At 33.5% G+C, this 115343-nt stretch carries 90 protein-coding genes and 1 tRNA gene (2 of these 91 only partly in view); 50 read left to right on the top strand and 41 right to left on the bottom strand.

What is annotated here, in order from left to right; translation table 11 throughout:
- On the bottom strand, positions 1–281 hold the beginning of the coding sequence (locus IR010_RS07665) for a DUF5687 family protein (protein WP_194602893.1). Its footprint begins 1180 nt before the window's first position; only the first 281 of its 1461 coding nucleotides appear in the window; its start codon is at positions 279–281; the stop codon falls past the left edge of the window.
- A 128-nt stretch (positions 282–409) separates the two neighbouring features.
- Between IR010_RS07665 and IR010_RS07670 the strand changes: the two genes are divergently transcribed.
- Together IR010_RS07670 and IR010_RS20115 are read left to right on the top strand one after the other, a co-directional pair.
- A complete protein-coding gene (locus tag IR010_RS07670) occupies positions 410–1462 on the top strand; it encodes a ferredoxin--NADP reductase (RefSeq protein ID WP_029271384.1) in 1053 nt (350 codons plus the stop codon).
- 437 nt (positions 1463–1899) lie between these two features.
- Entirely contained in the window at positions 1900–2145 is a 246-nt protein-coding gene (locus IR010_RS20115) for a hypothetical protein (RefSeq protein WP_228515122.1), read from the top strand.
- A gap of 120 nt (positions 2146–2265) precedes the next feature.
- Here IR010_RS20115 and IR010_RS07680 read toward each other — a convergent pair whose 3' ends face one another.
- Together IR010_RS07680 and IR010_RS07685 are read right to left on the bottom strand one after the other, a co-directional pair.
- Positions 2266–3273: a glycosyltransferase family 9 protein gene (locus IR010_RS07680; RefSeq protein ID WP_194602896.1), complete on the bottom strand. Its 1008-nt coding sequence runs from the start codon at positions 3271–3273 to the stop codon at positions 2266–2268.
- A gap of 39 nt (positions 3274–3312) precedes the next feature.
- The gene (locus tag IR010_RS07685) at positions 3313–3918 is read right to left on the bottom strand and encodes a DUF4254 domain-containing protein (RefSeq protein WP_029271381.1); all 606 of its coding nucleotides are present in this window, start codon (positions 3916–3918) and stop codon (positions 3313–3315) included.
- 111 nt (positions 3919–4029) lie between these two features.
- On the opposite strand from IR010_RS07685, the gene upp reads away from it, so the two are divergent.
- Positions 4030–4683: a uracil phosphoribosyltransferase gene (gene upp / locus IR010_RS07690; protein WP_029271380.1), complete on the top strand. Its 654-nt coding sequence runs from the start codon at positions 4030–4032 to the stop codon at positions 4681–4683.
- Here upp and IR010_RS07695 read toward each other — a convergent pair.
- A complete protein-coding gene (locus IR010_RS07695) occupies positions 4678–5607 on the bottom strand; it encodes a DUF6427 family protein (protein WP_029271379.1) in 930 nt (309 codons plus the stop codon). The two genes, upp and IR010_RS07695, sit on opposite strands and share 6 nt — an antisense overlap.
- A gap of 138 nt (positions 5608–5745) precedes the next feature.
- Between IR010_RS07695 and IR010_RS07700 the strand changes: the two genes are divergently transcribed.
- Positions 5746–5976: a DUF6341 family protein gene (locus IR010_RS07700; protein WP_029271378.1), complete on the top strand. Its 231-nt coding sequence runs from the start codon at positions 5746–5748 to the stop codon at positions 5974–5976.
- On the opposite strand, the gene purD is transcribed toward IR010_RS07700, so the two are convergent.
- Complete coding sequence (purD, locus tag IR010_RS07705; protein ID WP_194567607.1) at positions 5968–7242, bottom strand: phosphoribosylamine--glycine ligase; 1275 nt, start codon at positions 7240–7242, stop codon at positions 5968–5970. The two genes, IR010_RS07700 and purD, sit on opposite strands and share 9 nt — an antisense overlap.
- A gap of 130 nt (positions 7243–7372) precedes the next feature.
- On the opposite strand from purD, the gene IR010_RS07710 reads away from it, so the two are divergent.
- From IR010_RS07710 to IR010_RS07720, 3 genes are read left to right on the top strand one after another with little or no spacing between them, the layout of a single operon-like run.
- Positions 7373–8242, top strand: coding sequence for a class I SAM-dependent methyltransferase (locus IR010_RS07710; protein WP_194567605.1), 870 nt, complete (start codon positions 7373–7375; stop codon positions 8240–8242).
- Complete coding sequence (locus IR010_RS07715; protein ID WP_194602899.1) at positions 8242–9552, top strand: phenylacetate--CoA ligase family protein; 1311 nt, start codon at positions 8242–8244, stop codon at positions 9550–9552. Before IR010_RS07710 ends, IR010_RS07715 begins: the two co-directional genes overlap by 1 nt.
- Before the next feature lie 41 nt (positions 9553–9593).
- Positions 9594–10157 carry an ORF6N domain-containing protein gene (locus IR010_RS07720; RefSeq protein ID WP_194602902.1) on the top strand — a complete coding sequence of 188 codons (564 nt, stop codon included), beginning with the start codon at positions 9594–9596 and terminating at the stop codon, positions 10155–10157.
- A gap of 42 nt (positions 10158–10199) precedes the next feature.
- Here IR010_RS07720 and IR010_RS07725 read toward each other — a convergent pair whose 3' ends face one another.
- From IR010_RS07725 to IR010_RS07735, 3 genes are read right to left on the bottom strand one after another with little or no spacing between them, the layout of a single operon-like run.
- Positions 10200–10967, bottom strand: a complete 768-nt coding sequence (locus IR010_RS07725; protein ID WP_194567593.1) for a glycosyltransferase family 2 protein — start codon at positions 10965–10967, stop codon at positions 10200–10202.
- Positions 10967–12334 carry an undecaprenyl-phosphate glucose phosphotransferase gene (locus IR010_RS07730; protein ID WP_228515123.1) on the bottom strand — a complete coding sequence of 456 codons (1368 nt, stop codon included), beginning with the start codon at positions 12332–12334 and terminating at the stop codon, positions 10967–10969. The genes IR010_RS07725 and IR010_RS07730 overlap by 1 nt, the downstream gene beginning before the upstream one ends.
- Positions 12335–12353: 19 nt before the next feature.
- Positions 12354–13337, bottom strand: coding sequence for a UDP-glucuronic acid decarboxylase family protein (locus IR010_RS07735; RefSeq protein WP_029271371.1), 984 nt, complete (start codon positions 13335–13337; stop codon positions 12354–12356).
- A gap of 169 nt (positions 13338–13506) precedes the next feature.
- Between IR010_RS07735 and IR010_RS07740 the strand changes: the two genes are divergently transcribed.
- Positions 13507–14583 carry a glycosyltransferase gene (locus IR010_RS07740; RefSeq protein ID WP_194602907.1) on the top strand — a complete coding sequence of 359 codons (1077 nt, stop codon included), beginning with the start codon at positions 13507–13509 and terminating at the stop codon, positions 14581–14583.
- On the opposite strand, the gene IR010_RS07745 is transcribed toward IR010_RS07740, so the two are convergent.
- The 7 genes from IR010_RS07745 to IR010_RS07775 all read right to left on the bottom strand — a co-directional run bounded on the left by IR010_RS07745 (position 14552) and on the right by IR010_RS07775 (position 23077).
- Positions 14552–15856 carry an O-antigen ligase family protein gene (locus IR010_RS07745; protein ID WP_194602910.1) on the bottom strand — a complete coding sequence of 435 codons (1305 nt, stop codon included), beginning with the start codon at positions 15854–15856 and terminating at the stop codon, positions 14552–14554. The genes IR010_RS07740 and IR010_RS07745 overlap by 32 nt on opposite strands.
- Positions 15828–16892 carry a hypothetical protein gene (locus IR010_RS07750; protein WP_194567586.1) on the bottom strand — a complete coding sequence of 355 codons (1065 nt, stop codon included), beginning with the start codon at positions 16890–16892 and terminating at the stop codon, positions 15828–15830. The genes IR010_RS07745 and IR010_RS07750 overlap by 29 nt, the downstream gene beginning before the upstream one ends.
- Positions 16893–16905: 13 nt before the next feature.
- A complete protein-coding gene (locus IR010_RS07755) occupies positions 16906–18210 on the bottom strand; it encodes an MATE family efflux transporter (RefSeq protein WP_228515124.1) in 1305 nt (434 codons plus the stop codon).
- 6 nt (positions 18211–18216) lie between these two features.
- Positions 18217–19209, bottom strand: a complete 993-nt coding sequence (locus IR010_RS07760; protein WP_194602913.1) for a hypothetical protein — start codon at positions 19207–19209, stop codon at positions 18217–18219.
- 7 nt (positions 19210–19216) lie between these two features.
- Positions 19217–20896, bottom strand: a complete 1680-nt coding sequence (locus tag IR010_RS07765) for a DUF6909 family protein (protein WP_029271362.1) — start codon at positions 20894–20896, stop codon at positions 19217–19219.
- Between the two features lie 172 nt (positions 20897–21068).
- Positions 21069–22565: a GH3 auxin-responsive promoter family protein gene (locus IR010_RS07770; RefSeq protein WP_194602916.1), complete on the bottom strand. Its 1497-nt coding sequence runs from the start codon at positions 22563–22565 to the stop codon at positions 21069–21071.
- An 11-nt stretch (positions 22566–22576) separates the two neighbouring features.
- Positions 22577–23077 carry a peptidase gene (locus IR010_RS07775; RefSeq protein WP_194602919.1) on the bottom strand — a complete coding sequence of 167 codons (501 nt, stop codon included), beginning with the start codon at positions 23075–23077 and terminating at the stop codon, positions 22577–22579.
- A gap of 210 nt (positions 23078–23287) precedes the next feature.
- Here IR010_RS07775 and IR010_RS07780 point away from each other — a divergent pair, with 210 nt between their 5' ends.
- The gene (locus IR010_RS07780) at positions 23288–23476 is read left to right on the top strand and encodes a twin-arginine translocase TatA/TatE family subunit (RefSeq protein ID WP_029271357.1); all 189 of its coding nucleotides are present in this window, start codon (positions 23288–23290) and stop codon (positions 23474–23476) included.
- A gap of 109 nt (positions 23477–23585) precedes the next feature.
- Complete coding sequence (locus IR010_RS07785) at positions 23586–24983, top strand: glycosyl hydrolase family 8 (RefSeq protein WP_194567578.1); 1398 nt, start codon at positions 23586–23588, stop codon at positions 24981–24983.
- Positions 24984–25081: 98 nt separating this feature from the next.
- Here the strand turns inward: IR010_RS07785 and IR010_RS07790 are convergent, their stop codons facing one another.
- Positions 25082–27205: a Tex family protein gene (locus IR010_RS07790; protein WP_194567576.1), complete on the bottom strand. Its 2124-nt coding sequence runs from the start codon at positions 27203–27205 to the stop codon at positions 25082–25084.
- Between the two features lie 114 nt (positions 27206–27319).
- Here IR010_RS07790 and IR010_RS07795 point away from each other — a divergent pair, with 114 nt between their 5' ends.
- Positions 27320–27589 (top strand): DUF1294 domain-containing protein, encoded by a 270-nt coding sequence (locus IR010_RS07795; RefSeq protein ID WP_029271351.1) that lies wholly within the window; start codon positions 27320–27322, stop codon positions 27587–27589.
- A 149-nt stretch (positions 27590–27738) separates the two neighbouring features.
- Here IR010_RS07795 and rpiB read toward each other — a convergent pair whose 3' ends face one another.
- Entirely contained in the window at positions 27739–28170 is a 432-nt protein-coding gene (gene rpiB, locus IR010_RS07800; protein WP_029271350.1) for a ribose 5-phosphate isomerase B, read from the bottom strand.
- Between the two features lie 809 nt (positions 28171–28979).
- A complete protein-coding gene (locus tag IR010_RS07805; RefSeq protein ID WP_029271348.1) occupies positions 28980–29213 on the bottom strand; it encodes a DUF2007 domain-containing protein in 234 nt (77 codons plus the stop codon).
- 109 nt (positions 29214–29322) lie between these two features.
- Between IR010_RS07805 and rnr the strand changes: the two genes are divergently transcribed.
- Genes rnr through IR010_RS07820 form a run of 3 tightly spaced genes read left to right on the top strand, consistent with a single transcriptional unit; the run spans position 29323 to position 32891 of the window.
- Positions 29323–31503 (top strand): ribonuclease R, encoded by a 2181-nt coding sequence (gene rnr, locus IR010_RS07810; RefSeq protein WP_029271347.1) that lies wholly within the window; start codon positions 29323–29325, stop codon positions 31501–31503.
- Positions 31504–31527: 24 nt separating this feature from the next.
- A complete protein-coding gene (locus IR010_RS07815; protein ID WP_194602922.1) occupies positions 31528–32196 on the top strand; it encodes a head GIN domain-containing protein in 669 nt (222 codons plus the stop codon).
- 14 nt (positions 32197–32210) lie between these two features.
- Complete coding sequence (locus IR010_RS07820) at positions 32211–32891, top strand: LysE family translocator (protein ID WP_029271341.1); 681 nt, start codon at positions 32211–32213, stop codon at positions 32889–32891.
- A gap of 359 nt (positions 32892–33250) precedes the next feature.
- Here the strand turns inward: IR010_RS07820 and IR010_RS07825 are convergent.
- Together IR010_RS07825 and folB are read right to left on the bottom strand one after the other, a co-directional pair.
- A tRNA-Cys gene (locus IR010_RS07825) sits at positions 33251–33321 on the bottom strand.
- A gap of 93 nt (positions 33322–33414) precedes the next feature.
- Positions 33415–33774, bottom strand: coding sequence for a dihydroneopterin aldolase (gene folB, locus IR010_RS07830; protein ID WP_029271340.1), 360 nt, complete (start codon positions 33772–33774; stop codon positions 33415–33417).
- Between the two features lie 107 nt (positions 33775–33881).
- On the opposite strand from folB, the gene IR010_RS07835 reads away from it, so the two are divergent.
- The 5 genes from IR010_RS07835 (at position 33882) to IR010_RS07855 (ending at position 38449) form a co-directional block, all read left to right on the top strand.
- The gene (locus IR010_RS07835; protein WP_194602925.1) at positions 33882–35999 is read left to right on the top strand and encodes a glutamine--tRNA ligase/YqeY domain fusion protein; all 2118 of its coding nucleotides are present in this window, start codon (positions 33882–33884) and stop codon (positions 35997–35999) included.
- Between the two features lie 890 nt (positions 36000–36889).
- Entirely contained in the window at positions 36890–37369 is a 480-nt protein-coding gene (locus IR010_RS07840) for a hypothetical protein (protein WP_194567570.1), read from the top strand.
- Positions 37370–37460: 91 nt separating this feature from the next.
- On the top strand, positions 37461–37787 hold the full coding sequence (locus IR010_RS07845; RefSeq protein ID WP_029271335.1) for a YtxH domain-containing protein: 327 nt from the start codon (positions 37461–37463) through the stop codon (positions 37785–37787).
- A gap of 53 nt (positions 37788–37840) precedes the next feature.
- Positions 37841–38191, top strand: a complete 351-nt coding sequence (locus IR010_RS07850; protein WP_194567568.1) for a competence protein — start codon at positions 37841–37843, stop codon at positions 38189–38191.
- 3 nt (positions 38192–38194) lie between these two features.
- Positions 38195–38449: a DUF6327 family protein gene (locus IR010_RS07855; RefSeq protein ID WP_029271331.1), complete on the top strand. Its 255-nt coding sequence runs from the start codon at positions 38195–38197 to the stop codon at positions 38447–38449.
- 22 nt (positions 38450–38471) lie between these two features.
- Here IR010_RS07855 and IR010_RS07860 read toward each other — a convergent pair whose 3' ends face one another.
- Complete coding sequence (locus tag IR010_RS07860) at positions 38472–39452, bottom strand: SPFH domain-containing protein (RefSeq protein WP_194602928.1); 981 nt, start codon at positions 39450–39452, stop codon at positions 38472–38474.
- A 130-nt stretch (positions 39453–39582) separates the two neighbouring features.
- On the bottom strand, positions 39583–41088 hold the full coding sequence (gene gltX, locus IR010_RS07865) for a glutamate--tRNA ligase (RefSeq protein ID WP_194602930.1): 1506 nt from the start codon (positions 41086–41088) through the stop codon (positions 39583–39585).
- A gap of 161 nt (positions 41089–41249) precedes the next feature.
- Here gltX and IR010_RS07870 point away from each other — a divergent pair, with 161 nt between their 5' ends.
- The 8 genes from IR010_RS07870 to IR010_RS07905 all read left to right on the top strand — a co-directional run bounded on the left by IR010_RS07870 (position 41250) and on the right by IR010_RS07905 (position 52945).
- Positions 41250–44624: a coiled-coil domain-containing protein gene (locus IR010_RS07870; protein ID WP_194602933.1), complete on the top strand. Its 3375-nt coding sequence runs from the start codon at positions 41250–41252 to the stop codon at positions 44622–44624.
- Positions 44621–45040: an rRNA maturation RNase YbeY gene (gene ybeY / locus IR010_RS07875; protein ID WP_194567562.1), complete on the top strand. Its 420-nt coding sequence runs from the start codon at positions 44621–44623 to the stop codon at positions 45038–45040. The genes IR010_RS07870 and ybeY overlap by 4 nt, the downstream gene beginning before the upstream one ends.
- A 439-nt stretch (positions 45041–45479) precedes the next feature.
- Positions 45480–47351: a tRNA uridine-5-carboxymethylaminomethyl(34) synthesis enzyme MnmG gene (gene mnmG, locus IR010_RS07880; protein WP_194602936.1), complete on the top strand. Its 1872-nt coding sequence runs from the start codon at positions 45480–45482 to the stop codon at positions 47349–47351.
- A 118-nt stretch (positions 47352–47469) separates the two neighbouring features.
- A complete protein-coding gene (locus IR010_RS07885; protein WP_228515125.1) occupies positions 47470–47976 on the top strand; it encodes a GNAT family N-acetyltransferase in 507 nt (168 codons plus the stop codon).
- An 85-nt stretch (positions 47977–48061) separates the two neighbouring features.
- Positions 48062–48922 carry a class I SAM-dependent methyltransferase gene (locus IR010_RS07890; protein WP_194602938.1) on the top strand — a complete coding sequence of 287 codons (861 nt, stop codon included), beginning with the start codon at positions 48062–48064 and terminating at the stop codon, positions 48920–48922.
- A 236-nt stretch (positions 48923–49158) separates the two neighbouring features.
- The gene (locus tag IR010_RS07895; RefSeq protein WP_194602942.1) at positions 49159–49725 is read left to right on the top strand and encodes an OmpH family outer membrane protein; all 567 of its coding nucleotides are present in this window, start codon (positions 49159–49161) and stop codon (positions 49723–49725) included.
- A gap of 98 nt (positions 49726–49823) precedes the next feature.
- Positions 49824–52103 (top strand): helix-turn-helix domain-containing protein, encoded by a 2280-nt coding sequence (locus IR010_RS07900; RefSeq protein ID WP_194602944.1) that lies wholly within the window; start codon positions 49824–49826, stop codon positions 52101–52103.
- Between the two features lie 83 nt (positions 52104–52186).
- Positions 52187–52945: a hypothetical protein gene (locus tag IR010_RS07905; RefSeq protein ID WP_194567553.1), complete on the top strand. Its 759-nt coding sequence runs from the start codon at positions 52187–52189 to the stop codon at positions 52943–52945.
- Positions 52946–52980: 35 nt separating this feature from the next.
- Here the strand turns inward: IR010_RS07905 and IR010_RS07910 are convergent, their stop codons facing one another.
- Entirely contained in the window at positions 52981–53424 is a 444-nt protein-coding gene (locus IR010_RS07910; RefSeq protein WP_194567551.1) for a hypothetical protein, read from the bottom strand.
- Positions 53425–53554: 130 nt separating this feature from the next.
- Positions 53555–54514, bottom strand: coding sequence for an SPOR domain-containing protein (locus IR010_RS07915; protein ID WP_029271309.1), 960 nt, complete (start codon positions 54512–54514; stop codon positions 53555–53557).
- Positions 54515–54771: 257 nt separating this feature from the next.
- Between IR010_RS07915 and dprA the strand changes: the two genes are divergently transcribed.
- On the top strand, positions 54772–55872 hold the full coding sequence (gene dprA / locus IR010_RS07920) for a DNA-processing protein DprA (RefSeq protein ID WP_194602947.1): 1101 nt from the start codon (positions 54772–54774) through the stop codon (positions 55870–55872).
- A gap of 79 nt (positions 55873–55951) precedes the next feature.
- Here the strand turns inward: dprA and trpS are convergent, their stop codons facing one another.
- Complete coding sequence (trpS, locus tag IR010_RS07925; RefSeq protein WP_194602950.1) at positions 55952–56926, bottom strand: tryptophan--tRNA ligase; 975 nt, start codon at positions 56924–56926, stop codon at positions 55952–55954.
- A 201-nt stretch (positions 56927–57127) separates the two neighbouring features.
- Between trpS and IR010_RS07930 the strand changes: the two genes are divergently transcribed.
- Positions 57128–57883 carry a lysophospholipid acyltransferase family protein gene (locus tag IR010_RS07930; RefSeq protein ID WP_029271303.1) on the top strand — a complete coding sequence of 252 codons (756 nt, stop codon included), beginning with the start codon at positions 57128–57130 and terminating at the stop codon, positions 57881–57883.
- A 567-nt stretch (positions 57884–58450) separates the two neighbouring features.
- Here IR010_RS07930 and recA read toward each other — a convergent pair.
- From recA to IR010_RS07950, 4 genes are all read right to left on the bottom strand, one after another.
- Positions 58451–59458 (bottom strand): recombinase RecA, encoded by a 1008-nt coding sequence (gene recA, locus IR010_RS07935; protein WP_029271301.1) that lies wholly within the window; start codon positions 59456–59458, stop codon positions 58451–58453.
- A gap of 162 nt (positions 59459–59620) precedes the next feature.
- Complete coding sequence (locus tag IR010_RS07940) at positions 59621–60130, bottom strand: acyl-CoA thioesterase (RefSeq protein WP_029271300.1); 510 nt, start codon at positions 60128–60130, stop codon at positions 59621–59623.
- Between the two features lie 35 nt (positions 60131–60165).
- Positions 60166–60549, bottom strand: a complete 384-nt coding sequence (locus IR010_RS07945) for a hypothetical protein (protein WP_029271298.1) — start codon at positions 60547–60549, stop codon at positions 60166–60168.
- A gap of 7 nt (positions 60550–60556) precedes the next feature.
- Positions 60557–61705, bottom strand: a complete 1149-nt coding sequence (locus tag IR010_RS07950) for an ATP-binding protein (RefSeq protein WP_194567545.1) — start codon at positions 61703–61705, stop codon at positions 60557–60559.
- A gap of 431 nt (positions 61706–62136) precedes the next feature.
- Here IR010_RS07950 and IR010_RS07955 point away from each other — a divergent pair, with 431 nt between their 5' ends.
- The 17 genes from IR010_RS07955 (at position 62137) to IR010_RS08035 (ending at position 99237) form a co-directional block, all read left to right on the top strand.
- Positions 62137–62589 carry a hypothetical protein gene (locus IR010_RS07955; protein WP_029271295.1) on the top strand — a complete coding sequence of 151 codons (453 nt, stop codon included), beginning with the start codon at positions 62137–62139 and terminating at the stop codon, positions 62587–62589.
- A 203-nt stretch (positions 62590–62792) separates the two neighbouring features.
- Entirely contained in the window at positions 62793–64085 is a 1293-nt protein-coding gene (locus IR010_RS07960; RefSeq protein WP_029271293.1) for a hypothetical protein, read from the top strand.
- Positions 64086–64189: 104 nt separating this feature from the next.
- Positions 64190–64603, top strand: coding sequence for a hypothetical protein (locus tag IR010_RS07965; protein ID WP_029271291.1), 414 nt, complete (start codon positions 64190–64192; stop codon positions 64601–64603).
- Positions 64600–66039: a gliding motility protein SprC gene (gene sprC / locus IR010_RS07970; protein WP_194602953.1), complete on the top strand. Its 1440-nt coding sequence runs from the start codon at positions 64600–64602 to the stop codon at positions 66037–66039. The genes IR010_RS07965 and sprC overlap by 4 nt, the downstream gene beginning before the upstream one ends.
- Before the next feature lies 1 nt (position 66040).
- Complete coding sequence (locus IR010_RS07975; RefSeq protein WP_194602956.1) at positions 66041–70669, top strand: type IX secretion system membrane protein PorP/SprF; 4629 nt, start codon at positions 66041–66043, stop codon at positions 70667–70669.
- Between the two features lie 142 nt (positions 70670–70811).
- Complete coding sequence (locus tag IR010_RS07980; protein WP_194602958.1) at positions 70812–88484, top strand: T9SS type B sorting domain-containing protein; 17673 nt, start codon at positions 70812–70814, stop codon at positions 88482–88484.
- Between the two features lie 44 nt (positions 88485–88528).
- A complete protein-coding gene (locus IR010_RS07985) occupies positions 88529–89503 on the top strand; it encodes a type IX secretion system membrane protein PorP/SprF (protein WP_029271285.1) in 975 nt (324 codons plus the stop codon).
- A 150-nt stretch (positions 89504–89653) separates the two neighbouring features.
- Positions 89654–90739: a sensor histidine kinase gene (locus IR010_RS07990; protein WP_194602961.1), complete on the top strand. Its 1086-nt coding sequence runs from the start codon at positions 89654–89656 to the stop codon at positions 90737–90739.
- On the top strand, positions 90736–91425 hold the full coding sequence (locus IR010_RS07995; RefSeq protein WP_029271281.1) for a LytR/AlgR family response regulator transcription factor: 690 nt from the start codon (positions 90736–90738) through the stop codon (positions 91423–91425). Before IR010_RS07990 ends, IR010_RS07995 begins: the two co-directional genes overlap by 4 nt.
- A gap of 168 nt (positions 91426–91593) precedes the next feature.
- Positions 91594–92331 carry an intradiol ring-cleavage dioxygenase gene (locus IR010_RS08000; RefSeq protein ID WP_194567537.1) on the top strand — a complete coding sequence of 246 codons (738 nt, stop codon included), beginning with the start codon at positions 91594–91596 and terminating at the stop codon, positions 92329–92331.
- A 19-nt stretch (positions 92332–92350) separates the two neighbouring features.
- Positions 92351–93052, top strand: coding sequence for a pirin (locus tag IR010_RS08005; protein WP_194567535.1), 702 nt, complete (start codon positions 92351–92353; stop codon positions 93050–93052).
- A gap of 3 nt (positions 93053–93055) precedes the next feature.
- Positions 93056–93556: a hypothetical protein gene (locus IR010_RS08010; protein WP_194567533.1), complete on the top strand. Its 501-nt coding sequence runs from the start codon at positions 93056–93058 to the stop codon at positions 93554–93556.
- 263 nt (positions 93557–93819) lie between these two features.
- Positions 93820–95007 carry a phosphoglycerate kinase gene (locus IR010_RS08015; protein ID WP_029271274.1) on the top strand — a complete coding sequence of 396 codons (1188 nt, stop codon included), beginning with the start codon at positions 93820–93822 and terminating at the stop codon, positions 95005–95007.
- A gap of 110 nt (positions 95008–95117) precedes the next feature.
- On the top strand, positions 95118–96956 hold the full coding sequence (locus IR010_RS08020) for a LysM peptidoglycan-binding domain-containing protein (protein ID WP_194567531.1): 1839 nt from the start codon (positions 95118–95120) through the stop codon (positions 96954–96956).
- Positions 96957–97000: 44 nt separating this feature from the next.
- Entirely contained in the window at positions 97001–97969 is a 969-nt protein-coding gene (locus tag IR010_RS08025) for a DUF4837 family protein (RefSeq protein ID WP_194567529.1), read from the top strand.
- A 54-nt stretch (positions 97970–98023) separates the two neighbouring features.
- Positions 98024–98665 (top strand): DUF1579 domain-containing protein, encoded by a 642-nt coding sequence (locus tag IR010_RS08030; protein WP_029271269.1) that lies wholly within the window; start codon positions 98024–98026, stop codon positions 98663–98665.
- A gap of 125 nt (positions 98666–98790) precedes the next feature.
- On the top strand, positions 98791–99237 hold the full coding sequence (locus IR010_RS08035; protein ID WP_194567527.1) for a GNAT family N-acetyltransferase: 447 nt from the start codon (positions 98791–98793) through the stop codon (positions 99235–99237).
- 134 nt (positions 99238–99371) lie between these two features.
- Here IR010_RS08035 and IR010_RS08040 read toward each other — a convergent pair whose 3' ends face one another.
- The 3 genes from IR010_RS08040 to rnpA form a co-directional block, all read right to left on the bottom strand.
- Complete coding sequence (locus IR010_RS08040) at positions 99372–100175, bottom strand: OmpA family protein (protein WP_194567525.1); 804 nt, start codon at positions 100173–100175, stop codon at positions 99372–99374.
- Positions 100176–100183: 8 nt separating this feature from the next.
- Positions 100184–101821, bottom strand: a complete 1638-nt coding sequence (locus IR010_RS08045; RefSeq protein WP_029271264.1) for a S41 family peptidase — start codon at positions 101819–101821, stop codon at positions 100184–100186.
- A 104-nt stretch (positions 101822–101925) separates the two neighbouring features.
- Positions 101926–102342 (bottom strand): ribonuclease P protein component, encoded by a 417-nt coding sequence (gene rnpA / locus IR010_RS08050; protein WP_029271262.1) that lies wholly within the window; start codon positions 102340–102342, stop codon positions 101926–101928.
- A gap of 287 nt (positions 102343–102629) precedes the next feature.
- Between rnpA and IR010_RS08055 the strand changes: the two genes are divergently transcribed.
- The 3 genes from IR010_RS08055 to IR010_RS08065 all read left to right on the top strand — a co-directional run bounded on the left by IR010_RS08055 (position 102630) and on the right by IR010_RS08065 (position 105239).
- Entirely contained in the window at positions 102630–103370 is a 741-nt protein-coding gene (locus IR010_RS08055) for a lysophospholipid acyltransferase family protein (protein WP_029271260.1), read from the top strand.
- A gap of 54 nt (positions 103371–103424) precedes the next feature.
- Positions 103425–104417: an acyl-ACP desaturase gene (locus IR010_RS08060; protein ID WP_029271258.1), complete on the top strand. Its 993-nt coding sequence runs from the start codon at positions 103425–103427 to the stop codon at positions 104415–104417.
- Between the two features lie 168 nt (positions 104418–104585).
- Positions 104586–105239 carry an HD domain-containing protein gene (locus IR010_RS08065; protein WP_194602964.1) on the top strand — a complete coding sequence of 218 codons (654 nt, stop codon included), beginning with the start codon at positions 104586–104588 and terminating at the stop codon, positions 105237–105239.
- A gap of 148 nt (positions 105240–105387) precedes the next feature.
- Here the strand turns inward: IR010_RS08065 and IR010_RS08070 are convergent, their stop codons facing one another.
- The 5 genes from IR010_RS08070 to IR010_RS08090 all read right to left on the bottom strand — a co-directional run bounded on the left by IR010_RS08070 (position 105388) and on the right by IR010_RS08090 (position 109689).
- On the bottom strand, positions 105388–105510 hold the full coding sequence (locus tag IR010_RS08070) for a FeoB-associated Cys-rich membrane protein (RefSeq protein WP_082447142.1): 123 nt from the start codon (positions 105508–105510) through the stop codon (positions 105388–105390).
- A 6-nt stretch (positions 105511–105516) separates the two neighbouring features.
- Positions 105517–107616 carry a ferrous iron transport protein B gene (gene feoB / locus IR010_RS08075; protein ID WP_194602967.1) on the bottom strand — a complete coding sequence of 700 codons (2100 nt, stop codon included), beginning with the start codon at positions 107614–107616 and terminating at the stop codon, positions 105517–105519.
- On the bottom strand, positions 107616–107855 hold the full coding sequence (locus IR010_RS08080) for a ferrous iron transport protein A (RefSeq protein ID WP_194602970.1): 240 nt from the start codon (positions 107853–107855) through the stop codon (positions 107616–107618). The genes feoB and IR010_RS08080 overlap by 1 nt, the downstream gene beginning before the upstream one ends.
- Positions 107856–107958: 103 nt before the next feature.
- On the bottom strand, positions 107959–108624 hold the full coding sequence (locus IR010_RS08085) for an SCO family protein (protein WP_194602973.1): 666 nt from the start codon (positions 108622–108624) through the stop codon (positions 107959–107961).
- A gap of 138 nt (positions 108625–108762) precedes the next feature.
- The gene (locus IR010_RS08090; RefSeq protein WP_029271252.1) at positions 108763–109689 is read right to left on the bottom strand and encodes a DMT family transporter; all 927 of its coding nucleotides are present in this window, start codon (positions 109687–109689) and stop codon (positions 108763–108765) included.
- Between the two features lie 201 nt (positions 109690–109890).
- On the opposite strand from IR010_RS08090, the gene IR010_RS08095 reads away from it, so the two are divergent.
- Positions 109891–111951 carry a M13 family metallopeptidase gene (locus IR010_RS08095; RefSeq protein ID WP_194602974.1) on the top strand — a complete coding sequence of 687 codons (2061 nt, stop codon included), beginning with the start codon at positions 109891–109893 and terminating at the stop codon, positions 111949–111951.
- Positions 111952–112016: 65 nt separating this feature from the next.
- Here IR010_RS08095 and IR010_RS08100 read toward each other — a convergent pair whose 3' ends face one another.
- From IR010_RS08100 to IR010_RS08115, 4 genes are all read right to left on the bottom strand, one after another.
- Complete coding sequence (locus IR010_RS08100; RefSeq protein ID WP_194602975.1) at positions 112017–112418, bottom strand: c-type cytochrome; 402 nt, start codon at positions 112416–112418, stop codon at positions 112017–112019.
- A 2-nt stretch (positions 112419–112420) separates the two neighbouring features.
- Positions 112421–113413 carry a porphobilinogen synthase gene (gene hemB / locus IR010_RS08105; protein WP_029271248.1) on the bottom strand — a complete coding sequence of 331 codons (993 nt, stop codon included), beginning with the start codon at positions 113411–113413 and terminating at the stop codon, positions 112421–112423.
- Positions 113414–113525: 112 nt separating this feature from the next.
- Entirely contained in the window at positions 113526–114413 is an 888-nt protein-coding gene (locus tag IR010_RS08110; protein WP_194603109.1) for a fructose bisphosphate aldolase, read from the bottom strand.
- Positions 114414–114500: 87 nt separating this feature from the next.
- Positions 114501–115343, bottom strand: partial view of a DUF4421 family protein gene (locus tag IR010_RS08115; RefSeq protein WP_194602976.1) — the 3' portion only. Its footprint extends 99 nt past the window's final position; the window shows 843 of its 942 coding nt (coding positions 100–942); its start codon lies off the right edge, out of view — the gene reads right to left on this strand; its stop codon occupies positions 114501–114503.

Below are 115343 nucleotides of genomic sequence, written 5' to 3' on the forward strand. Positions count from 1 at the left end.
AAAACCAATAACGGTTTTATATTCAGCACCGGAATTGCCTGCATAAGCAAACGAATTACAAGGTCGAACAGAAAATAGTAAATCAAAAATTTATTGACAGTTACTAATGGTTCGAAATTCATTTTTTTTAGAACATAAAATGCTCCTACGCCCATCGCGATAAATAGTACCGAAAAGTAGACCATCAAAAAACCGATTAAAATTTTCATCGCCAGGTTTGCGCCAAACGATGCCGATCTTGTAAAGGCCTTCCATTCGAGATAAATAAACTTTTTAATCATGGTTAATTGGTTTTGAGTTTGGTAGTAAGAGATCAAATGTAAGAAAACGTTACAAAAAAAGTTAAAAATAATAATTTAGTGCCTGTGATTTAACTGCTGTTTGCTACTTTTGCATAAAATATACAACCATGCCTTCATTCTTAAAACTCATAATTAAAGAGGTAAAACGCGAAACTAACGATGCTGTTTCTGTACTTTTTAATGTTCCCGAAGAACTAAAATCAGACTATAAATTTATTGCAGGACAATACATAAATTTAAAATTAACTCTTGATAATCAAGAAATAAGACGTGCTTATTCTATTTGCTCTGCACCAGAAAGCGGTGAATTGCGAATTGCTGTTAAAGCCGTTAAAAATGGTTTGTTTTCTCAATTTGCCAATACAAAACTAAAAGCCGGAGATGTTCTAGAAGTAGGTCATCCTGAAGGAAAATTTACTTTTGAACCAGATGCTGAAAGACAAAAAAATTATGCTGCTTTTGTAGCAGGAAGTGGTATTACGCCAGTTCTTTCTATTATAAAATCAGTTTTAAAAAGTGAACCAAAAAGCTCATTTGTATTAGTTTACGGAAACAGAACTCCTGAAGAAACTATTTTTCATCAAGAACTTCACGATTTGCAATTGCAATATGTCGGCCGTCTTTTTGTACATTATGTATACAGTCAGGCCAAAGCCGAAAATGCATTGTTTGGCAGAATCGAAAAATCTGCAGTAAATTTTGTATTGAACAACAAACATAAAGAACTTCAATTTGATAAATTTTTCTTGTGTGGTCCAGAAGAAATGATCAATACCGTTTCTGATATTTTGAAAGAGAAAAATGTAAAAGAATCAGCTATTAAGTTCGAGCTATTTACTTCTTCATCTCAAGAAAATGAAATAAAAACTTCGCTGGAAGGACATACAAAAATTACGGTTTTAGTTGATGATGATGAAGTTTCTTTTGAAATGTCTCAAAAACAAACTATTCTAGACGCTGCATTAAAACAAGGAATTGATGCTCCCTATTCTTGCCAAGGCGGTATTTGCAGCAGCTGTTTAGCACGCGTTACAAGTGGGTCTGCAGAAATGACAAAAAACTCAATTTTAACTGATAAAGAAATTGCTTCAGGCTTAATTTTAACGTGTCAAGCACATCCAACTTCAGAATCTATTTATGTAGATTATGATGATGTATAATCGTTAGGTCTCAAATTAAAAATTAGAAATTCCAACTTATTAAGTTGGAATTTTTTTTTATAATCCTGTACAACTCTTTTTTATAAATTTCATTTTGCAGGGTATCTTTGAAGGGTATTTTCTGATCAAAAGCATAATAGGCAAAAAATGATACAGAAAATTGAATATTTTTTAAAAAACATGGCATAAATTTACTATATTAGTACTGTGCTAATGTACTTTCTTTATATAAAGATCGTATTTATCAGCTATATCTAAATTGTCAACACGTTTTTAAAACATTAAATATTATGGCAATGCATCACTACCTCCGTTTAACTTTTATATTACTTTTTGTAGTAACATCATTTTTATGCCTCTACTTCATAATTAAAAGAAAAAAGAAAGCTCCCAAACTACTCTCAAAAGAAAAGTACAATTCATCAATGACTGGGGGAATGACAGAAATATCAATTTCTAATGATAGTTTTTTTAATATTTGGCCTTATGTAAGTGAATTAAAAGCGGCTAAAATTTTATCTAAAAAAGTTAAAGAATCTGAATTGGTACAAAAAGTTTACAGAAATTCAACCGATGATTTTGAACACATTTTGTTAGCTACTGAGAAAGAAAATCATTTTGTTAAAATTGTAGTTGATAGAAACAAAAAGAAACCAATGGGATATCTTTTTCTTGATTTATAATCTTTGTGAAAATAGAAAATTCCAATAAAAAAAATTCCAAATTCCAACTTTACAATTGGGATTTGGAATTTTTTATTTTGACATTCCTCACTTTTGGAATTTGAATTTTTTTGTTGAAATTTAAACTAAACTCTGAATATTGTCAATTATTTCTTTTGGCAAAATACTTCTCATCGCATTTTCGTAACCTTCAACGATTTTATTTCCGTAAACAGATGTTGGCAATTTTGGATATTGATTTCTGTCTGAAACTAATGCGTTTTCTAAACTTTGGTTAAAAGGCAAAAATCCTGCGTACGGATGAGTTGCGCCCCAAAGCGTAATTGCTTTTACGCCCAGCATTGCGGCAATATGTGCATTTCCAGAATCCATAGAAAGCATAATATCAAGATTGCTGATTAATTGTAATTCTTGCTGAAATTTAATTTTTCCAGCTACATTAATTACATTTTCAAATGGTTTTGAAAGTGAATCCAGAATTTCGATTTCTTTTTTTCCTCCACCAAAAAGCAAAATTTTATAAGCTGGATTTTCAGCCAATTTTGCAATAACTTCTTTCATTAAATCTATCGGGTAAACTTTAGAATCGTATTGCGCAAAAGGTGCAATTCCGATTAATTTTTGATTTTGATTTCCGATAATTTCTAAAATTTCGGCACTTAAAACTGCTTTTTCAGGAAAAGTAGGATTGGATAAATCTAAATGAAAACCAAGTTCTTCAAACACTTTTGCGTGTCTTTCAAACATAGTTGGCAATTGTTTAAAAATCTTGTTTTCGGCTCTCGTTAATTCTTTTTTTCCTTCTCGTCCTTTATCAACAGTAGCTCTTTTTTTTCCGCTTAAAGCGAAAAGCAAACTCACAATTTTAGATCTCAAAACATTATGAAGATCTGCAAAAGCATCAATTTTGAGTTTTTTTACGTCGGTATATAAACGCACAAGTCCAAGAAACCCTTTGTGGCGTTCTTTTTCATCAAAAGCAAAAAACTCAAGATTCGGAATTCCTTCAAAAAATGGTTTAAAAAACGGACGAGAAATTACCGTCAGTTTTACCTCGGGATACTGTTTTACAAAAGCACGTAAAACAGGAACCGTCATGGCGACATCTCCCATTGCGGATAGTCTCATGACGGCTATATGCTTAATTTTATTGGACAATTCTGCCAATTATTTTTTGTTTTGATATAAAACAGGATTCAAATCATCGTCATTGTACATTTTCATTTGTTTGTACACTTTCATGAATTTATCTCCATTTTCGATATCTGTCAATAAATCTTCAATTGCTGTAGACAAATCACTTCTTTGTTCTAAAAGAATGTTTAGTTTTTCCTGACATTTATCTCTATGTTCTTGTGAAGCCTCTGCACGATTAGCTTCTTCCTGCATATGATAAATTTTTAAAGCTAAAATAGATAATCTGTCAAAAGCCCAAGCTGGACTTTCAGAATTGATTTTTGCTCCGTCTTTTGCTTGTACATTACTGTATTTTTGCAAAAAGTAACTGTCGATATATTCCACCATATCAGTACGTTCTTGGTTTGAAGCATCGATTCTTCTTTTTAAAGTCAGAGCGGCTACCGGATCAATTTGAGGATCACGAATAATATCTTCAAAATGCCATTGCACCGTGTCAATCCAGTTTTTTAAATATAATAAATGTTCAAATTTATCCTTAGGATAAGGATTATTTATAGGCTGATCAACATTATCAAATTGATGATAATCTTTGATGCTTTGTTCGAAAACAGAATAAGCTAATTTTGAAAACATGTCTTTAATTATTAGAGAGACAAAGATACTTTTTATACTTTTATAGTGTGAAAAAAACGATTATTTTTTCGTTTTCATCTTACAAATCATTGATAATACTAAAAATAACATATGAAAATTCATTATATATCTGAAAATAACAGCGTTTTAAATCATTTTTTGGGCCAGATCAGAAATGTAAATGTTCAAAAAGACAGTATGCGTTTTCGAAGAAATATTGAGCGAATTGGAGAAATTATGGCGTATGAACTCAGCAAGGTTTTACCTTATAAAGATGTTGAAATTCAGACACCGCTCGGCATTAAAAAAACAACTCAAATAGAAAGTGATTTGGTTTTATGTCCAATTTTAAGAGCTGGACTGCCACTTCATAATGGTTTTTTAAATTATTTCGATCATGCAGAAAACAGCTTTGTTTCGGCCTGCAGATTTCATCCAAATAATGATGACGAATTTGAAATTTTAGTTGAATATCAAGCGATTTCAGACTTAAACAATAAAACAGTTCTGCTTCTTGATCCCATGCTGGCAACGGGACAATCTATTGTAGCGGTTCATAAAAAACTGGTTGAAAATGCTACTCCAAATGAAATTCATATTGTAGTTGTTATTGCTGCACCTGAAGGAGTTGCTTATCTTGAAAAAAATCTTCCCGATAACTGTCATTTGTGGGTTGCTGCTTTAGACGAAAAATTAAACGAGAAAAACTACATTGTTCCTGGTCTTGGAGATGCCGGCGATCTGGCTTACGGTAGTAAATTATAATTGCGAGAAAAACGTAAACAAACTGCAGGCAGTCAGCACGTAAAATACGATCTCATTATTTAGTCTCTGCTTCATATATTCAACATGACTCGATGCCATAATGCTTAAAGGTGCAATACTAAACAGCAGCAAATCATTGCTTTTATTCGGTGAAATTATAAAAACAAAAGCAGCAATAAAAAAATAAGCGACTACTTTTTTGTACGAAGTATGTACAATTTGAGGTCTGTTTGATAAGGTTGTCAAAATCGAAACTACAAAAAACAAGGCTACGGCAACATATATTGAAAGCGCTCCGTTTTCGTAATTATTTTTAAAATAATCGATCCTAAAATCCATTACTGCGCGTTTTTCGAAAAATTCAAACGCGTCAAAATGAAAAATTAAAGAGATCATATAAAAAATGGATGCAACGGCTAAAAGCGCTATAAAGGGCAAAACCCAGTTTCTATAATCTCTAGAAACGTGAAAAATGATCGATATAAAAACCAAAATTAGGAAAAGAATACACCAAAATTGAAATAAAGAAGCAACTAAAATCCAAAAAGATGCATCGAATATCTTTTCTTTTGATGCTTTTAATGATTGAAGTGATATTAATCTTCGAAGTGCCAGCAGGAGAAAAAAGTTGGCATATATTACATTCGGGTTATTAAATATGGTAGGGAAAAACAAAAGGAACAACAAATAGAAAAATATCGTATATCCGTTGTCTTTGCTGAGTCCGTTCTTCTTTACAATAAAATTAATTAAGAAAAAAGAAGCAAAAATAAAGCACAGCAAACTCATTTTTTGAAAAGCCAAAAAAGAAGAACTTACCCAAGATGGTTCTTGAATTTGAAACAGAAAAAAGAAAACCAGTATTAAAATTACAACCAATGAATAATTTAATGGTGTAGATTTTTTAAAAACACTTGTTATCATAAGGATATTTTATACTTTTGTGATTGTAAATATAATACTTGTTTAAAAGGAAAAACCAACAAGTTGAAAAAAGATTCTATTAATTGGATTTTGTCTTCAATGCGTTAAAAACAATAATAACATATAATTTTATAAATTATGACAGCTTTTTTTGAAGGAATACAATACTTATTCGTTAACATTTTGTTTGCTCCTCTTGACTTTTTGCGTCGTTTGGAACTAATTACTTGGTTTGGTGCAAACACAATTAACTGGATTTTTATGATCATCTGCGCATGCGCAATCGTTTATTGGATTAAACAATTACGCATTTTTGATGACGCCGGAACTGAAAATCAAGATACTACAGCTCACTCTTTCTTAAAGTAAGTCGAAGCCAATATCTTTTCTAAAATACATCTTATCAAAATTTAGTTTATCTATGTTTTGATAAGATTTTTTTATGGCCTGTTGAAAATCGTCTCCGTATGATGTAATTGTCAAAACACGTCCTCCATTACTAACGACATTTTCGCCATCTAATTTTGTTCCTGCATGAAAAACTATCGAATCTGTAATATTTTCTAATCCAGTAATTACTTTTCCTTTTTCGAAATCTTCAGGATAACCGCCAGAAACCACCATAATTGTTGTAGCACTTCTTGGATCAACTTCTAATTCGAATTCATCTAATTTTTGATTTGCTACTGAAAGAAACAATTCAACCAAATCAGATTTTAATCTCGGAACCACAACTTCAGTTTCCGGATCTCCCATTCTCACATTGTATTCAATAACAATTGGTTCGTTTTTTACATTGATCAAACCAATAAACACAAATCCTTTATATTCGATTCCGTCTTTTTGGAAACCTTCGATTGTTGGTTTTACGATTCTAGTTTCGATTTTTTCCATCAAAACAGCATCAACATAAGGAACTGGAGAAACTGCTCCCATTCCGCCTGTATTTAATCCGGTATCACCTTCTCCAATTCGTTTGTAATCTTTTGCAGTTGGCAGAATTTTATAGCTTTTTCCGTCTGTCAAAACAAAACAGCTCAATTCTATTCCGTCTAAAAATTCTTCGATAACAACTTTAGAGCTTGCTGCTCCAAATTTTTCGTGAACCAGCATGTTTCTTAGTTCTGTTTTAGCTTCTTCAAGATCTTGAATAATTAAAACTCCTTTTCCTGCTGCTAAACCATCTGCTTTTAAAACGTATGGAGGCTGTAGCGTTTCTAGAAACTCGCATCCTTTTTCAACTGTTTCAGCCGTAAAACTATCATAAGCGGCAGTTGGAATATTATGTTTCATCAAGAATTCTTTTGCAAATTCTTTACTTCCTTCTAATTGAGCTCCTAATTTTGATGGCCCAATTACCGGAATGTGTTTTAAATTTTCGTCATTTTTAAAATAATCGTAAATTCCTTTTACCAAAGGATCTTCTGGTCCTACAACCACCATTTTTACATTTTCCTCAAGTACGAATGCTTTTATCGCATCAAAATCGGTTGGAGACATTGCAACATTTGTAGCAATTGCAGCTGTTCCTGCATTTCCTGGTGCAACAAAAAGTTTTTCGCAAAGCGGACTCTGAATCATTTTCCACGCAAAAGCATGTTCTCTTCCGCCTGATCCCAATAATAAAATTGTCATGGTATAGTTGTATTTAGTTGTGGTGCAAAAATAATTGCTTTTGTACGTAAAAAATAATTAAATCTTAAAAAGTTCGTGATTCTTCTGTGTTAGTAGTTGGATAATATTATTTTTGATGAAAATTTACCTCATGAAACATTATTTAAAAACCTATATTTTTAAAACCCTGAGTATTCTTCCGGATTCTTTAGGTTCGAAAATCTATCACCAATTACAAAATGTTTCTGAGAATAAAAATATTGAAGCAAAATTAAGAAGTACTGAAAATACATTAAGCGCCTTTGGAAACATCTTTGCAAATTTGAAAGTCGATTTACAAAACAAATCGGCGATTGAAATTGGTTCAGGATGGCTGCCAATTTCTCCCTATATATTACTTTATAAATATAAGCTTAAAGAAATTTATAGTTTTGATATTAATAAGCATTACCAAAAAATAAACATTGAAAAATTCAATTCATTATTTTCAAAAACATACAAAAATGATATTGCTGTAAGCACAAACAACTCTTATTCCTTGCCAGAAAATGTTCACTATTTTCCTTCTCAAAATATAATAAACGCCAATATTCCAAAAGTCGATATTGTATTTTCAAGATTTGTTTTAGAACATGTTACACCCGAAGATATTTTTAAAATGCATGAAAAATTTAAGCAGTCCTTAAATAAAGGATCTTACATTATTCATTTTATTTCTCCCAGCGATCACAGGGCTTTTTCTGATCAATCGTTATCTCTTCAGGAGTTTTTAAAATACAGTTCTAAAGAATGGGATAAAATACAAACACGGTTTGATTATCATAACCGTTTGAGATTGCCCCAATATTTAGACATTTTTAAATCTTTAGATTTAGAAATTGTTTATATTTCTCACGATAATCCTGGACCAAATTCTCCTCAAGAACAAAAGTTCAGAAATTTAAAATTACATCAGGATTTTTCAAAATATTCTGAAAAAGAATTGACCGCTGGCAGTATTAATATTGTTCTAAAAATATAATGATTCGTCTGTTTGATATCACACTTCGATTAAATGGTTTTCCGATAAAGAAAGCCAAAGCCGAATTGTATCAAATTGTGAATTTATCTGAAGATGAATATGCTGTTTTTCTTCAGAATAAGAAAAAGGAAATTGTCGCTTTTCATCTTAAAAACAATTCCTTTTATCAGGAATTAGTTGGAAGTACAATTGCTCCCAAATGGGAAGATTTGCCAATTTTAAACAAACAGAATCTTCAAAAACCTTTAGAAGAAAGGCTTTCAAAAGGGTATTCTTTAAAAGATGTTTACCTCAACAAAACTTCTGGATCGAGCGGAACTCCTTTTATTTTTGCTAAAGATAAGTATTCACATGCCTTAACCTGGGCTTCAAATATTATGCGTTTCGGCTGGTTCGAGATCGATTTTAATCATTCTTATCAGGCGCGTTTTTATGGCATTCCGATGGATTTTATTGGATACCAAAAAGAACGTTTTAAGGATTTTCTAAGCCAACGTTTTCGATTTCCGGTTTTTGATTTATCTGATGAAATATTAGAAAAATTTCTGAAAAAATTCAAATCGAAAAAATTCGATTATGTCAACGGTTATACGAGTTCTATTGTTTTATTTGCTAAATATCTAGAGAAGAAAAATATTGTTTTAAATGAAATATGTCCAACACTAAAAGCCTGTTTTGTGACTTCAGAAATGCTTTTTGAATCGGATAAAAAACTTTTAGAAAAGCAATTTGGCATTCCCATTATCAATGAATACGGTGCATCAGAACTTGATTTAATTGCTTTTGAAAATCCACAGGGCGAATGGCAAATTAATGCTGAAACGCTTTTTGTCGAAATTTTAGATGAAAACAATAAAGTTCTCCCTTACGGGAAAGAGGGCCGAATTGTCATTAGTTCTCTATTCAATAAAGCAAATCCTTTTATTCGATACGATATTGGCGATATTGGAATTTTAGATGAAAAAAGTACATTACAAAAACCAATTCTTAAAAAACTAATTGGCAGAACAAATGACGTAGCCATTTTACCAAGCGGAAAAAAATCGCCTGGATTGACGTTTTACTACGTAACCAAAAGTATTATTGAAGATGACGGAAACGTAAAAGAATTTATTATCAAACAAACTACATTAGATTCTTTTGAAATTGAATATGTTGCTGAAACAGCATTAGTTTCAGATCAAATTCAGAAAATAGAAGAAGCAATTGCATTATATCTTGAACCTAATTTAAACTTCACTTTTACCAGAAAAACAGTTTTAGAAAGAACCAATCGCGGCAAATTAAAGCAATTCAAATCTCATTTATAATATAAATAAAATCTTACATTTGTTTTTTTATTTAAAAACTCATGGACGATCAATCTTTACTTTCTGAAGAAACAATTTCTAATAAAATATATTTTATCCGCGTACAAAAAGTGATGCTGGATCGTGATTTGGCTTTACTTTATGGAGTAGAAACAAAACGATTAAAAGAACAAGTCAAAAGGAATCGAAATCGCTTTTCCGAGGATTTTATGTTTGAATTAACTAAAGAGGAATTTGAAAATTGGAGGTCGCAAATTGCGACCTCCAATTCTGATAAGATTGGTTTAAGATATGCACCAATGGCATTCACAGAACATGGAATATTAATGCTTTCAAGTATTTTAAATAGCGACAAAGCAATTCAAACTAATATTCAAATCATGCGTATTTTCACGAAAGTGAGGCAAATGCTTCTCGATACAACAGAAATTAAAGTTGATATTCTTCAGATTCAGAAGAAATTAGAGAATCATGATAAAAATATTGAATTGGTTTTTTCTTATTTAGATGAATTGACTGATAAAAAGGAAGATGAAACTAAAAGGGTGAAAATTGGATATAAAATAATATTTTTCAAGGTAACAATTTGTTATCTCAAATTTTGAACAAAACTGTTTGTCGCAAATTGCGACCTAAAAGATGGAGAATTATATGTTCTTTATATATCTTGGTTTAATAACCAACTGTGTAAACAAAAACCGAGTCATCAACAAAACAGAAAACACAAAATTGAAACCGTGGAATTCTCTATAAACGCCAAAATTGTGCTTTATCAATTTGAATTTTGAAGAAGAAATAGAATCTCTTCTTATTCTATAAAAGGCTAAAGGTTCCGGAACAGGTTTTGTTTGTTTAATTTGTTTTAAAATTGTAAGCCACAAACGCCAATCTTGTCTTTTTTGAGTCGCTTTAATTACAATTTTACCAAAATAATCAGCGTCGTAAATAGCGGTTAGATTTCCAACATAATTGCAGAAAAACAATTGATTGTAGGTGAGATTTAGTGGCGCTTCTACTCTTTTATTTAATGAATTTCCGTCTTCATCGATACAATCATAAAAGCTAAAAGTGAAAGGTAAATTGTTTGCTTTTAAAAACTGAATCTGCTTTTCTAACTTCGTCGTAAACCACAAATCATCGGCATCTAAGTATGCAATGTATTTTCCATTTGCTTTTTCTAAGGCAACATTTCTCGCAAAACCGTTTCCTGAATTTTTGGTTAATTCAGTTAGTTTTATCCGGCTGTCATTTTGAGCATACTCTTTTATAATTGCAACAGTTTGGTCTGTAGATGCATCATCAACCAGAATTAATTCCCAGTTCTGATAACTCTGCTCTATAACCGATTGCAAAGTTGCCCGAATGTATTTTTCGGTATTAAATGTTGGCGTTATAATAGAGACTAATTCATTCATCAATATGCTTTTTTATCGCCTTTAAAAATGTTTATTACGGTCTGAGAAATTATCTTTAAATCTAAAATAAGAGACCAATTTTCGATATAAAAAACATCAAATTTTATGCGGTTAATCATATCTCTTTCCATTGTAATTTCGCCTCTAAAACCACTGACTTGAGCTAAACCTGTAATTCCTGGCTTAACACAATGACGGATCATATATTTTTTTACTTTATTGCCGTACTCTTTATTTTGTGACCAAAGATGCGGCCTCGGACCCACAACTGACATGTCTCCCAATAAAACATTTACAAATTGCGGCAATTCGTCTATACTTGTTTTTCGCATAAATCGACCAATTGTTGTAACACGTGGATCATCTTTAGAAGCCTCTTTTTCAGTTGTTTTATTAATTCGCATCGAACGAAATTTATAACACACAAATTCGTTTTCATCAATTCCGGGTCTTCCTTGTTTGAAAAAAACAGGCCCCTTAGATTCTAACTTTATTAAAATTGCCAATAAAGGTCCAAGCCATGATAATATAAAAACGATTACAGAAATAGAAAAAACAACATCAAAAGTACGTTTGAAAAATTTTATCGCGGGCTCATTCAGCATGGTTTGCTTTAGCGAAAGCACCGGAAAAAAATCGTAATAATCTATTTTTAAATTCTTTGAAAAAATCTCTTTTGTGTCCGGAATAAATTTTATTGTTTTATTGTTTTCGTCTGCAAAATCAATTAAATCTTTCAAATAATTGTTGGACACTTCGTTTAGAGAACAATAAATTTCGTCGACTAAATTATCAATCACAAAAGGTTTTAAATCGGCTAATTTTCCGGCAATATTCTGATTGGCTTTTTTGTCTGAAAAATATCCGAGAAACCGATATCCGTAATCTTTTCTGGTTTCAAAAAGATCTTTAAGCCGAATTGCTTCTGCAGTAAACCCAATAATAACAGCCGTTCTATAATTGCTTCCCGTTATTATTCTATATTCTTTTAAATAAAAAAACAATGAAAATTTAAAAATCGTTACCAGTAAAATCACTAAAGAAATAAACAAAGCAATCGCAGTTTCGCTAAAAACAGCTTCTTTAAAAAACGGAAAAAAAGCAATTACAATTAAGAGAAATAAAATTCCCTGCTTTACTATTTTTGAAATGATTTCAATTGGTGTCGTAAATCTGTAAACATCATAAAACTTTATAGAAAAAGCAATTAAGCCCCATCCTGCATACTGATATAAAATGTATAGCCAAAAAATTGAAACCAATTCTTGAAAAACAAAAAAATTCAAAACAGCAATAACCATCAGATCGATTAAGATACTAATTGGCCTGATATATTTTGAGTATCTTCCTGTTTGAAACGCGGTCATAAATGTTTTTTTTCAGCTGCTATTTTATGTAACTCGAAAAATCTTTATGCTCTTCTTTTGAAAGCTCTTCTTTAGAAAGTGATCTGAAATAATCATAGGTGATTTTCATTCCTTCAGAACGGCTCACTTTTGCTTCCCAGCCTAATAATTCCTTAGCTTTTGTAGTGTCTGGCTGGCGCTGCAGCGGATCGTTTATTGGCAACGGATGATATACTACTTTCTGGTTTGTACCTGTAAGTTTAATGATTTCTTCTGCAAAATCTTTAATTGTAATTTCGTCTGGATTTCCAATATTTACCGGATACACATAATCTGAATGCAGTAATCTAAAAATACCTTCTACCTGATCATCAACATAGCAGAAAGAACGCGTTTGCATTCCGTCTCCAAAAATTGTTAAATCTTCTCCACGAAGTGCCTGACCAATAAAAGCAGGAATTACACGTCCGTCATTTAAACGCATTCTTGGTCCGTAAGTATTAAAAATACGAACGATTCTTGTTTCTACACCGTGAAAAGTATGATATGCCATTGTGATAGATTCCTGAAAACGTTTGGCTTCATCATAAACTCCTCTTGGCCCAATTGTATTTACGTTTCCGTAATATTCTTCGGTTTGAGGATGAACCAATGGATCTCCGTAAACTTCTGAAGTTGAAGCTATCAAAATTCTCGCTTTTTTAACTCTTGCCAAACCTAATAAATTATGCGTTCCTAATGATCCAACTTTTAAAGTTTGAATCGGAATTTTTAAATAATCGATCGGACTTGCAGGCGAAGCAAAATGCAATATATAATCTAAATCACCAGGAACATGAACAAATTTAGTAATGTCGTGATGATAAAACTCAAAATGTTCTAATTTGAATAAATGTTCAATGTTTTTAAGATCGCCAGTGATCAAATTATCCATTCCGATAACATAATAACCTTCTTTGATAAAACGATCGCACAAATGTGATCCTAAAAAACCCGCCGCTCCGGTAATAAGTATTCTTTTCATAATGATTTTCTTGAACCTTTGTTTTTGATATTCGCTACAAATATCCACAAATGTACTAAAATATCTGACCTTTTAATTCGGTAAAAATTTTACTAAAATACAGGGTTAAAATTTTTAATTTATTATCAATTGGTTTATTCTACTTTTACAAAACTAAATTTTATTTGTTTTGAGAGTTGTACATGTTGTTGAAGCACTTGAGGGCGGCGTTTATACTTATTTTAAAGATTTGTCTAATTTCTTTGGGAATGAAGAAATTGCCAAAACTGCAGCAACTGCTATTATTTATAGTGGTCACAGAAATGGCGTGAACCCGACACAAATAAAAGCTGATTTTTCTCCAAACGTTCCTTTGGTTCATATTAGTATGGTTCGCGAAATTGCTCCTTTTCAAGATTTAAAATCGATTTTGAAATTGAGAAAAGAACTCAAAAAAATCAATCCAGATGTTATTCATCTTCATTCATCTAAAGCTGGAGTTTTAGGCCGAATCGCATATTTTTTTCTATTCAGAAAAAAGAAAATTTTTTACACGCCGCACGGTTATGCTTTTCTAAGAACTGATATTTCTAACTCTTCAAAAAAATTATATGCGGGAATCGAAAAAAATTTTCAACGTTTTTTTGGAGGAACAATCGTTGCCTGTGGCGATACCGAATTTGAAATCGCGCAAAAAATAGGACCTTCAAAATTAATTCGAAATGGAGTTGATATTAGTGAAATTAGAAGACATTTTTTACCTCATCAAAATACAAAATTGACTATCGGAATTGTGGGCAGAATTACAGCTGCAAGAAATCCTAAATTGTTTAACGAAATTGCATTACGATTTCCTGATTATAATTTTCTTTGGATTGGCGATGGCGAATTAAATCCTTTAATTACAGCCCCTAATATTAAGGTTACGGGCTGGATCTTAGATAAAAATACTGTTTTTAAAAATTTGAATTCGATTGATATTTACCTGCAGACTTCTCTTTGGGAAGGTTTGCCAATTGCCGTTTTAGAAGCAATGGTTTTAGAAAAGCCTATAATTGCAACTAATATTATTGGCAATAAAGATGTCGTCGTTCACAATCAAACCGGATTTTTATTTGATGAAATTGAGAAATTAAATGACTATTTTAAAGTTTTAAGCGATGAGAAAAACCGAATTTCTTTTGGTAAAAATGCTTTAAAAAGATGCGAAGATTTATTCGATAAAAACAAAAATTTTAAACAGCTTCTGGAACTTTACCAGAAGTAGTTTTTTGCTGAAGCCAATAGCTTGCAAAAATCGATGACCACAAACCGCTAAAGGCAATTCCGTCGAAACGAAGCAAAAAATCATCGGTTAAATTTGACGTGAAAAAGATCAGAAAGAACGAAAGTATAATCGCATTTTTGAGATCATAGCCCAGATAGCCAATAGTTAACATGTAAAGCAACGCTACAATTGGTCCCAGAATTCCAAACTTTAATAAAAAATCGAGAAACTGATTGTGTGTCGGAAATTCGTATTTTGCTAAAAATTTTTGATTGGTCTGCTTGTAATATTTGTTTAATTCTGGTTTTCCATCAGATGCACCAACTCCAAAAGGAAGATTTTTAACTGATAATTCCCAAGCTGATTTCCAGATTGAAACTCGCGTTACCAGTGAATTGTAAACTTTAATTTCAGGATGATCAATTTCATCTAGTTTTCCAACTTTATCCATATAAGCAAAAGTCGCCGTCGAATATTTTTCTTTCATGTATGGATTTTCCTTTACATAGAAAAACAAAATACCACTTAATAACATTAGTACCGTTACACTTGCTATTGCCATCTTTTTTAAGTTGAATTTTGTTTTAAATTCAAAAAAGAAAACAATTATAAATCCTGCCAAGACATTCATTAAAGCCATTCGTGTATTTACGAAAAGAACAAAGAAAAATGACAAAAGAAAAATGACAAAACGCAACATTTTAATTGCCGTTTTTTCATTGTTATGAAAGCTGTAAAAAACAAAATACAGCGCACAGACAGAAACAAATGCCAAATGCATGTTTAACGCCGGAGCATGAATACCAATGCTGTCTGCAAACTTATATCCTATTTCGAACAAATCAATTCCGTTAAAATATTTTGCACTTAACTCCGGATAAACAACATTAAATCGAATCAAGAAAAACAACATTATAATAGTTGTTACGATGTAATAAATCTGAGCCGTTTTCAAAAAATTTACACGCTGATAATTCCCAATAATAAAAATGGGAAATAATAATAAAGAGATACTTTTTTCTATTGCTTTTAGTCCTTTTGAGAACGAATCGTTATTCCAAAAAAGCAATAATTCCAACAAAATTGGTGAGGCAATACAAACAATTAAAATGAATGAAGTTTTATTAAATTTTAGTTTTTTGAAGAAAATCAAGCTAAAAACCCCAAACAAAATAATAAAAAGCGAACACGGTTTTCTAAAAATCATTGCAATCGCAATCACACACAAGAAAACATTGAATATTTTATTGAAGTTCTTTTCGGAAATATTCATAGTATAACGCAAAATAAATTAATGGAAAAATACCAATTTTATGACGAACGGCGGTTCCTAAATCGGGTTCAAAAACGCCTTGTACAATAAAAAACGAAAAGATAATCAGTAAAATTAAAAGTTCTTTTGGATATCTTTTTCTTTCTTTTAAACATTTTGAAAAACGAACCAGCAAAATATAAAACAAGAAAAGCTGCCAGATTATAAAGGTAATGATTTGAGGAGAAAAGATATGTTTTAATCCGTTTACCGGAACATTAACGGTGAAAAATCCATAAAAAATACCTACAATTTCTCCGTACCAAGTATCTGTTTTTACGGGCGAAATAATTATCGAATTGGCATCTGCAGAACCCACTCTGTCGCTGTTTACCACTTCTCGGCTAATTTCTGAAAGGTATTTCCCTTTTATAATTCCGTGACTGAAAGATAAAAAAACAGCAATTAATAAACCATAAAAAATGGTGGTTACGGTTTTGTTTTTAAAAGTTACCCGGCTTACCAAGTACATGCCGCCGCCAATAATTGGAATCAAAGCATAATACGGGCGATAAAACGCGCCAAAAATCAACAATAAAAGAACAACGTATACAATTGTTTTCTTTAGTGAAATTTGATCGTTTAGGCACAAGAAAACAATTGGAGATACATACAAAAACGTAATAAACTCTTTTGAAGGCATTGACATAAAAATAGCTATCATCAAAATACCCATATAAACCAGAATGTTCTTGATATTTATTTTTTCGAAGTTATCTGGAATTCCGATTTTATATAAAACAAACATCAAAATCGGAAATTGTATTAAGGCAATTACCGGAAAAGGCAAATAACGCAAACCTGAAATTTTATACAATAAAATCGTAAGCGGATAACTTCCAAAATAACCTATTTCATTTCCTTTATCATACGCTATAATTGCAGCGTCGTAAAAAAACTTGGGAGGCAAAACAAAATAAGCAGCAAATGCTACAACCAAATTGGCTGAGGCAATAAGCCAAAATGCTGCTGTACTTTTTTTAATCTTGTTTTGCATTTTAAATTGATTCTTAATGTAAAAAAATTTTGATTCGGTCTTTTTGATAAATAACAATAGCGGCAACTATATTCCAAAAAAGCGAACTCGAAACAAACGCAATCGCCGCTCCGATCATTCCGTATTCTGGAATTAAAAATCGGTTTAAAACAAAATTAAGCAAAACAGCCACCATTAAAATAACCTGAAAAATATGCTGTCTTCCAGTCATATTCAAATAAACGGGCGCTGAACCAAATGCAGAACAAACTCCCTGGCCAATTATCAAAATTAAAAAAGCTTGTTTTGCGACTATATATTGATGTCCGAAAAAAGATAAAACATGTTCAGAAGAAAAACTGATTAATAAAATTACAGGAAATGTTATTCCGAAGATTAATCGCGCGCTATTTCTAAGCATCTTAACTAATTCTGTTTTATTATGACTTGAAAAATACTCCGCAATTTTAGCCGAAACTGTAATATTTATGGTCAAAATAATAACTGAAACAATCGTCATCACTTTAACGCCGACAGAATAAAAGGCAACTGTTTCATCATTCCGGTATTTTTTCAAAAACATAATATCGAAACTCATCAATAAAAACATCGCCATACCGCTTATCGCAATTGGATATGATTTTAAAAAAACTTCTTTATGAGAAAATTTTTCAAGTTTATTCACGGTTTCTGTTTTATTAAAATAAAGAAAAACAAAAACGGAACTTATAACCGAAAGAAAAACAAATCCGAGTAAAAAAACATCCACCAAATAGGTTTCTTCGTGCCAATAAAAAAGCAAAATTGAGCCTATAATTAAAGGAATATATTTCAAGATATTCCGAAACAATTCGGCAACATATAATTTATCTAAAGCTCTGAAAATTTCTGTATTTAAAGTCGAAATTCCGTAGAAAAACAAGGTTGCGGCGCCTTTTAATAAAATCGAATATACCTGCTGATCCGCAAAATAATTGTTAATTAATTCTTTGCTTAAAAGGGCAATAATCAGCAATGCTAAAACGGAAGTAAAAAAAAGCATTCCCAGCATTTTGATATATATATTTTTCAATTCTTCCAGCGCACCCTGACTTGCCAGTTTTCCTTTAAAATATAAAATAGACTGATCAAAACCCAGCAGGCAAATGCTTCCGATGGAGAGAAGAAAAGAACGAACAAAATCATATTGCCCAACCAATTTTGGACTATATGATTTTGTTAGAAAAACTGTAAAACCAAATAACAAAAGAACTCCTAAAATTCTTAAAAACAAGGTGTTAAAACTTTGTCTTAAAAACGGATTTTGAGAAAATCTTTTGAAAATAAGAATGGTTTTCAATTGTTTTTAAAGTTGATTTGCATTTGAAATTGCAAGTTGTTTGCGATAAAATTTCTTGAAAAGATAAGTCAAAATAAAAATCAAAATAAAGAAAAGCGGCAGCCAAATTTTGAAATTTCCGTTTACAGTTTTGTTTTCATTTATGTTAAGCGTCGAATTAATCTCTTTGATCGTCTTACCAAAAGTGATTAATTTAATTCGGTTTTTTCCTTGTTCAAGAACCAGTTTTTGTTTGGTTTTTATAATGTCGTTCAGTTGCAGATTTTCATTGTAATAAACCAGTTTTTCGTTTTTAGAACCGTTTTTTACTGTATTCGAAAAGCCATTCAAAACATTATCAATCTGAGCAATTATCGTGTCGTTTTGTGCAATTTCGCGTTCTAAATTTTTATATCCAATTTTTTGAATTTCAGCATAATAGGTCGAATTGTTTAAGAATTTCAACAGCGGATCAACAACTTCTTTTTCGTTTGCTAGCTGATTTGAAATAAAAGAGATGGTATGAAAAGTATAGTTTTTGCTTGTAACATTATCTTCTAAAACCTTTTTTACCTCGCCAACCTCTGCCATTATTTTTATGAGTTCGAAGTTTTGTTCTTTGTCTTCGATAAATTTATAAACGTCAGGAATTGGCTTGATTTCGATTTTTCTGATTGTTTTTGGATGCGAAATTCCAACTACATTTTTAAGAAAAGCCGTGTCTCCAGAAACAATTTTAGATTGTATCAAATCGATTTTGGCGTATAAATAATCAACACTTTCAAAATTTGGCGTTACAATAACTTGATTCTGAAATGATTTTTTATTCGAATCTAAATACCAGCCTAAACTAAACCCTAAAACAACTAGAATCAGCGCGATAATCCAGTTTCGAATAAAAAACTGAATTGCTCGAAAAACAGATCTGCTAACGCGCTCGAAAAAATTACCAATACTTCTTGAAAGCTGAAAAATATCAATTTCCTGATCGGAGTTGTTATGGGGTACTTTTGTACTCATTTATTGGTTATTTTACGTTGAAAATTTGTTCTAAAATTTTAATGGTAATCAAATACGTTGGTTTTACGCCAGTTGTTCCTAATCCGCCAGAAGCTAATGTACTTCCGGTTTCAAGAGGATTATCTGAAGCATAATATGCATAACGAACTTTAATATCATGCGGTACGCTTTTTCTAATTTTTGATGCCGATTGAATCGCTTTTTGATAATAAGAACCTTCCATTTCAAGACCAATTACGCCCCAAGTCGATTCGTGAAAGAATTTCAGCAAATCTCTGTTTTGCAAAGAAGTTCCTAAAACAGTAACCATTGCGCCTTCAAAAACGGCAATGTCGTTTCCTTCAAACATAGCGCCTGTAAGTTCATTTTCGAAGAAATAATTATCTGCAGTTCCTTCATTTATATGTGCCGACGGAATCATAATATCGCCTTTTCCGCCTTCTAAAATTCCCGCCTTACCCATTATAGAGACAGATTGAACATTCAATAAAGTTTCTTTTTTATATGGTTTTAAAAGCTCGTCGATTGTTTCGTATGCTTGTTCTCCAAAGGCATAATCCATTACGATAATAACAGGTTTGTTCTCGTCAAGTGCTGCTTTTGGGAATGCGGTTTTTGTCCAGTCAATTTTTGCAGTATCAAAAATCTGAACATCGATGTTTGTTCCTGATGTATCTAATATTGAAATCATTCCGTTTTTCAACGCCACTTCTTCAACAACAGCTCTGGTGTCTTTTGCGCCAGATTTGCTTAATTCTTCATAAATAAAGAAATCTGATTTGCCTTTGAATTTTGATGTTAATAAAGGAGTAGCAAAAATCGAATTCATGACACTGTGCATGTTCGCACTAATAACATGAATTGGCCGCTTTAAAAGATCATTAGCTTTTAAAACTTCCTTGATATTTGTTGCCCAAATTTCACCGTGAATATGGTGTCCTAAACGTTCTCTTAAAACGGGACTGAATGTTATTGTTCTTTTATTGTTTTCAATCACTTCTTCGATGGCTAGTTTTCCTAACCAATAAATAACATGCAGGAAACGGTCTGGTGCATTTTCAGATCCAAAAGCGTCGTAAATATCTAAAACCTCTTCAAAAGTTCTTGCTAAGATATTGGCAACGTGCGAAATTGCTTTTTCTTTTTCTATTAAAGACAATTTTTTCGTCTGCATTACAGCTTGTTCTAATTTAAGCCAGTCACGCGAAACTTCGCCTCCGTCGTCTAGTAAAACTCTATTTTTAATTTTATGGGATTCGATGAAAATAAAAGTCAAATGCGTCAGAATATCGTAAATGTCAGATCGCCCGCGCGTGATTTCGACATTCATTTGTTCTTCGTCAATTCGGTAACAATTTCTTCTTCTTTTTGGAGGAACAATTGCCTGAAAATGCGATTTAGAATAACCTTCGTCTGAAGTTAAATTGATAAAACGGCATTGTTCGATTCCTATCGGAAGTCTTTCTATAACATACAAAAGTCCGTTTAATTCTACTTTTTCTTCTCCTATATTTCCGTAGATTTCTGGGCGCAATGCCAATAATGATTCTCTTAAGCCATCGCCCGAAACACCCATTGGCTTATAAAAACCGCGGTTGAATAAGTGGCGCATTGTAATGTACATTCTTTCTATCGCTGCAGATGATTCCTGTGCTCTAGATCTTGATATATGTTTGGTTTCTTTCATGTATTTTTATTTTAAAAATCTTCTTGTCGAGAAGATAATCTAAGTGTTTTAATTAAACGAAATTAGGAAATATTACTATTATTTCAATCGAAAACTAAAAATGTGATTTAATTATAACGTTTATTTCAAATTAGGATTGACAATTTGAATAATTCATATTCTCTTCTTTTTCTTACTTCAAATTATCCGCAATTTTCCTATCATTCGATAATCTCGGAATTTTATTTTGTCCGCCCAGTTTTCCCTGCGATTTCATATACTCTTGAAATCCATTTTTAGAAACTTTGGTTACTACTACTTTTCTCAAAACATTTCCTGTTATTAAATCGTCGTAATAAATGTTTTGCTTTCGCATTGAGTCGTCAATCGCTTCCGCGAAAGCGTCGAAATTTTCAGGTTCATTTTCAAATTCTACAAACCATTCGTGATACGGCAATCCGCTTGACGGATTTATTTGTGGTGCTACAGTAAATTCGTTTATTACAATTTTGGTTCCCTGAGTTGCTTCTTTCAGTGCTTTTTCGACTTCGTTTGCAATAACGTGTTCTCCAAAAGCAGAAATAAAATGTTTGATTCGGCCAGAAACGATAACACGATGCGGAAATAAAGTTGTAAACTGAACCGTGTCTCCAATATTATAACGCCAAAGCCCAGCATTTGTAGAAATAATTAAAACATAATTTACACCTATTTCTACTTCTCCAATGGTCAGCACTTTTGGTTTTTTTTCAAAAAATTCATCTGCTTTTATAAACTCGTAGAAAATACCCGAATTCAATAACAGCAGCATTCCTTCTTCATTTTTGATCCCAAAATTTCGGGACTGATATGCAAAAAAACCTTCAGAAGCCGGAAACAATTCTATGCTGTCTACTTTTCTGCCAATCATGTTTTCGAACTTAGCGCGGTAAGGCTCGTAATTAACACCTCCGTAAATAAACAAATTAAAGTTTTTGAATATTTCGCCAATCTTTTTTCCGTCGCTTTTTTGCTGCAAACGTTCAAAATACATCTGAACCCAAGACGGAATTCCAGAAATAACAGACATGTCTTCTTTTATCGTTTCGTCGACAATGGCATCAACTTTAGTTTCCCAATCATCAATACAATTGGTTTCCCAAGATGGCATTCTGTTTCGCTGCAAATATTTAGGTACAAAATGCGCTACGATTCCAGAAAGTCGTCCAAATTTAATTCCGTATTTTTCAGTCAGAATAGGGCTGCCTTGCAAAAAAATCATTTTTCCGTCAACAAAATCGGCATTACCAGTTTCATGAATATAATGTAAAATCGCATTTCGCGCGGCTTCTATATGATGTGGCATTGATTCTTTAGTCAGCGGAATAAATTTTGCCCCCGAAGTTGTGCCTGAAGTCTTTGCAAAATAAAGCGGTTTCCCTTTCCATAGAATGTTTTCTTCACCTTTGACCACTTTTTCGATGTAATGTTTTAAATCCTCATAATCTCTTACCGGAACATTTTTTTGAAAATCTTCAACATTTTTTATTTTACTAAAATGATGATCTGCACCAAACTGAGTTTCTTTTGCGCTTTTTATTAAACTCTTAAAAACTTTTTGCTGAGTTTCAACTGGTTTATTCGACCAGGCAAGCGTTTTGTAATATATTTTGCTGGCAAATAATTTTGCAGCTACAGATTTAATCGACATTTGCTGTGGTATTATTTTTTGTTGGTTTTGTTTTTACTTGGCACTTTTTCGCCCGGCTCCTTCTCCATTTTTCCAACTTCTTCTCTTAATTTAATTTCTTCTTCAGAAGCGTTCATTTTTAAGTCTGAATGCTCTTCTGTATCTGCTAAAATAGAATCTTTATTAAATTTTGCGTAATCCAGTTCGCCTCTCAAGACCTTCTGAATGCCATGAATATACGCTTCGTTTTTCTTTAAGGCTGTTTCTAGCGAATCTGATTTTATGGCTAGTTTGGTTGCATTTTTTTTCAATTCAGAAGAAGAATATCCCGGAATAAATTCTCGCAAAGGCGTAAAAGCAATAATAAAAGTGGTGATTAAAATTAAGAAGATCCCGCCTAAAGAAAAGACAACAAAAACATTCATAAGGTTGAGTTTGAACGAGAAAATTTCTTCAAAAGTATTTTCATTCAAAATTACCAGCCGGTTTTTGTTGAATAATTTTTTTCTGAAATCATGTTTTTTCTTGGCCATTTTGGTTCTTTATACGAGCAAATATAATAATTAATCGTCTTGTTGATGCTCGATAAATTTTAACCAATCCGCTTAATTTACGATTTTATAAAATATTTAACGTGACCAGAATCAAATATTTTAATCCAAAAACACTTTTTGTTCGTATATTTCTATATACCTTTGCTTAAAATTAGAAAAACAATTTGCTTCGGCATTAAATATACAACCATGGGAAGATTAGGTCTTACAGAAATCCTCGTAATAGTAGGTATTGTGATATTACTTTTTGGAGGTAAAAAAATTCCAGAATTAATGAAAGGTTTAGGAAGCGGAATCAAAGAATTCAAGAACGCTGCTAAAGACGATCAAACTGCACCTGTACCTCCTGTTAAAAAAGAAGAGGAAGAAATTAAATAAGTATTTATAACCTTATTATTAACCCCAAACTGCAAATGCAGTTTGGGTTTTTTTTTTATTTGTGTAAAATAACCTACTTTTAGAGTCCCTAAATCAATTAACAATAATTATGAAAAACCTACTTCTGATTACTGTTGCCTTTTTGTGCCTCAAAAGTAACGCACAAAAGCAACCCTTTCCGGCAAATATTTCCTTTGCCAATGGCTTGATGGCTAGTTCTAAAAACAGCCAGGATGCCAAAAACAACTACGACCTTTGGAAAACCAATTTTGTAGAAGCCTGCAGCAATGGCCGATTCCGAGTTAAGTTTGATGACCCAAATCAAACCGTCTCTGAAGGAATTGGATACGGAATGCTTCTAGCGGTTTATGCTGCCGACAAAACTCTTTTTGATGGTCTTTGGCTTTACTACAAAGACAATGTGAATGCAAATGGTGTTATGAATTGGAAAATCAACGGCTGTTCAGGAATTAATGGCGCAAATGGTGCAACTGATGCCGAACTAGATGTTGCTTTTGCACTTATCGTTGCCGATTTTCAATGGGCAAGTGCCGGAACTATTAATTATAAAAATGATGCCAATACTTTAATCGCTGCAATTAAGGCGCACGAAATAGAGGCTAATACATTTGTTCTAAAGCCTGGAGATCAATTCGGCGGAAGCCAAATTACCAATCCATCTTATTTTTCGCCTGCTTATTACAGAGTATTCGGAACTTTTACAAATGACACCGCTTTTTGGAATTCAGTTGCTGCAAAATCCTATACGATTATAAACAACAATCTTACTGTAAACAATGCTGTGGGTGGTTTAGTTTCAGACTGGTGTGAAGCTTCAGGAGCTTATTCTTCGCAAGCAGGCGGTTATAATAAAGGAGGAAAAACCTATTCGTACGACGCTGCAAGAACTCCTTGGCGCATTGCGGTAGATTATTTATGGTACGGGACTGCAGATGCAAAAACGTATTCTAAAAAATCTTCGGATTTTGTGCGTGTCAATCTAGGCGGATCTTTAAATATAAAAGACGGTTACAATCAGGACGGATCTTTAAGCGGACAATGGCACAATGCTACTTTTGTAGGCGCGTTTGCCTGCGCCGCTATGGGAGGAGAAAATCAAACACATTTAGATGCTTCTTACCTTGATTTAAAAAACTTAAACGAACCAAACAGTTATTTTAATCATACCCTAAAAACATTATACTCCTTTTTGTTAACAGGTAATTTCTATTTACCATTAAATGCCAATCTGTCTAATGATCATTTTAATATTGAAAAATCTACTGTTACGCTTTTTCCAAATCCGAGTGCTGATCGAATTACAGTTAACGCACCTCAGCAATCAACTATTTCAGTAATTTCTATCTTAGGAAATGTTATCCTTCAACAAAAAACAACTTCAGAAACTACAGAAATAAATTTAGCTCATTATGCTCCAGGAATTTATTTTATAAAAATAGCCAATGATGATTTTAAAAGCGTCACCAAAAAGGTGATTTTGAAATAATCCTAAAAATAAAAACTCCCAAACTACTATTTTCGTTTGGGAGTTTTTTTTATGTTTAATTCCAAAGTTGGAATTTGGAATTTAAAAATTAGGATTTTCTACAAAACCATAGTCAACTGAATTCTCTTTCTATCTTCATCGACTTCTGTAACCTTAACATCAACATGTTGGTGTAATTTAACCACTTCGTTTACATCGCTGACAAAACCAGCTTTCAATTGCGAAATATGAACCAATCCGCTTTCTTTGATTCCGATATCAACAAAACAGCCAAAGTTGGTAATGTTATTCACAATTCCAGGCAATATCATTCCGGTTTTCAAATCTTTGATCGATTTTACGTTTGCATCAAACTCAAAAACCTTTGCCGACTTTCTTGGGTCTAATCCGGGTTTTTCAAGCTCTTTTATGATGTCTTTCAGCGTAAGCAAACCAATTTCAGGTGTAATATAATTTTCTGCCTTAATAAGCGCTGTTTTCTCTTTGTTCGCAATTAAGTCGTTTACTGAAAGTTTCAAATCTTTCGCCATCTTCTCTACAACCGGATAAGCCTCTGGATGCACTGCCGAATTATCCAGCGGATTTTTTGCATTCGAAATTCTGATAAATGCCGCGCCTTGCTGATACGCTTTCTCGCCTAGGCGAGGCACTTTTTTCAGCTGTTTTCTGTCCTCAAACGGACCGTTTTCTGAACGGTATTGTACAATATTTTCAGCCAGCTTCTCTCCTATTCCACTCACATAACTCAGTAAATGTTTACTTGCGGTGTTGATGTTAATTCCAACCGAGTTTACGCAGCGAATTACGGTGTTATCCAATTCTTCTTTTAGTTTAGTCTGGTCAACATCGTGCTGGTATTGTCCTACTCCAATTGCTTTTGGGTCAATTTTTACCAATTCTGCCAATGGATCTGAAAGTCGTCTTCCGATCGAAACTGATCCACGAACGGTTACATCATAATTTGGAAATTCTTCTCGCGCAATTTTTGAAGCCGAATAAACAGAGGCTCCGGCCTCAGAAACGATAAAAACTTGCAGCGGTTTGTCGAACGCAATTTTTTTTATGAAAAATTCAGTTTCGCGCGAAGCTGTTCCGTTACCGATAGAAATAGCATCAATTTGATAAGCATTTACCATCGAACGGATTTTTTTAATCGCCATTGCTTCTTCATTTTGAGGCGCATGTGGATAAATCGTTTCGTTGTATAACAAATCGCCTTTTTCATCCAAGCAAACTACTTTACAGCCACTTCTAAATCCTGGGTCAATTGCCAAGATTCTTTTTTCGCCCAAAGGCGGAGCCAGTAATAACTGTCCCAAATTGTTAGCAAAAACCTGAATTGAATTAGCATCGGCTTTTGCTTTTGCTTCCTGCAAAGTTTCATTTCCAATCGCTGGATTCAATAATCTTTTATAACTGTCTTCGATTGCTAATTGCAAATGAGCCGTCGTGCTGTTTTGTTTTTTAATAATTATTTCATCAATAATATCGTATGCTTCATCAATATCAACATCAACTTTCAACTTTACATAACCTTCGTTTTCTGCACGAAGCATGGCTAATAATCGATGTGAGGGTGCTTTTGTCAAAGGTTCTTCCCAATCAAAATATTGACTGAATTTTTGTGCGCCTTCTTCTTCGCTTTTCTTTTTTACTACTTTAGTTCCAATTGTCGCTTTCCTATTAAATAAGCGGCGCAATTGTTTACGAACGTAAATATTCTCGTTAATCCATTCGGCAATAATATCTCTGGCACCTTGAATTGCTGCTTCTTCATTTATAACATTTTCATTAATGTATTGTGTCGAAATAAAATCGACATCAACATCATTTTCAGACATAATGATTTTTGCTAAAGGCTCTAAACCAAATTCGCGCGCGACATCTGCTTTTGTTTTTTTCTTCTTTTTGTATGGAAGGTAAAAATCTTCAATTTCCTGCAAATCAAAACTTTGTTCGATTTTCTGCTTCAAATCTGGAGTAAGTGCTTTTTGCTCTTCAATAGATTTAAGAACTGCTTCTTTACGTTTTACAAGTGTTTCGTATTCTTTTTGAAGTTTTGCAATCTGCTCGATTTGAACTTCGTCAAGATTTCCGGTTGTATCTTTTCGGTAACGAGAGATAAACGGAATCGTACAATCTTCTTCTAATAATTTAACCGTGTTTTGAATGTTGATCGCTGCTGTTTGAACAGACTTGGCAATGAATTGAATATTAGTCATACTTTTAATGAAATAAATTCTTGTTATAAAATGATATAATTTACTTGTTAAAATATAGAAACAAATTCATTAATCATTCGGCTAAAATAATATCTTTGTTTCAATTTTAAGCCAATGAAAGTTTTATTATTTTATTTTTTATTTATAAATATCATCCTATTCGTTCTTGCTGGATACGATAAATATCAAGCCCGAAAAAATAAGCGGAGAATTCCTGAGAATACATTGTTTTTTCTGGAAGCAATTGGCGGCACAATAGGCTTATTAACAGCAATGTTTTTGTTTAGGCATAAAACGAGCAAGACTTCCTTTATCATCAAATTCATAATAATTCTTTTGATTCAGGCCGTTTTGATTTATCTTAAATTAACGGATAAAATATAGATATTCACAATGTTAATAACTCCTAAGAGGTATTTTAATTTTTTATTAAGCAACTGACTTTAAGATTATTAAACAAAAAACCGGATGAATTAAAAAATCCGCCCGGTTTACTATTTCTTAGGTGCGAAGCACCCGATTTTTTTTACTCTTTACGAACAAGCAATTTTATTCACTCTATTTTGGTGTCTTCCGCCTTCAAATGCAGTAGTTAAAAACGTTTCAACAATTTCTACCGCTTGCGGAATAGAAGTGAAGCGCGCCGGAATACTCACAATATTCGCATCGTTATGCAGGCGTGTTAAATATGCAATTTCTTTAGTCCAGCATAAGCCAGCTCTAACTTTTGGGTGTTTGTTTACAGTCATGGCAATTCCGTTGCCGCTTCCGCAGATGACAATTCCAAAATCAGCTTTTCCCTCAGACACATCATTCGCAACTGGATGTCCAAAATCAGGATAATCAACAGAATCTTCAGAATCTGTTCCGTAATTGGTTACTTCATATCCTTTTGCTTTAAGCATTGCAACAATTGCTTTTTTATAATCCGGTCCTGCGTGGTCGTTTCCTATCGAAATTTTCATTTTTAATACTATTAAGTTGTGTTTTGCAAATTTAACCAAAGAAATTTGCAGCCACACATTAATTATAAAAAAGTTCGCTAAGAATTTCACGAATATGTACTAATTGTTTTCTTTGTAAACATTTAAAAACACATTTTATATTCAAATTAAAATTAGAAGATATAGGGAATTGGTGGGAAAAAAATCATATTTCACAATAGTCTTACTATCAAATCATTGACACTTATTAACATTATCAATAACTCTATAAGTATCTCATAATCAATAAATAATAAGCATGGATTTTGTTAAAATTTTAGAATGTTAATACCAAATGCTAATTCGTTGATATTCAGTTAACTTTAAATTAACATTATTTGTTGATAAGTTCGGATAGAAAATTAGAAGTTTTTTTTGGTTGTGTCGAAAAAAAACCTAATCCAAAACTGGAATGAAAAAACCTAATAAACTTTCATGAATTTTTAGAAAAGTTATCAATATCAAAAATGTCATTTTCAACAAAAATCTAGATATGAACTTATCTACAAAATGAACTCAAATTTGGTTGTCAACCGTTGTTAATTAAAAATGAAAAAGGCTTAAAAATTAATCCTTTAACTAAATATAAGTATGTTGATAACTCTATATAACTAAGCAAAACTTCATTTCAATACATTTAAAAATAAAATTATTCGACATATTAACAAGCTATAATAACCATCAAAAATTAATTAAATTTAAAATTTCTTTTTTGTTGTATTTAATATATGTTGACAACTTTGAAAGTTGAAAAAGGAAAAAAAAATTTTTGAGAAGAAAAAAGAAACGATTTAAACGATTTTGAGTGGATTGTTTAGACTGTCTAAAATTTGCTGTACTTCTTCGAAATCGTTTGGGTGAACTTTGAGTTTGATGCCACCCAAGGCCGCCGAATACATTGGAGCAACAGAAAGCGTTATTTCATTTTCAAAAAAATACGGAATCTCTTCTTGCTCTAATAAGTGTTTCAGAACGACGGTTTCGTGCGTATAATTGAATACTGCAATGGTTTTAAAGCTTTCCATATAGAGTCTTTTTGTAAATGTACGAAAAGTTATATTTTTAATAATTCTAATTGTTAAAATCTATTATCTGATATCTTATTTGTAATTTTAAACCTTTAAGAAAAGATATATGAGTAAGAAAATTAGAAAGCCGATAAATAATGAGAAAGATTTCTCTAGTAAGATAGTAAAAATTTTATCGCAAAGCCCTAATAAATCATTCAATTATAAGCAGATAGGAGCAAAGTTAGAACTTGATGATACGAAAAGCAGAAATCAGATTATAAAAGATTTAAAAATTCTGGCTGCTTCAAAGAAGATTATAGAGACAGAACCTGGCAAATATTTAGTAAAAGCTGAAAGCCAGGATTATTACGAAGGAACAATAGATATGACCAGCAGAAAGACGGCCTATTTTATTTGTCCTGATTTTACTGAAGATGTTTTTATTCCGACGAATAATTTGAATCGTGCGTTAGACAAAGACAAAGTAAAAGTTTACGTTTATAACCGAAGAAAAGGAAAAAGACCTGAAGGTGAAGTAATTGAAGTTATAGAAAGAAATAAAACAGAATTTGTTGGAGTTATTGACATTCAGGCAAATTTTGCTTTTGTTTCTACTGCGAATCCTAAAATGTATACGGATATTTTTATTCCGAAAGATAAAATTGGAGAAGCAGAGAATGGTGATGTTGTTTTGGTTACGATTGAAGACTGGCCAAAAAGAGCTGACAGTCCGTTTGGATCTGTAATTAAAGTTTTAGGAAAACCTGGAGAACACAATACTGAGATTCACGCCATTTTAGCTGAATATGGTTTACCGGCAGATTTTCCGGTAGAAGTAGAGGTATTTGCACAAAAAATAGATACTTCGATTCAGGAATCTGAGATTGCAAAACGCCGTGATATGCGTGATACGCTTACGTTTACGATAGATCCAAAAGATGCCAAAGATTTTGATGATGCCTTGTCCTTCAAAAAGTTAGAAAATGGAAACTTCGAAATTGGAATTCACATTGCCGATGTTTCGTATTATTTAGAAGAAGGAACAATCCTGGATGATGAAGCTTATCAACGTGCAACTTCGGTTTATTTGGTTGATAGAGTAGTGCCAATGCTTCCAGAAGTTTTATCTAATTTTGCCTGTTCATTGCGTCCAAATGAAGAGAAATATACGTTCTCTGCCATATTTGAAGTTTCTCCAACCGCACAAGTTATCAACCAATGGTTTGGAAGAACCGTAATTTATTCAGATCAGCGTTTTGCTTATGAAGAAGCACAATATATCATTGAAACAAAAGACAATACAATTCCTGTTGATGTTTCAATTACCGGAGAATCTTATGTAGTTTCAGATGAAATTACAGAAGCTACTTTAAAATTAGATGAATTAGCGAAGATTTTAAGAAAGAAAAGAATGCAGAATGGCGCTATTTCTTTTGATAAAGTAGAAGTGAAATTTAATTTGGATGCTGAAGGAGAACCGGAAGGAGTTTATTTTAAAGTTTCAAAAGATGCGAATCATTTGATTGAAGAATTCATGCTTTTAGCCAACAGAAAAGTAGCTGAATATATTGGAAAACAAAAGAAAACATTTGTTTACAGAATTCACGATGAACCAAACGAAGACAAATTAATTGCGATGCAAACCGTAATTGCTAAATTTGGTTATAAAATAGATTTCCGTAACAAAGGCGATATTTCGAAATCACTGAATGCTTTGATGGAAGAAGTTAACGGTAAAAAGGAACAAAACTTAATTGATACTCTTGCGATTAGAAGTATGAGCAAGGCCAAATACTCGACAGAAAATATTGGACATTATGGTTTAGCTTTTGATTATTACAGCCATTTTACATCGCCAATTCGTCGTTATCCAGACGTTATGGTACACCGTTTGCTGCAATATTATTTAGATGGAGGAGCTTCTGTAAATGAAGAAATGTACGAAACAAAATGTCTGCATTGTTCGAATATGGAAAGTTTAGCGACAAACGCTGAACGTGACAGTATTAAATACATGCAGGTTAAATACATGCAGGATCATCAGGATGAAGAATTTTTGGGAGTTATTTCAGGAGTTACAGAATGGGGAATTTATGTCGAAATTGTTTCTAACAAATGCGAAGGAATGGTAAGAATCAGAGAAATAAAAGATGATTACTATACTTTCGATGAAAAGCAATATGCTTTGGTTGGAGCAACTTCAAATAGTATTTTACAATTAGGAGATGAAATTTATGTTAAAGTAAAAAATGCAGATTTAGTTAAAAAACAACTTGATTTTCATTTTTTACGACGAGCAGAATAGGTTTAATTTAAAAAAAATAAAAGTATGAAAAAGTTAATTATAGGAGCTGTAATTTTATTTGCACAGTTTTCTTTTGGTCAGGTTACCAAAGATTTAGGAGATTTTGATTCGGTAAAAGTATTCGATAAATTAAGTGTAAAACTAGTTCAGTCGTCTGAAAATAAAATTGTTATTAAAGGAGCAAGAGAATCAGAAGTTGAAGTTGTCAACAAACAGGGTTTATTAAAATTAAGAATGCCTTTTCCAAAATTATTATCTGGAGATGATCTTGATATTACCGTATATTACAAACATATTGAGCTGATAGATGTAAATGAAGGTGCATATGTTTCAAGTACAGAAGCGATTAAAGCAACTGCTTTTAAAGTAAGTGCCCAAGAAGGCGGAAAAATTAACGTTGATTTAGATGTTAATAAACTAAAAGTAAGCTCAGTTTCTGGCGGAGAAATTACTTTAACTGGTAAAGCAGATAATCAAGATGCAAGTCTTGGTGCAGGAGGATATCTTTTAGCAAGTAAATTAAGTACTTCTCAAACTACTGTCAGCGTTTCTGCGGGAGGAAAAGCAGATGTAAATGCTTCTACCCTTGTAGATGCCAAAGTAAGCGCAGGAGGCTCTATTTACATTTATGGAAAACCTAAACAAATTAATCAAAAAACAGTTTTTGGAGGTAAAATCGAAGAAGTAAAATAACAAATTGTATTTGAATGATAAATGATATTTTGGCTGGACTGCCATGGGGACTTTTCTTAAGTTTTATGGTGGGTCCAGTATTTTTTATATTACTAGAAACCAGTATTACAAAAGGATTCAGAGCTGCAATTGTCTTTGATTTTGGTGTAGTATTAGGTGATGTTTTTTTTATAGCAATTGCTTATTTAGGAAGTTACAGATTAATTCAGAGTTTAAAAGATAAACCGGCGCTGTTTATTTTTGGTGGCATAATTATGCTGGCTTATGGCATTATTTCTTTCATAAGATTACGAAATGACGAAAAAATTGATGACGAAGAAATAGATCGTGATATCATCAAAAGAAACTACGGCAGTTTGTTTATAAAAGGATTTTTATTGAACGTTATCAACATTGGAGTTCTAGGTTTTTGGCTGGCAGTTATCATTTCTGTAGGACCAAAATTAGAAATGCAAAACTCAAGAATGATTACTTTTTTTGCCTCAGTAATTATTACTTATTTAATAGTTGATTGCCTTAAAATATTATTGGCCAAACAATTAAAATCTAAAATGACACCAACAAATATCCTTAAAATCAAAAAAGGAATTAGTATTGTTTTGATGGTTTTTGGATTTGTATTAATAACGCAAGGCTGGTTTCCAAAAGAAAAAGAAATGGTTAGAAATGCTTTTGAAAAAATTGAAAAGAAGTAGTTAATAACTCAAAAATATAAATTAAGCCTCTGAATTTCAGAGGTTTTTTTATGGTTATAAGTCATTGCGAGGAACGAAGCAATCTTACTAAGTTATTTACACAAAGTTTGTCATTTCGACCGAAGGGAGAAATCGCACAAGTAATTCCGTAGCTATGATAGCCAATCTTTGTCGATATACGAGTGCGATTTCTCCCATCGGTCGAAATGAAAAGATTGCGAAAAAATGAGCACAAAAAAAAGAGACACATTTCTGTATCTCTTTTTGAGGCATCGTCTGGATTCGAACCTACATCTTTATCTAATTTTTTACAAAAATTATACATAAAAAAAACCTCCAAGTTTCCTTGAAGGTTTTAGAGGCATCGTCCGGATTCGAACCGGAGTAGGAGCTTTTGCAGAGCCCAGCCTAGCCGCTCGGCCACGACGCCGTAGTTGAACGGACGGCAAAAGTAACTAAAATCTTTAAAATTCAAAAGCTTAATGTAAAGTATTTTAAAAAATTACGTTTTTATTGCGAATACTTATTTTCTAATTTCAGTCATTTTTATAGTAACTGATTCAACATCACCACCAATAGGCGGATTTATTTTAGAAACCCAAACTGTTGTTTTTTGTATGGTTTCAATTTCAGCTAATACACGAATATTGATTCTTTTTGCTACATGCTCTAATAAATGCGAGCGAATTGCCATTTCTTCAGTAACAATTTTGTTTAAATGTACGTAATCAACCGTGTCTGAAAGATGATCTGTTTGTGCTGATTTTTGTAAATTGGTTGTAATTTTCAGATCAACAGTATAGTCAGATCCTATTTTTCCTTCTTCAATTAAACATCCATGGTATGAAAAAGTGCGAATGTTTTTTAGTTTTATAACTCCCATTTTTGTATTGTTTCACGTTTAAAGTTTCAGGTTTTATGCTAGTTAAATAACTTTAAACCTGAAACCTGAAACCTTTTTTTTATCTTTGCTAAAATTACTATAAAATAATGGCATCAGAAGAGAAATCACTCAATTTTATTGAACAAATCATAGAGGAAGATTTGAAATCAGGTCTTTCGCAAACTAAACTTCATTTTCGTTTTCCACCAGAACCAAACGGTTATTTACACATTGGACACGCTAGTTCTATTGCTTTAAATTTTGGTTTAGGTATTGATTATCAGTCACCTGTAAATTTACGTTTTGACGATACAAATCCAGAAAAAGAAGAGCAGGAATTTGTTGACGCCATTAAAAAAGATGTGGAATGGCTTGGTTATATCTGGGCAGAAGAACGTTATGCATCTGATTACTTTCAACAATTGTATGATTGGGCTGTTTTATTAATTAAAAAAGATAAAGCCTATGTTGACAGCCAGTCTTCTGAAGATATGGCCATTCAAAAAGGAACGCCATCAACTGTAGGTACAGATAGTCCGTACAGAAATCGTTCTGTTGAAGAAAATTTAGATTTATTCGAAAGAATGAAAAACGGTGAATTTGAGGCTGGTACACATATTCTTCGTGCAAAAATAGACATGAAATCAACCAATATGTTGATGCGTGATCCTATCATGTACAGAATTTTACACAAGCATCATCATAGAACTGGAGATGCCTGGAAAATTTATCCAATGTACGATTGGGCACACGGACAAAGTGATTATTTAGAAGAAATCTCACACTCATTTTGTACACTTGAATTCTTGCCTCACCGTGAATTATACGATTGGTTTTTAGACCAGATTTTAGACGAAAATAAACTGCGTCCGAAGCAAAGAGAATTTGCAAGACGTAACTTATCACATACTGTTGTTAGTAAGAGAAAATTACAGCAACTAGTTAAAGAAAAGCATGTTAACGGTTGGGATGATCCTAGAATGTCAACAATTTCTGGGTTAAGAAGACGTGGTTATACCGCTACTTCGTTACGTAATTTTGCCAACACAATTGGTATTGCAAAACGTGATAATTTAATCAATGTATCGGTCTTAGAATTCTGTATTCGTGAAGATTTGAACAAAATTGCACCTCGTGTAATGGCTGTTTTAGATCCAGTAAAACTGGTAATTACCAATTATCCAGAAGGTAAAGAAGAGTGGTTAGAAGCTGAAAATAATCAGGAAGATGAAAATGCAGGTTTCAGAAAAGTACCTTTTTCTCGTGAATTATACATCGAAAGAGAAGACTTTTTAGAAGAAGCTCCAGCTAAATTTTTCCGTTTGACATTAGGAAAAGAAGTTCGTCTAAAAAATGCTTATATCATTAAAGGTGAATCTGTTATAAAAGATGCAGAAGGAAATATCACAGAAATTCATGTAACATATGATACTGATTCTTTAAGCGGAAGCGGGACAGAAGCAAGCCAAAGGAAAGTATCTGGAACATTACATTGGGTTTCTATTCAACATGCGCTTGAAGCAGAAGTTCGTTTATACGATCGTTTGTTTACAGACGAAGCTCCAGACAGTTATAAAGAGAAAAATTTCTTAGATTTTGTGAATCCAAATTCATTAGAAATTGTAACTGGATATGTTGAACCAAGTTTATCAACAGCTCAAAATGAGGATAAATTTCAGTTTCAACGTTTAGGTTATTTCACTGTTGATAAAGACTCAACTACTTCAAAATTAGTGTTTAACAAAACTGTTGGACTTAAAGATGCCTGGGAAGAAAAAGGTAAAAAAGAAGAAAACAGCATTAATAATTCTTTAAAAGAAATCAACAAATATTTTAAAGTTGAAAGCAAACCAGAACGTATTGCAATTGAAAGCGCAATAGGGGAGAACATCAAAAATGTTACTAGTTTTTCACTTTTACAGAATTCTTTAAAGAAGAATATCAATAATAATAAGGCTTCGTTGTTGTTTGCTCAATTTATTTTGAAATATGGCAGCTGGAAATCGACAGATTTTGAACAAGAAGATATTAAGAAATTATATTCAATGTCTTTAAAAAGTGAATCAACTTATGTTCGATCTAAAGCATTATTAAATTTGAGAGATATTGAAGAAGCAAGTTTCAAAAATCAGTTTGATGATGAAATTTTAAAATTATATTCAAATCCTCCCAAAAATACTTCGGAGAGAGAAATTGAAATTTTATCAGAAATGGTAAAGAAGTAAAATAAATAGAATCTATGATAAAGCGCTTTTTATAAGCGCTTTTTTTATTATTAATATTTTCTATTGAAATTAATAAAATTATAAAATTTTTAGATAAAAAACGACTTTCATAAATCGTTTTTAAACTATGATTTTACTTCTTCCGACTCATTAATCATCTTTTAAAAAATCATTAAACAGAGCGCTTAATTTTAGTTTTAGCTCTTGTTTTACAGCGTCTGAGAGCTTATTAACAATAAATTGTTTATAACATTGAATTTATAATTAGACTTAAAAATTGATTTTAAAAAGCAGAAAATTAAGCTAAAATAACCCAGTTTTTAAATCGTACTAATTATTATATTTAATTATTTAAAATTAAATTTTAATTGGTATTTATTATTATATATAAAATCTATTAAAAATATAAATTTTATAAGATAAATAGATTAAAATCAGCTTTCATAAATCGTTTTTAAGCCAATTTTTTACTTCTTCTATCTCTTAACTCATCTTTTGAATAATTGTTGATTTTTAAGCTTTATTTAAGTTTATACGTTGCTTTTCGTAGTTTAACGGGTTATTAACATACAATTGTTTATAAAGTTGGTATTTTTATCAAGGTCAATCTGAAATGTTAGAATTTCAAAATGATGCTTAAGAATCTAATCGGATTATTGTAAAAGTTAAAAAATATATATTTTTTGATTTTAGAATTATTCTAAGTACAGATTCTAAAAATTGATTTTATGATCAATTCTAATTGTGGTTTTGTTTTGGTAATATTTCGAGCGTAAAAATATTTTTCTAAAGCATTTCATAATTTTAAATTTCATGAAATTGGTTTAATAGATTATTTTGAATTTTGAATTTCATTTGACAGAAATGAGTAATCCCCTAAATTATATTTTATGAAGATCCTATATTTTACGCTATCTATTTTATTTGCCAATATTGCAATTTCTCAGACGCATCAAATTACAAAACATAATGGAGAACAGCTGGAAGTTAATTTTATTAAAAGTGAAAATGATTTGATTTATTATTCGCTGAATGAAAGTGCTGAAGAAATTAAAATTAGCAAATATGCCGTTTCTCAAATTACCAATAAACAAACAAAACAAACGCAAAAAATTTCAGATAAGGTAATAGTTGATTCTAAAGATGATTACAAAATGGTAACCGTTTTGCCTCAAGAAAAGACAATTGGTTTAAAACAAGCGGCAACTTTTAGCGGTGTTTCGACAAGAACAAAAGGCGAATCGCCAATTGCAAATCAAAACCAAACAGCTTTAAGAATCAAAGGTAAGTCAGCTTTAAACGGTTATCCTTTTGTGAGCATTATTGAAAAACCAGATGGTAAATATGAAGCTGTTGCCTATGTGTATTAATTGTATTATTAAATTTTTGTAAATATCAATTTATCAATATTTTATAAATCAAAAAAAGACTACCTTTATTAATCATTTAAATTTTAATATTATGTCAAAGAACTTAAATACTATTGCAGCCATCTTAGCAGGTGCGGCGGCAGGAGCAGCGATCGGGATTTTATTTGCTCCAGATAAAGGATCAAAAACGCGTGCTAAATTGAAAGAAGGTTTAGATGATGCAAAGCATAATTTGAAGGATTCTATAGATGCAAGTTCTGAAGTTCTTCGTGAAAAATTTTCAAGTGCAACGCAAAATCTTGATGGAACTTTAGATGATTTATTATCAAATGTAAGTCATAAAACGGAAGAAGTAATTACATTTTTAGAATCGAAACTAGCTGACTTAAAAGCGCAAAATGCGAAACTTCAGAAATAATAATCCAAAAAACTCAGAAGCAATTCTGAGTTTTTTTAATCAAAATAATAAATATGGCTTTTGAAGAGTTAAAAGAAAACACTGAAAATATTCAAGATCAAGCTAAAGTTTATCTAGATAGTCATTTAGCGTATTATAAACTTTGGGGTTTTAAGGTTGCCATGAAATCAACAACTTTAATTTTTAAATTTACATTGATCTTATTGTGCTTTAGTATGGTTTTGATTTTTGGATCTTTTGCGGCAGCGTACGGTTTTGCATCTTTATTTGAAAGCAATGCACTTGGATTTTTGACAGTAGGAGGGATCTATCTTGTTTTTACAATTTTACTTTTCTTTATAAAAGACAAATTTGTAGAAGGTCCTATTTTGGAGAAATTTTCAGAAATCTTTTTTAACGACTAATTTATGGAGCCAAAAAAATACTCATCATACGCAGAAATCGAAAGAGATTTAGAAATTTTGAAACTCCAAAAAGATATTAATTATCAAAAATTAGTTTTAAGTTTTCAGAAAACGAAAGAAAGCATCACACCACAAAAAATTGTAAACGGCTTTTTTTCTTCTTATAAAGATTATTTTTCTAACAACTATCCAAAGATTTTGCAATCGATTTTACCTTTTGCGATCAATTGGTTTATAAATAAAAAAAGAGGCAATTAAGCCTCTTTTTTGTTTTTTGTCATTATTTTGTTTCAGGTTGAATGTCATCTTCATAACCTGATTGTGGCTGAATTGGTTTTGGTTTTTCAATTTTTTTATTGTTTTTCTTCATCATTTCACCAACCTGGTTTGAAGCTGTAAACGATGCAACCATATTATTTAGCATATCACTTCCGGCTTGTGGAGAATTTGGAAGTAAAATTAAGTTCGAATTTGCATCAGCTCCAATTGCTTGCAATGTATCATAATGCTGTGTAACAACAATTAGGGCAGAAGCTTCTTGAGAATTAATTCCAACATTATTTAAAACTTCAACACTTTCTACCAATCCTCTTGCAATTTCACGACGCTGATCTGCAATACCCTGACCTTGCAAACGCTTACTTTCGGCTTCAGCTTTTGCTTTTGCAACGATTCTGATTCTTGAACTTTCAGCTTCAAATTCAGCTGCAGTTTTTTCTCTGTCGGCTGCGTTGATTCTGTTCATTGCATTTTTTACCTGAATATCCGGATCAATATCAGTAACCAAAGTATTGATGATATCATATCCGTAAGTTGTCATTGCTTCGTTCAATTCTCTTTTTACTGCAATGGCGATATCGTCTTTTCTTTCAAAAACGTCATCCAATTTTAGTTTAGGAACTTCAGTACGAACGACATCAAAAACATAAGCTGTAATCTGATCGTGTGGATATTCTAATTTATAAAAAGCATCGTATACTTTTTCCTGAATTACTTTAAACTGAACCGAAACTTTCATTTTGATAAAAACGTTGTCTTTGGTTTTGGTTTCGATAATAACATCTAACTGTTGAATTTTAAGATTTACACGTCCGGCCAATCTGTCAACTATTGGAATTTTTAATTGTAGTCCTGAATTTCTCACACTTAAGAATTTACCAAATCTTTCGATTACAACAGATGATTGCTGTTTAACAGTAAAAAAGGAAGACATGAAAATAAAGAAAGCGAGGACTAAAAAGATAATAAGTACTGGATTCATGGTGATATTGATTTAGATTTTGATCTGGTAAATTACGAAAATTCTCCTTATTTAAATTTTTAAAATATAAAAAAACGCTAAGAACATTTTTTAGATGTTTCTTAGCATTTGTATATAAATCGAATTTTAATTATAATGTAGTTATAGCTTTTTGAATTCTCGAAATAGTTTCTTCTTTTCCGATTATTTCTACAATGTCAAAAAGGTGAGGGCCTTTTAAAGCGCCAACCAAACTTAGTCGGAAAGGCTGCATTACTTTGCCCATTCCAATTTCATTTTTAGTTAACCAATCTTTTACGATTGCTTCAATATTTGCTGAATCAAAACCGTCAATATATTCAAGAGTCGAGATCAATTCCTGCATTAAAGCTGGAGTTTCTTCCTTCCAGTTTTTGCTTGCTTTTTCATCATACGATGTTGGCGCCTGGAAAAAGAAATCTGTTAGATCCCAAAATTCAGATACAAAATGAGCGCGTTCTTTTATCAATGAAACAATTCTTGTAACATCATATTTAGATATATCAACACCTTTTTCAATCAAAATAGGAGAGAAGCTTTTCGCTAAATCAGCATCATTTTGTTTGATTAAATATTGATGATTGAACCATTTGTTTTTCTCTGGATCAAATTTTGCTCCAGATTTATGAACTCTGTTTAAGTCAAAAGATTCAACAAGTTCTTCTAATGAAAACAACTCTTTATCAGTTCCATCATTCCAACCTAACAAAGCAAGGAAGTTTACAACTGCTTCTGGAAAAAATCCTTTCTCTCTGTAACCAGATGAAATGCCTTCTTCCGTTTTCCATTCAAGAGGAAACACAGGAAATCCTAATTTGTCTCCATCTCTTTTTGATAATTTTCCATTTCCAACTGGTTTCAAAATCAAAGGTAAATGTGCAAATTCGGGAGCATCCCAGCCAAAAGCTCTGTATAATAAAACGTGAAGTGGCATCGATGGCAGCCATTCTTCACCACGAATTACATGTGAGGTTTCCATCAAATGATCATCCGCAATATTCGCTAAGTGATAGGTTGGCATTCCGTCACTTTTAAATAAAACTTTATCGTCTAGAAGATTAGTTTCAAATTTTACATCGCCACGAATGATATCTTTTAGATGTAAAGTTTCATCTACCGGCGTTTTAAAACGGATTACATAATGCTCTCCATTTGCAATTCTTTTAGAAACTTCTTCAGCAGAAATGACTAAAGAGGTATCTAGTTTTTCACGATTATGATGATTGTAAATAAATGTCTTTCCTTCTGCTTCATGTTGTTTTCTATGTGCATCTAAAGCTTCTGGAGTATCAAAAGCATAATACGCCCAACCCGAATTGATCAATTGATCAGCATAAGTTTGGTATAAATCTTTACGATCACTTTGTCTGTACGGACCAAATTTTTCGTTTTTTCCAACGGTTTCTTCTGGAGCAATTCCTAACCATTCTAGTGCTTCCATGATATAAGCTTCAGCACCTGGAACAAAACGAGTCTGATCTGTATCTTCAATTCTTAAATAAAAAACACCATTGTTTTTTTTGGCAAATAAATAATTAAATAGGGCAGTACGAACACCGCCAATATGTAAAGGTCCTGTTGGACTTGGTGCAAAACGCACACGAACTTGCTTTGACATTTGTTTAAATTTTGATGCAAAGATACAACTCTAATTAGAAAATTAGAAAATGAGTTTAATGAGATAATGTTTTGTTTATAGCTTATTGACTATTTATCTCATTGATCATTATCTAATTAAAATTACTACTTTTATAGGTTATAATCATAAGAGATTTTATTTTGAAAACAACATCTGCTATATATTTAAAGTTAGAGGCTTTTATTAAAAAATATTACACGAATGAATTGATAAAAGGAATACTTCTTTTTACCGGTTTTGGATTATTGTATTTTTTGTTCACGCTTTTTATTGAGTATTTCCTTTGGCTAAAACCAACAGGAAGAACATTGTTATTTTGGCTTTTTATAGGAGTAGAAGTTTTTCTTTTATTTCGATTTATTTTGTTTCCAATTTTCAAGTTGTTCAAACTTCAAAAAGGAATTGATTATAATCAGGCTTCGAAAATTATAGGAAATCATTTTACAGAAGTAAGCGATAAACTAACTAACTTTTTGCAGCTTTCAGCTTCTGAAAATTCCGCCGAAAGTTCAGAATTAATGTTGGCTTCAATAGAACAAAAAGCAAATTCATTGCAGCCAATTCCGTTTGGAAATGCTGTCAATTTTAAATCAAACAAAAAATATTTGCCATTAGCAATTATCCCAATTTTGCTTTTTGCCGTGTTTTACATTTCAGGAAACAGTAATATTATTTCTCAAAGTTTAAATAGAGTAGTGCATTTCAATGCTACATTTTTGCCTCCGGCTCCTTTCAAATTCGTGGTTTTAAATTCTAATTTGCAAACAGAACAAAACAAAGATTTCGTTATCAAAATGGAATCAGTTGGAAATGTAGTTCCTGAAAATGTAATGATTCATATTGGTGATGAAAGTTATTTTATGGAATCATCTCAACCAGGAAAGTTTGAATTCAAGATTGAAAAGCCAGTTGAAAATATTGAGTTTTATTTTGAAGGAAATTCAGTTTCATCTGCGGAATATGAGTTGAAAGTAATCACGGTTCCCTCAATTGCCAACTTTGAAATGGTGTTGAATTTCCCATCTTATCTAAAGAAAAAATCAGAAATCATTCAAGGAACTGGAAATGCAATTGTGCCTGAAGGAACTTTAGTTACCTGGAAAATGAATACACAATCTACTCAGGAAATAGTATGGAAAGAGGATAAAGCAACTTTTAAGTTCAATAAGGCTGAAAATGAATTTAAATTAGCTAAAAGTATCAGTCAAAACACAGAATATCAAATTCTTACATCTAACAATAAGGTTAAAAACTACGAAAAGCTTAATTATCAGCTGTCAGTGATTAAAGATCAGCATCCAACTATCAATGTGAGTACTGCTCCAGACAGTTTAAAGCTGGATAAGAATTATGTTTTGGGCAGATTGGGAGATGACTATGGATTGTCAAAATTGCAAGTGGTATATTATGAACGTAACAAACCAAACACTGCCAAGCGTGGAACCATTCCGGTAAAGCAAGCAGTCTTTGATCAGTTCGTTTTTTCTTTCCCAAGTAATTTGCCAGTTGAAGAAGGAGTATCATATGAATACTATTTTGAAGTTTTTGATAACGATGCACCACACGGTTTTAAGAGTACAAAGTCATCTGTTTTTTCAGATAGAGTTTCTACTACTGATGAAGTTCATGATTTAGAACTGCAACAGCAAAATCAAAATATTAATAGCTTATCTAAATCTTTAAAGAATCAGGAAAAGCAATTTTCTGAGATGGATAAGATTCAGAATACTGGAAAAGAAAAAGACAATTTAGAATTTAAAGATCAGCAAAAGATTAACGATTTTATCAAGCGCCAGAAACAGCAAGACGAATTAATGAAACAGTTTTCTGAGAAAATGAATAAGAATTTAGATAAATTCAAAGACGATAAAAAAGATAAAACGGCAGATGATTTGCAAAAACGTTTAGATAATGCCGAGAAAGATTTAGAGAAAAATCAAAAACTTTTAGATGAATTGAAGAACTTAAATGATAAATTAAACAGTGAAGAACTGTTTGATAAAATGGAAAAGTTCAAACAAATCAGTAAAAACCAATCTCGTAATTTGGAACAATTGGTTGAACTGACCAAACGTTTTTATGTGTCTAAGAAAGCAGAACAAGTTGCTGAAAAATTAGATAAACTTTCTGAGAAACAAGAACAGCTTTCAGATAAAGAAAAAGAGAATACAAAAGAAAAGCAAGATGAAATTAATAAAGAATTCGATAAAATCCAGGAAGATTTAAAAGACTTAAAAGATGAAAATAAAACTTTAAAATCTCCTTTAGACCTTCCTTCTGATGCTTCAAAAGAAAAAGATGTACAGAATGATTTGCAAAAAGCTTCAGAAGAATTAGGTAAAAAAAACAATGCTTCCGCAAAGCCAAAACAAAAAAGTGCTTCTAAGAAAATGAAAAGCATGGCACAGCAAATGGATCAAAGTATGGAGGGTGGCGAGCAGGAACAATTAGAAGAAGATGTTGCAATGTTACGTCAGATTCTAGATAATCTTTTAGCGTATTCTTTATCGCAGGAAGACGTGATGAAACAATTTAAATCGATGAAATTAGGTTCTTCTGCCTATACGAAGAACATAAAAATTCAGCAAAATTTAAAACAACAGTTTCGTTATGTAGACGACAGTTTGTTTGCACTCTCACTTCGTAATCCTAAAGTGGCTGAAGATGTAACTAAAGAAATTGGAAATGTACAGTACAATATTGATAAAGCTATTGAAACTTTAACCGATGTTCAAGTTCCAAAAGGAGTTTCGCACCAGCAATATGCAACTTCATCTGCAAATAAGTTGGCTGATTTTTTGAGTGATTTATTAAACAACATGCAAATGTCTATGTCAAAACCAGGTTCTGGAAAACCTAAACCAGGAGACGGACAAGGAATGCAGTTGCCAGATATCATTCAAAAACAAAAAGGGCTTGGAGACAAAATGAAGCAAGGAATGAAAGAAGGAAACAAACCCGGCGAAGGTCAACAAGGACAACAAAGTGGTGAAGGGAAACAAGGACAAGGAAAAGATGGACAAGGAAAAGACGGACAAGGAAATAAGAATGGTGGAAAGGGAAATGAAGGAAAAGGCAGCGATGGTAAAGATGGAAATGATGGAGAAGGTGATGCAGAAGCTATAATGGAAATATACAAAGAACAAGTAAAGCTTCGTGAAGCTTTGCAAAAAGAATTAGCGAAGAAGGGATTAGATTCTCAAGGAAAATCTGTTATTGATCAAATGAAGCAATCAGAAAAACAACTTTTAAACAAAGGTTTTAAAAATGAAAACCTTCAAAGAATTTTAAATATTCAACAAGAATTATTAAAATTAAACAATGCTGTTCAACAACAAGGTCAGGATACAAAGCGTCAATCTGAAACGAATAAGACAGAATTTTCTAATCGCTCCAATGCATTACCAAACTCATTATTGGAATATTTAAACAGTGTTGAGATATTAAACAGACAATCACTACCTTTGCGCTCGAATTTTAATCAAAAGGTTCAAGAATATTTTAATACAAAATGATCAATTTTAATTACGAAACCGATTTTACTTTAGATAACGAACAAGCATTTTCTGATTGGTTAAGTGCTGTGATTGTTTCTGAAAATAAAAACGAAGGCGAGATAAATTACATATTTTGTGATGACGAGTATCTTCATAAAATCAATGTAGAATATTTAAACCACGATACTTTAACTGATATTATCAGTTTTGATTACACAGTGGGAAATGAACTCAACGGAGATATATTTGTTTCTGTAGAAAGAGTAGAGGACAACGCTAAAGATTTTAATGTTTCTTTTGAAGAAGAATTAAAGCGCGTGTTGGCTCATGGTGTTTTACACTACTGTGGATATAAAGATAAATCAGAAAAAGATGCTGAATTAATGCGTTCGAAAGAAGACGAAAAAATAGCTATGTTTCACGTGGAACAGTAGAATTATGTTTTAGGTTTAGAGTTTCAAGTTTCAGGTTTCAAGTTTCAGGTTTCAAGTTTCAGGTTTCAAGTTTAAAGTTTAAAGTTTTAAATTTAAAGTTCATGTTTAAAGTTTCATTTTTGAATAAAGTAAATGTTCCACGTGAAACGTTTTTACAATAAAAGAGTTTAATGTTTCAACTAAAACATATTTCAAACTTAAGCTTTGAAATATTCCACGTGAAACGTTTCAAGTTTAAGTAAACTGAAGTTTTTATAATGTTTAAGAAATGTTCCACGTGGAACTTTAATAGAGCAGGAACATTAACCTGAAACCTGAAACTTGAAACCTGAAACTTGAAACTCAAAACATGAAACTCTGATCGTTCCACGTGGAACAAAAAAAATTAAGTTAATTCTGAAAACCGCCTTAAACGGTTTGCAGAGAATAATAAAACAAAATGTTTTTAGAAGAATACGATGTTATTGTAGTTGGTGCAGGTCATGCTGGATCTGAAGCCGCGGCAGCGGCCGCGAATTTAGGATCAAAAACCTTATTGGTTACCATGAGCCTGCAAAACATTGCACAGATGTCTTGCAACCCAGCAATGGGTGGAATTGCGAAAGGACAAATTGTGCGTGAGATTGATGCGCTTGGAGGATACTCTGGAATTGTTTCAGACAGAACTGCAATTCAATTCAAAATGTTGAACAAATCAAAAGGACCTGCAATGTGGTCGCCAAGAGTTCAAAGTGACAGAATGCGTTTCGCTGAAGAATGGAGAATGATGCTGGAGGGAACTCCTAATTTGGATTTCTACCAAGAAATGGTAAAGGGTTTGATTATTGAAAATGGAAAAATAAAAGGAATCATAACTTCGCTTGGAGTTGAGATTCGATCTAAATCTGTTGTGTTGACAAACGGAACTTTTTTAAATGGTTTGATTCATATTGGAGAAAAACAATTTGGAGGAGGAAGAGCAGGCGAAAGCGCTGCAACTGGAATTACAGAAGATTTAGTCAAAGCAGGTTTTGAAGCGGGACGAATGAAAACGGGAACGCCGCCAAGAGTTGATGGACGTTCTTTGGATTATTCAAAAATGAACGAAGAAAAAGGAGATGCAAAACCGGATAAGTTTTCTTATTCGGATTTGACGGTTCCGTTAACGCATCAAAGATCTTGTCACATGACATATACTTCATTGCAAGTTCATGATATTTTGAGAGAGGGTTTTGATCGTTCGCCAATGTTTAATGGAAGAATCAAAAGTCTTGGACCAAGGTATTGTCCTTCGATTGAAGATAAGATTAATCGTTTTGCAGATAAAGAGCGTCACCAATTATTTGTAGAACCGGAAGGATGGAATACTTGTGAAGTTTATGTAAACGGATTCTCAACTTCGCTTCCGGAAGATATTCAATTCAAAGCTTTGAGTTCTGTTGCTGGATTTGAGAAAGTGAAATTCTTTCGTCCTGGATATGCAATTGAATATGATTATTTCCCGCCAACACAATTGAAACACACTTTGGAAACGAAGTTGGTTGAAGGTTTGTATTTCGCCGGACAAATTAATGGAACGACTGGATACGAAGAAGCAGCTTCGCAAGGATTGATGGCCGGAATTAATGCGCACTTAAAAGTGCATGAAAAAGCACCTTTAATTCTAAAACGTGATGAAGCATACATTGGAGTTTTGATTGACGACTTGATTACGAAAGGTACGGAAGAACCGTATCGTATGTTTACGTCGAGAGCAGAATACAGAACATTGTTGCGTCAAGATAATGCTGATTTCAGATTAACACCAATGTCGTATGAAATTGGTCTTGCTTCTGAGAAACGTTTACGCCGAATGGAAAAGAAATTAAATGAATCTGAAAAGATGGTTGCTTTCTTTAAAGAAACAAGTGTAAGTATTGCAGAAACGAATCCGATTTTGGAATCCAAAGAAACAGCTCTGATTACGCAAGGTGATAAAATGTTTAAAGTTTTCTCACGTCCTCAAATTGATTTAGAGGATATGATGAAATTTGAGAAAGTAAAAGAATATATAGAGGCTAATGATGTTGATCAGGAAATTTTAGAGCAAGCCGAAATTCAGGTTAAATATTCTGGATATATCGAAAAGGAAAGAAATAACGCTGATAAACTAACTCGTTTAGAAGAGGTGAAAATTCCGGAAAATTTCGATTACAATAAAATAAAATCAATGTCGATTGAAGCAAAACAAAAATTAAGCAAGATTCGTCCCGTAACAATTTCTCAAGCTTCAAGAATAAGCGGAGTGTCACCAAGTGATATTTCAGTTTTATTGATTTATATGGGGAGATAGATTTTTTGGTTTCAAGTTTCAGGTTTCAAGTTTCAAGTTTCAAGTTTGTTGGAATCGAAAACTTTAATCTGATATTAAGTATAGTGAAACCTGAAACCTGAAACCTGAAACTTGAAACTTGAAACAAATTCAAATTGTTCCACGTGAAACTATTCATGATATGAAAATTGTTGAAAAGGAAATTTTATCTAAAGAAGAAAAAGAATTTTTACGACAACTTTGGAATGACGAATATCCGGCAAGATTACATTTGAAGACAAGTGAAGATTTTGAATTGTATTTCAATGGAATTTCAAGCACAAAACATTATTTGCTTTTTGACGATTCAAATAAAATTATAGGTTGGACATTTACTTTTTTGAGAGAAGATGAAGATTGGTTTGCTATAATTTTGAATAGCAAAATTCAAGGCAAAGGGAATGGTTCACTTTTGATTAATGAAATAAAAAATAAAAATACTAATTTGAATGGTTGGGTTATTGATCATGAAAATGAAGTAAAACAAAATAATGAATTTTATAAATCTCCTATGCCGTTTTATCTAAAAAATGGTTTTACTGTTTTGACAGAAATAAGAATTGAAAACGAAAAAATGTCGGCTGTAAAAATAAATTGGAGACGCTGAATAAAATATAAAAATGAGCCCTAAAATAAATTTTTCTATTTTGGGGTTTACTATAAAATTAAACCAAAAACACTTAAAATTAAAAATGGACGTTTTAAACAAAAAACATTTTCTTACTGTAAAAGACCATTCTGTTTCTAAAGAAATTTTCGAATTGTATCATGACGAAAATTTAGACATGCTGATTACATCGCCACAACCTAATTTAGAAAATCTAGGAAAATATTATGAAAGCGAGGATTATATTTCGCATACAGATAATAAACGTTCATTATTTGAAAAAGCATATCATTTTGTAAAAAATATTGCCTTAAAGAATAAACTAAATTTGATCAATAAAGAACAATCTCGCAAAGGCAGAATTTTAGACATTGGTGCCGGGACAGGAGATTTTTTATTAACAGCAAAAAATGATGGCTGGGAAACTGTTGGAGTAGAACCAAGTGAGAGAGCAAAAAATATTGCAATTCAAAAAGGAATTTCTTTTGTAAATGAAATTAGCGATCTTGAAAGTAATTCTTTTGACGTGATTACAATGTGGCATGTTTTAGAACACGTTCCAAATTTAGAACTTCAAATTCAGGAATTGAAACGACTATTAAAACCAACTGGAACATTAATTGTTGCGGTTCCAAATTTTAAATCGTACGACGCAAAACATTATAAAGAATTTTGGGCAGCTTTTGACGTGCCGATTCACTTTTGGCATTTCTCAAAAAAAGCCATTCAATCTCTTTTTGAAAAAGTCGACATGAAGTTAGAAAAAGTACTTCCAATGAAATTTGATTCTTTTTATGTGAGTTTGTTATCTGAAAAATACAAAACCGGAAAAATGAATTTCGTCAGGGCATTTTTTGTCGGCTTAACGTCAAATTTGAAGGCGAGCAGTACAAAAGAGTATTCATCGCATATTTACATCTTAAAAAACAAGCAAAACGTAATTTAAGCGTATTTAAGCTGTTTTTTTGCCTTGATTGAGGTGGAAATATGGCTTTTTTGAGAAGTTGTTTCTAATAAAAGCTATTAAAGCCAGTTTTAATAGTGTTGAATTATTGACATTTTTCTTTCCATAAATAAAAACAATATCATAAAATTCTAGCATTTTTTAAACTTTATGTCAATGCTATTTATTTTTTTATATTTTTGTCTTCAATACTTAAAAAAAAATTAGAAATTTAGAAAATGAAAAAAGCATTAGTAATTATCGCACTTTCAATTTTAGTTGTTTCGTGTAATAAGGCAACGGAAGTTAAGGAAGTAAAAACAGCTTACGTAGATACTTCAGTTTTGATGAATGAGTACAATGAATCAAAAGATCTTGAAGCTAAATACAAAGCTCAAGCAGAAGAAAAGGGAAGACAATTACAAGCCGAAATTACTCGTTTTAAACAAGACGCTGCTAATTTTCAAAGTCAAGCACAAGCTAATGGTCAGGCTTGGGCACAACAAAGAGGTGCGGAACTGCAAAAAAGAGAGCAGCAGTTGGGTTATGCTCAACAAGCTTTATCTCAACAATTGCAACAAGAAATTGGTGTAGAAAGAGATTCTTTGATAAGTGGAGTTAAAAAATTCATTAAAGACTACGGAAAGAAAAACGGTTACTCTTATATTTACGGAACAGGAGATGCTGCAACTATTTTGTATGCAGAGGAGAAGTTTGATATCACAAAAGATTTGATTAAAGCTTTGAATGAAAAATACAAAGCAACTCCAAAAACAGATGCTCCTAAAGAAGAGGCTAAAAAATAACTGCCAAGTTAACTAACTATTTAAAAACCTAAATCTTAAGAGATTTAGGTTTTTTCTTTTATAAAAATGCGATACTTTTAGTTTTCAATATACGCCAAATGCAAAACGTTTCAGAAGCAGCAGCTTACACCTTACAATTCATTAATCAAACACAAAAATCTATCTTTCTGACTGGTAAAGCCGGAACAGGTAAAACCACTCTTTTGCGCGAAATTATCGCCACCACTCACAAAAACACTGTAGTTGTAGCGCCTACTGGAATTGCGGCCTTAAATGCTGGCGGTGTAACGATTCATTCGATGTTTCAACTGCCATTTTCGGCTTTTATTCCTTCGTATGAGAATAATTCACAGTTTACTGAAACAGTAAAATTTGAGAATAAAGAAACGTTGAGAAGACATTTCAAAATGAATAATGTCAAGCGAAATGTCATAAAAAACATGGAGTTGCTGATTATTGATGAAGTAAGTATGCTTCGTGCTGATTTGCTGGATGCTATAGATTTTATGATGCAGACAGTCCGTAAAAACACACGCGCTTTTGGAGGCGTTCAGGTGCTTTTTATTGGCGATTTATTGCAGCTGCCACCAGTAATTCGGGATGAAGAATGGCGCACTTTACGCAATTTTTATAAAGGAAAATTCTTTTTTCATTCGCATGTAATGCAGCAAAATCCACCGTTGTATATCGAATTATCTAAGATTTACCGCCAGACAGATGATAAATTTATATCTGTTTTGAACAATCTTCGAAACAATCAGATTACACCTCAGGATATTGAGATTTTAAACGAATATGTAAAACCAGATTTCGATTTAAAAAATAATAAGGGCTACATCACATTAACGACGCATAATGCGAAGGCTGATTCTATGAACGAACAGGCAATTAGTGATTTAGCAGGAAATGAATATACTTTTCAGCCTTTTGTGGTGGGTGATTTTCCAGAGAAAATTTTTCCGGTTGAAGAAAATTTAAAACTAAAAGTAGGTGCTCAGATTATGTTCGTAAAGAATGATTTATCTTTTGAAAAGCGCTATTTTAATGGAAAAATGGGCGTTATCAAGTCACTTTCACCAGAAGAAATCTTCGTGCATTTTCCGGAAGAGAACAAAACAATTGAAGTTGAAAAATACGAGTGGAAAAATATACGTTATAAAGTAAATGAGCTCACAAAAGAGATTGAAGAAGAAGTTTTAGGCACTTTTGCGCATTATCCAATCAAATTGGCTTGGGCAATTACGGTTCATAAAAGTCAAGGTTTAACTTTTGAGAAAGCAGCGCTTGATGTATCGCAAGTTTTTTTGCCAGGACAGGCATATGTAGCATTATCGCGTTTAACGTCTTTAAATGGGCTTATTTTGCTTTCTCCGATACAAATGAATGGCATTTCTAACGATCAAGATGTAATGGACTACGCTTTGAACAAAGCTACCGAAGAAGTTTTAAAGCATTCTTTGCATTTCGAAACTAAAAATTTTATTCATAACTATTTGATTAACAGTTTTAATTGGACAGATCTCGCTCAAGAATGGCGTAATCATCGTTTTAGTTATAATGAAAATGCCGTAAATTCAGAAAAAGCAAAACATTCTGCTTGGGCACATAAACGTTTAGAAATAATGGATTCACTCGTAGATCCAGCTCAAAAATTTATCCAGCAGCTCAATAAAATTTTTAATAAAGAAACTGTAGATTTATTTTTTGTGCAGGAAAGGGTAGTGGCGGCATACGATTATTTCTTTAAGCCAATGGATAAGTTGGTAACAGATCTTTTACAGAAAATGGCTGAAATTCAGAAATTTAAAAAAGTAAAAGAGTTTTATGAAGAATTAGCTTTTCTAGATGATCTTCAAACGAAAGCCGTTTTGCGTTTAATGAAAGCCAAACTGCTTATAGAAATTGTGGTGGCTGGAGAACCAATTTCTAAAGAAAAACTAACATCACCCGAGATTAAGAATTTCAAAACGGATAAAATTTCGAAAATTCGGGAGGAGTTTAATATGAGCAATACTGATATTTTTAAACTCGATGAACCTGTTGTGCGTTACGTGGCGAAAAAACTCGATAAAAATGAGCCAAAATCCATAAAAAAGACCACTGTAGAAGAAACGCATGAACTTTGGCTCGAGAAAAATTCTATTGAAGATATTGCACGTATTCGAAAACTCACAGTCCAAACCATCGAAATGCACTTAGTCAAATTGATTCAAGCCAAAAAAGTTGATATTTCTGATGTGCTGCCGTACGATAAAATCTTGGCACTTCGTGATGCTTTTGAGTTTTATCAGGAAGAATCTTTGAACGGATTAAAAGAAAAACATGGAGATGAATTTACGTGGGATGAACTTAAAATGTTCAAAGCCAGCATAAATTGATTTTAAATTTTGTATCTTAGGTTGACAATCTAAAAACGTAGATTTAAAAGCTACTCGTAAAAACATTATGTAAAATAGAAAACATGAAAAAGTTAATATACATTGCATTACTTATTTTTTCACTGCAGAATGCTGTAAGTCAGGATTTAAAACCAGAATATCAAAAGTTCGTTAAAAGCTTTATCGCAAATGTAAAAAGTAATAACAAAGCTGGAGTTGCTTCTTTTATCTCTTTTCCGCTCAGTCGTGAATATCCTATTCCTGCTGTTAAAAACAAAGCTGAATTTTTAAAGAGATATGATCAAATTTTTGATGCTGCTTTAAAAGCAGAAATAGTAAAATCGAATCCGGCGAAAGATTGGTCTGAGGTTGGCTGGCGCGGTATTATGCTGAATCAGGGTACATTATGGATTGATACTGACGGAAAAATTATAAGTATCAATTACCAATCTAAAGCAGAGACCGCTCTTAAAAATAAGTTGATCTCTGGAGAGAAAACAAAATTACATTCATCTATTGCGACTTTCAAAAAACCGCTTTATATTTTAGAAACATCAAAATTCCGAATAAGAATTGACGATTTAGGAAATGAAAATTACAGATACGCTTCATGGTCAATTAAAAAATCCATGAGCGAAGAACCGGATTTAATAATTTCTAACGGAAAATGGATTGCAGATGGAAGTGGAGGAAACAGCAAATTCAATTTTAAAAAAGGTGCGTATCTTTACGAGTGCTACATTATTGTTTTGGGCACTTCAGATTCGCCGCCAGCTTCACTCACGATTTACCAAAACGGTGAAGAAATACTTTCTCAAGATGCAATCATTGTTCCACGATAAACAAAAAACCCAATTCAATGAATTGGGTTTTTTGTTTACAGCGATGAAATAACCTTTTCGAGCTCTTTTTGCTGTGTTATTTGCGTCAATTTAAGTTTTTGAATACTTACCTCGTTTTCTTTAGTTTTTATTCTTTGTTTTTGAATTTCTTCATCAGAAACCGAAGTTGTTGTTATTTTACTTTCGATCTTTTGATTTGCAAGTTCCAATTTGCTGATTTTTTCTTTTGTTGATTTTAAATCATTTTCAGATTTAACGAGGTTTTTCTTCTTTGTTTCAACTTCTTTTTGTTGTTTCTTTAAGTCTGAAATTTTGTCGTCAAGTCTTTTATGATTCTCTTCTGAAATTCTTCTTGCTTCATTTTCTGAATTTCTAAATTCAATTTCCTGAGTTTTCTGGTCTTTGAATTGTTGTGCAAAAAAAGACTGAGAACTCATCGCTAAAAGTAGAGCTAAACATAATTTTAATGTAAAATTCATTGCGTTATTTTTAATAATAAATAAGCGCAAAAATAGCCGTACAATTATCTGTAGGGAGTATAATGAGGTTTTTAAAAAGATAAAATAAGACAAAAAAAATCCTATTCGGCTGAATAGGATTTTTAAAATTTTATAGATTTTCGATGAGAATCCAAGCATCTGGATTTTCGCCTTTTTGTATTTCTTTTTGTGCTTTTTCGGCTTCAGCCATTGTTGCGTAGCTTCCGTACAAAACAGGAAATAATCCGTGTTTGTTTTCTCCCAGCATTCTTGCTTGGTAACCATCCTTAATTAGTTGGTTATACGCTTTTCTTGCATTTTGTTCGCTTCTGTAAGCCCCAGCCATAATATGGTAAGGCATTACTTTTTCAGCCATTTCTACTTTTGCAGAGTCAACTGAAAGTGTTACTGCAGGCAATGGATTTTGGATAAAAAATGTAGCTTCCTGAATTTTGTTTTGTACTTTTTTCTGAACAGCACTTTCTACAATAAGTGTTTTGCTGTCGATCTGATTTTGATACAGAGGATATCCAATGCTTCCTGTGATTCCAAGTCCTAAGACAAAAAATGCAGCATATTTTAAAAGAGAATTTGATGATTTTTCTTCGTCCTCATATAATGCAACTGTTTCTTTTTCTGTAATTTTCTCGATTTTTTTCTCGAAGATCTCTTTTTTTACAATTGGAGAAACAAACGGGCTTAATCCAAAAGAAGTCGCCAAATAGTTAGTTTGATCGTTTGGTGTAAAAATGATATTTTTTTCGGAATTAAAACGAATTTCTCCAATATTCTTCAAACTGATTGAACCTCCTTCTTCTAAGGTTTTCTTCCAGCTTAAAACTTCGAATGCGATTGCGCTGACAGCAAAACCATATGATGTTTTTTCTGAGTGAGCGATATGATTAGCCAACAGTCCATCATTGTTTTTAAGATGACTGTTAAAAGAGAGCATTTTTTTAGGCGGAAAAAACGAATTTGTGCTTTCATTCAGCTGTGCCGATTGAATTTCGGTTAAAAATGCTCCAAAGCCTGGAACCGTTACACACTGATAACGATATAATAACTGTGCTATATAAGTTTCGATTTTCATAGTAACAAAGTTATGCAACGAATATAGTTATCAAAATTTTATTCACAATTTTTATTAACAATTCGAATATTTTTATATACAATTAATTTTCAATTAGTTAAATAAATTTAGTGTTTTATTAAAACTCCTGCGAAATGTTTAATTATTTATTTTTTGAAAGAATTTACTTCTAATTTATATATTTGCCGTTCTTAAAAATCGATTGCAAAATGTTGATTTCAAAAATTTTTCGCCACGCTTAACACAATTTAAAAGCCATGTCAGATCAAGAATTATTTTATTTATTAGCCTTATTAAAAGTGGATGGCGTTGGAGATATTATGGCCAAAAAATTGTTGATGCATTGTGGAAATGCCGAATCTGTTTTTAAAATGAAACCAACTCAAATATCTGGAATTGATGGAGTTGGTTCTGTATTGCTTCGAAATTTAAAAGACAAAACCATTTTTGAAAAAGCCAATCAGGAACTTGAATTTATTAAATCGGACGGTATAAAAGTTTCCTTTTTTAAGGATGAAGATTATCCGGAAAGGCTTAAACATTGTATCGATTCTCCTGTTTTGATTTTTTCGTCTGGGAAAATAAATTTAAAAAACAAAAAATTAATCAGTATTGTCGGGACTCGCCAGATTACTTCGTACGGAACAGACTTCTGCAAAAAATTAATCGAAGATTTAGTACCTCTTGATCCAGTTATTGTAAGTGGATTTGCCTACGGAGTTGATATTGTCGCGCATCAATTGGCGATGGAAAACAACTTGCAGACAATTGGAGTTTTAGCACATGGGTTAAACCAAATTTATCCAAAAACGCACAAAAAATATATTGCAAAAATGGAAGAAAATGGCGGATTTATTACCGAGTTTTGGAGCTCCTCAAACCCAGATAAAGAAAAATTTGTACGCCGAAACCGCATCGTTGCCGGAATGACCGAAGCCACCATTGTTATAGAATCTGCAGATCGAGGCGGATCGCTTATTACCGCGAATATGGCCAACGATTATAACCGTGATGTTTTTGCTGTTCCAGGACGCGTAACAGATAAATACAGCCAAGGCTGTAATGATCTCATTAAAACGCAAAAAGCAAATGTTTTGAGCAGTGCCGCCGATTTAATTTATATGCTGAATTGGGATGTTGAAAATAAAGCAAAACCGATACAAAAACAATTGTTTGTCGATTTAGAACCTGATGAACAAAGGATTTACGATTTCTTGTTAATAAATGGAAAAGAATTGCTGGATGTTATTGCGCTGCAATGCGATTTTCCAATATATAGAATTTCGGGAATTCTTTTGAATATGGAACTTAAAGGTGTAATTAGGCCGTTGCCGGGAAAATTGTTTGAGGCAATCTAATAAAAAAACAATTGTCAAAAATTACAACAATTTTCAAAAATTCATTGATTGAAATTGTTGTAATTCCTGACCCATATTTCTATTTTCCAAATCCAAGAACTTGACGAACTTTTGCCAAAACGCCATCAGCTACAACTGAAGCTTTTGAAGCTCCTTTTTTCAATAGTGCATCTACTTCTTCAAGATTGTTGATGTAGTAATTGTATTTTTCTCTTTCAGTTTTAAATTTTTCTGTAATCAATTCAAAAAGAGCCTGTTTTGCATGACCGTAACCATAATTACCTCCTAAATAATTGGCTCTCATTGCTGCAATTTGGGCATCATCTGCTAAAAGCGAATAAATTGCAAAAGCATTACAAGTATCTGGATTTTTTGGTTCTTCAAGCGGTGTGCTGTCCGTTTCTATACTCATTACTTGTTTTCGAAGTGTTTTATCATCCAAGAAAATATTGATAATATTATTGGCCGACTTACTCATTTTTCCGCCATTCGTTCCGGGAATCAACATACTGTCTTCTTGAATTTTAGCTTCAGGAATTACAAATGTTTCGCCCATTTGATGATTGAAACGGGAAGCCACATCGCGTGTGATTTCTAAATGCTGCAATTGGTCTTTTCCAACCGGAACAAATTCGGCATCGTACAACAAAATATCTGCCGCCATTAACATCGGATAAGTAAAAAGTCCAGCATTCACGTCGTCTAAACGATCTGATTTATCTTTGAAAGAATGTGCTAAAGTCAAACGCTGAAACGGAAAAAAGCAACTTAAATACCAAGTCAATTCGGCTGTTTGAGTTACATCAGACTGTCTGTAAAATGTAACTTTGTCAGGATTTAATCCGCATGCAAGCCATGCAGCAGCAGTGCTATATGTGTTTTCTCTTAAAGTTTTCCCGTCCTTAATTTGTGTTATCGAATGTAAATCAGCGATAAACAAATACGATTCGTTTGCCGGATTGTTTGATAACTCAATTGCAGGAATAATTGCGCCCAATAAATTGCCTAAGTGTGGCGTTCCAGTACTCTGAACACCAGTAAGTATTTTTGCCATTCTCGTTTTTCTTATTCTTTAACTGCAAAGATTGCAAGTTTATTTTTTTTATCCGCAAAGTTCGCAAAGTTTTTCGCAAACTCTGCAAGTTTATTTTACATATAGCGGATTTAAAGTTTATTTTAAAAGAAAAGCCTAATATTCTAAAAATCTAATGAGCTAAGAATCTAAATTAATTTCTCTTTTCTTACATTTGAAACCATGAAAGGAATTAAGATTGTTTTTTGGGTTTTATGGCGCATTTGGTTTTATATTCTGATGGCCATTCCGATATTGATTATGTTGCCGTTTTTGCTGATTTCTATTATATCAGAAAGTGGATATCCGTATTTCTTTAAAATGGCTCGCATTTGGGCTAAATTTATCCTTTTTGGGATGGGTTTTTATTATAAAGTCGAACGTCAAGAGAAATTAATAAAAAACAAAAGCTACATGATTGTAGCGAATCATACTTCGATGACCGACATCATGCTAATGTTGGCAGTAGTTAGAAATCCGTTTGTATTTGTTGGAAAAAAAGAATTGGTTAAGATTCCGTTATTCGGGTTTTTTTACAAACGAACTTGTATTTTGGTTGACAGAAATTCTTCTAGAAGTAAAAATGATGTTTTTAAAAGAGCGCAAGACAGACTAAATCAAGGGCTTAGTATTTGTATTTTTCCAGAAGGAGGAGTTCCAGATGACGAAAGTGTTCTGCTGGATGAGTTTAAAGACGGAGCATTTCGTCTAGCAATTGAGCATCAAATTCCGATAGTTCCGATTGTTTTTGCCGATAACAAAGAGCGTTTTTCATATACTTTTTTAAGTGGAAGCCCAGGAAAAATGCGCGTAAAAGTCCTGCCATTTGTAGAAACAAAAGGATTAGGCGGCGAAAACCGAAAAGATCTTCGGGATCAAATTAGACAATTGATATACAAAGGATTGCTTGAATTTAAAAAAGAGAAACCTAAAAAGTAATTTCCAAATATATAACCCGACAAACCTTAAGCATCAGGATTGTCGGGTTTTCTTTTGAACTAAAATAACCCCTTATTTATATCCAAAATTTATCTGTGTATTATTTTTTCTGAAATAAAACGCAATACTTTTCGTAGTTTTAATTTGGTTTTTTTTCTGTTTTTACTGTACAACACTTCTATTTTCTCTTTCATGACTAAAATATTATGGGTTGATAATAAAGAGTTTTGTCAAACTCAAGTTAACTTCATAATATAAAAGAGAGCTAAAAATCAAAAAGGTTGCGTTAAAATAAACTTTTCCCCAAAAAATAATAAAAACCCGCCAGCACCAAATTAAGCCGACGGATTTTTATTGACATAAACCAACCAAATTTATTCTAAAAAGTCTCTGAAAGTGGTACTTATGGCCAAGTACCAAATCAACTTCTTACGTCTATTTAACTAGATAGCGCTATTGCAAAATGGTTGCGTCATTTTTTTATTTTTTTTGAAATAAAAAACCCGACAAGTTAAAAACATGTCGGGCTGTAAATAAAAAAGCCAGCAATTTGCTGGCTTTATAGTTTTATGCGTTTGCTAATTCTTTGATATGAGCTTTAATTTTTGCTTCTAATTCATCAGCTAATTCTGGATTGTCTTTAATTAGCGCTTTAACCGCATCACGGCCTTGTCCTAATTTAGTATCTCCATAGCTGAACCAAGATCCTGCTTTTTTAACAATCTCAAATTCAACAGCCAAGTCAAGAATTTCTCCAGTTTTAGAAACGCCTTCTCCATACATAATGTCGAATTCAGCAGTTTTAAAAGGCGGAGCAACTTTGTTTTTAACCACTTTTACTTTGGTTCTGTTTCCAATAACATTTTCACCGTCTTTAATTTGAGAAGAACGACGAATATCTAAACGAACAGAAGCATAGAATTTTAAAGCGTTACCACCTGTTGTAGTTTCTGGATTTCCAAACATAACTCCAATTTTCTCTCTCAACTGGTTGATGAAGAAAACAGTACAATTTGTTTTGCTGATTGTACCCGTTAATTTTCTCAAAGCTTGAGACATTAAACGTGCGTGAAGACCCATTTTAGAATCTCCCATTTCACCTTCGATTTCACTTTTTGGAGTCAAAGCCGCAACCGAGTCAATTACCACAATATCAATTGCGCCTGAACGAATCAAGTTTTCTGCAATTTCTAAAGCTTGTTCTCCATTGTCTGGCTGAGAGATGATCAAGTTTTCGATATCTACGCCTAATTTTTCAGCGTAATTTCTATCAAAAGCATGTTCAGCATCTATAAAAGCAGCAATTCCTCCCGCTTTTTGAGCTTCAGCAATTGCATGTAATGTTAAAGTAGTTTTACCAGATGATTCTGGTCCGTATATTTCGATAATTCTTCCTTTTGGATATCCATTTACCCCAAGAGCTAAATCAACACCAAGAGAACCTGAAGAAATAGTTTCTACTTCAACAATGGCTTTGTCACCCATTTTCATTACGGTTCCTTTTCCGTAAGTTTTATCTAGTTTGTCAAGCGTAAGTTGTAACGCTTTTAATTTGGCATCTTTCTCTGAACTCATCTCTTTTTTTTCTTTTTCTTTCATCTAAAATTTTATAATTCTTTCATTCTCAAAACAAATCAGAAATTAATAACGTACTGATTTAGATTTGTATCAGGCTTGTAATGGTGTAAAATTAGTTCTTTTTTTTGAAGTTCATTGTTCCAAATTGTATCAAAATGACTATAAAAACAAAGCCTTTAATTCTGTAGCTTCAGAAGGTTTTATTTTTCCAGCAAGTAATAAACTCAATTGTTTTCTTCGTAAAGCTGCATCGAAACGCTGAATTTCTAGTTCGGTTTCTGGCGCTATTGGCGGCACTTCAACAGGTCTTCCGGTATCGTCAACAGCAACAAATGTATAGATAGCTTCGTTTGCTTTTGTTCTGTTCCCAGATTCGCGGTCCTCTACCCAAACATCAATAAAAACTTCCATCGAACTTTTGAAAGATCTTGAAACCTTTGCCTCAACCGTAACAACACTTCCAAGAGAAATTGCTCTGTTAAAGGCAACGTGATTTACAGATGCTGTAACTACAATTCGGCGTGAATGTCTGCGGGCTGCAATACTTGCTGCGCGATCCATTCGGGCTAATAATTCGCCGCCAAAAAGGTTGTTTAGCGGATTTGTTTCGCTCGGTAAAACTAAATCTGTTAATATAGTTAGAGATTCTGAAGGGTGTTTTGGATTCATTTTTTAATATAAATTTTTAAAATAAGCAAGCTGATTTAATTCAGCCAATAAACAGCCATTACAGCCGGAATAAAATAGATAACAATGGTTCTTGCACCATCGTAATCTTTGGCTAATCGCTGACCGAAAAGCATCATTAACAAACTGATACACGAAAAAATGGCTCCGTAAAAACCAAATTCGCGTCCGCTGTTTGTGAGTAATTGTATAGCACCAACTACGCATAACACCCCAGAAATTAATTCTAAAATTAAAAGGTGAAGCAAAGCAAGCGGCACTTGGTTTTTTAAACGTGTTTTTGCAAAATGTTCTTTAAGCCAGGTAACATTATCATTCCAATAAAATATTTTTTCATATCCTGATTGTAAAAAAGTTAAAGCTAAAAACGCTAAAAGTAAAATAGAGGCAACATTATTCATTTGAAAACTATTTTTTATGAATTAAACGAGTCAATTTTATAGATAAATCGGTTAGGATTATTTTTGCATTTCCGTTTCTTTCAATATGATACATGGCATCTGAAAGCTCTTTGAAAATTTCGTGAATATTATTTCCGTTTACAAAAGGCGCAAAATTTTCAAGTTTAAACTTGTCAACTTTTGGTTCAATATAAACTAAGCTTGGCGTTTCATAATTAAGCAAAAGCGCCTGACGAAACATTTCGATACAAAACTGGATGAATTTTTTTTGGCTTTCGCGTCCAAGAGATGCAATTTCTTCACTCCAGGAAATCAAGTCCTGAATTGCTGCTGCATTTCCTTTTGCTCTAAAAGCGGCGCGAACCCAATTTACAAACCATTGTTCAAAAGGATATTCAGAATCATCTTCTTTTAAAAGATGAATTGCTTTATTGAAATTTCCCTGAGCCTGATGTGCAATTTTTTTAGCCAAATTAGGATCTATGTTTTCCTGAGAAACTAAAGCTTCTGCAATTACTTTTTCTGGTAGTCCATTAAAGTGAATTACCTGACAGCGAGAACGTATGGTTTGAATAATATCTTCTTCGTTTTCAGAAATCAGAATAAATATAGTTTTATCAGAAGGCTCTTCTAAAAGCTTTAATAATTTATTTGAAGCCGCAATGTTCATTTTATCGGCCATCCAGATAATCATAATTTTATACCCGCCTTCGTAAGATTTTAGTGAGAGGGATTTTAAAACTTCCTGTGCATCTTCAACACGAATTTCTCCCTGTTTGTTCTGAACACCAAGAATTTTATACCAGTCAAATAATCCGCCGTATGGCATTTCTTGAATAAATGTGCGCCAATCTTGGATAAAATCTAAACTTTTTGGTTTGGTTTTTACATCTTCGGTTGTAACAGTTGGGTAAATAAAATGCAGATCGGGATGCGAAATGTTTTGAAACTTCAAATTGCAGGAATCATTTCCGTTTGAGTTTTCATCGCCCGTGTTGCTGCATAAAATATATTGAGCGTAAGCAATAGCCGTTGATAATGTACCGCTTCCTTCTGGACCTATGAATAATTGCGCGTGCGGAATTCGTCCAGAAGCTGCACTTTTTATCAAGTGACTTTTGATGTAATCTTGACCTAAAATTTGAGAAAATTGCATGAAGCAAAGATAGAAGAAAATGATGTAGTCAAAAATTTTCGCGCAAAAGTTTATCGAAGCAGTTTTATTTATAGCAGAATAAAAGTTTTTGGGCTATTTTTTTAAGCTTGTTAACCAACTTGTGTTAATAAAGAGATCATTTCGAGGAGATATTAAGACTTTTTTGTTAATAGTTTTTTCAAAAAACCGATTATCGTATGTGTTTTTTGGTTATTAATAGAAATATTTGGCTTTTTTTAATAATTATTGCCTTACAGTTTAAGCCTTAACAAATTTAACAAAAAGCTCGTTAAAACGCATATTTTCTCGACATAAGACTAAATTTTAAGATTTCTTTAAGGTTTTTTTTGAAAAAAGAAATCAATAAAGTTGCAATTTAAGTTAATTTATATATTTTTGTTTTCATAACAACCAATTATAAATAAGAATCTATGAAAGGGAAAATTATTTTTTTAAGTGCACTTTTTTTCTTGACAACTGGCGCTATTTCAGCACAAGCAAAAAATGCTCCAAGAAGTATTATCAGTACAACAGCTCTTATTCGCAAATACCATGATCAAAAAGAATTGAGCGGTATGCAAAAAGGAGAACTTTTAGAGTTGTACATTGAGCGTATTAAAGTTTTAGTTAAGACTCTTCCTTATATTGCTTTGGTTACTAAACCAGGTGTTACTATGGCAGACTTAGGTATTCCGGACGATAGTGAGCACAAAAAAGTATTAGATGCTCAGGCAGTTGGTACTACAACCTTCTTAGATACTACTGTAGATTTTCAGCGAAAAATGATGCCTTATTCAGATAAAGGAAACTTAATTGCTGCAATTTTATTTTACGAAAGCACATTGAAATCATTACACGAATTCAACGAATTGAATGAAATGTAATAAATAAAATATTTTTTAAAACCTTTTTTGAAGTGTTTACGTAATTGGATTGGGTTTCAAGCGTCATTTTTAAAAAGAGATAAAAAACAACTCGTTCTCGATGTGTTCTGATTTAAGCCAGAAAAAATCGAGATGAGTTTTTTCATTTACGCATACGCATACGCATACCCAAATTTATATATTAACCTTAATACCCCCATATCATGAAAAAAATTACTCAAATGATCTGTGTTCTTTTGACAGTTACAAGTATGACTGCTCAGCAAGAAAAAGGAATTATGGGCTATAACAATTGGTTGAACAACTGGACCGAATTTAAGCCTAACAAAGTAGAGTATGGAGAAGCAAACCAAATTTTAGCAGGAAACATTTCTGTTAATACTAAATTGCTGAAGAAGAATATTTATGTTTTGCAAGGAAACGTTTATGTTACAAACAATGCCGTTTTAACAATTGAGCCAGGAACTTTAATTATCGGAGATTTCGAAACTAAAGGAACTTTGGTAGTTACAAAAGGTGCACAAATAGTTGCAGATGGTTTAGAGACTGACCCAATCGTATTTACATCTAACCGCAGCCAGAAAAAAGCTGGAGACTGGGGTGGACTTGTTCTTCTTGGAGATGCTCCAATCAATAAATTTGGAAATGTTGGTTCTTACAACATGGATCTTGATCCTACACTTACTACTTACGGTGGTGACAATGTTGCGGGAAATTCAGGAATTTTAAGATATGTGAGAATCGAATTTGCAGGAAAAAAAGTTAAAGGAGTTGATACTTTTAACGGTTTAACTGTTGCTGGTGTTGGAAACAAAACAATACTTGAAAACGTTATGGTTAGCTACTCTGGTGGTGACTCATTTGCCTTTTTTGGAGGTGATGTAAATGCTACTAAATTAGTGTCTTACAAATCAATTAACGACGATTATAAATTTACTCAAGGTGTTCAATGCCGTTTATTCAACTCATTGGCAGTAAGATCTTCTTATTTATCTAGTAATAAAGACGGATCTCGTTGTTTAGAGGTAAAATCTTTCGAAAAGAAAAATGAAACAGATTTTACTAAAAAACAAACACTTGTTGTTGCTACAAATATTACAATGCTTAACGACAGTGAGAACATCAAAGCCGATATTCAGGCTGGTTTAGTAAAAGAGGCAATTTATGTTGCTGAAACTGCTTCTCTTGAAATGAAGCGCAGTGTGATCTCTGGATTTAACCCTGCTGTTTTATTAGACAGTAAGACAGAGATTAATGATGCCAATCTTAAGAAAATTAAAATTGAAGAAATGTACTTTAACTTATGTAACGGAAATATCTTTACAGAGTATAATTCAAACAATGAAGATTTAGAAAGCTGGTACGGAAACCCTGTGTTTTTCAATGTTATGGCACAAAGTGATAACAAAGAAACATTCATTGATATCTACAATCCTAAAAAACCAGATTTCAGATTACAGTTAGGCAAAATCACAGCATCTAGCGGAAACAGATAGATAGATTTAGATTTTTATTTCAGAGCGTAAATTTTATTAATTAAGTCCCCAGACACAATTTATGTATTCGTCTCGAACAGGACTCAAATAAAGATCAAAACATAATGGCCCCATCTATAAAAAAATATATTTATATTATATTTTTGGTTTCGCCTATTGCATTAAGTTTACACGCACAAAGTAAATCAGAAACAACTACAGTTTCTAATGACTTAGAATGCACTGCAACGGCGTTTAACAGCAACCAAAAGATCGAGATAGCTGATACTGCTTGTATTAGCAAATTAGATAATTCTAATCAGTTTATAGCAGGACTATCCATCCCCAAGGGTAGTCTTGCTATGGCAGCTGATGGAAAAAATCAGACTTTAGAATGCCAAGAAGAATCGTTAATTACAGGCTCTTATTCTGTTCTTGCAAAAGACATTATCGAGAACTATAAGTATGATTTTTCAGAAACATTCATTGATATTTTGTTTTTTGAGAATATAGATTTAGCAAGAAAACGCACTATATGATTCAAAAAACTACTCTATTTTTAACTAAATATTTAATTTTCTTCGGCGCATTATTTGCTTTCGAATCAAACGTTAATGCGCAAACCATTGTGCCACAGCAGTTTGACGGTTTAGAGAAATTATGCGCCGGTGGAAGTTTTAATGAATTTTATGCCACATTTAGTTATGTAGATTTTCCTGCAGGTACAACGTTTGTAGTTGAATTGGTTGATAGTGCAAATAATCCAATTGCAACAACGCTACTTCTTACTACTGATGTTTCAGCAACACAAAAAACGATTAAATACGCCGTACCAACTGATTTAATTGGATCTGATGCTTATGGTTTAAGAGTAAAAAGCTCCACAGGAGTAACGAGTACAAGATTCAAAAATTCTTTAGGAAACACTTCTTTTCCCGCCTATTACAAAGATTACGAAGCTTCTTTCTTTATTAATAACAGAAGCGATGCTGCTATGATATGTTCTGGCGGAAGTCTAACGCTTACGATTAATAACGAAACGCCAACTGTTCCAAATTCATCTCCAGTAAATTATTCAAAAATTAAATACAAGTGGTATAAAGACGATGTTCGAATTACAGGACAAAGCTCTAGTACGTTACTTGTAAATACTACCGGAAAATACTACGCAGAGATTGATTATGGGTTATGTTCTGATGTTAACTTTAGTTCTAATCGTGTTACTGTAACTTCTTCAAGTTCAGGATCTGGAGTTACTGTAACCTCAAGTTTAGGAAACCCTTTTTGTTCAAACGGAACAGGTACAGTTTTAACAGCTACATCTGGAAACAGTTATGTTTGGAAGAAGAATGGCACAGTAATCTCTGGCGAGACAGGTAGAAATTATACTACAAATGAAGAAGCTGTTTATACGGTTGATGTTGATTTTGGAGGATGTAAAGCTACGGGAACAATTGATCTTAAAAACAATAGTTTTAATGCAAGTATTGATGTTGCAGATGAGTTTGAACTTAACGAAGGTGAAACTGTAAATGCTACTGTAACAACAGATGCAACAAGTCCAACTTATGAGTGGTATTTAAACAATACTCTTATTTCTGGTGCAACGACAGACACTTATCTAATAGCCGTTAGAGGTAATTATAAAGTAAAAATTTCGCAAGCTTCAGGATGTATAGCTACAAAAGAATTAGTATTTAAAGTTTTAGGAAATTCAGGCCCTTCAGGAGTTATCCCAAACATTATTAATTTACGAGGAAGAATACCGTATTGGAATATTCCAAATGAATATAAAAATGCAACAACCAACGTCATGATTATAAGTTCGAATGGCGATAAGGTTTTAGATGTCGTCGATTATCAAGGCGACTGGCCCCAGACCTCAATTGATTTTAAAAATGTAAATCCAGTTTATTACTATGTCATTAAAGGCGACGCAGGTGAAAAAAAAGGATCAATAACTGTGATAAAATAATATGAAGAAAATCCTACTATTCATAACTTTATTTTACGGTTTTTCAAATGTACTCTATTCACAGGATGCTCCTGAGAATGGAGTTGTTTCGTTTTCCATACCTATCAGAAATTCTTTAAAGTTTAATAGATATTTAATTAATCCAACATTCAGTTTTGTTCGCGAAACAAATGCGTATGTTAGTTTTTATAATAAAAGACAATGGGTACAATTTGAAGATGCTCCAAATACTTATTTGTTTAATTACTCAGGACGTTTTAGAGAAAATGAAGCATTTGCTTTTGGCTTATTTCAGCAAAATTATGGTTTAATGACCGTTTTTGGCGGAGTAGCGAATTTTGCACACAACATTGTTTTAGAACAGGACAGTAATTTAACTTTTGGTTTAAATGTTGGGGCTTATCAAAGTGGCTTAAACAAAGGGAAAATAATATCAGAGGATGACACCGTTTTAACTGGTGATTATCCATCCAATACAATTCTTACTGTAAATCCAGGTATTAATTACGGGACAGCTTTTCTTGATTTCGGATTAGCAGTAAACAATTTAGTACTTTATAATTTTGGTTCTGGAATGGTTAAAGACGATCCAGAGAGAGCTATTCAACTGCATGCAATGTACACCGGATATATTGATAGTTATGGCTTTTTTGACAGAAGTAAATTTTCTGGAATTGTAAGAACAGAACTTAAAAAAGATAAAACAGTACTTTCAGGTCTGGCGATGATCGCAATTCCGCAAGGAGTTTGGGCTCAAGCTGGCTATAATACATTATACGGAGTTTCTGCAGGATTGGGAGTAAATATTTCTCCTAGCATTGCTATAGAATACAACTACGAAAGAGGAATGGGCAACTTTTCTAATTTAGGTGGTTCTCATGAATTTGCAATTGCCTACAAATTCAAAAGCAAAAATTACTATTACGGTGACGATGAAGAAGGTTCGCTTATTGATCCTGCTAAGTCAAAACCAGTAATGGCTAAAAAATCAACTACACCGGTAACTCGAGTAGATACTGCTGAAAAAGCAAGACTTGCAGCCGAAGCAAAAGCGAAAGCTGATGCAGAAGCCCAACAAGTGAGATTAGCTGCTGCAGAAAAAGCAAAGGCTGACGCCGAAGCCGCAAAAGCAAAATTACTAGCAGACAATAAAGCGAAAGTAGACGCTGCCGAAGCACAAAAACTAAAATTAGCTGCAGAAGCTAAAGCTAAAGCAGATGCTGCTGCTGCTGCAAGAGCCCAAACTGCAACTGCAAACAAAGCAGTTTCGACAGAACAAAAAACACAAGCCCAATTGGCTGCAGATAAAGCTAGAGCTGATGCTGAAGCACGCAGAATAAAATTAGCTGCAGATAATAAAGCTAGAGTAGATGCTGCTGCTGCTGCAAGAGCACAAGCATTAACTGCAAGCAAGACAGCAACAGGAGAACAAAAAACTGCAGCACAGTTAGCGGCAGACAAATCAAAAGCTGATGCTGAAGCACTAAGAATAAAACTTGCTGCAGATAAGTCAAAAGCTGATGCTGAAGCTGCAAAAGCGAAAGCGGCAGCTGCTAAGCCAGAACCACAAAAAACTGCGGCACAACTAGCGGCAGACAAATCAAAAGCTGATGCTGAAGCATTAAAATTAAAATTAGCTGCAGATGCTAAAGCGAAAGCTGACGCTGAAAATGCTGCTAAAGCAAAAGCGGCAAGCGAGCCTGCAACGGCACAAAAAACACAAGCAGAGTTAACAGCTGAAAAAGCAAAAGCTGATGCAGAAGCATTAAAAGTAAAACTTGCTGCTGATGCAAAAGCAAAAGCCGATGCTGCTGAAGCGAAGAGAAAAGCCGATGCAAAAGCGAAAGCCGAAGCTGCTGATTTACAATCAATTTTAGCTGCTGATGCAAAAGCAAAAGCAGACTCAGATGCTTATCAGGCAAAACTGGCCGCTGATGCAAAAGCAAAAGCTGCTGCAGACTCAAAAACTAAAGCGAATATAGACGCCGCAAATAAGGCAAAATTAGCCGCTGACGCGAAAGCAAAAACAGCAGAGGAAGCAGCCTTAAAAGAAAAATTAGCTGCTGATGCAAAAGCGAAAGCGGATGCAGAAGCAAGACAAGCATTAATTGCAGCTGAAGCAAAAGCAAAAGCTGATGCAGAAGCATTGAAAATAAAACTAGCTGCAGATGCAAAAGCGAAAGCTGATGCAGAAGCACTACAAGCGAAACAAGCTGCTGAAGCAAAAGTTAAAGCCGAAGCAGATGCAGTACAAGCTAAACTTGCTGCCGACGCAAAAGCGAAAGCCGATGCAGAAGCATTGCAAGCAAAATTAGCTGCAGATGCAAAAGCGAAAGCTGATGCGGAAGCATTACAAGCAAAACAAGCCGCTGAAGCAAAAGTTAAAGCCGAAGCAGATGCAGTACAAGCTAAACTTGCCGCAGACGCGAAAGCAAAAGCTGACATGGAAGCATTACAAGCAAAATTAATTGCTGATGCAAGAGTAAAAGCAGATGCAGAAGCAACAGCGAAATTAAAAGCTGAAGCAGAAGCAAAACAATTGGAAGAGGCTGAACAAGCACGTCAAGCAAAATTAACTGCAGATGCAAAAGCAAAAGCTGATGCAGAAGCGCTTAAAGCGAAACAAGCAGCTGAAGCAAAAGTAAAAGCTGATGCAGAAGCGCAACAAGCAAAATTAGCTGCAGATGCAAAAGCGAAAGCAGATGCAGAAGCATTGCAAGCTAAATTAGTAGCAGACGCAAAAGCAAAAGCAGATGCAGAAGCGCTTCAAGCAAAACAAGCTGCTGAAGCAAAAGTAAAAGCGGATGAGGAAGCGCGTGTAGCTAAATTAGCTGCAGATGCAAAAGCGAAAGCTGACGCAGAAGCATTACAAGCTAAACTTGCAGCAGATGCAAAAGCAAAAGCGGATGCAGAAGCACTTCAAGCAAAACAAGCAGCTGAAGCAAAATTAGCAGCAGATGCTAAGGCGAAAGCAGATGCAGAAGCATTACAAGCGAAACTTGCAGCAGATGCAAAGGCAAAAGCTGATGCAGAAGCGCAACAAGCAAAATTAGCTGCAGATGCAAAAGCAAAAGCAGATATGGAAGCATTACAAGCAAAATTACTTGCTGATGCAAAAGTAAAAGCGGATGCAGAAGCAACTGAAAGAATGAAAGCAGAAGCAGAGGCAAAACAATTACAAGCAGCTGAAGAAGCCCGCTTGGCTAAGTTAGCTGCTGATGAAAAAGCAAAAGCAGATGCAGAAGCAAAACAAGCTAAACTTGCGGCTGATGCTAAAGCAAAAGCTGACGCAGATGCTCTTAAAGCAAAACTTGTTGCAGATGCAAAAGCGAAAGCAGATGCAGAAGCACTTCAGGCAAAACAAGCTGCTGACGCTAAAGCAAAAGCTGCTGAAGAAGCTCGTCAGGCAAAATTAGATGCTGACGCCAAAGCAAAAGCTGATGCAGAAGCACTTAAAGCTAAACTTGCTGCCGATGCAAAAGCAAAAGCTGACGCAATAGCATTACAGGCAAAATTACTTGCTGACGCCAAAGCAAAAGCAGATGCTGATGCACTTCAAGCGAAACAAGCTGTAGAACAAAAAGCAAAAGCTGACGAGGAAGCGCGTTTGGCAAAATTAGCAGCAGATGCAAAAGCGAAAGCAGATGCAGAAGCTCTACAAGCAAGACTTGCTGAAGAAGCAGAATTGAAAGCGAAATTAGAGGCCGATGCAAAAGCGAAAGCAGATGCAGATGCAGCTGCAAAATTAGCGGCAACTCCAAAAGATGATTCGGCAAAAGAAATTGAGGCTTTATCTAAAGCTATAGAAGCCGCTATTAAAACACAAAAAGAGTTGTATTCACAGTTTACGGCAACAGTAGCAAATAAACAAAAGGACTTAGATGACTTGAGAGAAGAGAATGATTTAAGTGAAAAAGGAATCTACAGAGAGCCTAAACCATTTAAAAGTGTTGCAGCAGAAAACAGTCAGTTAGAAGCTTTCAAATTACAGCTTGCTGAAGCAAATAAAAATTCAAAAGACGAGCTTAATAAACTGACAAATTTATATAACGAAAGACTTAAAAAAGTACCAAATAAAAATGATGCTTTAAACAAGGCTTACCTAGAGAAAATTAATGAACTGAAAGCGGCTCAATTAAAAATGGAGCAGGACAGTGCAGATTTATTAGCGAATTTAGAGCGTATTAAAGCTGAAACTGAAATAGAGAAAAAACGTAGAATTAAACGTGCAGCTTATGAAAATGATCAAGGTAGATATGCACAGGATCTTGCAGCGCTTAAACGTATAAAAGAAACTACCAAAGTAAGCAACACGCCATTAACAGCAAGTGATTTTGATTTTGGTGAAGACCAATCGAATATGCAGATTATCAAGAATATTAAAAATTCTGAAAGTGGTTATTATATGATTATTGCTGTTCACAGCAGTGTTGAAAAAAGAGATCAATTCCTGACTCAGGCTGTTGCAGCAGGACGTTCAGATATTAATTTCTTTTATAATGTAACAACAAGTAAATATTATATCTATTACGAAAAGTTTGATGGTTTACCAGAAGCAACTAAAGCATTAGAAGCAAAAGGAAACAAACCATACAACGGGAAAATGGCTATCGTAAAAGTGGAGAATTAATAGATTATTGTAGAATATAAATAGGAATGATAACTTCTTTTTTAAGAAGGATATATTAAAAATTAAGAATAAATAAGATTACATATTGTTTTTTTGAATGCCCCTTCAAGGGAACAGTTAGTTAAACTGAAACCATAATATTATGAAAAAACCTACTACTTTAAAATCAGTTTTAGTTGTATTGCTTTTTATACAAAGTTTTATTGCTTTCTCGCAAAAGGATTTCTCTGTTCGTTACGATACGAGCTTAAAAGGAGACATGCTCTTGATTGGTAATAACATTTTGAATAGAGATGCAAACAAAACAGGTGAGCGCCCTAACAATGCTTTTGACGCGACTGATAAAAACAACAATGATCTCAATATGCAATATATTGATATTGATGGAGACAATGGTACATTCAGTTCAAGTACAGCTAATTTGGCGATACCAACTGCAAGTGCAGAATGTTATAAAATTGTTTACGCAGGTTTGTACTGGACTGGTATCTTAAGCAAAGCTTCTATTGACGATGGTACCACGATTCGTGCTAATATTGGAAATGTAAAATTTAAGCTTCCTGGTGAGACAGCCTATAGACCTATTGTAGGAGAAAAAGTTTATGATTATTATCCAGATACTGCAAATGGTGATCAAATTATTTATGCTTACTATTATAATGTAACAACTTTATTACAAGGATTAACAAACCCTCAAGGTACTTATACCGTTGCCGATGTTATATCTGCAAGAGGTACAATTAATGGAGGTTTTGCTGCAGGATGGTCGCTATTTGTTATTTATGAAGATCCTAAAGCTACTGCAAAATATATTACATCATTTGATGGTTTTAGATTTATTAAGGCAAATAGTCCAGATGTAACTTATGATATTTCAGGTTTTAAAACAATTCCAACAGGAGACGTAAATGCAAAACTTGCTTTTGCAGCTAATGAAGGAGATAGAAATACTACGGGAGACCGTTATTCTATAAATGGTACAGATATTTTTACTAATGAAAGACCAGTAGACAATTTTTTTAATAGTACAATCAATAACATAGATGGTCCTTTTACGGATCGAAATCCAAAAAGTGTTAACACTTTAGGATATGACTCCGGAATTATTAAATTAAATAATGCAAATAATTCTGTTATTAAAAATGGAGATACTAAAGCAACTTTAAAGTTAAGGACCAGCGGTGACGGTTACGGACTCTTTTTTAATGCCTTTAATGTTGAAATTATTGAGCCTAAAATTGTTTTAACAAAAATTGTACAAGATGCACAAGGAAATAATATTGGTGGACAAAATGTAACTTTAGGACAACTTTTAAATTATAAAATTGGTTTTAGAAATTCAGGTAATGATGATGCAACGTCATTTACAATTCGAGATCAATTGCCTATCAATGTAATTTTTAATTATCCAGCAGATTTACTTCCTTTACCTACTGGTGTAAGCGTTAAATCTTGGAATCCAGCTACTAGAAGTATTGTTTTTGAAGTTGATAATTCATTAGTTAAAAAAGGTGGAATTACTGAAACAACTATTGGTTTTAAAGTTCAAGTAATTCCTGACTGTACAATGCTGGATGAAGCTTGTTCTAACAGTATTGACAACTCGGCATATGCAACTTATAAAGGTACCCAAAATACAACTTTTGTAATTTCTGATGACCCGAGTGTGAACACTAATACAGGTTGTCTTTTAATACCAAAAGCGACTAACTTTTTGGTTAACGTTGCGGGTTGTGAATATAAAAGAACAGCAACGTTGTGTACAGATAGTGTAAACTTGGTTGCTGCAGATGGATATTCTACTTATACTTGGTATAGCGATGCCGCTATGAAAAACCAAATTGGAACAGGACAAACTTTTGCGGTAAAAAACCCAGGAGTTTATTATGTTTACAATCTTGCGCCAGCGCCATGTAGATCTATTTCGGAGTCATTTACTGTAACCAGATTTGGAGCTACAGCAGACAACCCAGTACTTGCTTTTGCAGATCAAATTGTTACTTGTCCTAATGACGGAAAGAAGCTCCCAAATATTTTCTTATGTGGGGCTAATGCTTTTAAAGACATTAAAACAGGTATCAGCGATAGCAATAATATTGTTTGGGAAAGATTAAACACTGCCAGCTGTGCGGCAACAACAAACGAAAATTGTGCTAACGAAGGAACTGCTTGTCAGTGGCTTCCGGCGGGCACTGGTCCAGATTATAAGGCAAGTATAGCAGGACAATATCGTTTGACGATTAATTATGCTGGAAGCTGTTTTAGCCGTTTTTATTTTAATGTCTATACAAATTCATTAGACCCAACAGCGAAAGTTGTAGATATTCTTTGCGGAAAAGCAGGAAGTATTACAATAGAAGGTGTTCCTGCTGGATATGAATATGCTATAAGAACAGATCCAAATGGAGCTTATGGAGCTTGGCAAAATAGTAATGTTTTCCCTATTGCTGCAAATGCTGCTAATTCTTATAGTGTTAATATTAGACAAAAAGGAGTTACAACAAATCCATGTATTTTTAATGTACCTAATATTTTAGTTAGAAGTTTAGATTTAGTTGTAAATACTGAAATTACACAACCAGTTTGTTACGGTGAAACAGGAAGTATTAAAATTGGAGCTCAAAATTTAGATCAATATTACTATTATCTTTACAACAGCAGCAATACATTATTACAAACTGTAGGACCAGTATCAACTCCTAATCAGACTTTTGCATCTTTAACACCAGGAGTTACCTATTATGTTAGAATTACGAGTTCTGCCCTTACTGGATCTCCGACTCCACCAGCTCCTTCTTGTAATGTAAAGACAGCAAATATTAAAATTAACACAGTCACAAGTCAAACGAAAGTAGTTGCTAGTATAAGCGAACCTTTAACAGCTTGTAACCCAGGAAAAATTTTATTAACTGGATCAGGAGGTACTGCTCCATATACGTATTTCGTAAATGGATCACCTACTTATATTAATACAAATCCGTTCGAATATACTGCTGGAGGAACGTATAATATTGAAATGGTAGACAGTAAAGGCTGTAAAGCAACGACTTCTATCACTGTTACAGATGCTCCAAAACCAACTTATGACATAAAAAGTACAAACAGTACATGTTATGGAGGCACTTCTTCAATATCAATAGAGAACGTTGTTGCAAATGGATATACTATGGGATATAGTATAAATGATGGCGGTTCTTATTCTACAAATCCTTTATTTTCTAATTTATCACCTGGTGATTATAAAGTTAAGGTTAGATACAGTATTACAACAAATGGAGTTAAAAAGGAATGTTTTGATGCTTCTCAAAGTATAAAAATCACAGGACCAACAGCAGCACTTACTGCTTCAGCAGGTGTTGGCGCATTAGCAGGCTGTACGCTTCCTGATGCAAATGGAGTAAATCAGGGTGGTTTATTACGAATTACTAATGTGCAAGGAGGAACTCCTGGTTATGAATATAGTTTTAATGGCGGTACTTCATGGCAGACAACAAATGAAAAAGATGTATTGCCAGGATCATACATTTTAAAAGTTAGAGATAAATTAGGTTGCGAATATACTATTCCTTATAATATTACTCTTGATCAAAAACCTGCCGATCCAACTATTATAGTTGAGGATCCTGTTTTTAGCTGTAACGGAACTGCAACAAGTAAAGTAACGGTTACAAATGGTACTTCTGCTAATTATACCTATGAATATTATTTAGACACCAAGCCAAATACACCTATTACAAATAATACATTTACCAATGTTCCTTCAGGGACGCATATTGTTTCTGTTAAATACAACGTAACAACAGCTACTACTTTTAGTAATTTACTAAAAGAAGATTTTGGCAGTGGTCAAAATACGACTACACCAGGAATTGCAGCAGCATATTGTTTTCATGATTTATCAGTAGTACCTTCTACTTGTTCGGATACAAGACTTACTTTAGAGGATAATCAATATGAAGTAACAAGCGCTATTATTCCTAATAACGGAAGCTGGTACCCGTTTAGAGACCATACTTCATTGGGCGCAAACCCAAATGGAAGATTTTTAGCAGTTAATATTGGTTCTGTGGCTGGTCCTTACGGAGTATTATACAGTAAACCAATTGTTGATGTTATTCCAAATCAACCAGTTAAAGTTGATTTATTTGTAGCGAATTTATTAAATGTAGGAGTAAGTGGAGCTGCACCAATTGTTAGATTTCAATTAGTTGATCCTTCTGGTAATGTAGTTGCTCAGGCAGATACAGGCAAAATTGCAGAAGCTACGACTGATCCTAACAGAGCAAAATGGGTAGCTATACCAACGTTTTCTTTGGATCCAGGAAATAATACGAACTTAACTTTTGTAGTTCGTTCAGGAAGTTTAGAGTATAATGGAAATGATTTATTAATAGATGATATTTCAGTTTATCAAGTTCCAAGATCATGTATTGCTCAAAAAGACTTTAAAGTTATTATTGATTCAAATAAAGCTTTTCAAGTCGACGAGCCAATTATTGATGATGTAAGCTGTAATGGTGTAACGCCTCCAGACGGAAAAATTACTCTTACTGTAAAGAATTTTACAGGCAGTTATCAATATTCAATCAATAATGGTTCGACATGGAGTACTGCAACAGTTTCGCCATTTACAATTTCTGGTTTAGGAGTTGGAACATATAACATAATTGTTAAAAGCGATACTGCTGGTACTTGTTCAACTTCTTTTACAAAAACAATTAGCGCCCCAACAGCACTTACAATATCAGCTAGTGTAGTTACGCAACCAACTTGTACTACTGGAGCTTCTATAAAAGCGATTGCAGGAGGTGGTGTTCCAAATTATAAATACGAACTGCGTCTAACTAATGGAACTATTGTAGTACCATTTCAAGATAGTGATACATTTAATCTTGCTCTAAATCAAACAGGTAATTTTGTAGTTTTTATAAAAGATGCTGGTCCTTGTTCTTCTGGAGCTTCAAATACTGTTAACATTACTCCTGCAGTACCTCCAACAGCAACACTAGACTTAACGGCTTCAGATTTATGTTATGATTTAGCTAATAAGGCCACATTAGTAGTTAGCGTAAGCAACGGACTAGCACCGTTTTCTTATAGTTTGGATGGTCAAGCTGGTCAATCAGGCAATAGCTTTGTTGTTGGAACAGGTCTACATACTATTGTAGTAACCGATGCAAATGGTTGTACAGCAAATGTTACTGGAATTCCAACAATCGCAAACGAATTAACAGCAAGTGCAGATGTAACTAAGAAATTAGATTGTACGGCATCGCCAAATGCTCAAATTACAATTACGCCTCAAAACGGAACTCCTGGATATACTTATGAAGTATCTGTAAATGGTGGCGGTTATACTGCAATAGGATCAAATATTTATCCTACATCAGTAGCTGGAAGCTTTGTATTTAGAGTAACAGACTCAAAAGGATGTAAATTTGTAACATTGGCAGTTAAAGTAGATGCTAAGGTTGACCCTACTGCTTCAATAACTAGTCAAAACGATCCAAAATGTAACAATGGTACAGACGGACAATTTACAGTTTTAGCAGAAGGAGGAAATGGAGCACCATATACTTATAGTTTTAATGGCGGTGCTTTTGGTACCTCTGCAACTTATTCAGGTTTAAATGCTTTTGTAGGTGGCGTAAATACTAGAACTTATACGTATCAAGTTAAAGACAGCAAAGGCTGTATTTCTCCAACTTACAATGTTACATTAACGAACCCAACAAAAGTTGTTGCAAGTGCTATTTTTACACCAAATACAACTTGTAGCGCTACGACTTTAATTACAACTTCAGGCCAATATGGCTCTGGAGGTTATACATATAACTTTGGTGCAGGTAATACATCTTACAATAACACGAATACATTATTAGTTACAAATAAAAATGTTGCACAAACTATTACGTATTCAGTAAAAGATTCTAATGGTTGTATTGATACAAACACAATTGTTGTTCCTGCATACAATCCTCCAACAGGACTTACGGTTTCAACTCCTGCAGCAATTACATGTAATGCAACAACAACAAGTGTTACTGTAGCTGCAATTGCTGGTGTAGCACCGTTTACTTATGTAATTACTGCTGGTCCTGTCGTAAATACAACAGGAGCTTCAACAGGTACATTTAGCGGATTGACTGCTGGAACCTATGATTTTAAGGTAACAGATGCTAATGGATGTACGGCTGTTGGTTCTACCACAATTAATCCTGCTCCAACAATTTCAGTTGCGGGATCAAAAACAAACGAAAATTGTGTTGGTGCAAATGACGGTACAGCTACATTCAATATTACAGGAGCAAGCACTACAGGTAATTTTACTTATACTTTAAGCCCTGCCTCAGGAACAATTGTTCAAAGCGGAGATCAGGTAAAAGTAACCGGATTAGGTGCAGGTACTTATACTTTGACTGTTAAAGATAAAACTACAGGATGTACGTCTAATGCTGAGCAAGTTACTATTAATGCTGCAACAGCTATTACGTTCAATGTAAATGGAACAAAAATTAACTGTTCTACTACAGTTTCAACATTAACGATATCATCTTTATTGGGAGGATCACCTGGATATACTTATGCTTATGCACCTAGTCCATCTACGACACCAACTACAGCTTATGGAACTAATTTAAATGTTGATACTGCAACTTTAACAACAAACATCGATGTTTATGTAAAAGATACAAATGGCTGTTTTGTTAAGAAAACAGTGACTATTGCATCAGAAGCGGTACCAACAATTAACCCTATAGCGACACAATGTTATACAGGAACTCCAATAAATGTAACGATTACAGGAACATTTACAGGAGTTGCTACTTATAGTAAAGATGGTGTAAATTATGGCAGTTCGGCTAGTTTTAGCTTAACTCCTGGAACTTACCAATTATCTTTAAAAGATGGTTTTGGATGTCCAGCTTCTATTACTTATGTAGTAGCAGACCAATTAACAATTACTCCAACAATTGTTCCAGACGTTACTTGTACTCCAAATACAACAATTAGTTTAAGTTCTACAGGAGGGACAGGTACTAAAACTTACGCAGTTTCTATAAACGGCGGTGGTTACACAACGACTACTAGTCCTTATGTAGCAACTGCAACAGGTACTTATAAATTCAGAGTTACTGATTCGGCAACTCCATCTTGTTCTGCTGTAACTGCTGATATTCCGGTTACCATAAAAGCAACTACTTTAACAATAACGACAAGTAAAGTAGATGTAAAATGTAATGGTGATGCTACAGGAAGTATTTTAGTTACACCAACATCTGGTAAAGCACCTTATACTTATAGCATTACAAAAAGTACTGCACCATTTACAAATTATACCGTAAATAATCCTTCTGGATTAACTGCTGGTACGTACGATATTGTTGTTACAGATGCATTAGGCTGTACTTCAGCTGCTTCAACATCTGTTACGATTGGTGAGAATTCTGCTGTAACAGGTGTTGTTACTGCAGGAAAATTAACTTGTAATACAGCTAATACTCCAACTTCAACAACTATTTCGGTAGTAGCAGGTGGTGGTAAAGCAGGATATACTTATAGTTATAATAATGGTTCAACATTTATTTCAAATAGCAGTATATCAGTTAGTAATACTGGATCGTCTCAAAGTTTTACTATAATTGTTAAAGATGCAAACGGCTGTCTTTCTGTGCCAGAAACTGTAACTATTGCGCCACTAAACTCTCCTACAGATTTAGACTTTGGAACGCCAGCTGCAATAACATGTTTGGCTACTACAACAAATATTCAGTTAACAGCTACTAATGGTGTTGCGCCATTAAATTATACTATAGTTTCTGGACCAACAGTAAATACTAGTGGAGCAACTACTGGATTGTTTTCTGGTTTACTTCCAGGAGATTATTTGTTTAGAGTAACAGATAATAACGGTTGTTATTATTCAGAAAGTTATAAAATCAATAAAGTTACACCTATTGAGATTGCAGGCCAAGCTTTTGCTAATGCTCAATGTTTTGGAAGTAACAGCGGAATAGCAAAATATACTATAACAAAATTTAGTGCTACCGGTAACTATTCGATAACAGTTACAAGTACTCCGGCTTCATTGCCATTTACTCAAACAGTTTCAGGAGATATTATTACATTATCAGATCTTGGAAAAGGAGTCTATAATGTAAAAGTTACTGATTTAACTACTGGTTGTAGTGCTGATAAAGATGTTACTATTACTGAACCAGCAGCAGCCTTATCGGCAATAGCTAAAGTTGTAAATGCTAATTGTAAAGTTGCCACTGCAGAAGTTACAATTACTGCATCAAATGGTACTCCGTCTTATAAATACTCATTTGTTCAGGATGGTGCTGGTATTGGTACATTGACACCATCACCTGTTGCCAATCTTAACCCTGCAACAAACTTAAATTGGGATGTGTATGTTGTAGACGCTAATGGTTGTCAGATTAAATTAGATGTTGCTATTGCTGCAGACGCTACACCATCAGTTACTGCTTCAGCAGCAGGTCAATGTTTAGGTAGTGGTACCTATACTATTACAGCAACGCCTGGGACAGGTTTAGTATTACCATTGACTTACAGTCTTAATGGTGGTTCATATCAACCAGGTAATACTTTTGATGTTACCGTTTCAGGATCTTATATTGTTACAATTAAAGACGGAAACGGATGTACTGCACCAAGTAATGCAGTAACTGTTTATGATAAAATCACAATATCATCTAAATTAGATAAAAATATTACTTGTCAGGTTGGAAATGAAGATGCTAAAATTACTTTAACTGCAACTGGTGGTAGAACAGCTTATACATACACAAGCAATCCTGCAACTGGAACTTTTGTTGGTAATGTATTTACAACTAATACTCCAGGTTCATATACATTTACGGTAACAGATGCAAATAGCTGTTCTGCAACAACAACAGATGCAATTGTTATAACTTTGCCAGTTAAACCATCAATTACTTCGGTAACTCAAACTCAAACAATTGGCTGTAGCGGACAAAGTACTGCAGCAATAAATGTTGTTTATGATGCTACGAAAGGTGTAAGTCCTTTTGTAATAAATGTTAAGCAATATTTAGATCTAGCACATACTACTTTGGTTAAAGATTTTGGTACTCAAACTTCAGGTTTGCCTGCAGGTTATTATGTAGTTACTTTAACAGATTCAAAACAGTGTTTTGACACTTTTAATATTAGAATCACTGAACCAGATCCTATTTTAATTTCTTTCACTCCAACATCTCTAAAATGTAATGGGTCTGGAATTACACAAGGAACAATTACGATTAACTCTGTAAGTGGAGGAACACCAACTTATACTTATTATGTTACTGGAATTAATAACTACAACAAATCTCTTCCAGGACAAACTGGTGGTAGCGCAGTATTTGAAATTGTAGATTTTGGTCTATATCAAATTAGAGTTGAAGATCAAAATGGCTGTTCAGCTGTAATTCAAGATGTATTAATTGCTGCTCCACCAACCGAGCTTGGTATCGATGTTAACATTGTAGCAAGTTGTGCAGGAGGTTCTGCAACAGTTAAAATCCTGTCTGCTTTTACAGGAAATGGTCCATTCCATTTTAATATTTACAATGGAAGTAGTCAAACATGGAATATCCTTACTCCAGCAGTTAATTTAGCTAATGGATGGCTGGATGAAAATCCTGCGGGAAGTAAATCGACTGTATTTAGTGGACTTACTCCAGGTAAAACATATACTTTTATTGTATATGATGAAGATACAAAATGTTACTATTTCCAAACATCTACTGGACCAGTTCCAACTAATTCAACATTGCAAATTGACAGTTTTGTTCCTCAGAACATAAGTTGTACTGGTGCAAATGATGGAAATGTTAGTTTTGATATAAAGAGTTCATATGCGACTTCTGTAGATATTAGTTATGATATTATAAATGCATTTACTAATATTTCTACTGGAAATACTGGTACTCGAACAATTCCGGCAGGAGCTACTGTTATTATTAACCCAGCAGCGACTACAACTCCTTTGCCAGTTGGAACTTATTATGTTTTAGTAAGCGAAACATCTGGAAGTAATATAGGATGTGGTGTTTCATCAGCAAACTTTAATATAAAAGAATCACCAAAACTATTGTCAATTAGTGGCTCAGTTTCTAAAAATGCAAATTGTAATGCAAAATCTGGTGTAATCACTGTTGTTGCAAAAGACGGAACTGCTTTTGTTCCTGTACTTCCTGCAACTGGTCCAGCTTATTATAAATACATGTTATTATTGGCTACTGATCCAGCTCCAACAGCAACAGATTTAGGATGGGGCACTGATAATACATTCTTTGCAGATGCAGGAAGCTACATTGCATATGCATTGGATGCTTATGGATGTATTAAGCCATTTGCTGTCACTTTAGATAAAGATGCTGATCCAGCAATCACGCCGCCGGCAAGTATTTGTTATGATGGTAATCCATTTACAATTACTGTTGCTGGTACTGTAGATCCTGCAATTATTGGAGGTGCTACATATAGTGTAAATGGAAGCGAGTTTACAACAAATCCAGCTTTTACATTTAATGCTGCAGGTACTTATAATTTAGTTATTAAAGATGGTAATGGTTGTACAGATGATGTTGACTATATTGTTTATCCTCAATTAAAACTAGAGACTAAAGTAACAAAAGAGCTAGATTGTTCAACAAGTCCAAATGCCGTAATTACATTAACAGCTCAAGGCGGAAATATAATTCCGACAGCAAATTATATTTACGAGTATTCAACAACTGGTTTGGCCGGTCCATGGACTACAATGACTACTAACCAATTGACTACTGGAGCCACAAACGTTACATATACTTTCAGATTAACTGATGGTAATAATGCAACTACTTGTCAGGTTACATCAGATATTAAATTAGACCCAATTCCACTTCCAACGATTACTCCGTCTAGTACAAACGTGACTTGTAATACTGGAACAGACGGAACTATTTCCGTATCTGTAACAGGAGGAGTTGGACCTTTTGAATATCAGTTGATGAAAGGAGCTACTATAATTACAGCATATTCAGGATCTAGTCAATTTACAGGCCTAGTTGCAGGGGTTGATTATCAGGTTTTTGTAAAAGATTCAAATTTATGTGAATATACAACACCAGCAATAATTATTACTGAACCACTTCTTTTAAATGCAATATCTTCAGTAACAGATTATGCTTGTGATCTTGCAACAAATGTTCAACAATCAGCAACAGTAATCGTTACTGTAGATAATACAACAGGAACAAAACCTTACCGTTATTTGTTCCCTGGATACACAGATTATTCTGATGACAACACATTTACTGTTAACGGAACTGTAGGAGGAACTATAGCTTATACAGTAAAAGATAGCAATGGCTGTCTATTTAACGGTTCTCAAGTTGTGCTTCCTTATCAAGCTTTAACAGCAATTGATTTTGTTGTTGTAACAGCGCCAGTTTGTCCAACAAACGTTGCAGATGTAAGAGTTGATATTACTGGTGGTTATACACCAATGGCGAAATACCAAATTATAGAACCAGTTGCTTTCGCTCAAGATAATGGAACTTCTAATCTTTTCACAGGATTAGCTCCAAATACTTATTTGTTTAAAGTTACTGATGATCATAACTGTTCTATTCAGGCTTATTATACAATTGATGCAGTAGTTCCAATTGAGATTGTTGCAGAAAAAACAAGCGACATTTCTTGTAATATATTAAACGGAACAAATAATAACGGCAATGCTAAATTTACTGTTACAGATTTTAGTGCTTCTGGTAATTATGCTGTTAATATAACAAGTTCTCCTGCTGGATTGCCTTATACAAATTCAACTAGTGGTGATGTAATCACATTAAGCGATTTAGTTGCCGGTACTTATACAGTTGAAGTTATAGATAATACAACTCATTGTATTAAAAGTGCTAGTTTAACTTTTGCAGAGCCTACACCGATAACATTTACTGCTCTATCAACAAAAGTATTTTGTTCTAAAGATATTTCTGAGATTACAGTAAGTTCAGAAAATGGTGGAGCAGGAGGATATTCATATGCCGTAGTAAAAGCGGGTGATCCAGCTCCAACAACTTTTGTGAATAACCCTGTTTTAAGCGTAGATACTAATTTAACAGATTTATCTTGGGATGTTTACGTAAAAGACGCAAAAGGTTGTGTTTCTCAATTGGTTAATGTACCAGTTATTTATAATGCAGCTCCAAATCTTACAGTACCAGCTCAACAATGTTTTGTAGGTGCAGATATAGTAATAGATTTAGCTGATCCAGCTTTATCAACTACATATAACGGAGTAAAATCATTTACTGTAAATGGTTTACCAACTTTAGGCAGTGTAGCAACATTCACATCTGATGGAACTTATAGAATTGTTTTAACAGATGATAATGGATGTACTTCTTTTGTAGATTATATAATCCAAAAACAATTAGAAGCTACAGCATCTGTAACTAAAGATCTATACTGCGCAGCTCCAATAAATGCAACAATTGATGTTGAGATTTCTAATGGTGTTGCGGGTTATACATATGAAACGTATTTTAATGGCGGATTAGTAGCCGGCGGACCAAATACAGTAACAGGAAATACTTTTACAGCTTCTGTAGCTGCAGCCGGAGATTATTATTTTGTAATTACAGATAGTAATACACCAGCTTGTTCTGTAACAACTAATACAGTGACAGTAGATCCAACAGTGATTCCAACACTTGCAGACTCTCATACTGATGTAAGCTGTTTTAATGGTAACGACGGAACTCTAACTGTTGAAGCAACGGGCGGACGTCTTCCTTATACGTACACACTTACAGGTACAGGTGCAAACAATACTGGAGATACAACAGGAAAATACACAGGCTTAACAGCAGGTACTTATACTGTTATAGCGACAGATGCTAAAAATTGTCCTTCGGCAGTAACTACGATTACTATTGGTCAGCCAGTGTTGCTTACTGCGACTCATTCGATTCCTGTTAATACTACTTGTAGTGTTGCAACTGTAATTACAGTAACAGGTCACGATGGTACTCCAACAGGTTCAGGAGTAGGAGGATACTATTATAACTTTAATAATTTAGGTTATGATACAAATAACACATTTACAGTAAATGACAATACAGCTGTTCAAACTGTAACGTATACTGTAAAAGATGGCAATGGTTGTGAGACAGCTCCAGTAACTGTAACAATTAATCCATTAAACAAACCGAAAGATTTAACATTCACGCCTACAGCGATTACTTGTTTAACTGGAAACAGCAGCAATGTAATGGTTAAAGCAACAGACGGTGTTGGAATATTAACATTCACAATTACTGAATTTAACGGTGCGGCTCCTGCGGTGGCTTATCCTGCTCAAACGGTAGCTGATAATACTGTTTCAACAACTTTTAACGGATTACCTTTTGGTGATTATAAGTTTAGAGTTACAGACAGTAACGGATGTACATATGATGAATTGATGACTATTAAAGATGTTATTAGAATTACGGTAACAAATCCTTTAGTGTCGGATATGAGTTGTAATACAACAAATGACGGTAAAGTAACTTTTGAAGTTTCTGATTTTGCAGGTACTTATTCTTATGTAATTACTAAAGACGGTGCTCCTTATCAGACTGCAAATAATGTAAGTGCGAATTTAATTCCATTAACAAACTTAGCGTTTGGAACTTATGAAATTACTGCAACAGATGACATCACAACTTGTCCTACAACTTATTCAGCTGTAGTTAAACAACCAACTGTGGTAACGGTAACTGAAGTGAGTAACGTTAATGCTAATTGTAAAAGAGGTGCCGTTGTTACGGTTGCTGGAAATGGCGGAGCTCCGGATTACACCTATTCATTTGTAACTGCTGGAGCAGCAGCTGGTGCTTTTGATACGGCTGTTACAAGAGAGCTTGATCCTTTAACTCCTGCATGGTATGTTTATGCTAAAGATCAAAACGGATGTATTTCTGCTCCTATAACAGTAAACATAACAACAGATCCATTGCCAGCCGGATTTACAGCAAATGTAACTTCGTACTGTGCTGATACAAATGGCAACTATGAAATTGTTGTAACACCTGGTACAGGTATGTCCCCTTTCGAATACAGTATCGGAGGCGGATTCCAATCAGGTACATCATTCACAGTAAACGTGGCAAAAGCATACGATCTAGTAGTAAGAGATAAATTCGGTTGCGAATCTACATTCCCTGCTGCGATTACTATTCTACAGCCATTAGATTTAAAATATAATGTAGCAGCATTGCCAAGCTGTGCTGACTTTGACGGACGCGTTAGCGCTGAAGCAACTGGAGGTTCTGGTAATTATAGTTATACTATAGATGGTGTAACTACTCAGACTATCGCTCCAATAGAATTCACAGGCTTAAATGCAGGTCCACATGAAATTATAGTTACTGATGTAACTACAACTTGTACCGCTAAAGTAAACTTTACTTTAGGTGCAGCAACTCCTGTTACAGGATTCGATGCAATTGCAACTCCAGTTACTTGTAACGGTGGAAACAACGGTAAAATAGTTGCAAGTATAGCAGTACCAAGCGTAGGGGTTAATGACAATCCGGTATACATGTACAGTATAAACGGAGGAACTCCACAAGCTAGTCCTGTATTTGAAGGATTAATTGCTGGTGATTATACTGTAGCAGTAATTTCTGCAAGAGGTTGTCAAGCTTCAAAAATTGTAAAAGTTAGTGAACCAGCTATTATAGATGTTCCAAATCCTGCAGTTGTTCAATACGGTTGTATTACAGAAAACAACAGCAATTTTGCAACGATTACAATCTCTGGTGTAACTGGCGGTTCAGGAACTTACACTAACTATGAGTTTATTAAAAATGGTGCTCGAGTTTATTATGGTCCTAAAAACGTTTACACTGAAATGGATTACTTAGGTGGTTCTTATACTGTAAATGTTTATGATAATAATGGTTGTATTGGTACTAATGCGGGAACATATGTTATTGCTCCGTACATTAGTTTAGATAAAGTAAATGTTACAGTTACTGCTCCTATTACTTGTCCTACAAACGAAAACATTAGTGTTGCAGTAGAGACAACAGGCGGAACTCCAGCAACTTTAAATTATTCTATTGCTTACTCTTCTGGAGCTGCTGTTCCAGGAAATCCAGCTAATACAAACGGTATATTTACTAATTTGCCAATAGGAGAATACATTATAACGGTTGTAAATCCAGCTACTGGATGTACAATTCAAAAAATTCATAACGTATTTGATCCAAATACATTTACTATCAAAGCAGAAACTGTTAATGGTAAAATTTGTTTTGGAGCTAATGACGGAAGTGTTGATTTAACTTTTATTGATAACCAATTAGTTCCACAAGACGATGCTGGTATTTTTGATTATGTAATTACAGGTCCAGTACCAAGTTCTGGAACTTCATCTAATGCGGGTCCAGTTAGAATTTCTAACTTAACTGCTGGTGAATATAAAGTTGTTGCTACATTAAAAGGTATTCCTTATTGTTCAGTTGAAACTATATTCTCTATTGAACAGCCAAATGCAGTCTTAGCAGCTACATCATCAAAAGCAGACATTACTTGTATTACTGGTAATAATGATGGAGAAATCTCTGTAACTGCTACAGGCGGATGGGATACGACTTATGAATACCAATTAGTAAAAGGAACTACTACTGTGATAGACTATTCTGCTCAAAATAACTTTACAGGTTTAGATGCAGGAGTGTATACAATCAATGTTAGAGATTTTAATGGCTGTACAGCTTCTACAACTCAAACATTAATAGTGCCGTTGCCAATTGTTGTAACAGCTAGTGCTAATGTAACTATGTTGCCATGTTTTGGTGATAAGTCTGGAGTTATAACTGTTGATCTTCCAACTGGCGGTCAAGGAAGTAATTATATGTATACATTAAATTATCTTTCTGTAGATCCAGTTGTAAATTCTGGTCCAGTACAATCACCAATATTCAGTGGTTTAGGAGCAGGAAGATATAGTGTTACGGTTACAGACGGATTTACATGTGCAGCTACATCTGCTGAAATCGTAATCGACGAGCCAACAGTTGTATTAGCTAGTGTTGTAGAGTCAAGAGCACAAACTTGTCAGACGCTTACAGAGCTTACATTAAGTGCAGAGGGAGGAACAGGACCTTATACTTACAGTACTGATGGTACAACAGTATTAGGATCATTTACTTCATCTATTTCATTTGATGTTCCTGTTGGAGCTCATAAATATTTCGTGAAAGATGCTAATGGATGTACTAGTTTTGTTTCTAACACAATTGAAATCATTCCTTTAGTACCATTGACAATTAAACTTGATGTATCAAATGCAGTTGTAAAATGTACAGGCGAAGCAACAGGAGTTATTTCTGCTGATGCTGTTGGAGGATTAGGAAACTATGTTTACACACTTCTTAATGGTGCTGGAACTGCATTACTTCCTTCTCAAGATAACGGTAGATTCGAAAATCTTGTAATGGGTACCTATAGAGTAAAAGTTGACAGCGGTGATTGTAGTACTACTTCTGAAGTAATAACAATCAATGAACCAGCAACTCCTTTAACTGCTCAATTCTTCCCAACTAACGTTAGTTGTTTTGGAGAGAATAATGGTAAACTTGAAATCGTTGCCGCAGGTGGAACAGGTGTTATTAAATACGCACTTTCACCAGACTTAAATCAATTTGATACTAAGTTTACATTTGATAAATTAGCCCCTGGTGATTATCAGGTAATTGTTCAAGATGAAAATGGATGTTTCGTATTACATGACTTTACGATCACGCAGCCTGAAGTTCTTAAAGCTAAAGAAGTTCCAAACTCAATGATTCCAGAGGTTTGTGTTGGAGATAAAGATGGAGCATTTAGTGTAGAAGTTACTGGAGGTACTGCTCCATACAGTGTAAGTCTTGATAATGAAACAGGAACTTATACACAAGGTGCAGCAGGTCAGACAATATTTGATTTTACGAATCTTACAGGTGGTAAACACATTGTATACTATAAAGATGCTGCAGGATGTTCAAACCTATTAGAGATTAATATGCCTCTGCCGGTTGTTTTAGATCCTAAAGCAGAAGTAAATTATGACTGTGTTGATAATCATGCTGCAAACAGTGTTACAATCACTGTTGATGCAAGTATTACAAATCTTGCTGAAGTTGATTACCAACTTGACGGAGCTGGAGCTTACCAACCAAGCAATATCTTTACAAATGTTGCTCCAGGTATTCACTACGTAACGGCAAGACATACGAACGGTTGTGAAGTACCAACTGCAAGTTTTGATATCATTGCTGTTGATCCATTAGCGATTGCATTATCAGCAGGACAACCTGAAATGAACGTAATTTCGGTTACAGGTTCAGGAGGATCTCCAGCATACGAATACAGTTTCAACGGAGAGCCGTTCAGTTCTTCTAATACATACAAAATCTACAAATCGGGAGATTATGTAGTAGTAGTAAGAGATCAAAACGGATGTACTGCGACAATCACTGTACCAATGGTTTATATTGATGTTTGTCTTGATAATTACTTTACTCCTAACGGAGACGGTGTTTACGATACATGGGGTCCTGGTTGTACTAATATTTACAACAACCTTGAATTCTCAATCTTCGACAGATACGGTCGTGTAATTGCTAAATATCACTATGGTCAAAAATGGGATGGTAGATATAACGGAGCAGAATTACCTTCAGGAGATTACTGGTATGTTCTTAAATTGAATGATGAAAAGGATAACAGAGAGTTTGTAGGACATTTCACTTTATACAGATAACAAAATAAGAGCCCCTAATGATGTTGTCTAAAAAAATTATCACAATGAAAAAGTTTATTTTATCTTTAGTACTCATGGCTGTAACATCAGGTTACAGCCAAGAGTTAAACCTACCTGTATTTACACAGTATTTAGCAGACAATCCTTTTGTTATATCACCTGCTTTTGCCGGTATTGGAGATAACTTAAGAATTAGAGCAAACGGATTGACACAATGGGTAGGAATCAAAGATGCACCCGATAACCAATCGTTATATGCAGATTTTAGAGTTTTAGACAGATCTGGAGTTGGTATCAATATTTACAATGATAAAAATGGTTATACGAGGCAAACCGGAGCGAAAGTTTCTTTTGCGCACCATATCATTTTAGATTATTATTCTAAGCAGTATTTGTCTTTTGGTCTTTCGTATAACTTCAATAGTTTTAGAATTGATATTGATGAATTCAATAACACTATTGAACACCCAATATTAGATCCTTCTGTTACGGATAATCGTTATACAACAAACAATAACTTTGATATTAGTGCTTTGTATCGTAACAAAAACTTCTATGCGAGTTTTAATGCGAACAACGTTTTAAAGAAAAACACGGATAAATATCGTGGAGTTGAACCTAACTTGCTTTCAAATTACCAAGTGTATACTGGTATGGTTTTTAAAGATGGCGAAAACAGCCGTATCGAATACGAACCATCTCTTTACTATCAATATTTTGCCAGCGATGGGCGTTCTACAACCGATATCAACTTCAAATACAGACGTTACAATCGTTACGAAGATTATTATTGGATTGGAGTTTCATACCGTTTCTTAAATGACCAATTTCCAAAACCATTATCAGTAGGACCAATGGTTGGTTTTATGAAATCTAAATTCTATTTCGGATATTCATACCAAGTAATGTTCAATGATCTTGGTAACTATAATACAGGAACACACTCTATCACAATTGGATTCGATTTCTTACAAGCGATCAGTAACTGTCCTTGTACGCAAAGTCCGGTTCACGACTAAACAGATTATTTCATGGCAGATAAGCCATAATTATTCAGCGGGTCGCAACATTATGTGTTTTTACCGCAATAATTTGAAATAAACAAGCAATAAGATTAAATTTGGCTAATGTCATTTTGTTTCGGCAAAAGCGTTAGCCAAATTTTTTTTATGAAAGCAAAATTTTCACTTTATGCGAAACATATAGTTCTGTGCCTCGCTTTTTTATTTTTGCCGTATGCTTTTACATCGACAACTAATGTTTTTTTGTTGCCGCATTTGTATACCAACGCACACGATCGCATTTACCTTTTCATTTATTTTACCCTTCTTTGCTTTTTCTATTTCAACTATTATTATCTGATTCCGAAATTATATTTTGCTGATAAAAAGCTTTTATACTATATAATCATTATTGTTTTTTTATTGTTTTTTCTTTGGATATCAACTGTTCTGGATCATCCAAGCCGGAATTTTTTAGATTTTAGAAATCATGCTGAACCTTTTTTAGACGATCACAATCTCCCAAAAGGATTTCCCCCTCCGCCAATGGGAAAAGATATGCCTTTTGAATTTGCCGGTGGTCCGCCCACGCAATACGGACACACAACTTTAGTTTATTTAATCGGTGTCATCTCTAGTTTGCTGTTTGCTATTTCAGGCCGATTGCAAAGTGTCGAAAAAGAAAAAGTAAAATCAGAATTAGCGTTTTTAAAAGCACAGATTAATCCGCATTTTCTATTTAATACTTTAAATAGTATTTACGCATTAGCACTTAAAAAAGATGACAAAACTCCAGATGCCGTTGTACAGCTTTCTGAGTTAATGCGTTACATCATGACCAATTCTAATGATGAGGTTATTGATCTCAATAAAGAAATTAATTACATCAATAATTTTATATCGCTTCAAAAAACACGTTTAGGAAATACTGTAAGTGTCGATTATAAAGTAACCGGAAACGCTTTCGGAAAAGCCATAACGCCCCTTATTTTAATTTCTTTTATAGAAAATGCTTTTAAACATGGTGTAAATCCTGATCAAACTTCTGAAATTTGTGTTTATATTGATATTGACGAAGAAACGCTGACTTTATTCGTTTCGAATAAAAAGACCTTTTCAGTTCAGTCGGATAGCGGTATCGGACTGCAAAATACAATCGAAAGATTATCATTAGTATATCCTAACAAGCATGAACTCAAAATTGAAGATACTTCAGAAAAATACATTGTAAACTTGGCCATAAAAATAGGATGATTAAAGCTATTGCATTAGATGACGAGCCATTGGCACTGGAGATTCTTCAGAGTTTGTGTAGTACTACTGAGTACGTAGAACTGAAGAAAACCTTCACAAAATCTGATGAAGCTTTTAAATATTTAAAGAAATATCCTGTCGATTTATTATTTTTAGATATCAATATGCCGTCGATTTCAGGTTTAGATTTCTATAAAAAACTGCCACATAAAACAATGGTAATTTTTACAACGGCTTATTCTGAATTTGCTGTAGAAGGCTTTACTTTAAGTGCAACAGATTATCTTTTAAAACCCATTTCACTTGACCGTTTTCGACAATCTGTAGAAAAAGCCTATTCGCAGTGGAAACTTCAAAACCAAAATATCGAACAGCAGTATCTTTTTATTCGTGCCGATTACAGTTTGATTAAAATCCTCTTTTCAGATATTTTATACATTGAAGGTTTAGATGATTATTTGAAAATTCATATTCAAAATCAAAAAACTGTTGTCGCCAGAATGACATTAAAAGCCATTCTTCTAAAACTGCCTGATACAGAATTCATCCGAGTACATCGTTCTTTTATTATTCCAATTTCAAAAATCGAAAAAATCAGAAACAAGATTATTTACATCGAACAAACTGAAATACCAATAAGTGCGAGTTACGAAGAAGCTTTTTTTGCACTTTTAGATCAAAAATAGAACAGATCAGTTTTTACTTATTTTTACTACAAAATATATTTTTTTCGCTGTTCACCTCAATATTTTTATGGTTTACCTCAAACTTTTTCCAACGCTCTAATTTCGAATAATTTTACTCGAAAATAACTGTTAATCATTCAATTGATCTAACATTTAAATTAAAAAGCGATGAAAAGAAAAGAGTTTTTAAGAGGTTTGGGTTTAATCGGAATCAGCTCTTTAGCAATTCCAATTATTAACTCCTGCAGCAAAGATGGCGATTCTTCAGATACGGCCACAGGCACAGATTCTGGTTCAGGATCTTCCGGCAATTGCAGTGTTACACCATCAGAAACGGCTGGTCCATTTCCGACCATCACACCATCTTCATTAGTAAAATCTAATATTGTAATGGACAGAACCGGAGTTGGTTTTACAATTAAAATTACAGTCAAAAACACAAATGCAAGCTGTGCAGCTTTAAAAGGCGCATTAGTTGACATTTGGCATTGCGATAAAGACGGTTATTATTCTGAATATGGCGGTACTTCTATGCAGTCTGTAAATTATACTTCAGTACACTTTTTACGAGGCAGACAAACTACAGATGATAATGGCTTAGTGACTTTTACCTCGATATTTCCAGGTTGGTATTCTGGCAGAGCGACGCATATTCACGTTCATATTTACAATGCGAGCGGGACTTCTTTGCTGGTTACACAAATTGCTTTTCCAGAAGGTACAAATAGTGCAGTCGCTTTAGTAAACGCATCAACTGCAAATGGTTATACCAAAGGTTTAAGCGGGTATACATATAATGCTTCTGATAATGTGTTTTCAGATTCTGTTGCAAACGAATTGGCAACACTTACTGGGAGTGTAAGCGATGGATATGTTTTAGCGCATACCATAAATGTGGCAAGTTAGTTTTCTAAAATAGTTTATAATGATAGTTCAAATTCCCACTCAAATTTATAAGTCAGATGCAAGAGGCGCTTTAAATTCTGCAAATCACAATTGTTTTGCGACTTTTAACTTTGAACATTACCAAGATTTGTCCAGAAACGCCTTCGGATCTTTAAAAATTCTAAATGAGGTAATTCTTGCTCCCCAACAACGTATTACCCGATTTATAAATTCGAATTCTAATGTAATTATTCTGCCGTTATTTGGAGGCATAGATTATAAGGACAATATTGGTAATGAGGAATTTTTACGTGTCGAACAGATTCGGGTTTTGGCAGCCGATGACGATTTGTCTTTAGAGATCTTTAATCCGTACAAAAGCGAAAATGTTAGTTATCTGGAAATTGCTTTTCAGATGGGAAGACAGTATTTCAAAAATTATTTTCAGCAGTATATCATTGATTTTAGTAAAAGAAATAAACTCAACCTGTTATTCGAAATTGAAAGAGCGATTGGGTTCATCGGAATTTATGACGGAAGAAAAGAAGGTTTTTATGCTTTGAAAAATTCGAATAACGGCGTTTTTGTTTTTGTGATTCACGGAGCTTTTGAAGTCGAAAACAGGTTATTAGAGGCAAAAGACGGTTTGGGAATTAAAAAAGTCGGTACAATTGAGTGGGAAGCTTTATCAGAAAATGCAATTTTACTGGTTATGGAAGTTCCTTTAACATCAAAGGATTAAGTTATGGAAATCACTAAAATTAAATTAGCGTACCGCGTCATTATTGATAATTCCTCTACTTTTTTGTGGGATAAATATGTTTTTGAAGATACCTTCAAAGAATATAATATGCAAAGTCAGCAATTTAATTCTGGTGAAAACAAAAAAAATACTTTCAGAGAACTTTTGGCAGAAAATGAAAAAGCAGATCAGCTTCATTTCTTAACCGGAATTGCAGCCAGCGGTTACGTTTCGCAATTAAAAGGAAATTTTCACAGAGTTTCTGATGTTCTCGGAAATAATTATTTTCCATTTATAAACTATCAGCTTGATATTTTAAATACAGATATAACCGATATCTCAAAGCACAGAATTGGCATCACATTTTATTCGCCCTTGTTAACGTATTTCGGAATTATTGAAGGAAATTATCTCGTTTCTAAAAATACCGACAATGCAAATGAATACGAAACGCTGATGTTTCCCGTTCAAAAACATTTGTCAATTTGTTACATTCAAAAATAATAGCAGGCAATCTCCAAAAACAAAAATAAATCGATTCATTTTTGACCTTTTCTGTCTTTCTTTTGGCAGAGAAGGTTTTTTTATATGATCCGGATGTTAAATTAGTATTCAAAATTGTGTTTATAATTTAATAAACCATTTTATTTGTGAAATTATAACGTTTTCGTTCTTTTAATTATCGATTTTTTAGTTTATTCGAATTTATAACTACTCCAAAAGTTCTATATTTGTTGTTCTCTCTAAAAAAATTAAAAAACTATCAAATGAAAACTTTAAACGATTTCGATTTCAAAAATAAAAAAGCAATAATCCGTGTTGATTTTAATGTGCCTTTAGATGAAAATTTTAACGTAACAGACGCTACACGTATCGAAGCTGCAAAACCTACAATTGATACTATTTTAGCGCAAGGCGGAAGTGTAATTTTAATGTCTCACTTAGGAAGACCAAAAGGCGCTGAAGAAAAATATTCTTTAAAACATATTTTAAAAACTGCTTCTAAAATTTTAGGAGTTGAAGTTAAATTTGCTACAGACTGTGTGGGAGAACCAGCTCAAACTGCGGCAAAAGACCTTAAGCCAGGAGAAGTTTTATTATTAGAAAATTTACGTTTTCATGCTGAAGAAGAAGCTGGAGATGTTGCTTTTGCAAAAGAATTGGCATCACTAGGAGATATTTATGTAAACGATGCTTTTGGAACGGCTCACAGAGCGCACGCTTCGACAACTATTATTGCACAATTTTTCCCAACTGAAAAATGTTTCGGAACTTTATTGGCAAAAGAAATTGAAAGCTTGAATAAAGTATTAAAAAACAGCGAAAAACCTGTAACTGCGGTTCTTGGAGGTTCTAAAGTTTCTTCAAAAATTACAGTTATCGAAAATATTTTAGATAAAGTAGACCACATGATTATTGGTGGTGGAATGACTTTTACTTTCATTAAAGCACAAGGCGGAAAAATTGGCGAGTCTATCTGCGAAGATGACAAACAAGAACTGGCTCTTGAAATTTTAAGATTAGCGAAAGAAAAGGGAGTTCAAGTTCATATTCCTGTTGACGTAATTGCTGCTGATGATTTCTCAAACACTGCAAATACACAAGTTGTAGACGTAACTGCAATTCCAGACGGATGGCAAGGTCTTGATGCTGGCCCTAAATCTTTAGAAAATTTCAAAAAAGTAATTTTAGAGTCTAAAACTATTTTATGGAATGGTCCATTAGGTGTTTTTGAAATGGAATCTTTTGCAAAAGGAACTATTGCTTTAGGTGAGTATATTGCTGAAGCTACTGAAAAAGGAGCTTTTTCATTAGTTGGAGGCGGAGATTCTGTTGCTGCTGTAAAACAATTTGGTCTAGAAGATAAAATGAGCTATGTTTCTACAGGTGGTGGAGCGATGTTAGAGATGCTGGAAGGAAAAGTTTTACCAGGAATTGCGGCAATTTTAGACTAAAAAATCACAATTAACATTTTTTTACGTATATTTAGGCGGTAAACTTTTTAAGTTTGCAAAACTAAAGCTTCTATAATTATTTGATTTATAGAATTTTAAAAAAATGTTATATGATTATAAAGAAAATCTCCTTAGTCGTTACAGCTTTTTTTTCAATATCGATGTTTGCACAGGAAACTGCAACAGCATCTTTAGAAATAAAACCAGAAGTTAAGTTATCTTATCTAGATTCTGTTAAAAGTTCTTTCAAAAAAAATGACATGGCTGCGAGAGTAGACAGTTTGTGGATGAAAGAGCTGACAAGCTTAGATATTTATGACGATTTATCAAAAGACATTCAAACCATTAACACTGATATTACAGTTGATGAAGAGTTGCCAACAGAATTGCTGAAACAGCGTCTGCAGGCGATGAACGAAAAATCACCTTTTAATATTGAATACAATCAAGGTTTAGAAAACATAATAAAGTCATTTCTTAAGAATCGAAGAAAATCGTTTTCTCGATTAATGGCTTTATCAGAATATTACTTCCCAATTTTTGAGGAGTCTTTTTCAAGACATAATATTCCTTTAGAAATTAAATATTTAGCCGTTGTAGAATCTGCTTTAAATCCTAAAGCAGTTTCTAAAATGGGCGCTACGGGTCTTTGGCAATTCATGTACGGCACCGGAAAACAATACGCACTTAAAATTGATTCTTATATAGACGAGCGAAGCGATCCTATGAAAGCAACCGCAGCCTGCAGTGAATACATGAACAAAATGTTCAATGTATTTAACGATTGGGAACTTGTTTTAGCGTCATACAACTCTGGACCTGGAAATGTTACCAAAGCAATTCGCCGTTCTGGAGGTCAGACCAAATATTGGGACATTCGCAGTAATCTTCCTAAAGAAACACAAGGTTATGTTCCAGCTTTTTATGCTACAATGTATCTTTTTGAATATCACAAAGAACACGGAATTAACCCTGAAAGAGCTGTAGTTAAAAACTTCGAAACAGATACAGTTAACATCAAAAATGAGATGACATTCAAACAAATTGCTGATTTGTTAGATATGCCACAATCTCAGATTCAACTTTTAAACCCTTCGTATAAATTAAATGTTGTGCCTCATTATCAAGGCGAACCGCACTTTTTGCGACTTCCAAAAGATAAAATTGCAACTTTTGTTTCTAATGAAGATCAAATTTATGCATACGTTCAGCACCAATCTGGAATTAGAACAATGTCAAAACAATTGGCTTTGAAAGTAGGTCCAAAAGCAAAAGCAAAGCTGGAGAAAACAATTCCTACTGAAACAGAAATCTATAAAGTTCAAAAAGGAGATAATCTGGGCGCTATTGCAGATAAATACGATGTTTCTATTTTAGATTTAAAAAAATGGAATAACATTAAAGGAAACTCAATCGCTCTTGGACAAAATTTAAAAATAAAATCGAATGCAGATCCTATTGCAAAAAATCCAAAAGATTTGAAAGCAATGCCTGAAACAGATAAAAAACCAACTGAAGCTGTTGCCACTGCAGATGAAAAAGAAAAAACGTCTGGACAAACTCAAGAATATGTTGTAGCTGCAGGAGATAATTTAGGAAGTATTGCTAAAAAATTCGGCACAACTATTGCTGACTTAAAAGAACTTAATAATCTGCCTTCAAACAACATTGGTTTAGGAAAAACATTAATAGTTTCTAAAGCAGTTCTAGAAATAGATGAGCCAAGTACAGTTAACAATGCAATAGTTTCAACAAATGCATCTGTTGATTCTTTCAAGAAAGGTGCTTCATCAGCTAAAATGGGCGAAGATTATTATGTTAAAAAAGGAGATTCTTTGTATAGCATTTCTAAAAAATATCCTGGAGTTACAATTTCAGATATTAAAAAATGGAATGGTATTAAAGACGGAGATATAAAACCCGGAATGAAACTTAAAATAAACGGATAATAAAAAAACATCTAAATTTGGGTTTTATTTCATAAATTAAAAAAATGAATAAAACCCATTTTTTATTAGTACTATTGCCTCTTTTGCTGATTTCGTGTTTAAAAACCGATAAACAGCCTCAGCCTGTATCTGGTAAAACCAACACAATTTCTATAATCATTGACGACCAATTGTGGTATGGAGAAGTAGGCGACAGTATTCGTAATAAATTTGCATCTCCAGTTTGGGGCCTTACTCAAGAAGAGCCTCTTTTTACAATCAATCAATATCCTGCCCGTTTGCTAGAAGGTTTTGTTACCGACAGCAGAAGTATTATTGTTGTAAAAAAAGCCACAACAGATAAATTTGAAATCACAAGAAGCAAAAATCTGCCCCACAATACTTTTCGTATTTACGGAAAATCTGTAGATGATATTATTTGCAGTATCGAACTCAATTCTGCACAAATTATCAAAATGATTCGAGATGCTGAAATCGAAAAAATTCAGCAGGATAACAGCAAATCATTACTGAATCCGGCTGTCATCAAAAACAAATTTCATATCGATCTCCAGATTCCAACGGGATATGAATACATGCTTCATAAAAAGAATTTTATTTGGCTTAAAAATGATATAATCAGCGGTAATACAAGTTTGCTTATTTACCAGATTCCGCTTCGTAATTTTAAAAAGAAATCTAACGTTGTCGCTAATATCATTAGAATGCGAGATTCTATTGGGACTTACATCAAAGGAAGAGAACCCAATACACGCATGATTACCGGTGAAGCTTATGCACCTTATTTTTCAAACACACTTTTAGACGGAAAGAAAGCGTATGAAACAAAAGGAACTTGGGAGCTTAAAAACGATTTCATGGCTGGACCTTTTATCAATTATGCAATAATTGATGAAACATACAATCGAATATTGGTTATCGAAGGTTTCTGCTACTCACCATCCAATCAAGAACGTGACTTAATGCTTGATTTAGAAGCCATTATAAAATCGGTTAAAATAGATAAAAGATAATTTTATTATAATTTTTCATACTTTTGTTTATAACAAACATTAAATGAGATACTTATGAAAAATTATTATGTAGCATTATCAATGTTAGTTTTGTGTTTTGCTTCTTGTAAAAAGGAAGTAAAAACTGAAATGGTAACCACAAAAGACACTGCTAGTGTAAAAACAGAAGAAGCAATTGCAGAACCAGTTTTAGATTCTGCAGCACAAATGAAGGCATGGCAAGCATATGCTGCGCCTACTGCTCCACACAAATTGATGGCAGATGAAACAGGAACTTGGAACTGTGATATGACTTTTTGGGAAGAACCCGACGGAAAACCGAGCAAAGCCACTTCGACAGCAAATATCAAGATGATACTTGGTGGCCGTTATCAAGAAGCAAATTATAACGGAACTATGATGGGTCAGCCATTTGAAGGGAAAAGTACACTGGCTTATAATAACGCCAGCAAAGAATACACCACTACTTTTATTGATAATATGGGAACGGGTATGATGGTCGCACTTGGAAAATATGACGAAGCGAGCAAAAGTATAGAATTTAAAGGCGAAATGGTAAGTCCGTTAAATGGAAAAAAATCGCCTTATAGAGAATTATATACCATTGTTGATGCATCTACCCGCAAATTAGAAACTTTCGATACGAAAAACGGACAAGAATATAAGAGCATGGAAATTATCATGAAGAAAAAATAGGAATTTAGACAACTAAGTTTTGAAAATCCCGATTGCAAATTGTAATCGGGATTTCTATTTGATAATATTTGATGTAATTTTGCTTTTAACACTTAACAACGATAAAAAACTACAAATAAAATAGAATGGAATTAAAATGGAAAATAAAGCCGTTTGACGCATTAACGGTTCATGAGTTATATGATTTGCTTAAAGTTAGAAGTGAGATCTTTGTTGTCGAGCAAAATTGCGTTTATTTAGACGCAGACGGCAAAGACAAGCTTGCCTTACATCTAATTGGAGAATATGACGGTAAGATAGTTGCTTATGCACGTTTATTTGACGCTGGAATAAGCTTTGATAATTCTTCAATTGGCAGAGTAGTGGTAGATGCTAATTATCGTGATAGAAAGTGGGGACATGATTTAATGCGTGAAGCCATTGCAGGAATAAAATCAAATTTTGGAAAAGATAAAATTACAATTGGTGCTCAATTGTATTTAAAGAAGTTTTATGAAAGCCATGGATTTATGCAAACAAGCGAAATGTATTTGGAAGACGATATTCCGCATATCGAAATGATTCGTGGTTAAAAACACTATTGTAATGATGTTGCAATAATAATTTTTGATTTTAATATTGATTTGTAACTTTCTTAAAATTAAAAAAATAACTACTTTGTTTAAAGTTAAACTTTAAGTAAATAGAATTTTTATTCAAATAAATGTCATAGTTTAGTAATGACGAATTCAACACGGCGATCAAGATTGTCGCCTTTTCCCAAGGGGTTTTTATTGCCATATCCTTGATAAGTCATTCTGTTTTTAGATATTTTTTTCGAGCTCAAATAGTAAAAAACGGTTTTGGCACGATTCCAGGAAAGTCTTCTTTCATTGGTTGCTTTGTCAATTCCGTCGCTGTATATTTCTGGAGTACAGCAAACGTGGCCTCTTATTTCAAATTTAATGTTTTTTTGATGCAGGAGAGTTTCGGCTATTTTATCTAATTCTTTTTTAGAAGTATGGGTGAGTTTTGAACTTCCAATGTCAAATAAAATACTTTCTAGACAAACTTTATCGCCAACTTTTAGATTGTCTTTAAATGAATTTCGAATTCCTTTTCCAAAGCTGTTCCGTCTCACGGCGATCAAGTCGACCCGCCGATTCCGAGAACGAGATTCACTGAGGCTTTCGACAGTATCAGGCCGCACAACTACCCGGCCTTTTCCTTCTAAAATAACAATTTTTGTCTGATTGAATCCAGCAGAAACTAATAGATTCTGAATCGTAAGAGCACGATTATTCGATAATCTAAAATTATACTCGTCTGTACCGCGATCGTCGCAGTATCCGTAAATTTGTATTGACTCTACTTTAGAAGTGTCAATGTTTTTAATGAAATTAGTTACAACTTCGGTTTGTTTTGAGGTGAGATCATATTTGTCAAACTCAAAATAAATGGTTTCGATGGGTTTTTGCTGCGCCGATAAATTGTAAATAATAAACAGAAATAAGGCTCTACAAAGTTTCATTCTCTTTTTTACATTTTTAAAATCGTTTTATACTCAGTTTGATTATTTAAAACGCTGACCGCTTTCTTAATTTCTGAATTGTTTTTGATATAAAATTGATACAAACCTTCTTGATACTGATATCTTTTGATCAGTTCTTCTTGAATCAAATTCTTGATTTCTTTTTGGTTTTTGTCTAGTAACGTAGTTTCACTTTTTTCAAGTGCGGCTAATAATTGCTGATATTCAGGCGCTATGGTTTCGTCAATTTTTTCATTTTTGGCTGCAGCCAAAGTATTTCTCAATGCCACTTCAGTTTCAGTGTCAAAACTGATTTTGTTTGTTTTTAAGTATTGTTTGAAACTAGTATAATCAGCATCCGTAAGCACCGGAATTTTATCTCCTAAATTTGGATTTTTATAATAGTACGTCGTTGCATAATCAAAGATTCCGTCATTTTTTAATAAAGCAGTCGTGATTGGACTGGTCTTGGTTTCGTCTAATTCGATATCGGGTAAAACTCCTCCTCCGTCATAAACAGTTCTGCCTTTTCTGGTTTTAAAAGCATTAAAGTTTTTTGCATCTGTTTTTTGAGCAACACCATTTTTGTCTTTGTGCGCATAATCTAACGCTTGAATACAACGCCCAGAAGGTGTGTAGTAACGAGAAATAGTTACTTTTAATTGCGTTCCGTAAGTTAAATCAACAGAACGCTGAACTAAACCTTTACCGAAACTGCGGCTTCCTAAAATAACGGCGCGATCTAAATCCTGTAAAGCTCCAGATACAATTTCTGATGCCGATGCACTTCGTCCGTTAACCAAAATTGCTAACGGAATTTCAGTATCTACAGGTTCTTTAGTGGTTTTATAAGTATTGTTGTGTTTTTCAATTCTTGATTTTGTGGTAACGATAACTTCGTTTTTCGGAACAAATAAATTACAGATATCGATGGCTTCATTCAATAAACCTCCGGGATTTCCTCTTAAATCAAGGACAATTTGTTTGGCACCGTCTGCTTTTAGTTTTTCAAGAGCGTCTTTTACTTCGGCAGCAGCTTTTCTGCTAAAATGTGCTAAAACAATGTAACCGGTTTTATCATCAATCTTCCCGTAAAACGGAACAGATTTAATATCAACTTCGTCAAGAATCAATTCGGTTGTATATGTTTTTCCCTGACGTAAATATTTAATCTGAATTTTGGTGTTTTTTGTTCCTTTTAATAATTGAGAAGCGTCGTCTTTAAAATCGGCAATCAAAACATCTCCAATTTGAATAATTTCGTCACCAGCTTTTAGTCCCGCTTTATCTGCAGGATAGTTTTTATAAGGCTCGCGAACTATTAAGCGGTCTTTTTTTCTAGAAATTAAAGCGCCAATTCCGGTATATTCTCCAGTATTATTGATTTTAAAGTTTACAACATCCTGCTCATTAAAATAAACAGTGTACGGATCTAAACTTCCTAACATGCTTTTAATGGCTTTGTCCATTAAGTCACCCGGATTGGTCTCGTCTACGTAATTGGTATTTACCGCTTTAAAGAGGGTTGTAAAGATTTCTATTTGTTTTGCAATTTCAAAAAAGTCGTCTTTGAAACTGGTTCCAATAAATAGAAATGCCGCCGCAACGGTTGGTATAATGATTTTTCTTTTGAAAAAAGTAGCCATGTTTATGTAATATCTGAAATAAATAAAGCACTAAAATAAGAATAAATCATTAATAAAGGCATTACCAGTAAATGATTATCGACGAACAGTCAGAAAAGAATTAATTACAAAGGATTTTGCGATTCTGTTTTGTTTTCAGAATCGGCTGTTTTATTTACTTGCAATAGAAATTTCTCAAACAATTGAATTGTCTTTGTGTTGATTTCTTCGTAAGATAATTTGTCTTTAGTCTGGTAAAAAAACATCAGAGAATAAGGCTGTTGAATGTTTTCTAAAAGCAAATGTTTGTTTAATCGATACGTTTCTCTAAGAACGCGTTTGAAGTAATTTCGGTCAACGGCTCTTTTAAAGTATTTCTTAGAAACCGATACTCCAATTTTAATTTTTTCTTCTGAATCAGCTTCCGCTTGACGGTAAACCAAACGCAATGGGTATTTAGAAACCGATTTTCCTTCAGAAAACAGTAATCCAATTACGGTTTTGCTTTTTAAGCGTTCATTTTTAGGGTAAGTGAAATTCATTTAATTCAGAGAAATTGCAATTTTAGGGACAAAGGTAATTTTTTTATTTGCTGTATAAATATTCCTTCATGGGTTTTATGAAATGAATTGGCACTTTTTTATAATTTTAAATAAGAGGATATCGATTATTTTTGTAAAATGGAGTTTTTGAATGTAAATACAATTCGTACAAATTCGTGTATTTTATAGATGTTTTTTTCTTTTAAGTACCGTATTTGTTGATACTTATATAATTTTTATACGGCTAAAAATATATTTACTACTTTTGGCCTTAAATTTTTTCAAGCATGCAAAAGATAATTTCATATCCAATCTCCGTAATTTATTATTTATGTTTTGGATTGTGTTTGGCGGTTTTTCACCCAATACAATGGATTTGCCTTAATCTTTTTGGTTATCAGGCGCATAAAGTAAGTGTTGATTATTTGAATTTTTTCCTTTTAAGATGTACCAATCTTGTGGGGACAACTTATAAAATTGAAGGAAGAGAGACAATTCCAACCGGCGTTCCGTTGATTTTTGTATCGAATCACCAAAGTATGTACGATATCGTAGCAATGATTTGGTACTTTAGACGTTTTCATTGTAAATTTGTAAGTAAGAAAGAGTTAGGCAGCGGAATTCCGAGTGTGTCATTTAATTTACGCCACGGAGGTTCAGTGCTAATTGACCGTAAAGATCCTAAACAAGCGATTCCTGTAATCAAAAGCTTGTCTGAATATATCGAAAAAAACACAAGATCTGCTGTAATTTTTCCTGAAGGCACAAGAAGCAAAACAGGAAAACCTAAAGAATTTGCTCAAAGCGGTTTAAAAATTCTATGCAAATATGCGCCTTCAGCGTATGTTGTACCCGTGAGCATAAACAATTCATGGAAAATGGTAAAGTATGGTTTTTTCCCAGTTGGTCTAGGAAATCATCTTACCTTTACCGCACATCAAGCCATGGCAGTAAAAGATTATGATTTTGCCGAGTTAATGAGATTGACTGAAAAGGCAGTTGTAGAAGGAGTAAACGAGTATAAATAGATTTTTGATTTCAGAAATTACTTTGAAACAAAAATCCCAAATCTAAAATAAGTAATGTCTATAAAAAACATTAGATTAGAAGTGATGCAGTTTTTGGAAAAAAACGTTGACAGCTTCGTTGAACAGTATTTAATTCCAGTAGAAAAAATTTGGCAGCCGTCTGATTTTCTGCCTAATTCTGAAGGAGATAACTTCTTTGAGGAGGTAAAAGAACTACGCGAAATTGCTAAAGAATTACCATATGATTTCTGGGTTACGCTTGTTGGTGATACAATCACTGAAGAAGCTTTGCCAACATATGAATCTTGGCTGATGGATGTAGAAGGAATAAACCAGATAGAAAACGGTGGAAATGGCTGGTCGAAATGGATCCGTCAGTGGACTGGAGAAGAAAACCGCCATGGTGATTTATTAAATAAATACTTGTATTTGTCTGGTCGTGTGAACATGCGTGAAATCGAAATGACAACACAGCATTTGATCAACGACGGTTTTGATATCGGGACTGGATCTGACCCATACAAAAACTTTGTATATACTAGTTTTCAGGAATTAGCAACTTACGTTTCGCACAATAGAGTAGCTCAAATGGCTAAGAAATTTGGTGATAACAAGCTGTCTAAAATGTGTAAAATGATTGCGGGTGACGAAATGCGCCATCACCATGCTTACAGCGAATTTGTAACGCGCATTTTTGCAGTTGATCCAAGCGAGATGATGTTGGCGTTTCAATATATGATGAAACAAAAAATCGTTATGCCAGCACATTTCTTGAGAGAATCTGGTCAAAAAATCAGTTCTGCTTTCGAACAGTTTTCTGATTCTGCACAGCGTATTGGAGTGTACACAGCAAATGATTATGTAGACATCATGCAAAAATTAATCGACAAATGGGAAATTGACAAAATCACGAATTTGACAGATGAAGCTGAAAAAGCACGTGATTACTTAATGAAATTACCAGCTCGTATGGCAAGAATCTCTGAAAGACTTGTAATTCCTGCAGAAGGTCACATCTTTAAATGGGTAGAACCGGCGAGACTTTAAATTTAGATTTCTGATTTTAGAATTTAGATTAAAAAATATATTGTTGATTGTTGAGGTTTTAAACTTTGACAATCAACATTTTTATTTAAAAGAATACAAAAAAATTGGCGCTAATCCGCTTAAATCCGCGTCATCCGCTTACCATTATTATCACACAAAAATACAGCTATGAATAATCCTGATTTAATAAATAAAACAATCGCGTTTGTAAAAGAAAAACTAAACGATGCCGAAGGCGGACACGATTGGTTTCATATCGAACGCGTATATAAAAATGCACTTTTAATTGCAAAAGGAACGGATTGCGATATTACCGTTGTGCAGTTAGGAGCTTTGCTTCATGATATTGCTGACAGTAAATTTCATAATGGAGATGAAACAATTGGACCCAAAACAGCACGCTTGTTTTTAGAATCTCAAAAGGTTTCAGAAGAAATCATAATGCATGTTGTAAATATCATCGAAAACATCTCTTATAAAGGCGGAAATTTCGAAAAGAGCTTCTCCTCTATAGAATTAGATATCGTTCAGGATGCTGATCGTTTAGATGCAATAGGAGCGATTGGAGTGGCAAGAGCATTTAATTATGGTGGATTTAAAAACAGAGCCTTATACAATCCTGAAATTTCGCCCGTAACTAACATGACAAAAGAAGAATATAAAAAGAATAATGCGCCAACTATAAATCACTTCTACGAAAAACTGCTTCTCTTAAAAGATAAAATGAATACCGAAGCAGGAAAACAAATTGCGGCAGAAAGACATAAATTTATGGAGACTTTCCTATCACAGTTTTATGCCGAGTGGGAAGGAATTAAATAGTTTTTATTCCACAATGATTCGCCAAGAAAACACAAAGCTTCACAAAGAAATTAAATCTCTGTGAAGCTTTGTGTTTTTTTTGTGTGTCTCTGCGAAATTGCTTTCTAAACCTTTGTCCCTTTGCCCCTTTGAAAATTTAAACCTTCCTCTAAGAACACCCACAATCGCTACTTCCGCAATCTTTTTTCTTTTTAGATTTCCAAAAGAATTTTTTGATTAGAAAACCAACGGCAATAAGTAATATTCCGAAGGCAATTATTTCTTGTACCATGATCGATTATTTTAAAAGTTGATACGCTAAAAGCGCTACAAAATAAGCTAGCCCACTCATTAAAACGAGTTGCATTGCAGGCCATTTCCATGAATTGGTTTCTTTTTTGGTAATTGCTAAAGTACTCGCGCACTGCATCGCAAAAGCATAAAACAGCAATAAAGAAATTCCAGATGCAAAATTAAAGATCTTCTGACCCGTTTCTGGATTCACTTCTTTTTGCATTTTACTTTTAATTGTTGCTTCGTTATCACTATCGCCAACACTGTAAATAGTAGCTAATGTTCCAACAAAAACCTCACGCGCTGCGAAAGAGCTGATAATCGCAATTCCGATTTTCCAATCGTAACCTAAAGGATGAATTGCCGGTTCGATGGCTTTACCCATAATTCCGATATATGAATTCTCCAGTTTTTGAGAAGCTACTTCGTTCTCAAACTGAACTTCGTTTAAAGTTGTATTTGCGAATCTTTCTTTTACAATAGTTTCTGCTTCATTAAAATCTTTTCCAGGACCGTATGAAGCTAAAAACCACAAAATAACAGATATTGCCAAGATGATTTTACCAGCTCCAACAACAAAAGCTTTTGTTTTTTCGACAACATTGATTCCGACATTTTTGAAAAGAGGCATTTTATAACTTGGCATTTCAACAACAAAATAAGTTTTTGAGTTGAATTTCAATATTTTATTTAAAATATAGGCAGATAGAATTGCGGTTCCAAAACCTAATAAATAAAGCAGCATCAATGCTAATCCCTGCATGTTCAAAATTCCAAATAATCTTTCATTCGGAATTACCAACGAAATGATAATCGTATAAACAGGCAATCTTGCTGAACAAGTTGTGAAGGGTGTTACTAGGATAGTAATAAGTCGTTCTTTCCAATTTTCTATATTTCGGGTTGCCATAATCGCCGGAATTGCACACGCCGTTCCTGAAATCAAAGGCACAACACTTTTTCCTGAAAGCCCAAATTTGCGCATTATTTTATCCATCAAAAAAACCACTCGGCTCATATAACCGCTTTCTTCCAGAATAGAAATAAACAGAAATAAGAAGGCAATTTGTGGAATAAAAATAATAACACCGCCAATCCCTGGAATAATTCCCTGCGAAAGCAAATCTGTCAAAATACCGCTTGGCAATCTTTCAGCAACCCAGCTGCTTAATGACGCAAAAGTGCTGTCGATAAAATCCATCGGAATGGTTGACCAGCTGAATATCGATTGAAAAATTAAAAATAATATGGCCAGAAAAATTACATAACCCCAAAATTTATGCGTTAAAACGCGATCGAGTTTGGCTCTAAAGTCTTTGGCCATCGTGGCATCGACTTTTAAACCCTCTTTCAAAACATCATTTATAAACTGATATCTTTTGATGGTTTCTTTTTGCTGTAAGCGTTTTAATTCTGAGTGTGATTTGGTAAACGTGCTTCGAATTTCATTACGGTCTAAATTCGAAAAGTTAACATCTTGCGTAATCACTAACCATAATTTGTATAATAACTGGTTTGGAAATGCACGTTGTAACTTTTCAAAATAAGCTTCATCGATGACCGAAGCATTTAAACAAGGTTCGTGCGGAATGGTTTTATAGGAAACAATTAATTCTTTTAATTCTTCAATTCCTAAACCTTTGCGGGAACTTACAAGCGCAATTTTAGTTTTAAGTTTTTCCTCCAAATACGGAATATCAAGTGTAATTCCTTTGGTTTCCATACGATCTGACATATTAATGACTAATATCGTCGGAATTTCTAGGTCTTTTATTTGAGTATAAATCAGTAAATTTCGTTTCAGATTTTCAACATCTGTAACCACTACTGCAACATCAGGATATAGTTTGTCGTTTTTATTAAGGAGAAGTTCAATTACAACACTTTCGTCCATCGAACTTGCATTCAGACTATACGTTCCGGGCAAATCTAAAATGTTGGCTTTGATGTTGTGAGGTAATTTGCAAAACCCGATTTTTTTCTCAACCGTAATTCCAGGATAATTTCCAACTTGCTGATTTAAACCAGTAAGCTGATTAAAAACGGAAGTTTTTCCTGTATTAGGATTCCCAATTAAGGCGACATTAATATTCTGAATGCTCATTACAAACTGGTTTTGATAAGTTCAACTTCAATTTCACGAGCAGTTTCAACACGAATAGCAACATGCGAGCCGTTAATGTCTAAATACAATGGATCTCCAAAAGGAGCAATTTGAAGTAATTCGACCAGGTTGCCCGGTAAACAACCCATCTCTAATAATTTTAAAGGAATTAAATCGATATCAAAATCTTTGATAATGGCTTTTTCGCCTTTTTTTAGGGTATGAATTGTATTTTGCAAGCTTATTTAGATTGAATTTAGATTACAAAAGTATACAATTATTCTTTATTGCAAGGCATTTAACACTTTTGAATATGCTAAATGTTTCTAAAAATAAGGCATTTTACTCTTCGCATAAGAAATTTATGTCATCTATAAGACGTTTGATTTCTTCTTTGTTTGTCCCGTCATAAAAACCTCGAACACGGCGTTTTTGATCAACCAAAACAAAATTCTCTGTATGAACCATATCATATAACTGATCTGGGCGGCCTTGTTTTACGGCCAAATATGATTTTCGTGCCATTTTGTAAATCTCTTTTTTATCTCCAGTTACTAAATTCCACTTGCTGTCTACAACGCCATATTTTACAGCATACGCTTTTAAAACAGAAACACTGTCTACCTGTGGAAAAACCGTATGAGAAAGCAACATTACTTTAGGATTATTTAGAACTGCTTTTTGAACTTCAGACAAATTAGTACTCATTTTCGGGCATATAGAACCGCAGGTCGTGAAGAAAAAGTCGGCTACATAAATTTTTCCTTCATAATTTTTTTGTGTGATAGTATCACCGTTTTGGTTTACGAATGAAAAATCAGCGATAGTATGGTATTTACTTTTGTATTGAACTGTACTGTCAACCAATTCTGGGTTTACATCTGCAGGATTGTAAATTGGCAATGTTTTTTGTGGCTTTAAAGCCGAATAAAATAAAGATATGGTGACAACAGAAAATACAATTAAAACAATGAAGAATTTTCGGTATTTATAAAGAAACGATTTCATAAAAATAATTTGGCGCAAAAATACGAAAAGAGGTTTTTAAAAGCCTAATTATCCGTTCTTTTTAACAAAGAACACTCCATTCATCGCCACGATTTCATGAATTACAATTCAAATACAAATTCGTGAATTGGCGGCAAATTATTTTAGCTTCGATTTCCGGATTGATTTATTAACTAAATACAATCCGGTTAAAGTAACTAAAACTCCAATTGCAATGGCTTGTGTTAATGGTTCTCCAAAAAGGAAAAAGGCTAAAATAATGGCTACAATCGGATTGATGTATGCGTAAATACTGCTTACTTCTGTCGGAAGATGCTGTAAAGTGTATATAAAAGCAATGAAAGTTAAAATAGAACCAATAATAACTAAATAAAAAATTGCCCACCAAGCTGTTATAGGTATTTCTGTCAAAGGAATGTTCATGTCTGCAGTTTGGGTAATTCCAAATAAAATAAAACTTGAAATAAACATTTGAAGTCCCAGACTAAAATACGGATTAAAACTTGCTGCCTTTTTCTTGGTATGCAAGATTCCGAAAGCCCAAGTTATGGTTGAAGCAACAGACAAGAAAATTCCGAATTGAAAATCAGGTCTTAAAAAATCACCCAAATGATCCATAAAAATGATACAGATTCCTGCAAAGCAGATTAAAAGTCCTGTTACCGCTAGTTTAGCAATTCGTTCGCCTTTAAAAAAACAGATAATGACAATCCAAATTGGGAAAATAGCTCCAATAATTGCACCCAAACCACTGCTGATGTATTGCACGCCCCAAGTGCTTAAGCCATTGCTGCAGACAAAATTCAAAATGGCCAGAATTAAAATAGTTCCCCATTGCTTGCCTCTTGGCCAGGGTTCTTTTTTCAGAATAAAATATCCAACATACATTATCCCGCCTAAAAACTGGCGAATCATCGCCAATTGCAAAGCCGGCATATGTTTTACACCTTCTTTTGAAGCCAGCCAAGTGGTTCCCCAAAAGAAACTTACCCAGCACAAAGCCAGAATTGGAAGTCCGATGGCTTCTATTTTTCCTGAAAAGGCATTCTGAATTTTTGCTCTCACTTTTATGTTTGTTCTTTTGACAAATATTCCAAAAACAATTTAAATATTGCTCTAAAATGTGAGATAATATTCATGAAAATTTTAGGTCTAATCTATTCGAAAATTGAATACAGATGCTCCAGTCAAATATTGGAAAAATTTAACATAGAATTTAAAATAATAACAATATGTTTGTAGATATACTAAAAACTATAAATTAAAATGATTAAACAGCTTACTAAACCTATGTTTTGTGTTGTTTCTGCAATGTTTACATTGACAGCAGTTCAGGCTCAAAATGCAAAACCAAAAGAACCAGGTATCAATGTCTCTTTCATGGATACAAAAGTTAGTCCGGGTGACGATTTTTTTCGTTATGTAAACGGAACGTGGTTAGATAAAACTGAAATCCCAAATGATAGAAATTCATGGGGAAGTTTTAATGAATTACGTCAAAAGACAGACAATGATGCTCTTGCCATTTTAAAAGAAGCATCAAAAGATCCAAAGTACAAATCAAATACAGATCAAGGTAAAGCAATCGCTTTATTCAACACGATCATGGATACTGTTGGAAGAAATAAAAGAGGTATTGAGCCGCTTAAGCCTTACCTAAAGAAAATTGACGCTATTAAAAATGTAGCCGATTTACAAAACTATCTTATCGAAATGCAGCCTCAAGGTGGTGCTGGTTTCTTTGGAGTTTATGTTGGAGCAGATGCTAAAAACAGTAACAAAAACTCTGTTAGCTTAGGCCCTGGAGGTTTAGGATTATCTGATAAAGATTATTATAATGCAGATGACAAAGATTCTAAAGAAAAACGTGAGAAATACGAAGTTCACGTAGCTAGAATGATGCAATTTCTTGGAGAAACTCCAGCAAAAGCTAAAGAAAGTGCAAAACAAATCTTGGCTTTAGAGGTTGAAATGTCAGCTCCAAGATTGGACCGTGTTGAAAGAAGAGACCGCAGAAAGCAATACAACCCAACTGCAGTTGCAGATTTGAAAAAGAATACACCTTCAATTCAGTGGGATAAATATTTTGCAGGAATCGGAATGGCAAAATTAGATACAGTGAATGTTTCGCAGCCACGTTATATGATTGCGCTGGAAAAAACTTTTACTGAAAAGAAAATAGAAGCTTGGAAAGAATATTTAAAATGGTCTATTTTAAACAGAGCAGCTTCAACTTTAAGCACTGATATCGAAAATGCAAATTTTGATTTCTACGGAAAAACATTAACAGGAGCTTTAAAACAACGTCCACGTGAGGAAGTTGCTTTGCAAGTTATCAACGGAGCAACCGGAGAAGCTTTAGGAAAGCTTTATGTAGAGAAATTATTTCCTGCTGAAGCAAAAGACAAAGCAAAGAAAATGATTGCAAACGTAATGTTGGCTTATAAAAACAGAATCAACGCTTTGCCTTGGATGTCTGCTGAGACAAAAACTAAAGCAATTGAGAAATTAAATAAATTAACAGTTAAAATTGGATATCCAGACAAATGGAAAGATTATTCTGCTTTAGAGCTTAAAAATGTTTCTGAAGGCGGTACTTATTTTGATAATATGAAAAATATTTCAAAATGGGCTTATGCTGAAAATGTTGGTAAATTAGGAAAACCAGTTGATAAAACAGAATGGGGAATGTCTCCACAAACTGTAAATGCATATTTCAATCCATCTTACAATGAGATTGTTTTCCCTGCTGCAATTTTACAGCCGCCTTTCTACAATTACCAAGCGGATGAAGCTGTAAATTATGGTGGAATTGGAGCTGTTATTGGTCACGAAATTTCACACGGATTTGATGATTCAGGTGCACGTTACAATGCTGATGGGAATCTTGTTGACTGGTGGACTGCTGATGACTTAAAACAATTTACTGCTCTTGGTGGAGAACTTGCTGCTCAATATAGTGCATTAGAGCCTTTGCCAGGAATTCACGTTGATGGTAAATTTACTTTAGGAGAAAATATTGGTGACTTAGGAGGTACAAACGCAGCTTACGACGGTTTGCAATTGTATTTAAAAGAAAATGGAAATCCAGGATTAATCGACGGATTTACCCCAGAGCAGCGTTTCTTTATTTCTTGGGCTACAGTTTGGAGAACTAAATCTAGAGACGAAGCTATTAAAAGCCAAGTTAAAACAGATCCGCACTCTCCAGGAATGTATAGAGCGGTTGTGCCAATTCAGAATTTGGATACTTTTTACCAAGCTTTTGGAATCAAAAAAGGAGACAAGATGTACGTAGAACCAGAAAAACGAGTTAAAATCTGGTAATATTTTAAATATAAAAAACGGCGCTAATTAGCGCCGTTTTTGTTTATATGATAAAGAGTTATTGTTTATTTCGAATTGCTGTAAATATACGCTTCTAATGCTTTTAATTCCTCATCAGACATTGCCTGTGTCACTGGGAAATTTGTTTTCATTACAGAAAACTGACTTGGATCAACAATTGGATCTGCATTTCCTTTTAAGAAAGTAACGATATCTCCTTTTTTTTCTTTGTAGGTTTTTCCAATTTCCTGAATACTTGGCCCGATGATTTTTTGATCTACTTGATGGCAAGAAATACAATTTCCTCTTCCTTCAAAAATAGCTTTTCCTAAAGCTTCTGGAGTTTTCGCTTCTGCTGATTCTCCTTCTGAATAATTTTCTGTATTTGTTTGAACTTTGTTTTCAGTTGTTTCTTTTTTACATGATGCTAAAGCCAAAACAGCGGATAAGAATAATACTTTCTTCATTATTATTTATTTAAAATTACAGCGGCTTCTTTTGCGAAGTAAGTTGAGATAATACTTGCCCCAGCACGCTTAATGCAATAAAGTTGCTCTAACATAATTTTGTCATGATCTAACCATCCTCTTTCTGCTGCGGCCTTTACCATAGCGTACTCACCAGATACTTGGTAAACTGCAACCGGCACATGAACGGCATTTTTAACCTCGCGAACAATATCCAAATAAGCAATTCCTGGTTTTACCATTACAATATCTGCACCTTCTTCAACATCTAATAATGCTTCACGAATTCCTTCAATTCTGTTGGCATAATCCATTTGATAAGTCTTTTTATCCTTTGGAATATTTTGAGAATCGACAGGAGCAGAATCTAGTGCATCACGAAACGGTCCGTAAAATGCAGATGCATATTTTGCACTGTAACTCATGATTCCAACATTGTGATGTCCGTTTTCTTCTAATGCTTTTCTGATTGCTAAAACGCGTCCATCCATCATGTCGCTTGGTGCAACAAAATCGGCTCCGGCTTCAGCGTGACTTAAACTCATTCGGGTTAAGGCATCAACAGTTGCGTCGTTAATTAATTGACCGTTTTCGATAATTCCATCATGTCCGTAAATAGAATAAGGATCTAGCGCAACATCAGGCATAACAATCATTTCCGGAACAGCATCTTTTATAGCGCGAATAGTTTGCTGCATCAATCCGTCTTTATTCCAGGCTTCAACACCTTTATTATCTTTAAGATTTTCGCTTACTTTTACATAAATATTCACCGCTTTTATTCCTAAATCCCAAGCTTCTTTTACTTCTTTAATTGTATTGTCTAATGAATGACGATAAATTCCAGGCATTGATGGAATGGCAACTTTTACATCTTTTCCTTCAGCCACAAACATTGGAAGCATAAAATCCTGTGGACTCAAACTTGTTTCACGAACTAAAGAACGAATTGATTCATTGGTTCTTAAACGGCGGTTTCTTTGTAATGGGAACATGTTGTTTAATTTTAGATTTTACAATGCAGATTTAGATTTTTCTGCAATCTTAATTTTTTTATTAATTGATTATAAAGACTTTCGACTTTATGACTTTTAATCTTTCGACTAATTATGTAATAGAAGCTTCGTAAATGGCTGCAATTGTCTTTTCTAACTTAGTATTAAAATCAGCATCAGATTGACCTGCAGAAAGTCCCTCAGATAATGCTCTTGAAAAACTGGCAATCAATCCGTGATTTTGAGATAGTTTATAATTAGCTTCATCTTGACCATATCCGCCAGACAATGCCACAACGCGCACTACATGCGGATCAGATATTAATTCTTTATAAAAGTCATTCACAGTTGGGATCGACAGTTTCAGCATTACTTTCACATTATCATCTAATAAGCTAAGTTGTTTTTTAATTTCTTCTTTTAAAATTGCTTCTGACTTTTCTTTATCAGCGCTGTAAATATCTACTTCGGGTTCAATAATAGGTACAAGTCCTTTTTCAAAAATTTGCAAACCTACCGCAAATTGCTGTTCAACTATTTCGCGAATTCCTTCAGTATTTGCATCCTTTATAACAGAACGCATCTTAGTTCCAAAAATATTTCTTTCTACAGCTCGGGTTAACAATTCGTCTAAACCAGCAATAGGTTTCATTAATTGTACGCCCTTTGCAAGATCAGCAAGTCCTTTGTCTACTTTTAAAAACGGAACTATATTTTTCTTTTCCCATAAATAGTCGGCAGTCCATTGGCCGTCAATTTTGCGATCCATTGTATTTTCAAATAAAATAGCTCCCAAAATATAGTCACTGTCAAAGGCAGGACTTTTAATTATTCGAGTTCTCATTTCATGAACAAGAGTGTACATTTCTTCATCATTACTAAAACTGCTTTCTTGAACGCCATATAACGATAATGCTTTTGGTGTACTTCCGCCACTTTGATCAAGTGCTGCGATAAATCCTTTTCCAGAATGCATGCGATCTAGTTGTGCCTTATTTATATTTCTCATAATGATAATTTATTTTATTATAAATACTCCGTTATTTCGAGCGTTAGCTCATATGTAATATTGTTCATTCTAAAATTTTCAAAGGCCAGTCTTCTCATTCACCTTCTCGTAAACCTCTTTTACCTTGTTTGGAGGATCAAACCGGTATCCGATACTTAATTTTACAGTTGATATATTATCATTAAGTCTATCTTTTGCAGACTCTTTCTGAATAAAATTAATTGTATTTAAACTCGCAAAAGCAAAAAACCGATCGGTATTGTATGCTAATTTTAAATTTAGATCCAGCTGATAAAGTGCCGAAACATCACCATCTATATCATTAATTCCAGCGCCAAATGCAATTCCGGTTCCAATTAATATTCTATCACTAATCACAAAATTATAAAAATAGGAGGGCGCTAACGAAAAAACATAAAAATCTCCGTTGGAAGAATTTGGCTCATTATTTAAATTTAAATTCGTGTAATAAAACGAAAAATTAGGAATAAAACTACCAGAACTTTTAGTTTGCCATTCGTTTTGATTCACTAAAGTTTTATAAGAGAAATTATCGTTAAAAACATATGAAGTTGTTCCTCCAATTTTTGTAGTTCGCATTCGCGGAAAAGGAACTTGAACACTTTCTTCGCTGGCATAAAATCCTTTTTGATTAATTAACGTGAAAGACTGCATCCATTTTTTGTGATAAAAACGGGTATTGAAACTAAATAATTTTGAATCTGAATTATCTTTGTTTACATCAAAAAACTTCGGCGAAAAGCCAAAACTAATGTCAACGAACTTATAGCCTAAACTCAAACCTAATTGTTCCTGTCGATTCGGAATCAGGTCAATGTAATTCTTTTGACCATTTGTGGTAAATCCGATTTGAAAATTGTTGGAAGTATCTAAATAATAAGAGCTAACTGTAACTTTATC

The organism is Flavobacterium sp. MR2016-29 (assembly GCF_015350695.1).
Classification (GTDB): domain Bacteria; phylum Bacteroidota; class Bacteroidia; order Flavobacteriales; family Flavobacteriaceae; genus Flavobacterium.

Excerpts from the sequence above, each read along its gene's own strand:
- IR010_RS08015 (WP_029271274.1), top strand. The coding sequence starts at position 93,820 with ATGAAAACTTTAAACGATTTCGATTTCAAAAATAAAAAAGCAATAATC.
- rpiB (WP_029271350.1), bottom strand. The coding sequence starts at position 28,170 with ATGAAAATTTCGATAGGAAACGACCACGCAGGACCGGATTATAAAAAA.
- IR010_RS07945 (WP_029271298.1), bottom strand. The coding sequence starts at position 60,549 with ATGAATAATGTTGCCTCTATTTTACTTTTAGCGTTTTTAGCTTTAACT.
- IR010_RS07990 (WP_194602961.1), top strand. The coding sequence starts at position 89,654 with ATGAAAGCAAAATTTTCACTTTATGCGAAACATATAGTTCTGTGCCTC.
- IR010_RS07975 (WP_194602956.1), top strand. The coding sequence starts at position 66,041 with ATGAAGAAAATCCTACTATTCATAACTTTATTTTACGGTTTTTCAAAT.
- IR010_RS07930 (WP_029271303.1), top strand. The coding sequence starts at position 57,128 with ATGAAAGGAATTAAGATTGTTTTTTGGGTTTTATGGCGCATTTGGTTT.
- IR010_RS07850 (WP_194567568.1), top strand. The coding sequence starts at position 37,841 with ATGGCTTTTGAAGAGTTAAAAGAAAACACTGAAAATATTCAAGATCAA.
- IR010_RS07900 (WP_194602944.1), top strand. The coding sequence starts at position 49,824 with ATGCAAAACGTTTCAGAAGCAGCAGCTTACACCTTACAATTCATTAAT.
- rnpA (WP_029271262.1), bottom strand. The coding sequence starts at position 102,342 with ATGAATTTCACTTACCCTAAAAATGAACGCTTAAAAAGCAAAACCGTA.
- recA (WP_029271301.1), bottom strand. The coding sequence starts at position 59,458 with ATGAGTTCAGAGAAAGATGCCAAATTAAAAGCGTTACAACTTACGCTT.
- IR010_RS08055 (WP_029271260.1), top strand. The coding sequence starts at position 102,630 with ATGCAAAAGATAATTTCATATCCAATCTCCGTAATTTATTATTTATGT.
- IR010_RS07940 (WP_029271300.1), bottom strand. The coding sequence starts at position 60,130 with ATGAATCCAAAACACCCTTCAGAATCTCTAACTATATTAACAGATTTA.
- IR010_RS07985 (WP_029271285.1), top strand. The coding sequence starts at position 88,529 with ATGAAAAAGTTTATTTTATCTTTAGTACTCATGGCTGTAACATCAGGT.
- IR010_RS07760 (WP_194602913.1), bottom strand. The coding sequence starts at position 19,209 with ATGAGTACAAAAGTACCCCATAACAACTCCGATCAGGAAATTGATATT.
- IR010_RS07890 (WP_194602938.1), top strand. The coding sequence starts at position 48,062 with ATGGACGTTTTAAACAAAAAACATTTTCTTACTGTAAAAGACCATTCT.
- IR010_RS07860 (WP_194602928.1), bottom strand. The coding sequence starts at position 39,452 with ATGAATCCAGTACTTATTATCTTTTTAGTCCTCGCTTTCTTTATTTTC.
- IR010_RS07670 (WP_029271384.1), top strand. The coding sequence starts at position 410 with ATGCCTTCATTCTTAAAACTCATAATTAAAGAGGTAAAACGCGAAACT.
- IR010_RS07995 (WP_029271281.1), top strand. The coding sequence starts at position 90,736 with ATGATTAAAGCTATTGCATTAGATGACGAGCCATTGGCACTGGAGATT.
- IR010_RS08030 (WP_029271269.1), top strand. The coding sequence starts at position 98,024 with ATGAAAAATTATTATGTAGCATTATCAATGTTAGTTTTGTGTTTTGCT.
- IR010_RS07835 (WP_194602925.1), top strand. The coding sequence starts at position 33,882 with ATGGCATCAGAAGAGAAATCACTCAATTTTATTGAACAAATCATAGAG.
- IR010_RS07855 (WP_029271331.1), top strand. The coding sequence starts at position 38,195 with ATGGAGCCAAAAAAATACTCATCATACGCAGAAATCGAAAGAGATTTA.
- IR010_RS07720 (WP_194602902.1), top strand. The coding sequence starts at position 9,594 with ATGGACGATCAATCTTTACTTTCTGAAGAAACAATTTCTAATAAAATA.
- IR010_RS07750 (WP_194567586.1), bottom strand. The coding sequence starts at position 16,892 with ATGCAAAACAAGATTAAAAAAAGTACAGCAGCATTTTGGCTTATTGCC.
- mnmG (WP_194602936.1), top strand. The coding sequence starts at position 45,480 with ATGTTTTTAGAAGAATACGATGTTATTGTAGTTGGTGCAGGTCATGCT.
- IR010_RS07815 (WP_194602922.1), top strand. The coding sequence starts at position 31,528 with ATGAAAAAGTTAATTATAGGAGCTGTAATTTTATTTGCACAGTTTTCT.
- trpS (WP_194602950.1), bottom strand. The coding sequence starts at position 56,926 with ATGGCAAAAATACTTACTGGTGTTCAGAGTACTGGAACGCCACACTTA.
- IR010_RS08020 (WP_194567531.1), top strand. The coding sequence starts at position 95,118 with ATGATTATAAAGAAAATCTCCTTAGTCGTTACAGCTTTTTTTTCAATA.
- gltX (WP_194602930.1), bottom strand. The coding sequence starts at position 41,088 with ATGTCAAAGCAAGTTCGTGTGCGTTTTGCACCAAGTCCAACAGGACCT.
- IR010_RS08010 (WP_194567533.1), top strand. The coding sequence starts at position 93,056 with ATGGAAATCACTAAAATTAAATTAGCGTACCGCGTCATTATTGATAAT.
- IR010_RS07685 (WP_029271381.1), bottom strand. The coding sequence starts at position 3,918 with ATGTTTTCAAAATTAGCTTATTCTGTTTTCGAACAAAGCATCAAAGAT.
- sprC (WP_194602953.1), top strand. The coding sequence starts at position 64,600 with ATGATTCAAAAAACTACTCTATTTTTAACTAAATATTTAATTTTCTTC.
- IR010_RS07780 (WP_029271357.1), top strand. The coding sequence starts at position 23,288 with ATGGGAAGATTAGGTCTTACAGAAATCCTCGTAATAGTAGGTATTGTG.
- IR010_RS07680 (WP_194602896.1), bottom strand. The coding sequence starts at position 3,273 with ATGAGACTATCCGCAATGGGAGATGTCGCCATGACGGTTCCTGTTTTA.
- dprA (WP_194602947.1), top strand. The coding sequence starts at position 54,772 with ATGTCAGATCAAGAATTATTTTATTTATTAGCCTTATTAAAAGTGGAT.
- IR010_RS07955 (WP_029271295.1), top strand. The coding sequence starts at position 62,137 with ATGAAAGGGAAAATTATTTTTTTAAGTGCACTTTTTTTCTTGACAACT.
- IR010_RS07910 (WP_194567551.1), bottom strand. The coding sequence starts at position 53,424 with ATGAATTTTACATTAAAATTATGTTTAGCTCTACTTTTAGCGATGAGT.
- IR010_RS07950 (WP_194567545.1), bottom strand. The coding sequence starts at position 61,705 with ATGCAATTTTCTCAAATTTTAGGTCAAGATTACATCAAAAGTCACTTG.
- IR010_RS07770 (WP_194602916.1), bottom strand. The coding sequence starts at position 22,565 with ATGTCGATTAAATCTGTAGCTGCAAAATTATTTGCCAGCAAAATATAT.
- IR010_RS07735 (WP_029271371.1), bottom strand. The coding sequence starts at position 13,337 with ATGAAAAGAATACTTATTACCGGAGCGGCGGGTTTTTTAGGATCACAT.
- IR010_RS08085 (WP_194602973.1), bottom strand. The coding sequence starts at position 108,624 with ATGAAATCGTTTCTTTATAAATACCGAAAATTCTTCATTGTTTTAATT.
- IR010_RS07790 (WP_194567576.1), bottom strand. The coding sequence starts at position 27,205 with ATGACTAATATTCAATTCATTGCCAAGTCTGTTCAAACAGCAGCGATC.
- IR010_RS07745 (WP_194602910.1), bottom strand. The coding sequence starts at position 15,856 with ATGAATATTTCCGAAAAGAACTTCAATAAAATATTCAATGTTTTCTTG.
- folB (WP_029271340.1), bottom strand. The coding sequence starts at position 33,774 with ATGGGAGTTATAAAACTAAAAAACATTCGCACTTTTTCATACCATGGA.
- IR010_RS08040 (WP_194567525.1), bottom strand. The coding sequence starts at position 100,175 with ATGAAACTTTGTAGAGCCTTATTTCTGTTTATTATTTACAATTTATCG.
- IR010_RS07715 (WP_194602899.1), top strand. The coding sequence starts at position 8,242 with ATGATTCGTCTGTTTGATATCACACTTCGATTAAATGGTTTTCCGATA.
- IR010_RS07805 (WP_029271348.1), bottom strand. The coding sequence starts at position 29,213 with ATGGAAAGCTTTAAAACCATTGCAGTATTCAATTATACGCACGAAACC.
- rnr (WP_029271347.1), top strand. The coding sequence starts at position 29,323 with ATGAGTAAGAAAATTAGAAAGCCGATAAATAATGAGAAAGATTTCTCT.
- IR010_RS07795 (WP_029271351.1), top strand. The coding sequence starts at position 27,320 with ATGAAAGTTTTATTATTTTATTTTTTATTTATAAATATCATCCTATTC.
- IR010_RS08065 (WP_194602964.1), top strand. The coding sequence starts at position 104,586 with ATGAATAATCCTGATTTAATAAATAAAACAATCGCGTTTGTAAAAGAA.
- IR010_RS08045 (WP_029271264.1), bottom strand. The coding sequence starts at position 101,821 with ATGGCTACTTTTTTCAAAAGAAAAATCATTATACCAACCGTTGCGGCG.
- upp (WP_029271380.1), top strand. The coding sequence starts at position 4,030 with ATGAAAATTCATTATATATCTGAAAATAACAGCGTTTTAAATCATTTT.
- IR010_RS07895 (WP_194602942.1), top strand. The coding sequence starts at position 49,159 with ATGAAAAAAGCATTAGTAATTATCGCACTTTCAATTTTAGTTGTTTCG.
- IR010_RS07775 (WP_194602919.1), bottom strand. The coding sequence starts at position 23,077 with ATGGCCAAGAAAAAACATGATTTCAGAAAAAAATTATTCAACAAAAAC.
- IR010_RS07695 (WP_029271379.1), bottom strand. The coding sequence starts at position 5,607 with ATGATAACAAGTGTTTTTAAAAAATCTACACCATTAAATTATTCATTG.
- IR010_RS08000 (WP_194567537.1), top strand. The coding sequence starts at position 91,594 with ATGAAAAGAAAAGAGTTTTTAAGAGGTTTGGGTTTAATCGGAATCAGC.
- IR010_RS07820 (WP_029271341.1), top strand. The coding sequence starts at position 32,211 with ATGATAAATGATATTTTGGCTGGACTGCCATGGGGACTTTTCTTAAGT.
- IR010_RS08025 (WP_194567529.1), top strand. The coding sequence starts at position 97,001 with ATGAATAAAACCCATTTTTTATTAGTACTATTGCCTCTTTTGCTGATT.
- IR010_RS07965 (WP_029271291.1), top strand. The coding sequence starts at position 64,190 with ATGGCCCCATCTATAAAAAAATATATTTATATTATATTTTTGGTTTCG.
- IR010_RS07960 (WP_029271293.1), top strand. The coding sequence starts at position 62,793 with ATGAAAAAAATTACTCAAATGATCTGTGTTCTTTTGACAGTTACAAGT.
- IR010_RS07700 (WP_029271378.1), top strand. The coding sequence starts at position 5,746 with ATGACAGCTTTTTTTGAAGGAATACAATACTTATTCGTTAACATTTTG.
- hemB (WP_029271248.1), bottom strand. The coding sequence starts at position 113,413 with ATGTTCCCATTACAAAGAAACCGCCGTTTAAGAACCAATGAATCAATT.
- IR010_RS07710 (WP_194567605.1), top strand. The coding sequence starts at position 7,373 with ATGAAACATTATTTAAAAACCTATATTTTTAAAACCCTGAGTATTCTT.
- IR010_RS08005 (WP_194567535.1), top strand. The coding sequence starts at position 92,351 with ATGATAGTTCAAATTCCCACTCAAATTTATAAGTCAGATGCAAGAGGC.
- feoB (WP_194602967.1), bottom strand. The coding sequence starts at position 107,616 with ATGAGCATTCAGAATATTAATGTCGCCTTAATTGGGAATCCTAATACA.
- IR010_RS07905 (WP_194567553.1), top strand. The coding sequence starts at position 52,187 with ATGAAAAAGTTAATATACATTGCATTACTTATTTTTTCACTGCAGAAT.
- IR010_RS07845 (WP_029271335.1), top strand. The coding sequence starts at position 37,461 with ATGTCAAAGAACTTAAATACTATTGCAGCCATCTTAGCAGGTGCGGCG.
- IR010_RS20115 (WP_228515122.1), top strand. The coding sequence starts at position 1,900 with ATGACAGAAATATCAATTTCTAATGATAGTTTTTTTAATATTTGGCCT.
- IR010_RS07765 (WP_029271362.1), bottom strand. The coding sequence starts at position 20,896 with ATGAAAGAAACCAAACATATATCAAGATCTAGAGCACAGGAATCATCT.
- ybeY (WP_194567562.1), top strand. The coding sequence starts at position 44,621 with ATGATCAATTTTAATTACGAAACCGATTTTACTTTAGATAACGAACAA.
- IR010_RS07915 (WP_029271309.1), bottom strand. The coding sequence starts at position 54,514 with ATGAAAATCGAAACTTATATAGCACAGTTATTATATCGTTATCAGTGT.
- IR010_RS08100 (WP_194602975.1), bottom strand. The coding sequence starts at position 112,418 with ATGAAGAAAGTATTATTCTTATCCGCTGTTTTGGCTTTAGCATCATGT.
- purD (WP_194567607.1), bottom strand. The coding sequence starts at position 7,242 with ATGACAATTTTATTATTGGGATCAGGCGGAAGAGAACATGCTTTTGCG.
- IR010_RS07980 (WP_194602958.1), top strand. The coding sequence starts at position 70,812 with ATGAAAAAACCTACTACTTTAAAATCAGTTTTAGTTGTATTGCTTTTT.
- IR010_RS07785 (WP_194567578.1), top strand. The coding sequence starts at position 23,586 with ATGAAAAACCTACTTCTGATTACTGTTGCCTTTTTGTGCCTCAAAAGT.
- IR010_RS08060 (WP_029271258.1), top strand. The coding sequence starts at position 103,425 with ATGTCTATAAAAAACATTAGATTAGAAGTGATGCAGTTTTTGGAAAAA.
- IR010_RS07725 (WP_194567593.1), bottom strand. The coding sequence starts at position 10,967 with ATGAATGAATTAGTCTCTATTATAACGCCAACATTTAATACCGAAAAA.
- IR010_RS07840 (WP_194567570.1), top strand. The coding sequence starts at position 36,890 with ATGAAGATCCTATATTTTACGCTATCTATTTTATTTGCCAATATTGCA.
- IR010_RS07730 (WP_228515123.1), bottom strand. The coding sequence starts at position 12,334 with ATGACCGCGTTTCAAACAGGAAGATACTCAAAATATATCAGGCCAATT.
- IR010_RS08035 (WP_194567527.1), top strand. The coding sequence starts at position 98,791 with ATGGAATTAAAATGGAAAATAAAGCCGTTTGACGCATTAACGGTTCAT.
- IR010_RS08070 (WP_082447142.1), bottom strand. The coding sequence starts at position 105,510 with ATGGTACAAGAAATAATTGCCTTCGGAATATTACTTATTGCCGTTGGT.
- IR010_RS08095 (WP_194602974.1), top strand. The coding sequence starts at position 109,891 with ATGATTAAACAGCTTACTAAACCTATGTTTTGTGTTGTTTCTGCAATG.